Here is a 114170-nt window from a genome sequence, read left to right as displayed (position 1 = left end):
GGTCTGGCCGCCAATGTTGAAGCTGACACGGGTGGGGCTGTCAGGGTCGGACTGGCCACCGCTGATGCGCACCGCCGTGATGACGTCGGTGTTGACCCGGTACTCATAATCGTAGGCGTCAATCTGCGGTTCCTCCGGCTTTTCCTCAAAGCGGACGATGCCAAGCCCAAGGCTGGACTTGATATCCGCATTGGTGGCGGCGCTGGTTTTGCTGCCTCCCCATGCGGGATAGCCGAGATCGCTTACCTCCAGGAACATGGCCAGCGGCAGATTCTTGTGGGTTAGGGATACCATGCGCCGCCTTAACAGGCCGCTGGTCTGCTCATCATAGAGCGCCGCTTCAGTAGCGGTGGTGGCAAACATATTGCCCTCAAATTTATAAAAGGCAAAGGGTTCAAGGAGCAACTTGTACTCACCGCCAATCAGAACATCGTAGTCCATGCCAGTGTGATTTGCGATGAGTTGCACCAAAAACTCAGAGCAAAAGTATTTCTTGAGTGCATCAATATTATTGCTGCCATTGGTACTGATAACTTTTGGAATTGCCTGAGGTGGTTTTATGGTGGTATAACCGCCTTGGACAGCTTGCAAGTTCCTGCCATTGTTGTACTGTATTTTGCTGACCTTTCCGAAATGATAAATCGAAGATGATGGGGACTTATTGCTTAAATCAATGGGAGTAGTAACTACCGCATGGTCGCTTGCGCGAACCACCGTGACACGTACACCTTCATTACCGGGACTCCATGAATTGGTGCTGGTTCCCTGACCCATCCCGCCGCCACCGCCGTCAATGTTTCCGCTGCCGCCGGTGTCGGCAAGCGCAGTCATCGGGCAGAGCAGACACAAAACGAGGAACAGCGGCAGGGCTCTCAAAAGTAATTTTTTCATTTTGCCCTCCTGTGTTTTTGCAAAATAAAAGCACGGTATTTTTCAACCGTGCTCTTGGGATATATTGTATTAAGTTTTAGTCCATCGTACCGACTTGCTTGTTGATGTCGCCATCGCTTTTTCCCTCAATCACTTGATTTTCGCCCAAGTTTGGCACGTTATCAAAGCCAGGAATGCTGTTTCCGCCATTGCTGGGTTTAGAGGAGGATTCCTGTTTCGGGGTTTCCTTCGGCTGTTCCACCTTGTCATGGTCGACTGCCGCGGGAGGCTCGGTGACCTTTTCGCCGTTGGGCTTCTGTGTGGGGTCTTGAAGCTGTTCCTCGGTATATTCCGGCTTGCTCACATCGCCCTGAATGGTCTGCTCCGTGCCGCTGGAAACCGCGCCGTTGTCGGTGCTCACCGGCTGGGTGGTATCGGGCGGAGTTACGGTGACCTCTTTTTCTTTCTCTGTGCTGTCCGGCCCGGACGGGTCTACCGTCACATCGCTCACCTCGGAGCTTTGGGACGGGAGGGGCGCATCCACCGGATTGGGTGTCTGGAACCGCTGCCCGATCAGCACCACCAGTATCACGCAGAGGGCAAGTCCCCCGGCGACAGCCAGCCACTTCTTCATTTTGGGATTCATATTTTTCATAAGAGCATCCTCCTATTTACCATATTTTGATAAGCCTCTTGTTATTTCACACCCTACCATGAACGTTTCCGGAAGTCTACTGTTATTATAGAAAACTTTTTGATAACAGTCAAAATTTAGGCGTGTATCCGGCGCTGGTCTTGACCTTGATGGTCATGGGCGGCAGCAGCTTCCCGCCAAAGGATACGGGAACCTCCAGCAGAATGGTGCTGTCCGCTTCAAAACGGGCGGAAGCTTGGTCACCCGATGCAAGAGGCGCGTTTCGGATGTCCACCTCCAGATTCCAGACCTTAAACTCCAGCTTGCCGTCCGGCGTGCGCTTTTCATGGTATCCGCTGCTATAAGAGAGTCCAAGGATGTTGTCCAGCCGGTCATAAATATCGCCGTAATCGAGACTTTCCTCGAAATCTCCGGCATAGGGCTGGTAAGCGCCCGAATAGCCCTCCCGCACACCGTGGTACACATCATCGTAATTCTCCACCACGGTGGAGATGACGGCGGCCTGCACTGCATCCCGCACACCCTGCGCCACAATCATCAGACGGAAGTATTCTGAAATGCCCGTGAAGATCATGACCAGCGACAGGGTAATTGCGATAATGAGAGGAAAGCCCGCACCGTCTTTTCTCCGTAAAATTTGCTTGATTTTATCCGTCATTTCCAGTAAACCTCGCTCTTTCCCGCCGCATCTGCTCTCAGCGTAATCGGGAACGAGCCGAAGCCGCCAAACAGCCCGATGTTGGTTTGGTAGGTGACCGTTACCGTGACTTCCTCATTGAGCTGGATTCTGCCGGTTTCAGACCATTCCACGCTGGGAGAAAGCCCTGTCTTTTCCCGCAGAAGCTGCTCACGGCGGCTGGTTTCGCTGCCCACCTGTCCGGCAATTTCGGCCTCCCGGATGAGCTCCGTGGCGAAGGTGTCCAGCTGCTGCTTTTGGATGTAGACGGGGAACACCTTCACGGCAAGGGCAATAACCAGCATGGCGCACAGCACCAGCACGGCCACGTCGATATAGCCCTCGCCGCGCTTGTTTTTCAGGATTTTTCTCAGCACATGGTCACCCCCCGCTCAAAGGGCCCCTGCTCCTGCCGGGGTTCCGGGTTGTGGTCACTTAAGATACGCCATGCGCCCTTGCTGAAATCAGCAGTGCAAATCTCCTGCTCCAGCAGTTCATCCGCGGGGACATCTCTGGCAAATTCAGCGCTGCCGGGGTTTCCTTTCACACTCTGGCCGGAGAGCAGAAGCTGTGCAGTTTCCGGCGTCAGGTACACATAACCGCCGGGCGTCATCATGTCAAACGCTGCGTTCGGGTGCGCTTCAATAAATTCCCGCACCGTGATTCTCACTTCCTCCGCAGAAACAGGCGCATATTCCGGGTCGAGGGTATACTCTGCTTCCGATTCGCCCTTGTCCCACAGCGTCCAAAGGGCATGGGTGAGTTCCTCGCTGAAATCCACGGTCTGCTCGGATATCCACTGATCCTTTACCACCTCCAGCGGGTTTTCGAAGCGCAGGAGGTATTCCATATAGTCAGCCGAATAGCTGCTGCCGGATAATTCTCCGTACACAAACTTCACAGCGGCAATTTCACTCGCCAACTCTACCAGCTCAGAGGCCGGTTTCTGCTGCCATTCCTTTCGATACTGCGCCATGCCTCTGTCCAGCTTTTTCCGCAGAAGCGTCATCATTTCCTGTTCTGTCATCTGGTTTACACCTCCCTGTTAGAACATCCCGGAAAGGGATGTGATGATTTCATAGACAATAATCGCCATGTAGGTCATGAGAAAGCACATGAGCATGGCAAAGGAGAACACCCGGATTTTCGGCGGGATCTTCATGGCCTGCGCTTTCAGCCGCTGAAGCTCCAGCTGTTTCATATCGTGGGCCAGCATCTGAAAATACATCCCGCCGTCGTCCCCGCGCAGTACGCCGATCAGCCCTCTGGTAATATCCAAGAGCATGGGCGAATTGAACCTTGCCTCAAAGCGGGTTAACGCCGCCTCATAGCTGGAGGAACGCATATCCGCCGTGAGGATGTCCAGCTCCGCCGCAAAGTCCTCGCCTGCGTTTTTCTTGAAATTCTCCAGCATGGACAGCACATCCCGGCTGGCTTTCAACTCCTGAGTGACGGTCTCAACGAAACGGGGCAGCTCCTGTTCGATTTTTCCGCGCTTGGCTGCCAGCGCCTCGTCCGCCTTGCGGATTTCCTTGAAATAGACCAGCACGGCGGTAAACAGTACAATGGGCGCCAGCAATGGCAGAACCATCAGGCAGGGAATGATACACAGCCCGATAGCCGCCGCCTTCACAATAGCCGTTGCGGTGAACAGCTCCGGTGAGTCGGAAAGCCCCGCCGCCGACAGCACATTTGTCATCCGGCTTCTCTTGTACGCATCCATGCGGATATACCGGGAGAGCCGGACGGCGGCGTTCCGCAGCAGGGCATCGGTGGTTTTGGGCTTGGCCTTGGCCTGCTTTCCTGCTGACAGCATCGCCTTTTGGGTTGCAAGGGTGGGCAGATGCAGCAGATCGGCGGCAATGAAAAAGAGTCCCGCCGACAGGAGGACTCCAAATAAAAACAGATAGATTGTCATGGGTTCCTCCTTATCTTCGATATTCGATGGGCTGGGTGAGCTTGATCACAAACGCCGTGGAAATGAAAATCACGGCAGCGCAGATGGTCAGGATTACCTGCCCCAGCGGGGTATGCATCAGGGTGTGGTACCAGTCCTGATTCAAAAAATACAGGAGCGGAATGTTGCCTATGACAAGGACCACCATGGTGATGAATTCCTTTCTCGGTTCGAACACCATGGTTTCCAGCTCACCGTTGACCACCCGCATATCACTAAGCTTGCTGACAATAGGCGTCAGGGTGGTTTTCAGGCTGCGGTCGTGCTGACAGGCAATGAGGGCGTCGCACCATTCCTGAAACACCGTGTTGTCAATTCTCATTTTCACATCATGGAGCGCCGCCGTCACATCGGGGTCAACCAGCCGCACACGGGACACAAAGCTCTGAAATACCGACAGCACCGGCGGGTTCAGGTACGGGAGATTTTCCTCCACCGCCGTCAGAATGTCCTCGTTTCGGAGGTAGGCCGTGGTGATGATACTGAGCGCCGTTTCCAGCTCCGCCGCAATGTCCTTTTTGAAGTGGCTGGCCGTGAGCTTCACCCACCAGAACGGCAGGAGCATACAGCCCGCCGCCATGACAGGAACCAGAAAAAAGTTCGAGAGCATCACGGCCACGGACGCGCCCACGGCAAAGAACAGCAGGGACAAGGCACAGAGCATGGGAAAGCGTGCCGATCTGCCGGTGACCTTGAGGATAGACTGCACCTCGGCAAGCTCCCGGCGCAGATAGGATTTCTTTTTCCTGCGGATGGTTTCATTGACCTCATCCCGGAGGGCTTTGGGCTGATCAGTCAGCCTGCCGAAGATGGCGGTTGTAAACGCCATGGGTGTCAGCCCAAGCAAAATAAAAGAGCCTGCAATCATTCCAATGCAGGCGATTAACAGTACCGTCATCATGCGATTTGTGCCTCCTTTCTCCTCAGGCTCTCAATGACCGCCTGCGGCATACCGTTTTCCAGAAGCCGCTTGGCAAGGCTGTCCGAGATGGTATTGACTTGCTCGTGGTGCCCCTCAATGATGAATTTGCCGTCCTCCATGCGGTTTTCGGTGATGACATACTGGAACAGCGGGCGGAAACGCCTTGTGCCGTCGGGCAGGATTTCGCATTCCTGAATCTCCATCATGCGGCGCTGCTTGTTTTCCAGCTGCTTGCAGAACACCACAATGGGATAGGCTTCGGTGACATAGTCCATGAGGGTCGCATCGGACATATCCACGGCGCGCTTGCACAGGGACACCATGCGGCGATAGGTGGCTTCGCAGGAATTGGAGTGGATGGTGGTCAGCACCGCCACGCCGGTTCGGGCGGCCTCCTGCGCCGCGTTTGCCTCCGCGCCGCGCATCTCGCCCACCACGATGATGTCCGGGTTGAAACGGAGGGCATAGTCTAAAAGGTTGGTCTGGTCGATGCGCTGGCGGTCATTGTCGCTGTCACGAGTCAGGGTGTGGATGACCGAATTGACCACCTTTCCGTCCTTTTCTCTGACGAGAGCCAGCTCACGGGAGCCGTTTTCAATGGTATAGATTCTCTTGTTGTCCGGTACGGTGGTCAGCACCCAGCCTGCCACGGTGGTTTTACCGGAGCTGGTGGCGCCCGCCACGCAGACCGAGATGCCGTAACGGACACAAAGGGATAAAAAGTCCAGCATAGGGTCTGTCGCCGTGCCGCTTCGGACAAAGTCCTCTTTTTTCATGCTCTGCGGGTTTACGATACGGATGGAGGCCGCCACACCCACATCCTCGTCCACAATGGGGCTTTTCAAGACGGCAATACGGATATTTTTACTGAGATGCCCCAACACGATGGGGCTGGCGTTATCCAAAACCATGCCGCTGATGTGGAGCATCCTTCGAATCACATTGACAGCGTGCTGGGGGCTTTCAAAGCGTTCCTCCAGCTTGACGGTGCGGCCGTCGGAATACTGCACCTCAATGTCTTTCCACGAATTGATGTCAATTTCCTCAATGCCGCTCCCGAAGATGTATTTGGTCAGAAATCCAAACTCCGCCATTTCGGTGTAGAGGGCGTCCGCCAGCTTGCCGCCGCTCATGCCGTTTACCGAGACACGGCGGTCCTGGACGTACTTGGTGATGTAGCGTTTGAGCTGCGCCTTGGCATCCTCGCCGCCTGCGGTGATGAGGGTGCTGTAATGTTCGGAGATGTACTCCTGCACCTCGGCAAGCACCGAGGAGAAATCCTTTCCCTCCGTTTCCGGGGTAAAGAACAGACCATGCGCACGCAGCGTGCGGTTGTCACGCAACGGCGCGGCTTCCTGCTCATCCGGCGGATTCAAAACATCCACATCGGAACCGAACTGCAAGTTTGCAAACCTCTCAGCCGTGGGTTCGGAGGTATTTCCGACTTCGGTGATCAGCTCTGGTTCTGTGGATAACGGATGACTGCCGTTTTTTTCTGTGCGTGCCGCCTTATTCTGAAATGCCGGTGCGCTTCGTTTTTTGCCCAACTTCATATGCCGAACACCTCCTTTTGGCGCGCGCAGCTTTTGCGAAAGCTGCATGGTTCGCTTTGCTCACAGTGCGCCTCACGGGTGGGAACCAGTTCCCCCCGTGTGCCCCCCATGCTCTCCGAGGGGGATTTGGAACGATAGCTTTTCATATACCAAATACCTCCCTTGTAATTTTTTCTATTTCCTTGCGGAATTGGCGGCTGTCCTTTAAGGACAAATCTGCCAGCAGATTCCCGGCAAGGTACTGTTCCTCCAGCTCCGGCGAGTGGGTCAGGGTAAAGGCTACGGAGCCCAGCGCCTGTCCGATCTGCTCCCCGGCCTGCCGGGGCTTCACGTTCCCGGCAACCTTGTACTGCTTCTCCGCATCCCATTTGGAATCCCGGAGCAATGGGAGCTGACTGGAAAGATAGCTTACGGATTTCAGATCGGCGTTTGCAAGGCGCAGGACGCTGTCGGCCTCCATGAGCGCCACGGCGGAAAGGATGTCGTTGGCGATATAGCTGCCGCAGTCCGCCACCACGAAAGGGGCGATTTTTCGCAGATTATCCAGAAGTTCTTGTGCCTGAGTCTGCTCATAGGGCGGGTAGGTGTACTCGTTCTCACCCTTTTTCATGCCGAGGACGGTGAGGTATTTGTGCTTTTTCAGCGTCACCAGATTGTGCTTGATGAGCGGCTCCGTCACATGGGCGGCGGCAAGAATACTGCCCAGCGAATGCTCGCCCTGAAGCTCCGAGGGCGGGCAGATGCAGGGCAGCATGGGGGCGGTCATATCGCAGAGAAGAAGCACCACGTTTTTCTTCCGGTCGGCAAGGTGCTTTGCAAGCTTCACGGCAGTGACGGTCTTTCCGCTGCCGGGGGAGCCCCAAACGGCAAGGATTCCTTCCTGCGGCTCCTGCTCCGGCGAGGCATCCTCCTTTGGCACTTGGCGGGTGAAGATGCCCTTTTTCTTAAAGTTCAGCATCACTGCACCTCGCTTTCCGCAGGCGCTTCGGATGCAGTGCTTTCCTCCGGTTCCTGAGATTCAGGAGCGCTGTCCTGCACCGGCTCCGCGGGATACAGTGCCGCAACGACCTTGTCCTGCGCCTCGATAAACTTGGCGCTGTTGGCGGGTGTGCCGCGGTAAACAAGGGACAGGTGGAGCTTGCCGTCCGATTCCAGCTCTGCCAGCACCTTGCTCTGTTCGGGGGATACCAGCAGGGTCACGGTTGCAGGAAGTTCTTTTTCATTCTCCGCCGAAGGCGAATCGGGTCCAGCGTCACGCTGGTTGGCGTCATAGCCGCTGCCTGCGGTGACGGCGATGACCTCCACATATTTCAGCTCGGCGGGGATCACGGTGGAGCCCTGCTTTTTGTAATCCGGGGCGATCACCGACACAATATCGCCGCTTTCCAGCTTGCCGGACAGTCCGTTGGCAAAGCTCTTGATGGTGACCGACATGGCCTGCTTGGTGCCGTCCAGGTTGTACAGGTAGGTATTTTCTGCCGCCGGGGTGTCGGATAGCTTGGTGTTTAAGATATAGTCACCAACGGAAAGATCGGCGGTGGCGTACTTGCCCACAACGGATTCGCTCTGGCGAAGAACATTTTCGGGCAGTCCGAAGCCGCCCACTTCCGCGGTCTGCACCATCTCCTTGGTGATTTCCTCGCCTGCCTTGATTTCCTTCACGACGCGGACGATTTCGGTTTTCTGGCTGACCGACTGGTTAAACAGCGGCGTCACGCCGAAGCAGATAAGCAGGGACAAAAGAATGCAGATCACTCCGACCACCGTGCGGTTTTTGAAAAGGCTCATAGATTTTTCCTCCTTGATTTCATGGTGATTTTAGAAACTGGAGCTGTATCTGCGGTGTTTCACTGCTTTCACAGCCTTGGGGATCAGGGCGGCGGCCAGCGTAACGGCGGCGATACCGGCAGCGACGAGGGCCTTTTTTCTGCTGATATGGATTTTTTTCATGAGACAATTCCTCCTAAAATTTTTGAAATGGTTACGGCAAGAAAGCCGAGGGACAAAAACGGCGCCATAGGCAGAGATGCCTGTGACGCTTTCTGCGGCTCCAGCTTGCGAAGCCGTCTGATGAGCTGGTTTATGAGATAAAAAAAGAGGGATGCCGTCAGGCCGAGCAGCAGCCCGGCCGTGCATCCCACAAAGCCCAGCACCATGCCTGCGGCGGCTGTGAGCTTGATATCCCCGCCACCGATGCCCTCCGGCTTGTACAGGGCGGCAAGCAGCAGGGGCAGTGCCGCAAGGACGCCTAAAAGATTGACGGGGCTGAAATCAATCAGCCCCGTCAGTGCAATCAGGAGGCAGATGCTGTCCGGGATAATCCGCTTGCGGAGATCCCACACAGAAGCCGCCAGCAGCAGACAGAAAAAAAGCACCGCCTGAAGGGTGCTATCAGCCTGCATAGTTGAACATTTCCTTAATGCGCTGCACAAGGGTGGGCAGCACCGTTTCCCCGAACAGAGCATACAGCCCCGCAAGGAGCAGAGCGCCCAAGACCACGGCAATCAGGATTTTGATGGCGGTGTCAATGTATCCGTCCCCGCGGCTGCCGGAAAGGACGCGGCGGGTTCTGGCGGCGGTCATGACCGCCTTGCTTTTCAGCTTGCAAATGAGATGCTTCATGGATGTTCCCCCTTATTCAAAGTGGTACGTCACCGAGTAGGTGATGTTGGATTTGTTGTACATGCACGAGTGGTTGGTATAATAATAAAACTCCAGCTGCGTGTATACGCCTGCGCCGAGGGTACGGGTGAAGGTGATGCCGTTGGAGGTGGTGCCGTAGTCCAGCTGATCCCACTGGCCGGTCAGCTTGTTGTAGCCGCGCACCCTGCCGAAGTCGGAGCCGCTGTGCCCGCTGACGGGCGGCACCGTAAAGGTGTATTCGGTGATGGTGGCGCCTTCGATGCCGTTTTCCATGATCACGGAATCCGGGCCTGTGAGCGTCATGCCACCGCCGCCGTTGGAATCCGCCACAAAGAAAACGATAGCGGCCCACGGGGACTCGGCGCCTGCGGAATCCACCGCCTTGACACGCACCACGTTCTTTCCGCGGGGGTAGGTCTGGGTTTCGGCGTTTCTGCCCTCCCAAATCAGGGTGACTGGGTCGCCGTCCGGGTCGGAGCTGGCTGCCGTGATGGTGACCGGCGTTCCCGGTGCCACACTGTTGCCGTTCGGCGTTCGGGTAATCATCGGCGCTGTCGGGGCGGAGTTTGCCACGGTAAAGGTCTTGGATACCCAATCGGAATACAGCCCGGTAGCATCTTTGGCGCGAACACGGACGGTGTGCGTGCCAACGGCATAGTAGCCGTCCGCCGCCTTGTTGTCCCATTCCAGTGTAGTGGGATCGCCATCCGAGTCAGAGGCTGTTGCGCTGATATTCACAAGGAATTTGCCGCTTTGGGCTGTACGGGTCGGAGTGGCAGTCAAGGTAACCGTAGGCGCGGAGCTGGTGATGGTGAAGGTCTTTTCCGTCCAAGGGGAATATGCTCCGGCAATGTCCTTGGCACGGACTTTTACGGTATGGGTGCCGGGCGCATAGTAGTTGTCTGCCGCCTTGTTATCCCATTCCAGCATGGTGGTATCGCCGTCCGCATCCGCTGCCTTTGCACTGATATTGACGAGGAATTTGCCATCTTTCACCGTGCGGGTCGGCTCGACAGTCAGGGTTACGGTGGGCGCGGCATTGGTCACGGTGAAGGTCTTTTCCGTCCATGGGGAATACGCCCCGGCGATATCCTTGGCACGAACTTTTACGGTATGGGTACCGGGCGCATAGTAGCCATCCGCCGCCTTGTTGTCCCATTCCAGCGTGGTGGCGTCACCGTCCGTATCCGCTGCCTTTGCACTGATATTGACGAGGAATTTGCCATCTTTCGCCGTGCGGGTCGGCTCGGCGGTCAGGATAACGGTTGGCGCGGCATTGGTCACGGTGAAGGTCTTTTCCGTCCACGCAGAATACGCCCCGGCAATGTCTTTGGCACGAACTTTTATGGTGTGAGTACCCGGCGCATAATAGCTGTCGGCCGCAGTATCCGCATACTCCAAGGTCACCGCATCCCCATCGGGGTCTGTGGCACTGGCGGTGATGTTCACAAGAAACTTGCCGGCCTTGGCGGTACGGGTGGGTACGGCTTCTACCACAGGGACATTCGGCGCGGTGTTGGTGACCGTGATGCGTTCCGAATGGGTGGTGACACGCGCTTCGCTGTCGGTGATAGAGGCGGTCAGGGTAAATGTGCCGGTGTCATGGATAGCGATTTTGCCGCCGTCATTGCCGAGGGTGCCCTGATACTGTGAGGGATTGCCGTCCTTTTGTAGTGTCCATACAACGGAATAGCTGCCGAGGTGCCGGACATCCTTTGCGGCAACTTCAAACTCCGTGCCGTAGTGAACAGCCTGCGGCATGGTAAATGCATATTGCACCACAGGGTGGATGCGAATGTTTTCGCTGTGGGAATATCTGCGTTTCAGGTAATCGGTCATGGCAGCGGTGAGAACATACTCGCCGTCGCCCTTAAAGGTAATCTTGCCGCCCTGGGGGGTGAGGCTGCCGTCAAACGCCTCGGAGAGCGGAATGCTCTTGCCGTCCTTGCTGACGGACCACTCCACCGGCAGAACCTGATTGTTGCCGTGGGTTCTGAGGTCGATGGCGGTATCGGTATAGGCAAATTCGGGAAGCTCAAAGCCGATGGTCAGCACAGGCAGAACCTCGCATTTGTCATGGCTTTCGTACAGAAATACACGGCCGGTTTCATCGGTGACTCTGGCTGCCAGCTCATAGACACCGGCCCGTTTGAAGCGGATCGTGCCGCCGCCGTTTGTGAGCGTTCCGTCCACATAGGTCGGCCAGTCCTGAAATCCGTAGGTGTTGTCCACCAGCCATTCGACGGTGAGGCCGTCCAAATCAGTGGTTTCGGTTTTGACCGCAATATCCGTATCGGTGTGAACATACTCCGGCAGGCTGTAGCTGACGGCAGGCACAGGATACACCTTGAAGCCCTGCTCGTAGCGGTAGGTTCTGCCACCGTCGTCGGTGAATTCCGCTTTCAGAACATAGCTGCCCTTGGCATGAAACTTCAGCTCACCGCCGCTGTTGCCCAGCGTACCCTCCACCGCATCGGTGAGGGATACTTCTTTTCCGTCACGGAGCAGCGTCCAATTTGCGGTATGGCTGCCGATTTCCCCGAACACTGCCTCCACCATCACGGTGCTGTCGGTGTGGAAGATTTCCGGCAGATAGAAGCCCGCCGAACCTACCGGGTAGACGGTAATATGGGCGGTATCGGAAAACACTCTGCCGGTATCGTCGGTGACAGAGGCGGTCAGCGCATACACACCTTTTTCCTTGAATCGGATGCTACCGTCAGCAGGATTTCCTTCGATCCATGTGTCGGTTTCGGCAGGCTCGCCGTTCCGGGTCAGGGTGTAGGCCACTGTGAGGCCGTCCGTTTCTTTTGTTTCTGTCTTGAGCGCCACGGTTTTATCCGTATGAGAAACGGTTGGGAGTGTCAGCTTGACCTCCGCTACCGGGTAGACCGTGATGCTATCCTGTGCGGTGATAACCTTGCCCAGCTCATCCGTAATCGAGGCGGTCAGCTTGTATACGCCCTTTTCCTTGAACAGCACCGTGCCGCCGGTGGAATCCAGCGTTCCGGTGAGAGCCGTTTCGATATCGACGGCAGTGCCATCCTTTTCGAGCGACCATACCACCGCATTGGTACCGAGGTTTTCGGTCATCAGCTTCACCGCCACGGATTTGTCGGTATGGGTGGTTTCGGGCAGAGCGAACGCCGCCGTCACAACCGGGTAGATGCTGATGGTCTGCTCATGGGTCACCGTGACGCCCCGGCTGTTTTTGGCCGTGGCAATCAGGGTGATGCTGCCGGTCTGCATAAATTTCACTTTACCGCCGTTGTGGTCAAGGGTACCGTCTGTCAGCTCTGAAAGCTCGGCAGGCAGATCGTTTTTCAGGGCTGACCATGTCAAATCGCTTACATACCGGCTTTCCGGCTTGATTTCAATTTCATCGGCAGTATACGCGGTTTTGGGCAGTGTAAATGAAAACTGCGGGGCGGGAACATAGGAAGAACCGCCACCGGAACTGCTGCCGCCAGAACTGCCCCCGCCGGAATTCCCATCGGAGGGCTTATCCTCCGGCTTGGTGGGAACAGTCGGCTTGGGCGGTTCTTCCTTCTTGATTTTTTCTTTGGCCTTTTCCGTATCCACCAGCATTTCAAAGGCTTCGGCGCGGGTGGCCTTTCCGTCCGGCTTGACCGTGCCGTCCGGGTAGCCGTCTACGATACCGTATTCCTTGCCGGTGCAGATGCTGGATTTGTCCGATTCGGAAAGCGTATCGTCGTCGGAAAAGCCGGTGACGCAGGAGCAGGAGGCGTCATGCTCGCCCTTGCCGATGGCACGCACCAGCATGCGGATCATCTCCATGCGGGTGATGGGCTGATCCGGTAAAAACTTCGTGCCGAAATCGTCCTTTTGGATGATTCCCGCAATAATGAGCGCCTCAACATCCTGCTCCGACCAATGTCCGGCAATGTCGGTGAAGCGAAGGGTGACCTCGCTTTCCTCCGGCTCCGGCAGCTCCATGGTTCTGGCAACCAAGGCGGCGAATTCCCCTCTGGTGATGATTTCATCCGGGTGCGCCAGCCCGTCGGGGTAGCCGCTGATGACGCCTTTTTCCGTCAGGATCTGAATGGCTTCCTCCGCCCAATGCCCCTTGGCATCCTCAAAATACCGGTTTACCGCATAGGCGCTGCCCGCAAGCAGGGAAAGCACAAGGCAGACAGTGAGGGCAAGGCACAGCGGCCGTTTCATTTTCTTATTCATAAGCGCCTCCTACATTCCGCCCATGACGGGCTGACCTTGCTCCTGCTGGGCGGAGGATTCCTGTTTCTGCGCGGCGGTCTGCCCCTGGGTCAGCGTCTGCTGATAAGCGCCGAGGACCGCCTTGTCAAACTCCGCCTTGGCCTCCTTGGTGCAGGGAAAGCAGATGTCCTTGTATTCGCCGTTTCCGGCTTTGTAGCTGGGCATGGAGATAAACAGCCCCTTGGAGCCCTCCATGATTTTGATGCCCCGCACGGCAAAATCGCTGTAGACATTGACCGAGGCGGTGGCCCTGCAGCTTCCCTCCGGGCGGATGGAGTGGATTTTCACATCGTATTTCGGGGCAGTCGGTGTCATATTGTTAGGCATGGTTTTTCCTCCTTCTCAAAATGTCCGGCATCTTTAACCGGCGTAGTTGAACATCTCTTTGATGCGCTGTACCAGGGTAGGCAGCACGGTTTCTCCTAACAGGGCGTACAGCCCCGCGAGGAGCAGAGCGCCCAAAACCACGGCAATCAGGATTTTGATCGCGGTGTCAATGTAGCCCTCCCCGGCATTCCCTGCGAGAATGGAGCGGCTTTTCACAGCAGCCGCACCGAGCTTGTTCTTCAGCTTGCAAAATAGACTTTTCATTTTGGCCTCCTTCATAAAATGAGGGTATGAAAAAAACAGCTTCTGGCTGTCTACATGCTCATGCCCATGGTTTGGGTTTGCTCCGGTTCCCCGAAGCTGATTTGTTGAAATCCGAAGCGGTCACAGTAGTGGAATTCGCTGCCCTCTGCGTCATACAGCTCCACCACATCGGACATGGACAGGGAGTGTCCGTCATAGCCAGGCGGGTGATTCACGTTGCACCTTGTGTAGATGGCTTCGAGATCGTTGGTGTCAAGCTGCCCGTCATAGGCGACCCGGTAATGCTCCCGGGACGGCTCTCCAAACTGCCGCACCGTTTCCTCATAAGAGATAAACTTCCTATACACATCCGTTTCCGGCTTCAGCTGCCAGACGCGCACATTTTTCAGCGGTGCGGCGGACTCATTCATGCCGCCCATTCGTTCCCCCGCGGCAAGCCGTTCCATCACGCCGTCCGTCCACTGCGGGGTCAGGCTGCGGCTTTTGAGCCATGCGGTCAGCTCGTCATTTTGAAAGATGCTGTCCACCACCGCTTTTTCTTTTTCTGTATATCCGGCCGGGTTTCCGTAGTAGGAAATGAGGCCGTTCTTCAGGGTGATTCCCGGCATATGCTCACCTCCCGGATTGTGTGTTGGGAATCCAAGACAGGTTAGTTGCCGTAGATGATGCTGTCCAGCATAATCAGCTCATCCAGCTCCGCAAGGCACACGCCGCTTTGGGCCAGCACGGCGAGAATACCGGGCGGCACATCGGTAATATCCTGCTGGATATCGGCCTCCACCACCGTGATTTCGCCGCTGTCCTCGTCCGTATAGGCTTCCAGCTTGGCGTCGGCGGGGATACCCGCTTCCTCCAGCAGATAGCCGGGGATGCGGACAGTCTGGCTTTCATCCAGCAGATCATGGCAGAGAGAGCAAGCGGAAACGCATCCGGCAGGGCAGTCATCTGCGCAGCCCTCGCCGCAGTTGTCGCACAGTCCGCAGGCGGAGGCGAGAACGACGGTCAGATCGGCGGCAAGGGCGCTGAGACTCTGGATGGCGTTCGCCACCTCCAGCGCCGTCATTTTGTCCTTCATAAATACAAGGGCGTTCTGTCCGGCATGAAGCTCCAGCGTATCCTTGTCGGTGAAGCCGGACCGTTCACAGGCATCGGCCGGTAGGCCGATTTGGGGCATTTGATTCTTTTTCATAAAAAAGGGTTCCTCCAATCAAGTATTAATTTTGTTTTTCACGCAAGGCTGTGCCAAGGGCGCTTTTTCTACTCCATGAAGCCTCCTTCCCCAAACAGATTCAGCTGTGATGGGGCGTTTTTCTCACGCTCATGCAGATCGTAGTTGGCAATGAGGATTTCAGGAAACTGCGCCCCATTGTCATAACGCTGCTTGATGTTGTTAATGCGGGTAAAGGCTTCCGTCTGGATGCCCGGTGCGTCATAGAGGCTGCGGATAAATTCACAGTCGTTGTAGGACAGCAGAAATTTGCCGCCGATCTGCAGCAGGGCATCCCGCAGGCGGATATGGTCTTTTTCCGTGAAGCCGTCCTCGCCCACGTTTTTGTAATAGCTTTCGGTTTCAAAATACGGCGGGTCGCAGTAGAAAAAGCTGACAGGGCGGTCATACTGCCCGATGAGCTTCTCAAAGTCCTTGTTTTCGATGACCACCTTGGCAAGCCGCCGGTGGGCTTGCTCGATGAGAGGGAAATTGCTGCGGATATCATGGGGCTGGCTACCGTAGCTGGTTAGCCCCGACGCATAGCTGTAGCGGATAAGCTGGTAAACCCACGCCGCTTTTTGCACATCCGATGCGGGAGAATCGCGGGCGAGGGCGTTTTTCACAAGCTCGAAATCCGCGCGGGAGTTGAGGCAGTAGGCAAGCGCCGCCATTAGCTCCTGCGGCTTCTCCCGCACACAGCGGTAGAGGTTCACCAGCAGACCGTTGAAGTCATTGTAGACCTCAAAATCGTTGCCGGGCAGCTTGTGGAAAAGCACCCAGCCGCCTCCGCCGAACACCTCAATGTACCGCTCATAATAGAGGGGAAACAGGGTGACAATCAGCTCACGCAAGGATTTCTTGCCGCCGATCCAGGACATGAAGCTGTTCAGGAGTCATCACCTCCTTCCAGCGGCAGACGTATCTGCGTATCGTCAAAGGCTGCAAGGGAACGCCGAAGGCCGGTGATGGCAGCACTGATTCCGCTGATGCGGTTTCTCATATGCCGGATGGTCAGGCGTACCTCGGCTTCGGTTTTCGCGTAAAAGTACCCGTTCTGGTCGCTGGCAATGGGAACACCCTCCCGGCGCAGGGCATTGACCTGATCCCGCAGCTCCTTGCCGGAAACGTGGAAGGTACATTCCAGCTCACGGCTGATGACCGCGTTTTCCGCACCGCGGTGATACCGGCGCAGATGCTCTGCAAGCTGTTCTTTCTGCATGGGTCCTCCTTTCCGGCCGTTTCCCCAGAAAGGCAAAAAAGGGCGCAAAAAAACAGGGCCGCCTCCTGTTGGGGAAACGGCCCTGTTTTAATGTGGGGTCTAAAAAAGCGCAGGCGTCTCTGCCTGCGCTACTTGATTACGCCAAGCTCTCTTAACACTGCCACGCAGTCCTTGGCGCCCTGAATGTACAGATGCTTTTGAAACGTTACCTCTAAATCCGAATTTTGACTCAGATAATACTCAATTCTGTCTTTTATACCTTGACTGATTTCAAAGCTGTTCTGGATGCTGTCACTGAGCGAAATTAGTTCCTGTGCCAGTTTCTCCGCCTGAGGGTCTGATTCACGCAGGGCGGAATATACAAGCTGAAACCGCTCCGCCAGAGCCATATCCAGCAAGTCCATGAGCTTCTCGTCCATCTTCTTCGCCTCCCTTCAGCACAACACAATGCCACAGCTTCATGAGAATAGCTATACCAAAACCCAACAAAGATTTGCTATTTCATTTCCATGCCAAGACTCTGTCCGGGGCGGTTGAGGCATTGGTCCACCGTCATGCCGTTCTGCGGCTCCAGCAGCCCGTATTCGGTTTCGGCAGTGGCACGCTGCTCCAAAAGATACCGCCCGTAGTTATCCAGATTACAGAACAGGCTCAGTCCGTTATCACCTGCCAAAGAAAGCATTCGCTGGATTTCCACTTTTGCGTACTCAGCGGGAGAGGCAGTATCAGTCAAAAGCTCAAATTCCTCTGTCATAAACGCAAGGTCAAGGGCTTCTTCCAAAGATATATCACCGGGAGCTTCCGCCAGCATTGCCTTGTAGGTCAGCAGATGGTTGTCCGTTTCAAGCTGCCGGAGCTGCTCTGCCAGCTCATTCACCAGCCCATAGCAGTCGCCCTCAGATGCATACAGAACGTCGCTGATTTTTTCAGTGAGGCTTGGCGCCATGCAGTCCTCCGCCGAAAATGCACATTCCTCCGGGGAGGCGGCTCCGACAGCATCAACCGCCTGCAAAAGCGCCGCATCCCCGGCAGGGAGCTTGAGGAAGACAACCGTTTCGTTGTCATAGGCGGGATCATTAAAATGCCCCTTGGTTACTTGGAGAAGCACGGCATAATCCGGCTTGTCAAGGGTTCTGGTATCGACGCTGTGGTATTCGGAGGCAATCTCGCCGTTCTGCACTACATAGCCATGGGGCGTGAACACGCCGCCCTCACCCTCGCGCATCTCTCTGCCGATTTTGGCGAAGTCCAGATATTCGTAGACTTCATCCGATACCCTTTCCAGTGCCGGTACAAAATCATTATCCGCATAAAATTTGCCGAGAGACGGATCGTCATGAGCTTCATAGGCAATCTGGCAATGCTCGGTGCTGTGTGTCATATTGATGAGCCGCTCCACTGATATGGGAGCGTATTGAGTCTGAACGGCATCCATCATCACCATGCCCTCGAAGCAGTCCAGTTCCCATGCACTTAGGGAAGACAGCCGCTGGGCGAGGTGATTCAGCTCATACAGATTGATATCGGGGGCGATAAATTGCGGCAGATAGTCCAGCTTGCAGCTTAAAACCTCCGCGGAATAGACGGTATCTCCGGTAATTCTTGCTTTTTCCAACGCATCCGCCAGCTCATAGGGTGTGGCGGGGAGTGCGATTTGTGCCGACGGATTTGCACCGGAAGGGTTCCACCGGCTGAGTTCTACTTCAAAGATTTTTCCTTTATCCAAGTGTCATTCCTCCCATCTTCACGCCTGACTCATCTGGATTGGATAATTCGGATGCGAGAGTGATTTTGTGCTCATCACAGAAGTCTGCGAGAGTCAGGGACTCACCGAGGAAATTGATGTTGTCCCGCAGCCTGCGGAAACCCTCCTTGGAGATAGTGACCGGCTCCGGTGTCAAAACGGCTCCGGCGTGGTTAACGGTAACCTTATTTTCTATGCTCACCGGCCTGCCTGGATCATAGTCGGAGCCGCGCAAATCGTAGCAGTAAAAGCCCACCGGCACCGTGGTTCGGTCGATGCGGGAATTGGTGAAAAGTGCTGGCTTTCCAAACAATTCTATGTGTTCATATTCTTCTTTTCTGGCGTTAACGCTCATTTGAATACCTCCCTGTAAATATTGGTTTGTGATTACACAAAAACAGCTCCGTCGCACCACTTTTTCATGGCGTTATACAGCAGCAGTACCTTGATTTGATCGGATACCTCTTTGTTAAATCAGTTTCCATGTTTCATCTTGCACCTTCCTTGCGTTTTGCAGTTTTTTGCATATCCGTTCTAAGGCAATCTCCCTCAGCGCTGTAGCAGATGAAGCCGTGGGACGGGTATGGGCAGCCGCCACAGCTTTGAAATGGACCGCATGGCCGTTCAGCCGGGGGTATTCTACCTACAGTGGAGAGATTGTTTGAATCGTAGCAGGCGGTTTGTTTATTTCTTTTATAGTGTACCAGCATGACCTTTCCTTTCCAGAAAACAAAAAAGCCGGAGAATAAAAGTGCATTCCTGCACTCCGATTCTCCGGCCTTCTAATGCTTTCAAATTTAATGTGATTTTGGTGTATATATAAAAAAAGGGCGCTAACTTTATCGGCTTTCATTCAGCCTTAAAAATCGGAGCCCTTTTTGATTTCAGCTTGTTCATCTGATTGTATTTTGAGTGGCGCCCTTTTTCATTTCGCTCTGTACTAAAAAGGGCGCTGCTCATGAATGTTTTTACTTGTAGGTTTGAGTCCTGTCAGAGTGAAGCTTTTACCCCAATAAATCTACGAAAAAAGAGCTTCCACTTTTCATCGTGGAAGCTCTTGAAAGGCTTGGATTTACTGGCTTTGTAAGCAATAAATCTTTTTTACCTTTTGTTTTTGGCCCGCCCGGAGGGATTCGAACCCCCGGCCTTCAGAATCGGAATCTGCTGCGATATCCAGCTTCGCTACGGGCGGATGTTTAGCCAAAGGTTATTATAACATAATTCGCGTCAAAGTCAATGGAAACAGCCAGAAATTGCGCGGGTCATGCCTCGCAGATTTTTCTGATCGAGGCCACTGCGATCTCGATATATTTGGACATGGGCTTTTCTTCCACCCCCGCCACGTACACACGACAGGCGGACACGGGCACCAGCACCTTTTCCGCTTTGCTGCCGGAAACGGCCTGTGCGATTGAGGGTGAAATTTCCCCCAGCATCGCGTTCGCGAGAATAATCCCCATCGGCCCGGCGATAATATCCGCGTGCGCGCAGTTGTATACGGCCGCATTTTCGCCGGTAGCCCCGGCATCGGCCCCCGCTCTCAGCATTGCCGAGGTTGCAAGGGCGTTGGTCCCCACCGCGATGAGCTCGGCGCCCGGAAGCTCCGCTTTCAGCCTTTCCACGATGCTGCGGCCAATCCCGCCGCCCTGGCCGTCAATCACGATAATCTTCATTGAAATCCTCCGTCCCCAGATTCTATTAAGATGATAGCACAAGTGTCTTTTTCCGTCAATCAGTCCCGGCACCGGGTGTCTTTTCCCATTAAAAATCCTCTTGGAAAAGGATGGATTTCAAAGGCTGCGGGGAGGGTCAAGCATTGACAAAAGCCTGCTTATATTGTAAAATATAAACTAATATCGATATGCAGAAGCATGTCGCCCGGAGTAACGGAAAACAGGATCATGAATTATCAGCGCGCGGCAGTAGCTGTGCGCTTTGCCAGAAGGCTCACAGTACTGTGAGCCTTTATTCTTTTTAATCAGGAGTTATGATCGATGGACTTGAAAACATTCTTTACACAGAATCCGCGCGCTGCGCTCGCCTTTTCCGGAGGAGTGGATTCCTCTTATCTGCTGTACGCGGCAAAACAGCATGGCTGCGACGTCCATGCCTATTTTATCAAGTCGGCCTTTCAGCCCCAGTTTGAGCTGGACGACGCTCGCCGTCTGGCGGAGCAGTTAAACGTTCCTTTTACCGTGGCGGAATTCGACGCTCTTGAAAATCCGCAGGTGGCCGCCAACGACGCCCTGCGCTGCTACTACTGCAAAACCACCCTGTTCACGCAGCTCAGGAAGCTGGCGGCGCAGGACGGCTGCACCCTTCTGATGGATGGCACCAATGCCTCCGACAGCTTCGAAGGGCGGCCGGGCATGCGCGCCCTGCAGGAGCTGGACGTACGCTCACCCTTGCGCGAATGCGGTCTGACCAAGGACGATATCCGCCGCCTTTCCCGGGAAGCCGGGCTGTTCACTTCCGAAAAACCCTCTTACGCCTGCCTTGCCACCAGAATTCCCACCGGCACGGCCATTACGGAGGACATGCTGAAAAAAGTGGAGCAGGGAGAAAACGTCATGTTCGCCATGGGCTTTACCGATTTCAGGATCCGGCTTTTCCACGGCGCGGCGAAAATCCAGCTTCCGGAAAACCAGTTTCCAATGGCAATTGAAAAGAAAAACGAGCTGAATCAGGCTCTTTCCCCGTATTTTGACGGGGTATTGCTCGACCTGACGCCCAGAGTATAAAGGAGAGGTTGACAAATATGGAACAGCAAAAAACGCTGGAACTGCTGCAAAAAGTAAAAAGCGGAACGCTTTCCCCGGAGGAGGCCGTTCTGAAGCTGAAAATGAGTCCCTTTGAAGACTTGGGATACGCCAAAATCGACCTTCACCGGGGGCTGCGTCAGGGCATCCCGGAAGTGATCTACGGCAGCGGGAAAACGCCGGAACAGATTCTGGGCATCGCCTCGGCCATGCGGGCGCGCGGCGGGGAAAACATCCTGATTACCCGCCTTTCCGCCGAATCCGCGGAAAAGGTGGGTGAAAAAATCGCCCTCACCTACGACCCCATGTCCAAAATCGGGATCGTGGGCCGCAAAAGCGAAATGACCGCTTCCGGCACGATCGTGGTTGCTACCGGCGGCACCAGCGACATGCCCGTCGCCGAGGAAGCGGCCTTGACCGCGGAGGTGCTGGGCAACAAGGTCGCCCGTCTGTACGACGTGGGCGTGGCGGGCCTGCACCGCCTGCTTTCCAAGCTGGATATCCTGATGGACGCGAACGTTGTCGTTGCCATCGCCGGTATGGAAGGAGCGCTGGCAAGCGTGATCGGCGGGCTTGTGGACTGCCCGGTCATCGCCGTACCGACCAGTATCGGCTACGGGGCAAACTTCAACGGCCTTTCCGCCCTGCTTTCCATGCTGAACTCCTGCGCCAGCGGCGTAAGCGTAGTGAATATTGACAACGGCTTCGGCGCGGGGTACCTCGCCAGCATGATCAATCATATGGGAGGGACTTCACAATGAAAAAGCTGTATCTCGAATGCAATATGGGCGCCGCCGGAGATATGCTGATGGCGGCCCTGCTGGAGCTTTATCCGGATAAGGAAGGCTTCCTCAAGCAAATGAACTCTCTCGGGCTGGACGGCGTTTCGGTCCGGTGCGTCCCTTCGCAGAAATGCGGCATCAGTGGAAGCCACATCGACGTGATCATCCACGGTGAAGAAGAAACCGCACAGGACGTGAGCCCTGATGAGCTGCATTTTCACAATCATGCGGAAGACTCTACTCACCCTGAACACGTTCATAGTCATGACGGTCATGAGCACGATCACGGACACAGCCACACGCACGATCATGATGAACACAGTCACGAGGACGCGCAGGCGCACACCCACAGCCATATCGGCTATGAAGCGCTGAAAAGCATGATTTCAGAGATGCCGGTTCCGGAACCGGTCAAAAAGGACGCCCTCGCCGTTTATTCCCTGCTCGGGGATGCGGAGTCCAGCGTACACGGCGTTCCCGTTGAGCAGATTCATTTCCATGAAGTCGGCTCTCTGGACGCTGTCGTGGACGTCGTGGGCTGCTGTCTGCTGTTCCATCTGCTGGGGCCGGATTCGGTCACCGCATCGCCGGTCCACGTCGGCAGCGGCTTTGTGCGCTGCGCGCATGGGATTCTGCCCGTTCCCGCGCCGGCCACCGCGGCAATTTTACGCGGGGTGCCCATTTACAGCGGGGAAATCCGCGGGGAGCTTTGCACCCCGACCGGCGCTGCGCTGCTGAAGCATTTTGTTTCCCGGTTCGGCCCGATGCCGCCGATGGCGGTGGACAGAATCGGCTGCGGGATGGGCGTCAAGGACTTTGCGGCGGCAAACTGCGTGCGCGCCTTCTGGGCAGAAAGCGAAGATAACCACGACGAAATCGTGCAGCTGAGCTGCAATCTGGACGATATGACGCCGGAAGCAGTAGGGTTCGCGACGGAGCTGCTGCTTTCCGCGGGCGCTCTGGACGTTTTCACCGCGCCGATCTTCATGAAGAAAAACCGCCCGTCCACTCTGCTGACCTGCCTGTGCAGGCCGGACGACAGGGAGAAAATGGCGCGGCTGATGCTTTTGCACACCACCACGCTGGGGGTCCGCGAAACCGGCTGTTCGCGCACCATTCTTACATCTTCCTTCCGTACGGCAGAGACCGCCTACGGCCCCGTACGAATCAAGGTGAGCAGCGGCGGAGACATCCTCAAATATAAGCCCGAATACGCCGACGTACGCGCCGCCGCCGAAAAGCACGGCGTTCCCTACGACACGGTTTACAAACAGGCGGTCGCACAAGCGGAAAAAATGAAATAAAATTCAGATTTATAAAAAATATCTTTGCTTTCCTGAATGAATGCGGTATACTGTAGTCATAAAATATTCATTTTCCCCTGTATTGGAGGCTGCCATGAAAGAGGACATTTTGAATCTGCTCAGCGACAACCCGATCATCGCGGCGATCAACAGCGACGAGGGACTGGAAAACGTTCTTCATTCCAGGTGTAAAGTTGTGTTTATTCTTTACGGGAGCCTGTGCAGTATTGCGAATATTGTCCACCGGGTCAAGCAGGAGGGCAAATGCGCCTTTGTCCACGTCGATCTGATCGAGGGCACGTCAACCAAAGACGTCGTGATCGATTTTATCAAGGAAACGACCGGCGCCGACGGTATTATCAGCACCCGGGCGTCTATGATCAAGGCCGGGAACTCGAGGGGCCTGTACACCATCCACCGCTTTTTCCTGATCGATTCCATGTCCTTTCACAATGTTTCCAGGCAGGTGAGCCTGTGCAGCCCGGACTGCATTGAAATTATGCCGGGGTGCATTCCGAAGGTGCTCCGCTCCATTCAGAAAATCGTAAACGTCCCGATCATTGCCGGAGGTCTGGTGGTGGACAAGGAGGACGTGGTCGCCGCCCTCGGGGCCGGCGCGGATGCGATCTCTTCCACCAGCACAAGGGTCTGGGACCAGATATAAAAATGCATAAAGATACGCCCTGAGACGGCTTGTTTAGTCCGTTTCAGGGCGTATTTTCTGTTTTCTTTTACATATCTCTTGTGGCGACGAAATCGATTCCCGTTCCTAAAATATCCTTATAAACCACATCGCCGCGCTTGACGGGAGCGGTCACCTCGACGGTGTCCAGCAGCTTCATCGCGTTGAAAATCATCGCCTTGGGAATCGGCTCGCTGGTCTTTATCGGCAGGCGGCGGTGGGAACCGCCGCTGATCTTCACCGTGGAAGGAACCACCCTTGTCGGATCGGTCAGCTCTTTTTTACCGTAAACCTCGCCCCTTTTGCAGCCGTTGCCGGTCACCGCGCAGCCGTTCTGCTCATCCACCTTCAAATGACAGCCCTTGGGGCATACGATACAAATCAGTTCAGTCATGCTGTTTCCTCCTTACCGACCGCTACGGTCAGCGCACCCGCGGTATTTTCCAGAAGCGCCTTCGGGACCGTGATCTTTTCCATTTCGCCCGGCGCCATGTGCTCCCTTTTAAACCGCGCGATTTCCTTTTCGCCGTGGGTCACCTTAATTACGACATCCTGATAAACATTGTTGACGCGGAAGAAAATTTCCGCCGCCTTATCCAGATTTCCCGTGCGGATTTTCTGCGGGACCGTGTAGTTGACACAGCTGCCGTTCTGCACCTCGAGGAGGCTTTCGGCTTTCGGCTCCCCGTTTGCGATATATTTTCCCGCGGCGCGGCCCGCCCGCTGGCTTTCCGCCGTTACGAAGTCCACCAGGTCATGCACATGCACCACGTTGCCGCAGGCGAAAATCCCCTGCATGGAGGTTTCCATATTTTCAAACACCACCGGGCCGCTGGTGCGCCGGTCCATGGCCAGTCCCGCGGACTTGGACAGTTCGTTTTCCGGGATCAGTCCCACGGAAAGCAGGACCGTGTCGCAGTCGAAGGTCATTTCCGTTCCCGGAATCGGCTTTCTGTTTTCGTCCACCTTGGACACGACGACCTTTTCCACTCTTCCGTCCCCCTGAATATCCGTAATGGTATGGGAGAGGTAAAGCGGAATGTCATAATCCTTCAGGCACTGCACAATGTTGCGGTTCAGCCCGTTGGAGTAAGGCATCAGCTCCACACACGCAAGCACCTTCGCGCCCTCCAGCGTCATGCGGCGCGCCATAATCAGGCCGATATCGCCGGAGCCAAGGATGATCACCCTTTTGCCGACCATATAGCCTTCCATATTGACGTAGCGCTGCGCGGTCCCGGCGGTGAAAATGCCTGCCGGGCGGTCGCCCGGAATCGCAATGGCGCCGCGGGTCCTTTCCCTGCAGCCCATCGCCAGCACGATCGCTTTCGCCTGAATAATCATGTAGCCGTCTTTGCTGTTCACGCAGTGAATCTGCTTGCCGCGCGTAATCTCCAGCACCATGGTGTCCAGTTTGACCTGTACGTTGGTGTCCCGCAGCATTTCCACAAACCGCTGGGCATATTCGGGGCCGGTCAGCTCCTCTTTAAAGTAATGGAGCCCGAACCCGTTGTGGATGCACTGGTTGAGGATACCGCCCAGCTCCTTGTCACGCTCCAGAATCAGAACGCTTTCCGCGCCGTTGTGATAACCCTCCAGAGCGGCCGCGAGCCCCGCGGGGCCTCCGCCGACGACAACCAAATCATAAGCTTCCGTTATCATTGCTGTACTCCTCCCTTTTTGGTCTCTCCGGTCAGAATATAAGTACCCTTTTTATTTAGAAGCACTTCTTCCAGCGGAAGGCCCAGCTCCCTTGCAAGAATCTCCTGCACGCGCGGGCCGCAAAAGCCGCCCTGACAGCGCCCCATGCCGGCGTTGCATCTCTTCTTGACCGCGTCTACGGTGCGCGGGGTGATCGGGCTGTGAATGGCGTCCACAATCTCGCCCTCCGTGATCGTCTCGCAGCGGCAGATCACCCGGCCGTAAAGCGGATTTTCCTCGATCAGCTCCGCCTTCTCCTCCGGGGACAGGGACTTGAAGTTCACCTTCCGCCTTTCGTCTATAAAATCTTCCTTTTCCTTCAGATAAACGCCCGTTCTTTCCAGAAGCTTGATACAGTCGAGCGCAATGGCCGGGGCGCTGGTCAGACCCGGCGATTTAATCCCGGCCAGGTTGATGAAGCCTCTGGCGGATTTGGATTCCTCAATGATAAAGTCCGAGCGCTCGCTTTGTGCGCGGACGCCCGCAAAATTGCGGATGGACTCCCTGAAATTGACGCCCGGCACGGACCTGACCGCCGTTTCACGGACAAAATCAAGCCCGCCCTGGGTGGTGGAAACATCGTCGTCGTTCTCAACGCCGACCGCGTCCGGCCCGACAATCAAATTGCCGTGCACCGTCGGGGAAACCAGAACGCCCTTTCCCACCTTGCTGGGGCACTGGAAAATCACCTTGCTGACCAGATTTCCCTGACTTTTATCCAGCAGATAATACTGGCCCTTGCTCGGGATAATTCTGAACTCCGGTTTCTCCGCCACCAGATTGTGGACGTCGTCGGAATGGAGTCCCGCCGCGTTGACCACGCGGGCCGCTTCAACCACCTGGTCGCCGCAGAACAGGCGGTACGCCGTCCCCGTGCGCTCGATCCGGTCGACCTTGCTGTTGAGGAAGAAATCCGCGCCGTTGCGCTTCGCGGTGTCCGCCATGGCGATGCACAGCTCCCACGGGCTGACAACCGCGCCGGACGGCGCGTACAGGGCGCCTTTGATCTTCTTGCTTAAATTCGGTTCCATTTCAAGGGTCTCCCTTGCGTTCAGGACCCGGATGCCCGGCACGCCGTTTACAACGCCCTGCCTGTACAGCCGGTAAATCACATGCAGGTCGTCCTCGTTGAATCCCAGCACCAGCGACCCGCATTTCTGATAGGGAACCTTCAGTTTTTTCGCAATCTCTTCAATCATGGCGTTGCCCAGAACATTGAGTCGGGCCATCGCCGTGCCGGGCTCCGGATCATACCCCGCGTGGACAATGGCGCTGTTCGCCTTGGTTGTGCCGTCGGCAACGTCGTTTTCCTTTTCCAGAACGGCGATTTTCAGGTCGTAGCGCGAAAGCTCGTACGCTGTTGCCGCTCCGATGACACCGCAGCCGATAATTGCTACATCATACATAAGAGACACCCTTTCCACACCTTCATTTTTCCATAAAAGCAATAAAAAAAGAGCAATGCGAATCAACAGTATTGTTAATTCAGCATTACTCAAAAATCTCCATGCTTTTGTATTCAATTTTCTGTGTATATCTTACACCGTCCGACTGGCTTTGTCAATGGATAAAGCTTGAAACGGAGTGCCACTTTTTGTAAAGCGGATTTCAGCAATCTGCATAAAAAGCGCTTTGAATCAGGCTGATTAGCCCAACTCAAAGCGCCGTTTCCTGTGCAATATGACCGAATCCCTGGAAAGACTACTCCGAAGCCCGGATTTTTGTCAGATAAACAGATTGGTGTCCGACTGCTCGGCGGAGCCGAGGAAGGTGGCGACCCCCGCGATTTCCACCCCGTCGATCAGTTCTTCGGGCTTGATCCCCATAATATCCATGGACATCTGGCAGGCCACGAGCCTTACCCCGCCGTCCATGGCGGAGCGGAGAAGCTCCTCCAGCGAAGAAACGTTTTTGCTCTTCATGACCCCGCGGATCATTTTGGAGCCCATCCCCATCATATTCATTTTGGAAAGGCCCAGCTTTTTGCTTCCGCGCGGCATCATCCTGCCGAACATGCTTTCTATGAAATTCTTTTTCACAGCTACCTTTTCGCTTCTCCGCAGGATATTCAATCCCCAGAAGGTAAAGAACATCGTGACCTTCCGGCCCATGGAGGCCGCTCCGTTGGCGATGATCAGCGCCGCCAGCGCCTTGTCAAGGTCGCCGCTGAACACCACCATGCTCTTGTCGTTCCCGCTCCGGGCCGGAACGGCGGGGGCCTGCGCGCCCTTCTGGATTCTGACGGTGTAGGTCGCGCCCTCGCGCTGCACGCCGAGCAGCAGGTTCCCCGTCCTTTCGCACCAGACGCTGATGTCCGAAGCAAACGCCGGGTCGGTCGCGCGGATGGTCAGGCAGTCCCCGTCACGGATGCTTTTGATTCCTTCCGCGGCTTTCATGATCGGGCCGGGGCACTGCAGGCCGCAGGCGTCCACCTCCAGCATTTCCGCGTCCCGGCAGCACGCCGATTTTATCTCTTCTCCGCCGCTACTGTTTTTTTTTACGCCGACACAGTCGGCGCCCGTCGGACTTTCCCTGTCCCCTTTGGCGGTGATGTAAGTCTTGTATCCGCCGCTGAGGTTATAGACGTCGTAGCCGTTCTGCACCAGAATCCTTGCGGCAAGGTATCCGCGCAGGCCCACCTGGCAGAACGCATACACCGGTTTGTCTTTCGGCAGCTCGCTCATCCGCTCACGCAGACTGTCCAGAGGAATTCCGATTGCGCCGTCGAGCGTACCCATTTTCATTTCGTCGGGCGTCCTGACGTCCAGCAGGGTGACTTTTTCACGGTCCAGCGCATCCACCTCATCATAGTGGAACACTTTAACGTCGCCGCGCAGGATATTGGCCGCCGTAAAGCCCAGCATGTTCACCGGGTCCTTCGCGGAGGAATAAGGCGGCGCGTAAGAGAGCTCCAGCTTTTCAAGATCGTAGACCGTTCCGCCCAGACGAAGCGCGGTGGCAAGCACGTCGATGCGTTTATCCACTCCCTCGTAACCGACCGCCTGCGCGCCGAGGATTTTTCCGTCCGCCGCGAACAGCAGCTTCATGCTGATCTGTGAGGAGCCGGGATAGTACCCCGCGTGGCTCGACGGATGGATATAGGTTTTCTGATACGGAATCTCCTGTGCTTTCAGCTGTTTCTCGTTCAGCCCGGTGGAGGCGGCGGTCATGTCGAACACCTTCAGCACCGCGCTGCCCTGTACGCCGCCGTCCCTTGTGACCCTCTGCCCCAGAACATTGTCCCCGGCGAGCCGTCCCTGCTTGTTGGCGGGCCCGGCAAGGGGAACCAGCGTCCTGTCCCCGGTCACGATCTGGCGGACGGAAATGGCGTCGCCGACCGCGTAAATATCCGGGTCGGAGGTGGCAAAGGTATCGTCGGTCAGGATGCTTCCGCCGACGCCAAGCTCAAGACCTGCTTCTTTGGCAAGGCGGCTGTCCGGCGCGACCCCGATGCTCAGGATGACCAGATCGGCCTCCAGTTCCCTGTCTCCGGTCAGCTTTACTTTCAGACCTCCGGTTTTTTCAAAGCCCTGCACGCCCGTACCGAATAGTAATTTGATTCCGTTTTCCCTCATATGGCGGTGCAGAATGGCCGCCATTTCCGGGTCAAGGGAGGCAATGGCCTGATCCAGGAATTCAACAATCGTGACGTCAAGGCCGCGTTCCTTCAGATTTTCCGCCATTTCCACCCCGATAAAGCCCGCGCCGACCACAACGGCCGACTTTGCGTGCTTTTCCTTAATATAGGCGTCGATCTGAAGCGTATCCGGCACCGTGCGCAGCGTAAAGATTCCCTCGCTGTCGATTCCGGGCAGATTTGGGCGCTTCGGCACCGCGCCGGGCGAAAGAATCAGTTTATCATAGCTTTCCTCGTAGGTGCTGCCGTCCGCGTGATTTTGTACGGTCACCGTCTTTTTTTCACGGTCAATTTTCATGACCTCGCTCTTCGTACGCACATCGATGCCAAAGCGCCTGCGAAGCAGCTCCGGCTGCGTGACGATCAGCTTTTCCCTGTCCCTGATCGTTCCCCCGATATAGTAGGGAAGACCGCAGTTTGCGTAGGAAATGTACTCTCCCTTCTCAAACAGGATGATTTTGGCTTCCTCGCTCTGTCTGCGCAGCCTGGTAGCCGCGCCTGCGCCGCCCGCAACACCGCCGACAATCAGTACCTTCATTGTATCTCCGCCTTTCTAATCATATAAAGCTTATGAATGCCGGTTTTCAAAAATGAACTTTTTTCGTGCGCCGCCCCTGAACGGCTTCTATAAAACCCTGCAGTCGGGCTTTGCCTGCCGGCTCCCTCAAAGAGGAAACTTACAGCATTTCCAGTTAATTCTGCAAGAGAGTTGCGTTTCTCCCCTGCCTTCGGCGGTGAGAAACGTGTTTTGTCTCGCAAGCTGAAATGGAAGTGCTGTAAAATCGGAATTCAATTTGAAAAATTGCAAATATTGTAGTGTAATTTTTTACAGTTTTATGATATCATGAGGGAAGATAGGATTCCGTGACTAAATCACACAGCGGAAGAAAGCCCGGATGTGACCATGTCACAGAATAAATCTCATTTACGGCATATAATAAAACAATCAACCAGAGAGGGTGAAACGATGGCCGATATAATCATCTTAGGAAACGGTCCCGCCGGAATCTCTTCAGCGGCCTATACGGCACGCGCCGGGCTGGACACCATGGTAATCGGGCGCGACAGCGGAGCTTTATCAAAAGCGGGGGAAATCGAAAATTATTACGGCTTTCCCACCCCTATTCCCGGAGAACAGCTGGTCCGCAACGGAATCGACCAGGCCGAAAGGCTCGGCGTTTCCATCGTCAGCGACGAGGTTCTGGGCATCAGCTACGACGGCGAGTTTACCGTCCAGTCAAAACAGGGCTCCTACAAAGCCCCCTGCGTCATCCTTGCGACGGGCGCTTCCAGAAAATCGCCCAGAATCGAGGGCTTGAGCAAATTTGAGGGAAAAGGCGTCAGTTACTGCGCCGTCTGCGACGCGTTTTTCTACCGCGGAAAAGCCGTTGCCGTTCTGGGGGACGGCGACTACGCCCTGCACGAGGCGGCGGAGCTTCTGCCGGTCGTCGGTTCGGTCACGGTGCTGACCAACGGGCGTGAACCTTCCGCGGAATTCCCCGAACAGATTTCCGTGAACAAAAAGGAAATAGAAGCGCTCAGGGGCGACAGCGTTTTGGAATCCATCGCTTTCCGCGACGGCTCCACCCAGCCGCTCAGCGGGGTGTTCGTCGCTCTGGGCGTAGCTTCCAGCACGGATTTCGCCCGGACCATGGGCGCCGAAACCGAAAACGGCCGCATTGTGGTAAACGACCGCATGCAGACGAACATTCCCGGCCTTTACGCGGCGGGCGACTGCACCGGAGGAATGTACCAGATTTCCAAAGCGGTCTACGACGGCGCCAGAGCCGCGACCAGCGCCATTCAATATCTGCGCAGCCGCAAAAAATAACTTTTTTCGCCAAAACGTGATATAGTCACGGAAAAAATTCGATTTCCGGTATATAATAGGGATACAAACGGAGAAAACTATTCTTAAACATGGACAAAGGAGAATGAATATGGCAGTGGTAACTTTAACAAAAGACAATTTTACGCAGGAGGCGGTCAACGCCGATAAGACCATACTTATTGATTTCTGGGCCCCGTGGTGCGGCCCCTGCCGCATGGTATCGCCCATAGTGGATGAGATTGCCGAAGAGGCTTCCGCCACCTTAAAGGTAGGCAAGGTAAATGTGGACGAGGAGCCGGAGCTCGCCTCTCAGTTCGGCGTTATGAGCATCCCGACACTGGTGGTGATGAAGGACGGAAAAATCGTGACTTCCTCCGTCGGCACCAAAAGCAAGGAATCCATCCTGAGCATGGTCCAATAAAACAAATCCAAAAGCCCCGCATCCGTGATGCGGGGCTTTTTTCTTTTGCCTTTCTGTAGTATAATAAACCCAAAAAGAAATATCAGCCGCCCGGTGCGGCTGACTCAGGGAGGCAGTCGGGATGGCCGTTACACAGAAAGAGCTCGCATTTATGAGGGAGGCGTTCCCTTTTTGGAATCAGCTGACGCAAAGGCAGCAAACCCTTCTGGAGCAGTCGGTTTCCAGTTCTTCCTACAGGAAGGACCAGCGGCTGCACGACGGCGCACAGGACTGCATGGGGCTGATTCTGGTGCTCAGCGGGCATTTGCGCGCCTTTATCCTTTCCGACTCGGGAAAGGAAATCACCATTTACCGTCTTTTTGAACGGGATATCTGTATTTTTTCGGCCTCCTGCATGCTGAAAAACATCAGCTTTGACATCTATATTGAGGCGGCGGAGGACTCCCGGATCCTGCTGATTCCCACGGCGGTATATAACGAACTGAATCAGACCTGTCTGGCGGTTTCAAACTTTACGAGCCAGCTGATTTCCTCCCGCTTCTCCGACGTGATGTGGGTGATGGAGCAGGTGCTTTTCATGAGTTTCGACCGCCGTCTGGCCAACTTTCTGCTGGAGCAGTCCGCGATTGCCGGCAGCAGCACGTTCAGCATCACGCACGAAACCATTGCGAAAAACATGGGTTCCGCGCGCGAGGTCGTGACCCGCATGCTGAAATATTTTCAGAGCGAGGGGATGGTTTCCCTCTCCCGCGGCGGCATCACCATTACCGACCCGAAAAAACTGGAAAGGCTTCTCCAGTTTGACAAATGACCGTCCTGATTGCAATTGACGGTAATCTGTAGTAAAATCAAATGGAAAACATTGTCATAAACAGACGAATTTCTGCGAAGCGGAGGCCATACCTATGCAAACTGGAAAACAGCCCGATCTTCTGAAAAAGCCCGCGGACGACGCGGTGGCGGAAGATTATGTGTTCGCACTCGACATCGGGACAAGAAGCGTAATCGGCATTGTAGGGACCCTGGAGAAGGAGAAGCTGCGTATCTCCGCTGTGGAGCAGGTCGAACATCCGAAACGCGCCATGATCGACGGCCAGATTGAAGATATCGAGCAGGTAAGCCGGGTGGCAAAGCAGGTCAAGGACCGGCTGGAAAAGCGGATCGGCTATTCCCTGCGGCACGTCTGCGTCGCGGCGGCCGGACGCGCGCTGAAAACGCAGAAGGCCTCCCACGAACTGGCGCTCAAGCAGTCGCAGGTGATCGACGAGGAGCTGATCTGCCGTCTGGAGGCGGGGGCGATCGAAGCGGCCGAGCGGCAGTTCAACCCCGAGACCGCCGACGAAAACCAGTCCGTCTTTTACCTTGTCGGCTATTCCGTGATTCAGTACACGCTGGACCGCTACCCCATTTCCAACCTTCTGGAGCACCGCGGGCAGAGCATCGGTGTGGAAGTCATCGCCACCTTCCTCCCCCGCGAGGTAGTGGACAGCCTGTATACCACCATGCATAAGACCGGGCTGGAGGTTTCCAGCCTGACGCTGGAACCGATCGCGGCCATGAACGCGGCCATCCCGCAGAAGCTGCGCCTGCTGAACCTTGCGCTGGTGGACATCGGCGCGGGCACCTCGGACATTGCCGTGTCCCGCGACGGCGGCGTCGTGGGCTACACCATGGCGACCGTAGCGGGTGACGAGGTCACTGAGGCGATCATGAAGATGTATCTGGTGGACTTTAACGCCGCGGAAGAAATCAAGCTGAAAATGAACGGGGAACGGAATATCGTCTTTACGGATATTCTGGGATTTGAACATACGGTCACGCCGGAGGAAATCCGCAATAAAACCGAGCCGGTCAAGCGCGCGCTCTGTGAGGAAATCTCCCAGAGGATCGTACAGGCCAACGGCGGCCCCCCGTCGGCAGTCTTTCTGGTGGGCGGCGGCAGCAAGCTGCCCGGCATGTGCGAATGCGTGGCGGAATGCCTCGACCTGCCCCTGACCCGTGTGGCCATCGGCGGAAGCAACTTTATGGTGCATGTGGCCGCTTCGGAGGAGGACGTAGCCGGGCCGGAATACGCGACCCCGCTGGGCATCGCCGTTTCCGCGGCGCTCAACCTCATCAACGACAGCTTCTCCATCACCCTGAACGGCAGCCGCGCGAAGCTTTTCCGCAGCGGCAGGCTTTCCATTCTGGACGTGCTTCTGATGAACGGGTTCAGCTACAATCAGCTCATCAGCCGTTCCGGGCAGAGCATGATCGTGGAACTGAACGGGGAAAAGAAAGTCGTCTACGGCGGACATCCGGCCGCGGCGCGCATCCTTCTGAACGGCGCGGAAAGCAACATCGCCGCCATGATCAAAGCCGGGGACAGCATTGACTTCGAGCCCGCCACGGCGGGCGAAGACGCGCACCCGCTGCTCGGTGAGGTAGTCGGTCCGCAGGAAACGCGCAGGGTGTTTTTCAATGGTTCGGAAATGACCGCGGGGACCCGCGCCGTTGTCAACGGACAGCCCGCCGGGCCGGATGATCCGCTCAGCATGCGGGACCGGATCCAGACCTTCCCGATCAACACGCTGCGGGAGCTTCTCGTCTTCGCGGGGGAGGACGAAACCCGCCCGTATCTGATCAACGGACAGCCTGCCGACCCCGACAGCCCGCTTTCCGCGGAAGACCGGATCGAATACGCTCCTGTTGCCGCGCGGCCCGACACGCCGCTGCCCGCAGCCGAGCCGCCGCAAAGCGGTGAACCGCAGGAGGACGAAGAACCGCCGGTACAAACGGTCACTCATATTACCCTGAACGGCGCGCCCCTTGCCCTGAAAACAAAACAGGACAAAACGCCCTACCGCCTGATCGACATGCTCAATCTGGTGGATTTCGATCTGTCCAAGCCGCAGGGGAATATTATTCTGCACGTCAACGGTCAGGACGCGGCCTATCTTCAGGTGCTGGCGGACGGGGACCGTGTGGATATCTATTGGGATAAAAACCAAAGACCATCATAATACGGAAAAAGCATCGGAGCGGAAATTCCCGCTCCGATGCTTTCTTTATCGGTTCCTATTGGTTTTTCGGCAGACTGTCTTCCAGCAGCTTTAAAATCCGCTGAGGCTGCAGGTTCGCCTGCGCCAGCATCGCCATGCCCGCCTGGACCAGAATATTGTGCCGCACCAGTTCCGTCATTTCCCGCGCCATATCCACGTCGCGAATACGGCTTTCCGCCGCCGTCAGATTGTCCTCCATCGTGGAAAGGCAGCTCAGATGGCGCTCCAGCCCGTTCTGGGCGGCGCCCAGACTGCCGCGCGCTCCGGCGACCGCATCGGCCGCCTTTTTGATAAGGTCAATGGCTTTCTGCGCGTCCTCCTGCGTGTCAATGGAGGCTCCGTCCAGGCCCAGCCCTTTCGTCCCCATATCGGGGATATGGACGGTATATTTGCTGTCCTCCGAATTTTCGGCCCCGATCTGCAGCGTGATGCCGTCCTTCCCAAACCCGGGGTCGGAGGGGTCCGTTATTTCGGCCAGGCCGCCGTCAAGCAGTTTGGTCCCGTTAAAATCGGTGGTTTTTGCAATCCGGTCAATTTCTTTTTTCAGCGCCTCAAATTCCTTGCCGGAATTTTTTCGGTCCGTGTCGTTCTGATAAGTCCCGTTGGAGGACTGCACCGCGAGCTCCATCATCCGGCTCAGGATGGACTGGGTCTCGTTCAGGTTCCCTTCCGCGGTCTGAATCATGCTGATGCCGTCCTGCGTGTTCTGCTGCGCGGCCTGCAGGCCACGGATCTGCGACCGCATTTTTTCAGACACGGCAAGGCCCGCCGGGTCATCCGCAGCGGAATTGATGCGGTATCCGGACGAAAGCCTCATGATGCTTTTATCGCACAGCGCCTGATTGATGGAAAGCTGGCGCAGCACGAAAAGCGCGCTGAGATTATGCTGGATCACCATTTTGATTACTCCCTAAAATCCGAAAGCGGCGAGTCCTTTCGCCGCTGTTTTTAAGTTCTATTTAATATATCGTTTCCTCCGGCGGAAAATTTACATAATTCCCTGCGAAATAAAAAAACAGGGATTTCAATAAACGGCTGTTACCTGATTTCCTGCTCCAGACCGCGGAATTCAGGAGTATCGAAGAAATCGGGCAAGGAAATACCTAACCCGTCGCACAGCTTCTTAATCGTCACAATACCGGGATTTTGGCTTTCATTATTTAAGATGCTCTTAATCGTCGACTGTGGTACCGCGGCATGGTAGCTCAACGCATTCGGCGTCATATTCCTTTCTCTGCACAGCTCAATAATTCTGTCTGCGACTGCCTGTCTTGTATTCACATGAACCCTCCTAAAAGCTGTAAATTCCGGAACTCCTGAAAAACGGAAAAGCAGGAAAGCAATCACTTGACTTCCTGCTCTAAATTACGGAACTCGGGCGTATCGAAAAATTGGACGATGCTGATATTAAGACCGTCACAAATTTTTTTAATGGTGGAGATCGTCGGATTCTTGCTTACCCCGCTGACGATATTGTTTAAAGTCGATTGGGTGACTCCGGAAATCGTCCCCAATTTGTTTAGGGTAATTTCCTTTTCCCTGCATAATTGCTCGATTCGTTCCGCTACTGCTTCCCCGATTCTCATATCATCATCCTAACTATAAATAGTTAATTTTAGTTTACTCAATTTTTCTTTAAAAGATTACCCATTTATAGTTGACTTTTCAGAGCATTGTGCTATATTAACTATATATAGTTGATATAGAGGAGGTTGCAATGCCGGACTATCGAAAAATGTATTTTGAACTCGCGGCGAAGGTGGAGGATGCTGTCGAACTGCTTGTAAAAGCGCAGCAGAAAGGGGAGAATGACTATATGGAAGGGAAACCAACGATAACGGAATTTAAAATCCGTGAAGCTTCGGAAAAAACCGATCTGCATCAATAAAAGAGGGACGGCGGCTTTCAGCCGTCGCCCCTTCTGTTTTTGCCAGTATCCAGTATATTATTCTTTCGGATTGCTGACCGTGCCGATAAAGACGGGCAGCTTTGTCTGTGTATCCACAATCGCATAGAGGAACGGGCGGTCGAACACGACCTCCTTTTGCTCCTGAACAGGGGCTGCGCTTGTCGCGGCCATGGAAACCGAAGTGGCGGCACCGGCCTTGGCCCCCAGCTCATCCACCTGAATGAAAGTCTTGTGCAGCACATCGCTGATAAACAGCGGTCCGTCCGGGGAACTGCCCATGGAGCGGAAATCGGCCCGGTCGGCGTCAAAGGCATCCGTCAGACCCAGCGCCTTCAGCGGGTCGTTCAGGCCGACGGAAAATTCATATTTAAATTTCGGCAGGTAGGAATCCGCCTGTCCTTCTCCGGCGGAATCGAGCAGAACAGCGAACGATTCCCCCGTCATCTGCGCGATATATTCGTCCAGCCCTACGCCTTCCTTCGGCAGAATCGCCATGAGGGCAAAGCGGTCGTCCTTAAAAGGTTTCAGAATCCCGTCGGATTTTCCGTCGTGCAGATAGATTTCTTCGGAATTCATAAACGGTACGGTTACCTTCCCGCCCGGGGCCTGAAATTCCCTGTCTCTGACCTGATAGTCTTTGTAGGCGATCCGCCAGTCCGACTCGAAATAGAGCGCGTTAATCAGATACATCGTGGTCGTATCGTCGATTTGGCTCACCATTTTATCGATTTTCCCGCCGGTGTTTTCCTTCACCCAGCCGTTGATTTTATTCACGGTCGACTGCTTCCCAAAATCGAGCTGAAACGCGCCCGCGCCGAAATAATCGGCGTTCTTCTGAAGGAAGCCCTTTTGCACCGTCAGGTTTTTGTCGCGGTACCAGATAGAATTGGCAATCTGCAGCTTGCCGTCCGTAATGGATTTCAGCTGGTTTGTGAGAAGGTACTCGTTTCGGTTGAGCTCCGTGATGTCCATTCCCCCGCCCAGCAGCTTTTCAAACTGGGTCAGCGTTTCGCCGCCCGCGCCGTTGGCCGTCATGCCGAGCGCAAGGGAGACCGAAACCGGCGACACGAGGGAATTCTGACCTTTTGCGACGGATTCCCGGAACAGCTTTACGGAAAAATCCTGCTGGCTGCGGATAAAGTCTTCGCTCACGCTGCCCTTCACATCGATTTTATTCGCCGAAACGCCGTTCATCAGGTTTTCGGAAGCGCTGACCGTACTGAGCGGAAACAGCACGCCGCTCAGCAGCAGTCCGCAGACCAGCACCACCGCAAGCGCGGGAACCAGCACCAGCCGCAGCGGCTTTCTTTTCTTTTCCGGCTCTCTGTCCGCCGGAAGATTTTTCAACAGTTCCACTGTTTTTTGTTGAAAATCTTCCGACGCCTTTATTTCATTCAGTTCGGAAATATATTTGTCCCTATTCATCGTCAAAACCTCCCGTCAGCGATTTTTTCAGCTGCTTTCTTGCCCGGTGCAGCCAGGAGGAAACCGTATTTTCCTTCTGCTGCAAAGCGGACGCGATCTCAGTCACGCTCATGTCCTCGTAATAATGCAGATAAATCACATTCCTGAACTTCGGGTCAAGCCGCATGACCGCGTCCAGAACCTCTCCGTTCCCGTCGCGGGACAGGAGGTTATCCTCCAGAACGGCCCTTCTCCGGAACCACGAGGATTTCAGATAATCCTTGCACAGGTTGATCGTCACCCGGATGATCCACGCCTTTTCATGCTCGGCGCTTGTAAAGTCCGGGCCGAGCGTAAAGAGCCGCAGAAACACCTCCTGCGCAATGTCCTCCGCTTCCGCCCTGCTTTTGACATTCTGGAACGCGATGCGCACGACCATGTCAGAATAGCGGGCAAGGCACGACTGAATCCTGCTGTCCGCGTCGATTACTGTTTTCACCTTTTCGCCTCCTTCAGATACAATACGATTCAAAAAGCTCCCGGCTTGCACCTCGCCGGGACATCAAAAAAATATTTTTCGGCGCTGGCGGAAGTGCTTGGAAGCAAGCCCGTCCATGCAACATAAGTCTATAAAATTGAGTATATTGTCCTTGCAAACAGCCGATGATTGGAATAGAATATAGTCAGATATTGCATAATAATCATTTTCGTCCTCATCAAAAAGATACAGGGGGTAACAAAATGCTGTCTGCAAAAGTAAAAGAATGGATTACTCAGGGAAAACTGGATGAAAACCTGTCCTATTTATATGTCTGCGGCTACGAAAAAGTGGCGGATTATCGGAAAAGGCTGCTGCTTGCAGTGGAAAATTTTGAAAAGCTGTTCGGCGAGGGACGGGATATCCATATTTTCAGCGCGCCCGGCAGAACGGAGGTGGGCGGCAACCACACCGACCATCAAAGGGGCCGCGTGCTTGCCGCGAGCGTAAATCTCGACGTGATCGCGGTAGTTTCCGCCGGCAGCAGCGGCCGGGTGCGGGTAAAATCCGAAGGTTACCCCATGGATGATTTAAGCGCAAAGGAACTGGATATCAAAGAAAGCGAGCGCAACAAATCCGTTTCCCTCATCCGCGGAATTTTGAGCCGCTTCTCCCAGCTCGGCCACACCGTCGGCGGATTCGACGCCTACACCACCTCCAACGTGCTCGCCGGTTCCGGGCTTTCTTCCTCAGCGGCTTTTGAGGTGCTGATCGGCACCGTCGTCAACGATCTGTTCTGCGGCGGCAGGGAAAGCGCGCTGAAAATCGCGCAGATCGGCCAGTACGCGGAAAACAGATATTTCGGAAAGCCCTGCGGGCTGATGGACCAGGCGGCCAGCTCGGTCGGCGGGTTCGTCACCATCGATTTCAGGGACGCCGAGGCGCCCAGGGTCGAACAGGTCCATTTTGACTTTGCGAAATGCGGCTACGCCCTGTGCATCATCGACACCAAGGGCAGCCACTCCGACCTGACGCCGGACTACGCGGCCGTTCCCGCCGAAATGCGGAAGGTAGCGGCGTTTTTCGGCAAAGAAGTGCTGTCCGAGGTGGACGAAGAAACGTTTTATCAGAACATTTCCGCGCTGCGGGAAAAGACGGGCGACCGGGCCGTGCTGCGCGCCATCCATTTCTTCTCCGACAACGCGAGAGTTTTGAAAGAGGTCGCGGCTTTAAAGGACAACGACTTTGAAACGTTTAAGCGGCAGATTATTGAAAGCGGATACTCCTCCTATATGTACCTGCAGAACGTCTTTTCTCCGGCGCACGTGCAGGAGCAGGGCATGTCCCTGACGCTGGCGCTCTGCCAGAAGTTTTTAGCCGGAAAGGGCGGCGCTTACCGCGTGCACGGCGGCGGCTTCGCCGGAACGGTGCAGACGTTTGTCCCGCAGGATTCCCTCGGTGAATTCGTGGAGAAAATGGAAGCTGTGCTTGGGAAAGGCAGCTGCCACACCCTGTCCATCCGTCCGGTCGGCGGCACGAAGATGATATAAAAATTTCAGGAGGGCTTTTTCATGGCTGAGTTAAGATGGCATCCTTTGATAAAGGATTGGATTATGATCGCTTCCAACAGGCAGGACCGCCCGCAGATGCCCAGGGATTACTGCCCGTTCTGCCCGAGCTTCGGCAATGTGCCGGACTACGACGTAATGAAATACGACAACGATTTTCCTGCTCTTTCCCAGAACCCGCCGGAGCCGGACGACGTTGCGACCGATTTCTTTAAAGTCCGGCCAAGCTACGGCAAATGCGAAGTGATCTTATATTCTCCCAATCATACGGCGACCCTGCCGGAGCTTTCCGACAGCCATATGAAAAAGCTGGTGGATTTGTGGTGCGAGCGCTTCGACGCGCTCCGCGCCGACGAGAAAATCAAATATGTGTTCCCTTTTGAAAACCGCGGGGAAGTGGTTGGCGTAACCATGCCGCATCCGCACGGCCAGATTTACGGCTACCCGTTTCTGCCAAAAAAGTTGGAACTTGAAACCAACGCGGCAAAAGAGTATTATGAAGAAAGGCACGAGTGTCTGTTCTGCGACATGCTCAAAAACGAGCGGAAAGAGGACCGGCGGATCATCTTCCACAACGAGCATTTTACGGTTTTCCTTCCGTTCTACAGCGAGTATCCCTACGGCGTATACATTGTATCAAACCGTCATACGGAATATATGACGAATTTTACCGGGGAAGAAAGGGCGTCCCTCGGCCTGACCATCCGCGACACCGTCGGGATGCTCGACAGCCTGTTCCATTACCGGTTCCCGTATATGATGTGTATGCACAACGCTCCCGTCAACATGGGCGATTATTCAAAGGACTTCCATTTCCACATTGAGTTCTTCCCGCCGATGAGGAGCGCGGAAAAACAGAAATTCAACGCCTCCAGCGAAACAGGCGCCTGGGCCTGCTGCAACCCGACCTGTCCCGAGGAGACCGCACAGGAGCTCCGCGAGGCATACAAACGTTATAAGGAGAATCAAAAATGAGAGTATTGGTTACCGGCGGTGCAGGGTACATCGGTTCCCACACCTGCATTGAGCTTTTAAACAGCGGATATGAAATCGTGGTAATGGATAATTACTGCAACTCCTCCCCCGACGTTTTGAAGATCGTGGAAAAGCTTACCAGCAAGACCTTTCCCATCTACGAATGCGACATGCTCGACTATGACGGGTTTGAAAAAATTTTCAAGGAAAACAAAATAGACGCGGTCATCCATTTTGCCGGACTCAAGGCGGTCGGCGAATCCGTCGGCAAGCCGCTGGAATATTACCACAACAATCTGGTGGGCACCATCAACCTGCTCCGCCTGATGAAGCAGTACGGGGTTTATCAGCTGGTGTTCAGCTCCTCCGCCACGGTATACGGCATGAACAACACCGCGCCGTTCAAGGAGGATATGCCGCTTTCCACCACCAATCCTTACGGCACGACCAAGCTGATGATCGAAACCATTTTAAAAGATCTCTGCTTTGCCGATAAGAGCTGGAAGGTTGCGCTTCTTCGCTACTTCAACCCGATCGGCGCGCACCAGAGCGGCCTGATCGGCGAAAACCCGAACGGAATCCCGAACAACCTGATGCCGTACATCATGAAGGTGGCGGTCGGCCAGCTTCCCTGCCTGAGCGTTTACGGCGACGATTACCCGACGCCGGACGGCACCGGCGTGCGCGACTACATCCATGTCTGCGACCTTGCCGTCGGACATCTGAAGGCGCTGGAAAAGCTGCCCCAGATCGACGGAGCGCAGGCCTACAACCTCGGCACCGGCAAGGGCAGCAGCGTACTCGACGTGGTCCACGCGTTTGAAAAGGCAAGCGGAAAAATGGTCGCTTATAAAATTGCCCCGCGCAGGGCGGGAGATATCACCGAGTGCTACGCGGACGTGTCCAAAGCGAAAAACGAGCTCGGCTGGGAGGCTGAATACGGCCTTGACGAGATGTGCCGTGACAGCTGGAATTTCATCAGGAACAAATAGTAACCGAATTTAACAGCGCCGGGGGAGTAACCGCTCTCCGGCGCTGTTTTTTTATGAAACTCCCTCCAATTGCTCCCGCCTCCCTCTCAGAGGGAGGTCCGCGGAGAAGGGACTTCGTTCTGAAGCACAGTGCTTTCCGGATTCCTGTTTCTAATCGTTCACTTTGCCCTCAGGCCGGGCAGGCCCCTACTTTCTCTCTTGTCCGAAAGTAGGCAAAGGACGCGCAGGGGGATTTTGAATTCCCGGCGGGAGGGTTCCATAAAATCCCCCTGCACCCCCAAGGTATCCCCGTAATACCTTTGTGTGACACGGTATTATTGTGGTTTTCATTGTCGGGGGAACGGAAAAGCAACCCCTTGGCTCCCTCTTTGAGGGAGCTGGCAAGCGTAGCTTGACTGAGGGAGTCCGCCTATTACCTCCTCTTGCCTCCTGAGAGCATCGCCGTAGGCGCGTACCGACCGCATGGTCCGCTTCCCGACCTGACGGTCCTACTCCTTCAGAATATTCAGAATCTCATCGGCGTTGCTCACCGTTACCGCGCGGTAGGGGATGCGGATATAATGCTCGTTCTGGATATTCAGCTTTGTAGACGGGCTTTCCCCGGTAGCCAGAGCGTAGGACAGATCGAAGATCGCTTTGGCCTGCCCCTGCGCGTCGTTGAAGACCGTGCCGAACATGCTGCCGTCCTTAATGGCGTTCAGGCCGCTTTCCGTCGCGTCGACCCCCACGATCGCAGGGTGCACCTTCGTTTTGCTGTCCTTGACCGTGTCGATCGCGCCGAGCGCCATATCGTCGTTGTTGCAGAAAACGACCTCGATCCGGTCGCCGAATTTTGCGAGCCACTGGGTCATTTTCGCCGACCCCTGCGCGCGCTGCCAGTTGGCGGTGTCGTTCGCCAGCTTCTCCACCTGAATCCCCGCGCTGGTAACGGCCTTAATGGAATATTCCGTTCTCAAAAGCGCGTCCTGATGTCCCTGCTCCCCTTCCAGCATGACATACTGAATCTTCCCGTCGCCGTTTTTATCGATCTCGGCGCGGTTTTTCTGAAAGGCTTCCGCAATGATTTCTCCCTGCAGCCGCCCGGACTGGGCCGCATCCGCCCCCACGTAATACGCCCGCTCCCACAGGCGGATATCCTCCTCCACCGGCTCCCTGTTGAAAAAGATCACCGGGATGTTGGCGGCCTTCGCCTTGTCCACAATCACCGCGGCCGCGGTCCGGTCGACCATGTTGACACAGATCACGTCGTAATTCTGGGAAATAAAGCTGTCCACCTGATCGTTCTGCAGCGCCTGGCTGGACTGTCCGTCCACCATATTGACCACGATCTTCTTGCCCGACTCGGTTTCCTTCTGCTTCGCCACCCTTTCCAGGCAGGTGCAAAGGCTCGCCACGAAGGTGTCATCCTTGCGGTAAAGGGAAATCCCGATTTTCACCGTTTCCACCTTTCCCCCGCCCCTGCCCGAATCACAGGCAGCCAGAGGAAGCAGCATCGCGGCTGCCAGCGTAAAAGCCATGATTCTGATAAAGCTTTTCATATTTCTCCCCCATTATCTTACAAACGGAAAAAGCAGCCTTTGGTTGTCGGAATTATACATGTTCTCATGATTTACGATTGCGAAATTAATGCTGGCCTGACCGGTCGCCTGCTTATTGTTGATTTTTTCCACCGCCGTACGGATGCTGATGTACCCCAGATTGTATTCGTTTTCCACCCCGAGGGAATTGATGATCTTTTCTTCCAGAAGGGAAACCACCGTATTCGTCCGGCCTATCCCGTAAATCTGCACCTGGGTTCTCCCGGCTTTCAAAAGGTCCTTTTCCGCTTTCGCGGCGGCTTCCAGCGCCGACGCGTCCAGCGCGACCAGCGTATCGGCGCCGCTGGTCTGCAGCATTCTTTTGACCGTATCATACGCTTCCTGGGAATCGTTGGGGATTTCCCAGGATTCCATATCGTATTGGGAGGATTTGAGCGTCTGCAGCACGCCGAGGTAGCGCTGCTGAATATTGCTGCAGTCCATGCTGTTGCGCAGAATGGCGATATGGCCGCGCCCGCCCCCGTTTTTCAGGATCGTCTCCGCCAGAGCGCTGCCCAGCTTCTGATTGTCGCACGAAATGGTGGGCAGATCCTTGATGGTCGTCACCGTGGACTGCATGGCGACGACCGGAACGCCTTTCTGGGCCTTTTCGATCGGCTCCTTCAGATCCGTCGAATTGACGGGAGCGATCACAATGGCGTCCGCGCCGTTATTGATTTCGCGCTGGAGCAGGGAAATCTGTTCCCCCGCGTTGTTTTCCCCCGACAGGGTGATAAAGCTGACCTCCGCGTTAAAATCCCTCGCCGCCTGATCGATCCCCTGCTTGATGGTGGTGCTGCTCTCCGTGCTTTTGCTGCGCCAGATGACGGATATTTCGTATGGATCGCTGTTTTTCTTTTCAAAAAACCGGTCCCGGTTCAAAATCAGAAAGGAACCCGCAAACGCGAACAGAATCAGGATAAACACCTTTATTTTATTTCTGGTCATTTGGTCCCGCCCCCTTCGTTTCCTTCGGCTTCCTCCATCGTTTTCAGCGGCAGATGGATTCTGGCGGTGGTTCCCTCGTCCGGTTCGCTGTAAATAGCAAGCCCGTATTCGCTGCCGAAATAGAGCTGAATGCGTTCCTGCACGTTTTTCAGCCCGATGCCCGAACCCTTTCCGCGCACCTTTGTGGTTTCCTGCGTCAGCAGCGCGTCCGCCTGCTCCTGCGGCATACCGAGGCCGTTGTCGATAATGTCGATATAGAGATCATTTCCTTCACGGTAAGCTTTAATGCGGATTTCACCGTCGCCGCTCATAAATTCCATGCCGTGATAGATGGCGTTTTCCACCAGAGGCTGGACGATCAGCTTGATGGTGGCGCATTTCAGCGTTTCCGGCTCGGCTGAAATCTCGTAGCTGAATTTGTTTTTATACCGCATTTTCTGTATGGTCAGGTAATTGCGCACGTGCTCGAGCTCGTCCGACACGGTGATGATGTTTTTCCCCTGGGAAAGGCTGATGCGGAAAAGCCTTGCCAGCGCCGTTACCATGGTGACCGCGCCGTCGTACCGCTCGTTTTCAACCATCCAGATGATGGAATCCAGCGTATTGTACAGAAAATGGGGGTTAATCTGGGACTGCAGCGCGTCCAGCTCGCTTCTTCGCTTGGATTCCTGCTCCGCCACAATATCGTCCATCAGCCGGCGCATCTGATCGACCATGGAGCGGATCGTCTTGCCCAGATGCTGCACCTCGTAGGAGCCGGAGACGGAAATATCCACCCCGCTCAGATTTCCCCGGTCAAGCTCCTTGACGGAAAGCTCCAGCTCCTTGAGCGGGTTGGCGATGCGGGAGGACAGGAACATGTTGACGAAGATCATGAGAAAGATCGCGAAGAAGAGAAAGAACAGCGCGAAAAGCCGGAACTGCTGATAATTGGAGGTAATGTCCTGTGTGGGGGTGACGGCAATGATTTTCCAGCCGGTATACCCCGCGGTTTTGACCGTGACCAGCCGCTGCTGCCCCTCAAAGGTCTCGTTATGGTTTCCGTCGTCGTACCTGGCGGCGGCATAGTTGTTTTCATGAATCAGATTGGAATAGATCAGCTGCTGGCGGGGGTGGTAGATGATCTCCCCGTTCCCGTCAATCAGATAGATATAGCCCGATTCGCCCAGATCGACATTCTTGCAGATCTGTTCGATCCCGCTGAAGTTCATGTCGACCAGCAGAACGCCGTGGGTGATCGAACCGGCGCTGGTCAGCTCCACCGAACGGCTGAGAGAAACGACCCACCGGTACTTGTTGTCTGGGTCCACAAACAGGTTCTGCACATGCGGCGTGGAAAAATGGCAGTTTTCAATCTTGCGTGCGGCGTTTTTAAACCAGTTTTCCTCGCTTACGTTGGCGGAGGGTTTCAGCTGCGTCAGCGGCTCGGCGGCAATGACCTCGCCGGAATTGGAAAACACGCCGATGCTGATGAGCAGGTCCCGGTTTGTCTCATAGAGCAGACTCATATCGTTGCTGATGTTGTCCGTAGCCAGATCGGCATTCTTGATCACGCGGTAATACATGGAGTCGGAAATGCGCATCATGTTGCGCAGATAGTTGTCCAGGTTCAGGTTGACCTGGTCGACCATACGCGTGCTGTCGTCCGAGACCATTTCTTCGCTGGAGCTGATAAAACGCATGGAAAGGGAACCGCCGACAATCAGCATCCCCACCACCGAAACAGCGGTAAAAGTGATGGAAATAGTAAACTGCAGGCTTTTTTTCTGCAGAAGCTGGGTTATTTTATCGATAAAGTCCCTTGCTTTTTTCCGCATCGTATCAACTCCAGGCCCGCCGCCGTAAAACGGCGCGGCATTTCGCCTACGCTTCAGTTGCTTCTGTATTTTGATGGTGACACACCAAACTTCCGTTTAAAGACATAGCTGAAATAATTGGGCTCGGTATAACCCACCTTGCCCGCAATCACATAAGTTTTGTCTCCGGTGGTATTCAGAAGGTTGACCGCCTCCTGCAGGCGCACCTCCGTCAGATAAGCGACAAAGCTCATGCCGGTCTCCCGCTTAAAGACCGTTGAAAAGTAGGCGGGGCTGACGTGCAGAAACGAGCAAAGGCTTTCGACGGAAAGGTCGCTGTTCTGATAATGCCCCGCGATATACTGCTTTGCGTTCTGCGCAAGCAGCTTGGTGGAATCCACACGCTCGCGCTTAATCAGCGTGCTGATTTTGATACAGGAATCCGTGCACCACTGCTTCATCTCAGCCGGCGAATGCAGGGACGCGATGGTGTTGACGTAATTGAAATCCACGCCGAAAATTTCTTCCGTGCTCAGTTCGTAAGCGTGCATGACCTTCAGCAGAGAGGTCATCATCTCCATGACATAGATCTGGTACTGGCTGAGCGGAAGCAGAAGCGTTTCAAAGCGCGTGAAAAGCGCGTTGATCCGGTCGGCAATTTCCTGCTCGGAGCCCATCTTGATCGCATTGGTGATTTCCCGCTCGTCGTGTTCGTCGAACTGGAGCCGTACAGAGGTTTCCGGCTCGACATCCGCAATATAAATGGCTTTTCCGGAGCCCATGGTCGCGCTGTAGTCCAGCGCGTTCTGTGCTTCCCGGTAGGAATGGCGGATTTCCGTCAAAACGGAACACACCGTGCCCACCCCGGCCATGACCTTCACGCCGAGCACCCGCTCGGCGGACTTGCATATCTGGTTCATTCCGTTGATCAGGGAATCGATGCCGCTTTCCGGCTTCAGCTCCGCAATGACCGCGACGCAGTCGGAGTAAAGAAAGCTCGTGAACCCACAGTAATTCCCCAGAATTTCATCCACGGTGCATTTCAGGGAAATCGGGATCAGCTCCTCCTCCCCGTGCAGGGCCGCGTCTGCCTTCAGTGCGGAATCCGCCCGGACAAGCGCAACCGCCCACTGGTCGGCCGCCGTCAGGTCGATCTGCAGAAGCGGCACCTGCGCGCGCAGCCGCTCCTCGGAAATCCGGCCCTCGATCAGGCCGACCAAAAACTGCTCCCGCATCACGGGAAGGCTGTCCATATAATTTCTGCGCAGCATTTCCACGTCGCGCTTTTCCGCGAATTCCCGGTCAAGCTGCTGTTTCAGCTTTTTCAGCGTTTCCGTCAGCTCGTTGGAATTGATCGGTTTGAGGACGTATTCCGCCACATTGATTTTGATCGCCTTCTGCGCGTATTCAAAATCGTCGAACCCGGAAAAGATAATCAGCTTTGCCGACGGCAGAACCACCCGCAGGCGTTCCCCCAGCTCAAGCCCGTCCATAAACGGCATTTTAATGTCCGTCATGACGACGTCCGGGTGAAGATGCTCCGCTTTCTCCAGGGCCTCCAGCCCGTTTTCCGCGTCGCCGACAATGGTGTACCCCAAGCGGGCCCAATCTATCTTACGAATAATGCCTTCTCGTATTTCTTCTTCGTCATCCACAAGAAGAACACGGTAAAGTGCCATAAAATTTTCACTCCAATCGGTACTGCAACTGTGACTATTGTACCATTTTTTTGCCGGATATGCAATCGATAGCTGAGCGCGAACGGCCCGCGCAGTCTTTCTGCACGGGCCGTTCGCGGGAATAGTATGAGACGTAAAACGGAGAAATCATTTTTTTCTGTACTTGGAAAGGTCAATTGCGACAGCGACGGCAATAATGATGCCCTTGATGATCTGCTGCCACATCGGGCTTACGTTGATGAACTGAAGACCATACTGAATAACGGTAAAGATCAAAACGCCGGTTACAATCCCGCGGATCTTTCCGACACCGCCGTTGAGCGAAACACCGCCGACCACACAGGCCGCGATGGCGTCCAGCTCATAGCCGTTGCCGTAGTTGTTCGTAGCTCCTGCAGTTCTTGCCGCTTCCAGTACACCGCCGACGCCGTAGAGGCCGCCGGCCAGGATGAAGATACCCATGATGGTGGCAAATACGTTGACGCCGGAAACGATGGCCGCTTCGCGGTTGCCGCCGATGGCATAAACATTTTTGCCGAACACCGTTTTATTGAGTACAAACCAGATAATGACCGTGGTCAAAAGCGCGATCGGAATCAACACGGAGAACCCGCCGAAAAAGGATTTGAACAGCTTTGTCTGGCCAAGCGCCGAAAAATCCGGACGGATGCCGCCGATCGGCTGGGAATTGTTCGGGGGCAAATCGAAGTACAGGGAACACGCGCCGTAAATGATAACCTGTACGGCCAGGGTCGCGATAAACGGATGCATGTCGAACCGGGCGACCAGATAGCCGTTCAAAACACCAAACAGCAGACACGCCACCACAGCCGCGACAATGGAAACGATCACCGGGAGCTGCGGAAGGTTGGGATAAAAGCGGTTCGCGTAAGTTTCCGTCTGCATCATCGATGTGGAAATGACCGCCGCAAGCCCGACCATACGGCCCGCGGAAAGGTCGGTACCTGCAATCAGCAGGGTAAAGCAGATGCCCAGGGCGATAATCAGCCTTGTGGACGACTGCGTCATGATATCGAGCAGAACCTTGATCTGCATGAAACGGGGCTCAATGAAGATGATGACGACCACCAGCGCCAGCAGCGCAAGAATGATCGCGTTGTTTGTCAGGAAGGTCTTTGCCGATTTTCCCGAAAGCACGACCTCTCCCAGACGCTCTGAGCTCAGCATCTGAAATCCCGCGTAAATACACAGGATGACGCCGATGCCGATCAGGATCAGAGGCATGTCATACATTGTCTTCTTATAGACCGCAAGCTTCAGGACGGCGCCGACAGCGGCCAGCACAAGGCCGACAGCTATGTAAATGATGGCAAATTTTTGCCGGGGGATGACTTTCTCTCCTTGCATCATACGCAACCTCACTTTCAATTTTAACACTACTGGACGAATTTTGTCGCCAGGCGCATAACCTCGATCTGATTGGCTTCGTCACGGTCCAGCATTCCTGAAACTCTGCCTTCGCACATGACCATAACCCTGTCAGACATGCCCAACAGCTCGGGCATTTCGGAAGAAATCATGATGATTGATTTTCCCTGCCGGATCAAATCCAGCATAATCGTATAGATTTCATATTTTGCGCCGACGTCGATCCCGCGGGTCGGTTCGTCCAGAATCAGGATATCCGGATGCGTGAGCAGCCAGCGCGCGATCAGAACCTTTTGCTGATTGCCGCCCGACAGGTTCTGCATCAGGGTTTCCAGCGTGGGGGTCTTGACATTCAGCTGCTGGTTGGCTTCCTTCGCCGCTTTCTGCCGCCTGCCCTGCTGGAGCACGCCGCTTTTCGCGTAATCCTTCTGGCTGGCGATGACCGTATTGTCCAAAACGGAAAGGATTCCGAACACGCCCGTTGCGCGGCGTTCCTCCGTTAAAAGTGCGATTCCGTGTTTTTTCGCGTCCGACACGGATTTTACCCTGAATTCCTGACCGTCCTTTTCCACCGTACCGGATTCAATGGCTCTCAGCCCAAACAGCGCTTCCACCAGCTCGGTGCGCTGCGCGCCGACCAATCCGCCGATTCCAAGGATTTCGCCCCGGTGCAGCTCAAAGCTGACATGCTGGAACGATTTGGGAAGAGGAGAACACAGATCGCTGACCTTGAATACGACCTCTTCGCCCGGAGTATGGGCTCTGGGCGGGAAGCGATTTGTCATATCCCGGCCGACCATCCGGCTGATGATCAGGTCGGTGGTCAGCTCGGTGGAGGGCCAGGTGCCCACGCCCTGTCCGTCACGCATAATGGTGACCTCGTCCGCGATTTTAAGGATTTCCTCCATCTTATGCGATATGTAAATGATGGCGCAGCCCTTGTCCTTCAGCTGACGTATAATCTTAAAAAGATGTTCCGTTTCATTATCCGTCAAGGATGATGTCGGTTCATCCATGATAATTATCTTCGAATTGTAGCTGACAGCTTTCGCAATCTCAACCAGCTGCAGGTTGGAAGCGGAAAGGCTGCCGGCGAGTACCTCCGGATTGACGTCCAAGTCAATCTCCTTAAAAAGATCCCTGGTTTTGCGGATCATGGCCCTGCGGTCGACCGCAATCCCTCTCATCGGGAAACGCCCCAGCCAGATATTTTCCATAACCGGCCTGAAACGAATGGGGTGCAGTTCCTGGTGAATCATGGATACGCCCAGATCGAGCGCCTGCTTTGAGCTTGTAATATTTTCCTTTTTTCCGTCCAAAACGATCTCTCCGTCGTCTTCCTGGTAGATTCCGAAAAGACATTTCATCAGGGTGGATTTCCCGGCCCCGTTTTCGCCCATCAGAGCGTGCACGCTGCCTGGCCGCACGTTCAGGCTGACGTTGTCCAGCGCTTTTACGCCGGGAAACACTTTGGTAATGTTCTTCATCTCCAACACATATTCGCCCATACACCATTCCTCCTTTTTGCTAAAATCAACGGGGAACGCAAAGCGTTCGCTTCGTCATTCCCCGTTGAACAGTAACCCCTGAAACTACTAATTCAGCCGAGAATTAGTTGTAATTATTTCTGGAAATCTTTGTAGTTCTCAGCCGTTACCTTAACATAAGGAATCCATACATATTTGCCGTCCGTCACTTCGTAGCCGGCTGTATCTTTGGTGATCTCTTTGCCCTGAGCGGCTGCAACTGCGATGTTCACGGTCGCTTTGCCCTGGTTTTCGCCGTCGTTCAGCACTGTGCCGAGCAGAGAGCCGTCCGCCATTGCTTCCAGCGCGGGAGCTGTAGCGTCAACACCGACGACCGGAATATACTTGGATTTGTCGCCCTTGTTGTAGCCCTGTGCTTTCAGAGCTTCGATTGCGCCGAGAGCCATATCATCGTTGTTGGCGAGAACGGCTTCGATTTTGTCAAGGCCCTGGGAGGAAATGAAGGTGTTCATCAGATCGGTCGCTTTTACTTTATCCCACATTGCGGTATCGGCAGCCAGTTTTACCGGCTCGAAGCCCGCGTCTTTAATCGCCTGTACGGAATACTGTGTGCGCAGAGTAGCGTCCTGATGGCCCGGCTCGCCCTGAAGCATCACATACTGGACCTTGCCGTCGCCGTTTTTGTCAGCGTCTTTGTTCGCCTTGAAGTAATCGGCGATCAGTTCGCCGGACATGGTGCCGGACTGCTCCGCCTTTGCGCCTACGTACCAGACCTTGTCGTAGCTCTTCATGACGTCCGCTTCCGGCTCACGATTCAGGAACACGATCGGAAGGCTTGCTGCTTTTGCTTTTTCTACCAACGGGGCGGCCGCGGTGCGGTCAACCGGGTTGACGGCGAGCGCCGTAACGCCCTTGGTGATAAAGGTATCGACCTGCTCGTTCTGAGTCGGCTGTTTGTTCTGGGAATCCACGATGTCGAGCTTCGCGCCCAGCGTGCCTGCCTGAGCAGTCATGTTATTGCGGACGCCCGTCATGAAGGTATCGTCGAATTTGTAGATGCAGACGCCGACGTTCACATCGGAGGCATCCGCCGTGCTTGCCGCCGCGCTTTCAGCCGCTTTGCTTTCCGCTGCCTTGCTTTCTGCGGGAGCGCTTGAGCAGCCTGCTGCTGCTGAGGCCATCATCAATGTGGCCAGAATCAATGCAACAATTTTCTTCATTGAAAAATCCCCTACTTTCTTTTTGATTGTTCTGTTCGCAAAGTCTTTCTTGTGCTATTGCACAAATTTCAAGACGTTTGCATCGTTCTATTGGATAGTATAACTTCCGTAATCGAAAAAATCCATATGATTTTCTTTTCTCTTCTATTAAATTTCTTCACAGGTTTCGCTAAACCGCAGGCGATTCCCTAAAATATATTGGTTATTTTTTATAAAAACCGGAAGAAATTTCAAAGAAAACAACGGTTTTTGTGACCTAAATATAGAAGTATCTCCTTTCCGGGCCCAAACATCCCTCCGGCGAAATTTTTGTTGTGCCTAGCGGGCAAAACGGCTATAATAGGGAGGAAAAAATATGGGTTGGGAAGCGGGAAATATGAACGGAAAAATTCTTGATATTCTGAACGGGATGCCGGGGAAAACCGGATTCTATTATAAAAATCTGACGACCGGCGAGAAATGGGAGGTTCGCTCGGAAGAGCCGATGATCGCCGCGAGCGTCATCAAAATCCCCGTGCTGGCGGAGGTCTTCGCGCAGATGGAAGCCGGCGCGGCCGACAAAAACGAGCTTTACCGGATTCGGGAGGAGGACAAGCTGCCCTCCTGCGGCGCGCTGAACTACATGCACACCGGCCTGGAAGTGACGCTGGAGGACCTGTACACCCTGATGATTATCCTGAGCGACAACACCGCCACCAACCTGCTGATAAAAAAATTCGGCATGGAAAACATCAACCGGCGCATGCGGGGCCTCGGCCTGAACGTCACCACCGTCAACCGCCTGCTCTTTGACGCACAGGCATCCGCGGCGGGCAGGGAAAACAGGATCTGCGCAAAGGAAATCGGCCTTCTGCTCGAAAAGATGTACCTCGGGGAGCTGATTTCGCCGAAGGCTTCTCAGGAAATGATTTCCATCCTGATGAATCAGCGCTTAAATGGGAAAATGCCGTTTCACTTCAAGGGAAAGGTTAAAATCGCGCACAAGACCGGCGAGGACGGCGGCATTACCCACGACGTCGGAATCGTGTTCGCGCCCCAGCCCTTTGTGGCGTGCTTCTGCTCGAATGAAACGGACGTTCCGCTCTTTGAAAGGGCAATTCAGGACATCACCAAGCTGCTGTACGACCTACAGCCTCAATGCTGATTTTCAGACCGGAAACGGGTTTTCGGGCAGATCTGATAACAAAGCTGTAATGAATTTTCTCCCATTCCAGGCGTCATTCCCCCCCTTTCTTACCTTTACAAAAATGCTTCACAGTGATATAATTATTGATATATGAATTTTTTTAATTGAGAAATTGCATTATTCAGAATTATGATGGAATGCCGAAGGAGGCTCTTCTTGAAAATAAAGGAAATAGAGATCGGCGAGATTTTTATCCCGCTGGCAACTCCCTTCAAAACCGCTCTTCGCACAGTGGAAAACGTGGAGGACATCGTCGTCAGGATCACCGCCGATACCGGGGAAGTCGGCTACGGCGAAGCGCCGCCGACCGCGGTGATTACCGGCGATACGAAAGGCTCCGTCGTCTGCGCCGTCCGCGATTTTATCCGCCCGGCCATTCTGGGCATGGAAATCGAAAACATGGACGGAATCATGGAGAAGCTCCACTCCTGTATCCAGAAAAACACCAGTGCCAAGGCCTGTGTGGACATGGCGCTTTACGACCTGTACGGAAAACGCTACAAAGCGCCGCTCTACCGGCTTCTGGGCGGGTACCGCACAGAGCTGGAAACCGACCTGACCATCAGCGTCAACCCGATCGACGAGATGGTGCGCGACAGCGTGGACGCGGTGAAGCGCGGCTACCGCATTTTAAAGACGAAGGTCGGCAAGGAAGGCATAAAGGATATTGAACGCATCGCCGCCATCCGCGAAGCGGTGGGCAAAGACGTGAAAATCCGCGTGGACGCGAACCAGGGCTGGACCGCCAAGGAAGCCGTCCGCATCCTGACGGCGATGGAGGACCGCGGGCTGGACATCGAGCTGTGCGAGCAGCCGGTGAGGGCGCACGACCTCAACGGAATGCGCGCCGTGACGCAGGCTGTTTCCACCCCTATTCTGGCGGACGAAAGCGTGTTTTCCGCCGAGGACGCGGTGGAGATCATCCGCACGGGCGCGGCGGACCTGATCAATATTAAGCTGATGAAAACCGGGGGCATTTACGGCGCTCTGAAAATCTGCGCGATTGCGGAGACCTACGGCGTGGAGTGCATGATCGGGTGCATGCTGGAAAGCAAGCTGGCTGTCAGCGCGGCGGCGCACCTTGCCGCGGCGAAGGGCATTATCACCCGCGCCGACCTGGACGGACCGTCCCTGTGCAGAACCGACCCGTTTGAGGGCGGCCCGGATTTTCTGGAAAACCGGATCGTCATGAACGACCTTCCCGGTATTGGGATTCAGACCGTTCCCGCATTTAAAGAGGACGGTAAATAAGGCACCGGCCGTCCTTTTATCATAACAGGCAGCCTACAGCAATTCCATTTCCGTTTGCGAGACAAAACGCAGCCTTGTTGCAGAATCAACCGGAAATACTGTAGGGTCTATCATTAAGAGAGAAAAGAGGATAAACGATGAAAAAGCTGTTATCAATGCTGCTGTGCGCCGCAATGCTGCTCGGCACGCTGGCGGGATGCGGCCAGAAAGCCGAGAGCTCGTCCGAAAACTACCGCAAGCTTTATTCCGAAGAATTCACGACCATGAATTATCTGATTTCCGGCAACCAGAACGAACAGGCGGTCGCGGCCAACTGTGTGGACGGCCTGATCGAGTACGACAAATACGGCGTCGTACAGCCCGGCCTTGCGGAAACATGGGAAACCAGCGATGACCAGCTCACCTGGACCTTCCACCTGCGCAAGGGCGTAAAATGGGTGGACAGCACCGGCAAAGAGGTCGCCGACGTCAAGGCGCAGGATTTCGTGGACGCCGCCCAGTATCTTCTGACGGACACCTATAAATCGGAAACCGCGAATATTTTTTACAGTGTGGTCAAAAACGCGGAGGACTACTATAATAAGAAGATCACGGACTTTTCACAGGTCGGCGTGAAAGCGACGGACGACAGCACGCTGGTTTACACGCTGAACAAACCGACCCCGTATTTCCTTTCCATGCTTGTTTACGTCTGCTTTTTGCCGGCGAACGGCGATTTTCTGAAGGAAAAGGGCGCCAATTTCGGAGTCGACAATACCAGCCTTCTGTACAACGGCTCTTATCTTCTGACTACCTATGAGCCCCAGGTCTCCCACGTCTATACCAAGAACGACAAATACTGGGATAAAGACAAGGTCTACATCGGCACCGTTACCGAAACCTATAATAAGGAAAGAAACACTCTCGCGCCGGAGATGTATAAGCGCGGAGAAATCGATCAGGCCTATATTTCCTCCGACATTCTCGACCAGTGGATGAAGGACGATTCCACCAAGAATCTGGTCAGCCCGAGCCGCAGCCAGTGCTACTCCTACTTCTACGCCTTCAACTTCAACCCGAAGTTCGACGCGCAGTACGAGCCGGACAACTGGACCAAGGCCGTCAACAACGAGGATTTCCGCAAATCCATCTTCTACGGCCTTGACCGCATCAAGGCACTTGCCGTCGCGGAGCCGTACAATCCGGATAAACAGCTTCTGAACACGGTCACTCCGCCCGCCCTGGTCGATCTGGACGGTACGGACTACACCAATATCGGCGACCTGAAAGCGATCACCGCCCGCGATTCCTTCCAGGCGGACGAAGCCAAAAAGTACGCCGAAAAAGCAAAGACGGAGCTGAAGGCCGCGGGCGCGACCCTGCCGGTCAAGATTCTGATGCCGTACAATCCGACCACCGCCAACTGGGATAAAGAGTGCCAGGTGGTCGAGCAGCAGCTCGAGGGCCTGCTCGGCAAGGATTACATCGATATTATCCCCGAGGCCGGCCCGTCGACCGGGTTCCTTTCCGCTACGCGCCGCGCGGGCAAATACGCGCTGATGAAGGTCAACTTCGGCCCCGACTACGCCGACCCGCAGACCTTTACCGACCCATTCCAGCCGAACGACGCAAACGGCGAGGGCGGCGGCAACTACAACTGGCCCGAAAAGGCGCAGGGCTACACCGACGCCGACGGCAACAAGACCTACACCAACCTGTATAACGCCGCGATTGCGGAATCCACCGACCTCGACAAGCGCTACAACGCGTTTGCCAAGGCGGAAGCCTTCCTTATCAACAACGCGTTCGTCATTCCCTACGGCCTGAACACCGACGGATATCAGGTCACCAAGAGAAACGAATTCGATTACCAGTACGCTCCGTTCGGCGTTTCCATTCTTCGCTACAAGGGACAGCATCTGCTTGAAAAGCCCATGAGCATGGATGAATTCTACGCCGCGGAAAAGAAATGGGACGAAGAGCGTGCGGCCGCGCTTGCGAAGGCAAAGAAATAATACGGGTCCGATTCCCGTTTGCAGATTAAAGGATAAGCGAAAGAATAATGGCTCCGTTGAAGCGCGGCGGAGCCATTATTCCTATTTTTGATCGATAGGATATGAGAATGGGCATTCCTGGGAACGGCTATTCTCATATCCTGCCGCAAAGGAGCATTGCCATGTTAAAATACACAGCCAGACGGCTGGCACAGTCCCTGATTACCCTTTTTATCATCATCACCATTGTGTTTTCCCTGATGAGGCTGATGCCGATCGAGGGGTACTTCCAGAATTTCGACAAGCTGGATAAAAATCAGATTCACACCGCCCTGCAAAGCATGGGGCTTCTCGACCCGCTGCCGATCCAGCTCAAAAATTTCTACATTCAGATTTTCCACGGCAGTCTGGGCGATTCGCTGATCTACCGACCCAACGTGCCGGTCATGGAGATCATTGCGTCGAAAGCTCCGGTATCCATCTATATGGGTCTCGCCTCCATGGCGATCGCCCTTTTGCTGGGCCTTCCGCTCGGCACCGCCATGGCGCGCAGCAAAAGCGGCTTCTGGGATAAATTCGGCACCGCGTTCATCGTATTTATCACCGCCGTACCCGCCGCCGTCTACTACCTTCTGGTACAGCTCTACTTTACCGACTGGCTCGGCCTGCCGATCCTGTTCAGCGCAGCGAACCCGGTCAGCTGGATTTTGCCGACCGTATCGCTGTCGCTCGGCAACATCGCCTATTACGCCATGTGGCTCAGGCGGTATATGGTCGACGAGCTGAACAAGGATTACATACGGCTTGCGCGCGCGAAAGGCGTGGACAGCAAATCCATTATGAAGAACCACGTGTTCCGCAACGCGTTCGTACCGATGGTGCAGTATCTTCCGACCTCCCTGCTGTACACCATCGCCGGTTCCATCTATATTGAATCGCTGTATTCGGTCCCCGGCATGGGCGGCCTTCTGGTCAACGTCATCCAGCGCCAGGACAACAACATGGTGCAGGCGCTGGTGCTGATCTACTCCGCGGTGGGCATTGTGGGCCTGCTGCTCGGCGATATCCTGATGAACCTGATGGACCCGCGCATCAGCTTTGTGAAAAAGGGAGGTGCACGGTAATGGCTCTGAGACACAAAAAATCCGCCGCTGTGGAAACCAGCATCAACCAATCCCTCAAAGAACTGAGCGACGACGAGCTGTTCGCCTTTGCGGGCTTTGACGAGGCCGCCGCGGAGCGTACCGGTTACTCGGACTACTCTTACTGGCGCTCCACCTTTCAGGTTTTTCTGAAAAACAAAGTCGCTCTGTCCCTGCTGATTTTAATGGGAGTCATCCTCCTGTTCACCTTTATCCAGCCGATGATCCCCGGCCAGCGCTCCGCGACGGAAATTTTCAACGGCGCAAACGGCTTGCAGCTGAGAAACCTGCAGCCCGGCGGGGAATTCTGGTTCGGCACCAACTCCATCGGGCAGGATTTGTGGAGCCGCGTCTGGAGCGGCACGCGCACCTCGCTGCTGATCGGCTTCGCCGTCGCACTCAGCGAGGCGGTGCTCGGCATCCTGATGGGCGTGCTCTGGGGCTACGTTCGCAAGCTTGACCGGTTATTCACCGAAATTTACAACGTGCTGGACAATATTCCCCAGACCGTCGTCCTGATTTTGTTCTCCTACATTATGCGGCCCAGCATCTCGACGCTGGTGTTCGCCATGTGCCTGACCGGCTGGCTTGACATGGCGCGGTTTATCCGCAACCAGATTCTGATTATCCGCGACCGGGACTACAATCTGGCTTCCCGCTGTCTGGGCACGCCGACGCGCCGCATTATGCTGAAAAACCTGCTGCCGTACCTCGTGTCTGTCATTATGCTGCGCATGGCGCTGGCGATTCCCGCCGCCATCGGCAACGAGGTGTTCCTCACCTATATCGGGCTGGGGCTTCCGGTCAGCATCCCGTCGCTCGGCAACCTCATCAACGAGGGCCGCGTGCTGATGACCTCCCCCGCGCTGCGGTACCAGCTGTTTTTCCCCGCGATCGCGCTTTCCGTCGTCACGATTTCGTTTTATATCATCGGCAATGCGTTCGCGGACGCGTCCGACCCGAAAAACCATGTTTAAGGAGGCTGAAGAATGGAACAGGAAGTTATTCTTTCCGTAAAAGACCTGGAAGTAAAATTTAATCTTCGCGGGCGCATTCTTCACGCAATCCGCGGAATATCGCTCGATCTTTATAAGAGGGAAAGCCTTGCGATCGTGGGGGAATCCGGGTCCGGCAAGTCCGTCCTCGTCAAGACCTTTATGGGCCTTCTGGACGCGAACGGCACGATTACAAACGGAGAAATCCTTTATGACGGCAAGGACCTGAGCAAGCTGAAAACCGAAAAGGAATGGCTCGGGGTGCGCGGCAAAGAAATCGCCATGGTGCTGCAGGACCCGATGACCAGCCTAAACCCGCTCAAGACCATCGGCTACCAGATCTGCGAGGCGATCGAGCTGCATCAGGGGCTGAAAGGGGCCGAAGCGAAAGCGGCGGCAGCTTCCATTCTGGAGGACGTCGGCATTTCCGACGCCCAAAACCGGATGCACCAGTATCCCCATGAATTTTCCGGCGGGATGCGCCAGCGCGTGGTCATCGCCATCGCCGTCGCGTGCAAGCCGAAAATCCTGATCTGCGACGAACCGACCACCGCGCTGGACGTGACTATTCAGGCGCAGATTCTGAAGCTGCTCAAGGATTTAAAGGACAAATACGATCTGACGACGATCTATATCACCCATGACCTGGGCGTGGTCGCCAACGTGGCCGACCGCATCGCGGTCATGTACGCGGGCGATATCGTGGAAATCGGGAAATGCGAGGAAGTGTTCTACAATCCCCGCCACCCGTACACCTGGGCGCTGCTCTCGTCCCTGCCGCAGCTCGGCGTCAAGGGCGAAAACCTGTACTCCATCAAGGGCGCCCCGCCGAACCTGTTCACGCACATCGAGGGCGACGCGTTTGCGCCGCGCAACCCGCGCGCGCTGAAAATCGACTTTGTCAAGCGTCCGCCCTATTTTGACGTAAGCCCCACCCACAAAGCGCGCACCTGGCTGCTGGACCCGCGCGCGCCCAGGGTGGACCCGCCGGAGATCATCCGGAATCTGCACCGGGAGGTAAGCGGCCATGTCTGAGAAAAAAGCGCCGCTGCTGGAAGTAAGGGACCTTACCGTCACTTTCGGCACCAGAAAGCAGAAATTTACCGCCGTGGACGGCGTAAGCTTTTCGATTCAGGAAGGCGAAACCTTCGGGCTGGTCGGGGAATCCGGTTCCGGAAAAACGACCATCGGCCGCTCAATCATCCGGATCAACCCCACCTCCGGCGGCGAAATCCTTTATAAAGGCCAAAAAATAAACGGCCCGATTTCACGGGAGCTTGACCGCGAGCTGACACGCCGAATCCAGATGATTTTTCAGGACCCGATGGCGAGCCTGAACGAGCGCGCCAAGGTGGACTATATCGTCTCAGAGGGTCTTTACAACTGCGGAAGGCACCTGAGCGAAAAGGAGCGGCGGGAGGAGGTCGACCGTGCGCTGACCGACGTGGGCCTGCTGCCCGAATTCGCCAGCCGGTTCCCGCACGAATTTTCCGGCGGGCAGCGGCAGCGCATCGGCATTGCGCGCGCACTGATCATGCAGCCGGATTTCATCATCGCCGACGAGCCCATCAGCGCGCTCGACGTTTCCATCCGAGCGCAGGTGCTGAACCTGCTTGCCGAGCTGCAGAAAAAGCGCGGCCTGACCTATCTGTTTATCGCGCACGACCTTTCCGTTGTCCGCTTTATCTCGGACCGCATCGCGGTCATCCACAAAGGCGTGCTGGTGGAGCTGGCCGAAACCGAGCAGCTGTTCGCCCGCCCGCTGCACCCCTACACCCGCGCGCTGCTTTCCGCGATTCCGCTGCCCGACCCGGCCGCGGAAAAGAACAAGCGGCTTCTGGTGTACGACCCCGAAATGCATGATTACTCGGTCGACAAACCGGTTTGGTGCGAAATTGAGCCCGGCCATTTTGTACTGGCAAACGAGCCCGAGCTGCAAGAGTACCGGAAAATATTGGAGGGATAACATGTTTACGCCAAAACCACTGTTCCCGGGCGCGCGCGTCGCGCTGATCGCCCCGGCCGGCCCGGTTCCCCCGGAGCGCTTCGGCCCGGCAGTCCGGGCGGTGGAAGAGCTTTCCTTAAAGCCCGTCATTTTTGAAAGCTGCCGCAGGGCGCACGGCTACCTGGCCGGGGACGACCTGCTTCGCGCCAACGACGTCAACGCGGCGTTCGCGGACAGGGAAATCGACGGCATCCTCTGCATCCGCGGGGGCTACGGCGCGCAGCGCCTGATGAATCAGATCGACTGGAACAGCATCCGCAGGCATCCCAAATTCTTCTGCGGCTACAGCGATATCACTTCCCTGCACATCGTGCTGAACCAGCAGTGCTGCATGGTCACCTACCACACCCCCATGCCCGCCACGGAATGGTACCGGGGCATGGATGAGTACACCACGGACAGCCTGAAAAAGGTGCTGTTCGGCGGAAAAACCGGCGAGCTGCGCAATCCGGACAACATGCCGGTCCAAACGCTGGTCGGCGGCTGCGCACGGGGAATCCTGACCGGCGGCAACCTGTCGCTTGTGTCGTCGTCGCTCGGGACCTGCTATGAAATCAACACCAAAGATAAAATCCTGTTCCTTGAGGACGTGGGCGAGGAGCCGTACCGGATAGACGGGATGCTGAACCACCTGAAAATGGCCGGAAAATTCCGCGACTGCGCCGGAATCCTTCTCGGCTCCTTCACCGACTGCGCGGCGGAGGACCCGCAGAAATCACTGACGCTGCAGCAGGTTTTTGAAGAGCTGCTCGTGCCAGAACACAAGCCCGCCCTGATGAATCTGGCCTGCGGGCACAGCCTTCCCAGCATGAGCCTGCCGCTGGGAAAGGAAATCGAAATGAATTCCATCTCCGGAAAAATCACGGTATTGGAGGGATGATATGAAACGGGATGAACTGCGTGATTATGCGGAAAACGAAATTCAGGACATCAACGCGAAGGTTTCGCTTCTGGTATACGACTTCGATCAGGACGAAACGCTGCTCTCCTTTCATGAGAAAGACCGGATGGTTTCGGCCAGCACCATCAAAACGCCCATCCTCCTGACGGCGCTGGATATGGTACAGAGCGGAAATCTGTCCGTCGGGCAGATGCTCCGCCTGCCCGGGGAAGAAATTCTGGACGACACCGAGGTTTTCGACCGGGGCGTGCGGGAATACCCGCTGGAGGAGCTTCTCACCTGGATGATCATCAACAGCGACAACACCGCCACCAACGTGCTAATTGAATTCCTGGGTATGGACGCCGTAAACGCCTGCTGCCGGAAGCTGGGGCTGAAAGCCACCGTTCTCGAACGGAAAATGCTCGACTGGGAGGCGGTCAGACAGGGCCGCAACAATTACACCAGCGCGCAGGACCAGCTGACCGTGTTTCAAAGCCTGCGCCGCGCTTCGATCCTGACGCCGGAGCTTTGCCGTTACGCGCTGGGGATTCTGGAACGCCAGCGCGATTTCAGCATGGCGCTGCGGTACATTGCCGACCGGGACTTCTCCGCCGCGCACAAAACCGGCGGGCTGGATTATCTGAATCACGACACAGGCATCTTTTCCCTGCCCGGCCACGAATATTATTTCGGGTGCTTTGTCACCGACTCCACGGACGACACGGATGAAAATCCACTGTCCAAAAAGCTGATCGGCAGACTTTCCCGCAAGGTCTACGACTATTATAAAGAGGGATGACATGGAATACGCACTGATAAAAGACGCCGTCGTACCGCTCATGGAGCTGCCGGACCGCAACAGCGAGCTGACCGACGAGGCGCTCTGCGGCATGACGGTGGAAATTCTGGAACGGCGGGACGGATGGGCGCGCGTGCGCACGCATTACCGCTACGAGGGCTGGGTGATTGAGGCGTCGCTTTGCTTTGGGGAAGGCTTTGTCCGGGACTGGGACGCCGCCCCTAAAAAAACGGTCCTGCAGGCTTACGCCGATGTGCTTGACGAGCCGAAGGTGCAGGGGCATCCGGTGGGCTCGGTGACCCGCGGCGGCCTGCTGAGCCCCGTGGGACAGCCGGAGGACGGCTGGCAGCGCGTCCGCTTCTGCGACGGACGGGAGGGCTTTACCTGGGGCGCGTTCCTCGGGGAGCAAATCACGTCATGGGACAAAAAAGAGGAGCCCGCTCTGCGGAAAGCACTGGTAAACACCGCGCTCGGCTATTTCGGCACACAGTACCGCTGGGGCGGAAAAACGCCGCTCGGCATCGACTGCAGCGGCCTGTGCTCCATGGCGTATCTGATGAACGGAGTGCTGATCTGCCGCGACGCGCACATTCTGCCGGAATTCGCAATGCATGAAATTTCCTTCAAGGATATCAAAGAAGGTGACCTGCTGTTTTTCCCCGGGCACGTTGCCATGTATCTCGGCGACAGCCGGTACATCCACGCGACGGCGGGCAACAACTGCCACGGGGTCGTCATCAACAGCCTCGACCCCAAGGCCCCGGATTACCGGGCCGACCTGCCCGAAAAGCTGCTCTGTGCGGGCAGCATCTTCTAAAAAATAGCCGCCCCGCTGTATTTGTGCAGCGGGGCGGTTTTCCGTATTGCGGAAGAATCGGTCCTATTCGTGAATAAAGGCCCTGTACCATTCATATAGAATGTACAAGGCCTTTTGTGTTTTTCATCAATCCTTACGCGGAACCGGGTTTGCCGAATACAGCAGCTTCAGCATCTCCGGGTCGGCAACACCGGTGACCACGAGCCCGTTCAGCAGCTGGAAATCCTTCACGCTCTGCTCGGTGCCCTCGGCGAATTCGCCGGTCGGGGTCACAAACATATAGCCGAGCTCTTTCAGCCGGTTCTGCATCTTCAGTACATCGTCGTTCTTATCGCCTTTTTTCAGCGTAAGATTTGTATTTCCCGGCGCCGTTGAAGAAGCGGAGGAAGAGGAACTGCTCTGATTGCCCTGAGGGGGCTGTGACGTCGCGCCGGAGGAAGACGGGCTGGAAGAAGCGGGCGGCGCGCTGGAGGCCTCCGTGCCTTCGAGAAGCTCCGGATAAACGGTTCCGGCCATGAAGCTGACCGCCTCGATCATCCCCCTGCCCTGCAGGAGCATCTGATTCGGGTCCATTTCGTAAACCCGGCCCTCCTTGACAGCACCTAGCTTTTTGTACTCCTCAGATGCCGCCAGCTTTGCCTTTAAGCCGGTCGGGCAGAATATGTATTTCGGGTCGGCCAGTAGCAGGGCGCTGGCGGAAAGCTGATTTCCCGTGCCGTCTGAGGCGGCGTTGACCAGCCCCGCGGATTCAATGAGCTTGCCCTCCAGAGTGTCGCCGGTAACGGCTCCGCCCTGTGTGTCGTAAAGATACGCGACGGTGGTCGGCGTATCGCTGGAGGGGATAATACGGCTGATATCGTCAATGGTAAGGAAAATTCCCTGAGAAATTTTCCTGCCCTTTTCATAACCGGTTTTCGCGCCCTTCATAGCCGCGCCGACCTGGGAATAAAGCCTGTCCAGGTCTTCCCTGCCGGTCGCTTTCGCGACGGTGAGCACGGCGATCCCCTCTTTGTTCAGCGCGGACAGCTGTTCGTCGGTGGGCTTGGTGTCGGTAAATACCAGCTGCGCCCCGAGGTCCTTGATTTTCTGTGCGTCGTCCAAAGTCACGTCCGGCAAAACGGAAAGGTCGCTCTGGGTACACTGCGCACTCTTCGCCTTCAGCTGGGCTTCGTACCCGATTGCAAGAATCACGTCGGCAATGTTCGGAGAAAGCACCGCGACCCCCGCCGGTTCCTCACTGATGGTGACGTTCCCGATGGTCACCGGGAAATCCTTGGTCCCGGCACCGGAAGAGATATCGTTTTTCGGCCCGCAGGCCGCAAGCGCCCCCGCGGCAATGGCTATACACAGAAATACCGCCGTTATTTTTTTCAGCATGGTATGCTCCTTTCCGTCTCTTATCAAATCTTCTGTCCGCGCCTGATGCGTGCTTCCGCATCGTCGATATACTGTCTGGCGCAGCGCGGGGAACGCCCGCCGCGCGCGGTGGCCCAGCGTTCCGCTCCCTTTTCCAGTTCACTCATATGCTCTTCAAGCTGCCGCTGTCTTGCCAGCAGCCGGATAATCTCCAGATAGCGCTCCCTGTCCGGCAGGGTAAAGCTGATGGAAAGGCCGAAACGGTCCGCCAGAGAAAGGCTTTCCTGCATGGTGTCGCCGCGGTGGACGTCGTCGCCCTCCCGGTCGGAAAAGGTCTCCCGAACCAGATGGCGGCGATTGGAGGTGGCGTAGATGAGCGTGTTTTCCGGCCTTGCCGCCAGACCGCCCTCCAGCACCGCCTTTAACGCAGCATAAGTATCGTTCTGCTTGGAAAAAGAGAGATCGTCGATAAAAATAATGAATTTCATCGGGATCGCGGCGATCTGATCGACCAGAAGCGGAAAATCCATCAGGGATTCCTTCGGCATTTCAATCATCCGCAGGCCCCTTTTGTAATATGCATTCAACAGTGCCTTGACCGTGGAGGATTTTCCCGTTCCGCGGTCGCCGTACAGCAGACAGTTGTTGGCGGGGAACCCCTGTAAAAAGGAAAGGGTGTTGTCCGTCGCCAGCCCGCGCTGCAGCTCGTACCCCTTCAGGTCGGCAAGCGACGTTTTGTCGGGATACGCGACCGGCTGGATCTTTTTATCCCTCCAGATAAACGCGCGGTAGCGGGCATACATCCCGCAGCCGTTTTCACGGTAATACTCCGTCATTTTCCGGATGCTGTCCTTCAGGTCCCCCCGAAGCGCGCTCACCGGTTCGCCGGTTTTCCACCCGGGCAGACGCAGCGGGGAAAGTTCCTGTGCAAACCCGCAGCCGTCCAGAAGCTGCTCCGGGGTGATCGAAGAAATATCCAGAATAATCTGCAGGTCGCGTTCCACCGCGTCCATCAGCGGCTGCGGAAAGCCGGTTGTTCCGGCTGCCGCGGCAAGGGAATACGCGTTTTCGTCATACAGCGCCGTGCCGGTCATGCACCCGGCAAAGTTTTCGCTGTATCCGCGCTCGCAAAGCACGGCGAAAAAATCTCCCCAGGCGTTTAGAAATTCCTCCTCGGACCGGTCTGCCGACCAGAGAAGCCGATAAAATGCTTTGGGGACCGTGCGGTTCAGAATGCCCTTATAAATTGAAAGGGACGCCATTTTCGCTGCGGCCAGCTTCCTCTCATCCATGCAAAACTCCCTTTCAGTCTTTATAAACTTAATATCTGTTATTTTACCCTTGTTGCGGGTATTATGTCAAGTTATGGGATGCAATTGGGTTGCGATTCCAATAAAAATTTGATATGATATTCATAATAGAGAAAGATAAACAAAGAGGTAAATGATGAAGATTTCAAAACTTGCAAGCTTCTTTCTGGCAGTGGCGCTTTTGCTGGGGCTGTCCGCCTGCGGCACAAAAGCGGACGCCGACGTACTGATGCGCGAAGCGAAAACCAACGCCAACGCCATTCAGAACTGTACCGCCGCCATTGACAATACACTGGAATTCACCGCGAACAACAAACCGTACTCCTATAAAACCGGCAGCACCAGCGTTTACTGGGCGAAGCCGTTCGCACTGAAATCGACCCAGACCTCGCTTCTGGGGGGCGTAACGGGCAGCAGCGTGTCCTACACCGTCACCGACAGCGACGGCGTATGGTTCTATTCAAACGCGGGCAGCGGCTGGCAGAAGACCTCCGCACAGGGCGTTTCCTCCACCCCCCTGGAACAAATCGATATTCTGCGGCTTCTCAGCAGTGTTTCCGGACAGAAATATGTACGGGAAACGGTATTGGATTCGCAGAAGGTACATAAAATAGAACTGACCTTCCAGAATGAAGTACTGAGAAGTACGATTGAAAATATCGTCACCGCCACGGGCATGTCCCAGGGTTCCCAGACGGTGGTGCAGACCCTGCTGGACAGCGCGCCGCCAATTTACGGTTACTGCTATGTCGACGAGGCATCCAGCCAGATTGTGAGAGTGGAGCTCGATGCGACCGAAGCGGTCAACAAGATTTTTCAGAATATAGACGGAAGCGGTACCTCGGTGACCATCTCCAAATGTGAGATCAGCGGAAATATCGAAGGAATCGGCAAGGCGCCCGCTGTGGAGCTGCCCGCCGATGCCTCAGCCGCCCAAACGGTGCAAGCCGCCGGTTAGAGCAATCGCCGGTTTCACTCCCTTTTACGGGCCCCGCGGCTTGCGCGGGCCCGTGAAGGGAGACAAAACACTTCCGAATTAATAGTAGAACCTGATAAATTTGATATTGTAGAAATCGCACGCAAGAACATCGTCGGTCCGGGTCTCCCGGATCAGGATATAGTTGATACCGACACCCAGCAGGGTACCGGTCCGGTCCGTCAGCGTATTGGTCCCCACCAAAAAAGTAACGAGTACCGGCCGGCCGATCTGCGTTCTTAAAAAGCCGTTCAGATATTGCAGACTGTCCGGAGTAACCACGCTCGGCGGCATCCCGGTCTGAACCTGTGTCGCCGACGTTGTCGCCTGCTGACCGCCTGCCGTTTGCGGTACCCCGTCTCCGGACTGCCTCATGATCCCTATGCTCGACTGCGGGGACGGAATCTGCGGCATAGCGGCGCCGGTTTGCTGCCCGGTCCCTGTCACTGATTGCAGCATCCCCATCTGCGACTGCTGCATTCCCGTCTGTGGAAGGGTAGCCGCGGGAAATTGCTGGGCTGTCTGCGCAGGCTGTTTTTGCTGTTGGATAGGGTTCATATAATTGTAGCTCGCAACGCCTTCCAGGACAGACGGCGTATTTTTCATGTTTTCTGCTGTGGGATAAAGCGCGGCCTGGCATGGGGGCATTTTGTAATCGCCAACCGCATTATTATTGTCCATCATTTTGATTCCTCCTTAGAATCATGTAGTTGCATATACTGAGGTAGGAGAATAGTAGCAGTGCTGATTAATTCTGTTGAAAATCACACCGGCTCCTCCCGGTGGGAAATAAGGCGGGCATTGGGGATTAAATGGATTGAAGTAAAAAAGGGAGTCCCCGACCCCGGAGAAAATGTTTCCCGCGATCGCCCAGTCCGCGATCGCATAGTGGACATCCTCCGGGTCCATATTCCATACGTTCTGAGCATTGTAAGCGCCGGCGACCATCTCTTTCATGCAGGTAAACTGGCCCTGCTGTTCAATAATGGCGCGGATATCGCCGCCGTTGCTTACGCGGGCGAATTCTCCGTTCGGCACTTGCGCGCGGTTGACAATCACGGAAGCGACTGCGCGCATCCCGTTGTCTCCTTCTCCGCCCGCTTCGCATTTTATTAGTTTCGCTAAAAGTTCTCTTGTTGTTAATGGCATATTATCACCTGATTTTAGAAGTTGTCTAATGGCATAATATGTTCTTTACTGCTCTTCCGGCACAACATCCTATGCTGTGCCGGAATTTTTTACAGTCTTATGAAACTTGAAAAACACTTGACTTTTACGTTCCGAATCGATAAAATGTATAAGTGGCTTTGCGTAGCCACCGGAATCCTTATCATCAGCATGAATATGGAAGCGTATCGAAGTGGTCGTAACGAGCCGCACTCGAAATAATAATTTTGAGGCGTTGCCCGTGACAATTTAATATGGAAGAGTATCGAAGTGGTCATAACGAGCCGCACTCGAAACGGGCTTGTCCAAATCCGTGGCCAAATTCCGCAGATGCCCGTGTTTGCTGGGTTTCCGAGCCGCAGTACTCAGGAATCCACGGCTCTATTCTAACACGTTTCTAACGCCTGTGCCACCCTGAAAAACGGGGTAAAATTGAATATGGAGAGGTACCCAAGTGGTCGAAGGGTCCGCACTCGAAATGCGGTAGCCGGTTTACGCCGGGCAAGAGTTCGAATCTCTTCCTCTCCGCCAACGTCAGTCATGGAAGCGTGTGCTTCCATGACTGTTTTTTCACGTTTTTGCTCCGCTGATGATTTGAATCTCGGACCCTTCATCTGACATACAAGGCTTTGTCTTGTCCGTCGTTTCGTCCACTGTTCCGTTCTTTTCCAGTGACTCATCCAACAAGCTACCTATCACCGCCCCGGTCTCGCGTTTGCTCGCAAAGTCCAGATGAGCATAAATGTCGGCGGTCGTGGAGAAATTGCTGTGACCCAACCAGAGCTGAATGCGCTTCATATCCACACCTTCAGCAACCAGCAGGCTGGCGCAGGTGTGGCGCAGATCGTGAAAGCGGATATGCCGCAGACCGTTCTTCTGAAGGAGATAGGAAAAGTGTGCGCTCAGAAAAGCCGGGCTCAGCAGATTCCCCAGACTGTCCACGCAGACATACTCCAGATATTTCGTGCAGTAGCCTTTTCTGCACACTCTGCGGTACTCTGCCTGACGGGCCTTCGCTTCCAGCAGAACACGTTCCGGTACCGGAAGCAACGGAAGTGTCCGACGGCTGGATTTGGTTTTCATCTCATCCATCAGCAACAAACCCTCCTGCCCCGCGGCGCATCCATCAATGACCTTGTGCTCGATGGCAATTGTCTTTTTCTCGAAGTCGATGGAACCCCAACGAACGCCTAGGACCTCACTGCGCCGCAGTCCGTAATAAGCCGTCAGGAGGATCGGCACATACAGCACGTCGTCCGTCACTGCTCGAAGCAGTCGGTTCAGCTCATCTTTAGAATAGTAATTGGGCCTGTACCTGTTTTTCCGGGAAGGCTTCTCCACCGCACGATCCGCCGCATTGATCTGGATGTATTCCTTTCGGATGGCATAGTCCAAAGCCATCTTGAGCATGGCATGGTATTTGACCACTGAGTTTTCGCAGCAGCCGTCCTTTCGGATGGAGTTATAGAAATCGTCCAACTGATGATAATTGAGCTCTGTCAGCAGGGTCCTCTGTGGGTCAAAATAGTCTGTTACCCTCCCTTCGATCATGCTGGTGTAATTGTGGTAGGTGGTCGGTTGGATATGAGGCTTCCGAGTGGCAAGCCACTCATAGAGAAAATCCAGAAGAGTCATATCCACCGTTCTGGTGCAGGCCGGTTGGCCGCGCTTTGACGGCGGCAGTTGTGCGCTGTATCGTCGTGTAAGCTCGTTCAGCACCTCCTGTGCTTTCTTTTTGTTTCCTTTGACTGTATACCCTGTTCCGATCCATTTGGGCCGTCGTTTGCCCGTGTGATCGTATAGGTTAAGAACGACATAGTATTTGCCGTTCTTCGGCTGTATGCTGCCGGTTATCATCGTAATGCCTCCTTGGTAAAGTGTTGCTCTTTGCTGCCGACATCTACAGCATATCAGGAGTTCCCCTTTTGCGCCAATGTGTCAGCTTCGTCGTTTTGCAGCAGGAAGTCGATCACATAGACTTTGGGGATTTTATATGACTTCCCGACCTTCCGGCCTTTGATTCGGCCGGAAGTGATAAGACGATAGGCGTGATGGCGGCTGATGCCCAGCATTTTCTGAAGAGTATGTACGTCGATTACGTCCGGGTATTGCCGGAACATATGCTTATAAGCAATACGTGTCTGTGTTATATCAAATCCCTCCCTTTTATGCAAAAGACCGTGTTTCTTAAGTTTTCTGGATGATTAATAAACGCTCGGCTTCCGGGCCATTTCCTGCGCCGCTTTCGTTGCACCGCGTATACTCGTTTCCTCGGACTGCGCTGTGCGCGATTTAATTGGTGGGTACGCTCATCCGTATGGATGTCATGGCCATACTATCCCCCAAACCCGTATAACTCCCGGAGCCGGCTATTAACTTGTCAAGGTACCGATAGACCTCTTTGTTTTCGGTCTTGCTTATTAAACATAAATGGAAGATGCAGATTTCTGCAAAAATAAAAAGTCTAAGAAATTTTGCGGACTTCTACAATAACAAAGAAATTAATGCCCTTATTTGCTCTCTACTTTTTTGGGGGGTATGCGCATAGTTTGAGAACAAGGGTACAATTTCATATTTCCGGGTACGGCGCAGTTTAAAAATCTAAATGTAAAAGCGTGGAGCACAGTTTTTGTAAACTTGGCTCCACGCTTTTTCTTTAATTATTGCGACTTAGAAATGAATTTACTTCTATCTTTAATTCGAACGCCCCCGATTCTTTATCATGTCTTTTTTACTTTTGCATCCATAAGAAGGATTTCAATGTTATCTGCCTTTATAAAGTCATTATAATTCGAGAATACAGTTCTGGCTCTTGCTCAACCAAACGCACAGATACTGCGTAGTATGTCATTCCTTTATTGACGCATTCAGAAAACAACTGGTAAAAATCTTCAATTCCATTGTTTATAGCAATCCTTTTGACTTTTGGATTTAAAGATACCAGCATGTAGCATGCATTGTAGCCTGCATCAAGCAACTTGGATATTTCTCTAAGTTGTTTAACCGCACGCTCAGAATACACTGTCGGAAAAGAGGCCTCCTTGTCAAAAGCCAAGATACTTTTAACTTCAACAAGCGTATTTGTGTCATGTATAAACAAATCTGTTTTGTAATTTCCTAGCTTTATTTCATGGGAGATATGCTTCCTTTTCCCCAGAAAAGAAAAATACCTTTTGTGCAATTGTTCTTCAATGACCTTGTTTGCTTGAGCTAAGTTCAGTAGTATGTAGTTGCGCCCATACTTCACAGCGTAAACAGAATATGATGTTCTTGCCTTTGGTGTCATTATTGGCTTAAGCAATACCGCCCTTCCAGTTAAATCAATAAAATTACTCAGTCTGCAAGATGATGGAATATAGCAGACAGCATCTTCACCTTCAATGCATACAGAGCACAGGAATCGATTCTTTATTTCCGACCTGAAAATCCCACAAACGAATTCCGGTTTCAATGCCATCTACTACTCCATCACCTTTAATCAAATTCTTCCCTTGATGACATCATCAACAATTTTATCGAGTTCATCGAGTTCAATCAGATAGCCTTGAACTCGTTCAATGACATCACCATTACGATAAATCATATCTCCGTGCTTCTGCAAATACTGTGCATCCGGCTCTTCAATAATCATCCTTGAAGAAATGCCATCATTAACACGAAGTGCCACTCGACCATTCAACTGTGCTTTTGTTGTTGACGGCACCAATTTAGCCTCCGGACGCTGTGTGCAGATCACCAGATGGATGCCGCGACTTCTTCCTGCCTGTGCGATTCTTTGAACAGGCTTATAGAACGCATTCTTCTCCTTTGTTGTTTCCAACTGGTCTGCCAAATCAGCAAACTCGTCAATTACAACTACAATCGGAGCCAGTTTTTCTCCAGTCTTCTTGTTATATTCAATAATGTTAGCAACTCTGGCCTCTGCCAGCAGTCTCCCACGACGCTCAGATTCTTCGAAAATGACTTCCTTAATCACCTTCGTCGCCTCTGCAGCATCAGAGATAATTTTCCCTGAATATAGATGAGGTAACCCCTCAAAATGGATGAAATCCTCCAACTTTGAGGACGAAAGAATCAACTGCATATCCTCTTTCTTCGGATGCGTCATCAGCATTGCAGCAAGCATTGTAAACAAGAATACCGATTTACCAGAGCCTGTACTACCACCAACAAGCATGTGCGGCATCTGGCTCAGGTCTTCAATCAAGTCACGCCCATTAGGTGTTCTTCCTAGCGGGAAGAACAGTTGTTCTGGGGATGTAACCTGCGGAATAGTAGGAATTACATTCTTAAATAGAACCTTTTCCCTTTGAAGGCGCGGAACATCCAGGAGTAATACATCAGAGTTTGGAACCTGTTGGATTATAACTCCACTTCGTTTCATTTCACGACCGATATCCTCTAGGTGGCTTGATAACCCCTGAAGAGTTTGTCCGCGACCCAACTTAAACTTAAGTCTTATTACACTTGGGCCGACAACTGTGTTTCGAGCCTCGCATTCTCTAAGAATAACGTGGTAGTCGCCACAAGAGCGTTTAAAGTCCTTAACCAATTGCTCAATTTCCTCCTGGGGAACACTGTTATTTTCAGCAGACATACCTTGTTCTTCCGGTTTTGCCGTAGACTTCTTAGGCCCATATTCCGTGCTTTCTTCAGCAGTTTTAGCGGTAGGCGCAACGTTTGAAAACATCTCATCCGTATCAACATTTCTTACTAATGCTCCCGGGTCTTGTTCGTCAAAGTCAATTACTGCATCCTCTTCGCCGGTTTTAGGAATATTATCGCTTGAATCGAAATCGGGCGTCCACATTTCTTTAAGCATTGTACCTTCGCCAAGAACTTCTTGCTGTATTTCCTTCGCACTCAAAAGTCTATATTCAATTTGACAATCATCAAATTCAGGATTCACACACTGAACTGCCTTGCCACCGGACACTTGACTCAGTTTTATATGTATGAGCAAACCAGACACCTGAATATTGATGTTTTCACTTTTCCCATTCCCGAAGGCCTTTTTCAATATCATATACCACTTTTTTTGCCAATTAGAATCATGAATATTTCTAAAGCATTCTGATACAATCTGGTATTTGAGGACTTCTCTACGTGCGGAGATAAACATGTCTGTAGAATTTTCATCAACGGAGAAAATCTCTTTGAGGATTCCAACAATCGCTGCAATCTGTCCAGCCGCATGTCCGATAATGTTGTATCTTCCGTCATCGCCTTTAGAAATTGTCGCATCTGGTGATTCGTCACGAGTTTTGACCTCAATAGGCTGAATAAGGAGTGTATTTGTAGTCTCTTCATATCGTAAGCCAACAAGATCTGCTCGCTCATCTCCGAATCTACTATCCTGAAGCCAAAGACGAGCTTTATAATCATCCAAAGAAGCAACCAAAGAATCTGCATTGTTCTTCGTATACCAGGATGCTGCAAATAAGGTGCCAATTAGACCCTTCTTTTTATTATCTATTGCCTGTGCGTCTGCTCCGAACTTCGGTATGCTAATCAGACCATTGGATGCAATATGCCCAAATGTTTTAAGTATGTCAATGAGCGTCTCCGACTTAGGATATAGATTATAGCCTCTCAACATAGTCAAGTACTGCGTGATAATTCGTGAATCGCTTGATGCCCATACATTAACCATTCTTCTGTCGTATTGCATTTCTCCGATGGGAATAGCTCCCTTCGGGTCATAATTATTTGTATCCCTGTCGGCTACGGCAAGCCATTGCACTTGGTCATCTTGAATTGTTGAAATAACAGCAGTCATATCTGCACTACCGTTATAAGTAGTACGTGGATTCATGTTATTGCTTATTACATCGGCAGACTTCATCAACTTATGATAATCACCAATTAAGCCGGAATCAATTTCTGAGGACGGATAGATACTGCCTCTATGCTGAATCTCATCAAAATCATAATCATATGTAACAACTAATGGATTAATGTACAGATTCTTATTATTTGGCCCAAATTCGATTTCATAAGCGGATTGGTCAAAATAGAAGGCCACATGAACGGGTTTTTGTGCTAATGCTACCTTCACTTCATTAGCCGAATCAACATTCTGAATGCTAATTGAAATCTTATTCTGCCTGATAAATTCTCCAATTTCATAATCCTTGCCGGAATAATCCAACTTAGATAGCTCAGTATTGCCATTTTGCTTACGAGTAAGATATACATCATACACCACTCTTCGGCATCCATTTTTATCCATGAAGGATTTTATTGCACGAATATTTCCGATCAAATCAGGTGCATCAACTGAACAGATGCGAATTTCATTTTTCGTGTAAGGAGCGAAGCCTATCCAGCGTGTCAATATCTCGCCAATAGATTGGGTCCCATCGTCACCAAGATATCTATTAGTTTTGTTTTCAAAGGTCGGAAGCATTTCGATATTTCCGGAGCATGGTAACACCTTGTCGTCTGAGGTTTCTGTAACAATGCTATTTGCGATGAGAAAGCTCAGAACTTGTGGAAGTTGATTCAATACTTCTGTCAGGGAACTGGCATCATCCTCATCCAACTGCGCTTTCCTCGATGGCAATGTCTTAAAAATTTCATAGTATCTCCACAGGTAAAGAGGATGGATCGGCAATAGCATTCCTTTCCATTCCTTCGGAGTCTTCACGTACAAAACATCCAGCAGTAGCAACGCTTTTGCAATAAAGCTGGTGCCACCCGCACTTATTTGGCGCATAGTCGGTTCGTTCACACAGTATGCATGATACAGCTTTGCCCATGCATCAATATAGGACAACATTACCCGCCTAGCATCCTCGTCAGCTCCAAAACTCAGTACAGGATAATACATAGTCATATCCAGGTTCTGAAGCAATTTACTCCTATACTCAGACAACTCGCTAATAATTGGACTAAACCGTTCGGCTGTGTCAATTTCTTTTTCATCAAATTGAGCATCAAACTGAATCACAAAATCAAATAGCGCCTGACTTCCATCAATACCGCTCTTAAAGGCGACCATCGATGTAGAATCAGTTGGATTGAATGGCTTGAAGCTTTTAATGTCTGCAGAAATAGCGTCTTTAAGAACGCTTTCTTCTGTTTCCATCAAGCCACCCCACGAGGTCTCATTACAAACCTTTCCAACCAGTTTTCTAAGGTCGGATTGATGATTTTCAATTACAATGCTACGGTCGTTGAAAATCCCACCAATTGCCGGAATACTGTCATCATTTTCCTCATTTTCAGGATCAAAGTGCTTCTTAAGTTCACCCAGCAATTCCTTTATAATTGCGATATCTTTCTCGTTACCAGTAACAATCGCATCTGAAATTAACTGGCCTAATTCTTTAGGGCGTATAGGTGTAGCCTCAGTAATCTCTTCATTTTCCTCGCTGTCACCTTCAGTTGGATTAGATTTTGGCGGATTTTTTTCTTTCTTAGGTTCATTCGCCTTTGAAGCCGAAAACAATTCCTGAACAGTAGAAAAGTCCAGCAGCTTTAGGGTTTCTCTTTTGCCATACTTATAAAGATTTTGCAGATTATTATAAGCTCTCTGCAATCGCTCCTTATCAACAGCTTTTGTTCTGGCCAAAGAACGACTCAGTTTTTTTCTTGAGTCTTCACTCAACTGACCAATCGCAAAAATCAATTCTCTATTCCGATTTAGTCGTTCTTCAGGCTTGTTCTTTGTTCCTAAAATATCAGCATCACACAGAAGATTGAGCCTCCACATGTTATTTGGAATAGCTTCAGCCATATTATCAGTTGCAGTGATGGCCTGGATGAATTCCAAGATTACATCAAAAGAATAGTAATCAGATGTTTGCTGTAACGCACTCCAGAAATTCTGTGTTGGTGTGTTGCTTTCATTCTTAGTCTGCAATTCAATAAGATACTTCGAAAGGTCTTTTAAAGAAAGCACTTCAAACTCCGCCAGCGAATGAAGTTTATCTACATCATTTTTTACAAATACCACAATATTGCCCGCGTACTCAGGTACACTTCTCCACAGAACTGCCTTTTCCACTGATGGTGTAAGCGTAAAGAAATCTTCTTCTTTTTCCTCTGGCACATCGTAGCCAATAGCTGCAATATAAATATGTGAATTTCTCTTCGTAGCCAATTCAAGAGCAATTTTCTCAGGGTTAATATTACCAATTCCCTTAGCGAGAATACCGACCTTTGTCTCTGCAAGCTTTTCAAGCAATAATTCAGTTACAAGATTTTGTTTATCTAACATCAATCCATACCTCCTAACCGAATCTGAAGGATCCATTTGCTTCTCTTTCCTTGCGTCCGCCGGTTTCTCTGCATCCTTAGGAATCGCCCAGGCTTTGCCGAACTTGGTCAGCCCAGGAATCCGTCCCTGATTGCATAGCACCTGCACACGGCGGCGAGTAATGCCCCATTTTTTTGCGGCTTCGGCGATTGAAATATAATCCATAGCGCTTACCTCGTGTTTATATACAATAATAGCCCTACGGTTTTCGTAGGGCGAAATGTTTGCCACAGTTGGCTGCCATCCAAACGGTACAGGCCCTTTTAGCTTCGCGTTGCCGTCTTTCGATGACTTTGCCAATTATTCGATATAATTCAACTATATTATATGCTTTTTGGCGAACAAATGCAATGTAAAAATGTAATTTTTACCCACAAATTGATGCGCAGTGTTATTGTGATATAATGAGTCATTGTGCAAAAAGGAGATTTCACATATTCTAGGAATTCTTCGATTTGTATTCGCCGCCTTCTTTGTTGGCGTCAACTTTTCCCCAGACAGCCCAAAAATTCATTTTCAACATTTCAACAATGCTGGGCTTTGGGGATTGCATGTAGAATTCCTTATATCTTTTTTATAGTCGGATGCCATAAAGGTAACCTTCCCTAAGTTTTAATATTTTCTACCTGAAAACCCTCTTGAAAAGCACGGGCGAATATCTCCTGATTCATTTTAGGTCAACTGTTAAGAAACTCTCCAAAGAGGCATCCGATATCGTTTTGGGGATACGGTAGAATGACTTTATACTCGAGTTTCTGCGTACACTTTTGGCTGCAGGCCAAATGGGACGGATCTTTGAAAAAATAAGTCTCATCCATCACCTCACCTTACGGATTGGAATATCATCTCTCTTTCCGATCTCCAAAGCAAAAAAGAAGCCTTGACTAATCGATATAAAATAAAAAGGCATGGTCGTGGGCGATTCATCACTCCACTTCCGTGCCCTTTGTCTGATTGCCACTCATCTTTAAAAACGGTGAATAGCCATTTTTTCTTTTTGTATTTCAATTGTAAAATAACACAATATCTGCTACAGCTTTTAGAACACGCTATCCAAATATGTTTTCCAATATTCATCATCTCTTGTAATACCGTGGAGCCAAAAAGACATAATCACTACTTCGAATTCCCGCCTTTTGCTCTTGGTAAAGCTTTTTTTCGGCATATTTCCATAAAGAGTGTCTAGATCAAACAAATTATCTTTCTGTTTATAGTCGTAATTGTAGTAAAATATATTGGACAATTTAAACTTGCTTTCTGACCTATTTGCATAATATTCGTTTTTCAATTTATGGCCTTCGGGCCAAATCTCACGGTTGAAGGTTGAAAAACTCTTTAATCAGGTGCTGTTCCATACGGAAAAAGCGCTTTCATACTGCACCTTTCAGAATTCTATTGTTTTGAAGGGAGAAGAAAATGGATAAGGAGAAATTTGACGCGGTATTTCCAATCATAGTGGCCGCACTGACGAACAGAATCGCAGCTGAAAACCGAATATCAGACGAAAAAGCGATTGCGGAATTTTATACTTCACAGCTCTATTCCGTTCTTGAAAATGAACAGACTAAGGTCTGGCAGTACAGCACGGAGAAGCTGTATGATTTGTACAGAAAAGAAAAAGAAAACGGCAGTCTGGAACTGCCTGAGTATTGAGGTGATAACGATGAGCGGGACAGTTGAATTTAAAGTGTTTTGTTTGGAAGCATACAAAAACGCGCACCAAATAAACGGTGCTGCTGCACTGGATGCTTTTCATAAATACGGTGTATTTGACTATATCAATTCCTTTTATGATGTGCTGCATTCAACCGGCCAGCAGTATATTGTGGAGGATATTGATCTGTATATCAAAGCAAGGCAGCCACTTCTGCAATAAGTAGGCCCTAGTTGCAAGCAAAGCAGGAAAAAGCCGCGGGATTAAGATTTGCCCCGTGGCTTCTTTTTTTATAATTCTGATTCTTCGTTCTGGAGAGTTTGGTCTTATTTTCATTACCTCTTCAAAGGTCATTTTCTCAAGCTTATTAGCGGGAAGATGCTTGCAACATCGAACTCGTTAATCGAGTGCACCTACCCTGTACACAGAGTACGAATTCCTGACTCTGCGCCGGCCTATCTCAATGGGCTTGCTTTGAAATGTTGCTCTCCTGATTACAATATATAGATTTACACTATTGACTAAATCAATATATTGTGCTAAATTTAATCTGTAATTGATTTTTGTGCGTTTCCCTCTTGGGTTTATCGGGTTCTCCCGAATTGCACACGCTGTTAAGCTTGTATGTTGTCAGTAGAGTACCTGCGCCTTAAAGGCCGGTAGTTTGCTGGCTTTTTTATTTTTTCGGGAGATTTCTCCCCAATAAGCGAGAATGACAATGGTTTGCAGATTTTCTGTAAACGCCAGCTTTTTGCTGTTTTGTCATTCTCGCTTTTTTTGTTGCCCAAATGCCGGTTAACGGCTTTGAGGATATTTCAAACAGAAAGGCGGTCATGTAAATGAATATCAGAAAAAGGTGGAAGCCTGGCGGCCGACGGCGGCAACGATCCTCTTCTGAAAAACGGCTGGAAGAAAGAAAGAAGGATTTAAGCGGTGGGCAGCGTGAGCAGCTTATTGTTGGTCCGGCCCTTGTTCCCCGCAAAAGCCGGAAGGAGGAGTAACATGCCTATAGTACGTTCCCCATCATATCGGCCCCTTGTCCTGGTGGACACGGCCAATTTGCCGGAGAAAGTATGGTTGGAATATCGCCGACAAGGGATCGGCGGAAGCGACGCCGCGGCGGTCCTCGGCATATCACCGTTCAGAACCGCGCGGGACCTCTATTACGACAAGCTGAACGTAGTATCACCGGAAGACGATGAGGATAACTGGGTCGCTAAAAAAATGGGGCATTTGCTGGAGGATCTGGTCGCGGAGATCTTCCACGTCAAAACCGGGTTCCGGGTTTACCAGATCAAGAAGATGTTCCAGCACCCGGAGCACCGCTTTATGCTGGCGGATATCGACTTTTTCATCGAGCTTCCGGACGGCACTACAGCAATCCTCGAAATCAAAACCACCAACTACAACGCAAAGGAGAAATGGTGGCACAACGGCGAGGAAATTGTCCCCCTCTACTACGAAGTACAAGGGCGCCATTATATGTGCGTCATGAACATCGACCAGGTGTACTTCTGCTGCCTGTACGGGAACAACGAGAATGAAGTCATCATTCGGCACATCGCCCGCGATCCAATGTATGAGTCGGAGCTAATTGCGCTGGAAGAGAACTTCTGGATGAATCATGTGCTGGCACAGGCGCCACCATCCTACACCGAAGATGGCGACCTGATCGAACAGAGCCTGCGGCGACATCTCGGACCGGCCGATGAGGGTGCGCCGGCAGTCGTCCTCAATATGGGGTTGACTGCTAATTTGATGCGCTATCTGGAACTGCAGAAGGAAAAGCAGGAAGCGGATGCCCAGTCCCGGGAACTTGACAGCCAGATGAAGCGGCTGCGCGCCTTTATCATTGAGCAAATGGGAAAGAGCTGCACCGCAGTCTGCGAAAACAACGGAACCAGCTATATGGTGACCTACAATCCAGTGCGGAAAGCGGAAATCAAAAAGGACGATTTGACCCGCCTGCATTTGCAGCTGCCGGAAGTCTATGAGCGGTTCGTAACGATTTCTGAAAGCCGTCGATTTCATGTAAAGATGAGCAAGCCGGAAGCGGCCTGATGCCGCCGCGGAAAGGAGCATATATGAAAAAAATGAAGGTACAGGTACACAGTATCGGTATTTTGGGAGTTATCAGCTCGGTTCTCGCGGCATTAAAGCTGGCCGGGCTTGCGCATTGCAGTTGGCTGATGGTAATTGCCCCGCTGTTTCTGGGCTGCGCAATTGATGTAGTCATTATCCTGCTGGTCCTTTTGTGGATCAAGTGGAACGACTGGAGGGAGCGTAGACGATGAGCTATACCGGCACATATGATAAGACCGTCTTTTATAATCCGGTCAATAAATACTGCATCATCTGCATCAAAACAGACGATAAAAATATTCCTCCCCATGCACGCAGCACATATCGGCGCGCGGACCACCTGATTCGCTTTACAGCCGTGGGCTACGATTTACCCCGTACCGACGCGGTGAAGCTGGAACTGGACGGAGAATGGAAAACGGATGAAAAATATGGCTGCCAACTTCAGGTGGAGCAGTGGAAAGAGATCATCCCACATACCAAAAACGGTATACAGGGCTATCTATCCTCCGGCCTTCTGAAAGGCATCGGGGAAAAGACCGCTGCCGCCATCATAGGCCGTTTCGGGGTCGAAGCGCTGAATATTCTGGAAAACCAGCCGGAACGTCTGCTGGAAATCAAGGGCATTACGGAGGAACGTCTGAAGGACATCAAAACGTCCTATTCCGAAAGCAGGATGCTGCGCGATATTATGACGCTTCTTTCTCCCTTTCAATTGACGCCAAAGGCTGCGCTTAAAATCTATGAGTATTTCGGCCCTGCCAGTCTGGACGTCCTGAAAAAGAGCCCTTACGCATTGTGCCAGATTCCCGGATTTGGGTTTAAGAGGATTGACGCGATTGTACGCAAGACAGACTGTCCGCTAAACGATCCTATGCGAATCAGCGGGGCCATCTTCTACGCGCTGGACGACAGCAAAAACAAGGAAGGGCATCTTTATTTGGAGCATGAGGTGCTGGTAAAAAGCGCGTTCACACTTCTGAACGAGAAAATCCCGCTTCCCCAGATGCGTGTGCGCCGGCAGGAGGTTAAGGACGAACTGCAGACTATGATTTTGAATGGCGACGTGGTATCCAACCGAGAAAACATCTATCTGCCGAAAACCTTTGAATTGGAAGATGAAACGGCAAGACGTATCAGCCAGATTCTGCTGGAAGTTCCACCGAAGGACCGCATCGCCCACCCGCTGGAAGAAATCAAGGAGCAACTGGGGATCTCCCTGTCCAAGAAGCAGGAGGAAGCCGTTGAGATGGTGTTTCAGCACAACTTGAGCATCATCACCGGCTCACCCGGTACCGGTAAAACTACAGTGTTGAAGACGGTACTTAAGGTCTATCAGAAGCTATATGAAACGGGGAAAATTGTGTTGGCCGCCCCGACCGGCCGCGCCAGTCGACGTATGGCCGAAAGCACGGGATTTTCTCAGGCCCAGACATTGCACAGCGCATTGGGATTGCTGGGCGAGGACGCTGAAAACAAATTTCGGAAACGGACAGAAGCTCTGGATGCAGACCTGGTTATCGTGGACGAATTTTCCATGACCGACATGTGGCTTGCAAAGCAGCTATTCTCCAGAATCAAGCCTGGGACTAAAATTCTGCTGGTAGGCGATGCCGACCAATTGCCCAGTGTCGGCGCTGGAAACGTATTTCGGGAGCTGATTGGCTGCGGGTTGATACCCGTGACCGTGCTGGACGAGATTTTCCGTCAGGCCAAGGACAGCCTGATTGCCCACAACGCCAAATTTATCAACGAGGCAAAGACAAGCCTGTATTACGGCAATGATTTTGTATTTGTAAAATGCAAGACACAGCCGGAAGCCGCCGCCGCGATTCAGAGGATTTATTTCGATGAAATTGCGAAAAGCAGTATTGAGCAGGTGCAGATTCTTTCCCCGTTCCGCTCTGATGGAGAGGCTTCCGCAGAAAAGCTAAATGAAGCCATCCGCGAGCGGGTCAACCCAGCCGCAGAGGGTGTGGATGAACTGAAAGTTGGGCTCCGCATTTTCAGAGTCAACGACCGGGTGATGCAAACCAAGAACAAAGGAGAAATCTCAAACGGGGATGTGGGATTTATCCGGAAGATTCAAAAAGATTCTTCCGGAGCCGACCGCATCCTGATTGAATTTACCGACGACCGTTCCGTAGAGTACGGGGCCGAGGACATGGGCACCATTGAACTTGCCTATGCCATGACGGTTCACAAGGCGATGGGGTCCGAATACGACACGGTGATTATCCCGATTTTGTCGGCACACACCATCCTGCTATACCGGAATCTGGTCTATACCGCTATCACCCGCGCCAAGCGAAGAGTGTTTCTTGTGGGTCAAAAAGATGTGCTGTTCATGGCAATTCACCGCACAAAAATTGATAAGCGGAATACGTTGCTGGGTCAGCGGATTGCCCTTTACTATAAAGCGTTATCAAAAAAACGCGGTAACGGGCAAGTCGCCTGAGTTGGAGACAGTGAAAAATTTATTGTTAAGAATGAGATGCACGTGCAGAAAAAGGCACCGGCATCTCGTGTTTTATAAGAAAGGGGATTTTTAAGATGACTGCAAACAAAAACGGCGATCTGATGTACGACGCGATTCCATCCGTGGCGGAACTCAACAAGGTTCCCGGTTTTGATCCGCGCAAATTTCTGCGCAGGACCATTTCGGAAACCTCAAAAGAGGAAGTACAGAAGCTGGACCTCAAGTACAAAAAACTCTGGTTCCGGCTTGTCCATCCCACAGGGCGCATCAAGATGAGTGCCCTGCGAATCACCGACCAGCTTGCCATCATTGAAGCGCAGGTTTATTTTGACAAGAGCGATCCTGAACCAGTGTCAAGCTTTACTTCCAGCCGTTCCATCAATAACACACCCGGTGGATTGTATGTGCAGGCAGCGCAGTATGAGGCGCAGGATGTGGCCCTCACAGACGCGGGTTTCGGCCTGCAATTCTGTGATGTAAGCCATGCGCCCGGCGAGGAACGCTTTGGAACGGAAATCCCGATGCGTGAAGCGCAGAAAACAGCGCCTGAAGCCACAGCTCCTGACAAACAGAATGTTTCCCCCTTTGCAGAAGACTCCTCTGCCCCCGAACAGGATGGATGGGTGGAAATGCCGGAGTCGGAGTTTCCAGAACAGGCTGCTGCAGAACCGTTGCGGACGACGGAAGCCGAAGCCCCGGACCCACAGATTCGAAAGCAGGCTGGTCAATCGCCTGCCTCTGTGCCTGTCGGAGCAGCTGCAACCGTTGAAAATACGGCTGTTTCCACCGTGTCCGCTACTGAGCGCGTCTCTGCCGAAATGCCCCAGACACGGAATCCAGTAGAGAATGTTCCCGCAAGCGAAAGCCAGCGAGCTGTCGTAACGGAATTTCCCGCTGTAACTGTTCGTGGGGACGCACCTGCGGAAGAGGCAGCGGCTGAGCAGGCTGGCGCTCCCAGCTACACTCCAGATATACCGGTGGAGGAAATCCTTTCGATGATGACGCTGGAAGAAGCGCAGAACCTGATTGTAGACGTGGGCACCTGCAGCGGCTGGACAATGGCTCAGGTTGCCGACCGCAGGGCCGCAAGCTTGAAATGGTATGTCTATGGCTACAAAGGTGACAACAATATTTTGAGGGCGGCCGCACAGATGATGCTCGAATTTTCCACAGCGCAGAAAGCCGGCTGAGCTTTCCCGCAAGGGAAAGGCGCGGCGTAAAGAGAGGGGGTGCCGCCTATGGCCTCATGCCCGCAGAATTTTCCGTTCGGCATTCTGGATGTCGTGGAACTGCTCCACCTGAAAATCAGGCGTCGACAGGCAAACAGCATCTATGTGGACTGCCCTATCTGCGGAGATAAACGGGGCAAGATGAATGTGAACTTCTCAAAAAATGTCTGGCACTGCAACTACTGTGATGAAGGCGGAGGGATGCTGGCTCTGTACGCGAAAGTGTATGAAATCAGCACCTCGGACGCCTATCGGGAAATTTGCGAGGCGCTGCAGGTAGGAGGCCCGGCGCCGTCTTACGAAGTGAAGCAGCCGGTTTCCAAGGAGGAAACACAGGAGGTTCCCCAGTCCGAGCGTGCCGGTATTCAGGAAATTCATCAGACACTTTCCCTGTTGTTTGGTATGCTTTCTCTTTCAGACGCCCACCGGAAACATCTTCGTTTGAAGCGTGGTCTTACCGACGCGCAGATCGACGAACTGGGCTATAAGAGCACCCCTCCCCCCTGCCTGTGCCGTTCTTACACGGAGCGGCTGTTGAAGCAGGGCTGCACCGGACAGGGCGTTCCGGGCTTTTACTTAAATGAGGACGGCAAATGGACGGTAAAGTTCTATAAGCGCACAGCGGGGATCATTATCCCCGTACACGGAATTGACGGTCTGATTCGCGGCGCTCAGATCCGTCTGGATGTTCCCATTAAGAATAAGGACGACCCGCCGGACAAGGAAGGGACAAAATACATCTGGCTGTCATCTTCTAATAAAAAAATGGGGGTCACCTCCGGCAGCCCAATCCACTTTGTAGGCAACCCTTTTTCCCGAGTGGTTTATGTGACGGAAGGCTATCTGAAAGCCGATGTCAGCCATTATCTGATTCACCGTTCCTTTGCCGCGACAGCGGGAGCAAACAACGTCAGTCAGCTCGGGCCGCTTTTTGCATTTCTGTCGCAAAACGGCACGGAAGTGATCGTGGAAGCAGAAGATATGGATAAATTCAGAAATGACAAGGTGACCAGGGGTGCATCACAGATTTACCTGATGGCAAGGCAGTATGGTATGGAGTGCAGACGCTTGACGTGGAACCCCAATTATAAGGGAATCGACGATTGGCAGCTTGCGCTCCACCGTAAGAATTCTTCAAAGGAGGATAGCCGAATGAATTTCAAGCAGCAGTACCTTTCCGGGCAGTGTGACTTTGCTTATATAGACGATTGTGTGGAGACATGGCACAAGGCACCCGAAAATGGAACCGGCCTGGTGGAATTTCTGGGCCTGACAGAACAGGAATACGAAAGCTGGCTGCAGGACGGAAGCGGCAAAACACTACAGCAGCTTCTGGAAGCACAGCGCCGGCATCAGCATTTCCGCATCTATCAGCTGGAATTTACGAATGGCATGGAACCAAAGTCCTTTGCATTCCTCGGGATCAAGGCTTTGCGCAAGGCCGGCTATCTACAGCCGCCAGCTGCGGAATACCGGCTGATGTGTAATTCGAAAATGGTCTGCCCGAAAGAGCAGACGGATGAAGAAATATTGCGCCGGATTTTTAATCGATACAATGATACTCTCCCTAAAGAATATCCGGGACGCAGTATCGCACCTTCCGATGTTGTGGAGCTGTACGACGAGAAAAAACGCAGTTACTTTTATCGTGATACGGACTCCTTCGTCCAGGTGCGTTTTTCTCCCTTTCTGGCGCTTCCAATACCAAAAAGCACATCGAATAAGAATGTAAAGATAGTTCAAGATGATGATTAATGCACAATGATAGAACAGTTCCGGGCGATCCAGCGGTCTTTTTTAAGATAACAGAGGATATCCGGACCGGATCCAAATGATGTTTAAAGAACGTATTATACCTATAATACACTAAACAACCTGCTGACGGGGGCCAGTGCGCTGAGCAGCGCGGGGATGGTTGAAACCGCCTACGAATACGATGCGGCCGACCGTCTGAGTCAAATTACGCACAATGGATTTGCATATACCTTCCAGCGGGACGGCTATGGGAACACAACGGCGATCAATGTTGGCACGCAAAATCTGATTGCTAATACCTTTGCTCCCGGCAACGGAAACCTGCAGTCTTCCAACTTTGGGAATGGCTTTAAGCTGGGCTATTTGTATGATTCCTACGATCGTGTGAACATGGTATTGAAAAATGACAGTTTAACCTACGAGTATCTTTACGATGCGCGCGGAAACCTTGCAAAGATCACAGAATATGATCAAGGCTCGGTAAAATCAATCAATTTCTACTACGACATTGGCGACCGGCTGATCAGGCAACTCCTTTCCGACGGCAGTGAAATTCAATACGTCTACGACAATATGGACCGTCCGACAAGGTATGTCTGTACCTTTGCCAATCAATCCAAATCCGCAACCGCCGACTACAGCGTGGACTACCGGAAGCATAATACGTATATGCTGTCCGGCGGAGAAATCACCCATGCGTATGACACTACCTTGAACCGTGAGTTCCAAACGGATATTAACCCGATTCCCCTGCAAGACCCCACGTTCCGGGCAGAGCGAAGTTTTGTAAATGTTTTGAATGCAAAAACCACGACCCTGGTGGACACTTATTACAACCATAGAAGAATAGGCGACGTCAACAGCACACTTTCCCAGTATCACTATACTTATGATGACAACGGTAATATCAGCTCTACAACCGATATCAATGGTAATGTAACCACCTATGCCTATGATCAGCTCAACCAGCTCGTGCGAGCGGATGATCAGAAGGCTGGGGTCAGCACAGTCTATGGCTACGATGTCGGAGGGAACATCACGACGGTCACAACTTATGCCTACACCACAGGCACGCTGGGAACGGAAACCGGCAGCATTGCTTACGACTACGGCAATACCAACTGGAAGGACCTGCTGACCGGTTATGATGGGCAGAACATGACCTATGACGCGATCGGAAACCCTCTTACGTACCGGGACGGTATGAACTTCACCTGGGAAGGCCGACAGTTAAAATCTTCCATTGCAAACAGTCAGGATGTAGAATATACTGTGGAATATACATATAACAGTAATGGAATCCGAACTGTCAAAACCGTTAACGGAATAACGACAAATTACTTCCTTGACGGTAGTACCATTATCGCTCAGCAGACCGGAAGCGACGTGTTATGGTTCCTGTATGACAGTGATAAAACTTTAGTCGGGTTTACCTATAACGACACTGCCTATTATTATATGAAAAACATGCAGGGCGACGTGACCGGTATCGTTGACAGTAGTGTTAATTTGGTAGTCGAATACACGTATGACGCTTGGGGTAAGTTACTCAGCATTACGGATAACTCGGCCGATCAGGTCGGTCAAAAGAATCCGTTCCGTTATAGAGGCTACTACTATGACTCCGAAACGGGGCTGTACTACCTAAACGACAGATATTATGATCCGATGACATGCCGAATGTTAAACGCAAATAGTATGGTCGGAGTGGGAACTCGTGTAAGTTCATATAATATGTTTGCTTATTGTGATAATAATCCAATTAGCAGATCGGATTCCTCTGGTCAGTGGTTTGGCTTAGATGATTTAATAGCGGGTGCGGTGGGTGCAGTGGCAGGAGTGGCTGCCCAATTTGTCAGTGATGCATTGGTAAGCGTTGCTAGTGGTGAGTGGAAATTTTCCGATTGGCAGACATATGCCGGAGCCGCAGTTGGCGGTGCAATTGGAGGAGTAGTTGCATTGTATGCTGGACCTATAGTAGGGGCGGCAACTGCCGCTGGTGCATCTACTCTAATTGGTCAGACATTAGAGAATGTTACATCAGGCGGGACAAAACGCTCAGCCGGAACAATACTACTAAATGCCGGAACCGATACTGTGATAGGAGCAGCCGCAGGAAAATTCTTGTCTGCCAAAGTACCAGGTATAACCACGGGCAGGAATAGTATGGCGGCAGTGTTTTCCTCTGGCATAACGAAGATAAGGAATGGTGTTGCCAGCAGAATGTCTGCTAAAGTTGTTGGAAAAGGCATTACTGCAAGTATTATTTCAGATTCTGGTGCAACTACTTTTTCCGCTTTAATAAATTATCTGAAGGATGCATATGAAAGCTATGAGCAGGAGGCGCAAAGTAGCGTACCATCTGGACCAATGTACTGGACTCATGGATAGGGCGGTAAGATAAGTGGATTTAGATATTTTAATATATTCTTATGTTGTTTGGGCAATTGGTCTAATCGTTATTTTTTGGGTCATAAGGGCAATGGTTTCTAAGGTGGTTTTAAAACCTGAAAAAGCCTTTCCATCCAAACGAGAATTTATGGTTCGAAATGTGAAAAAATTAAATTTATTTGCGAGGTTGGTCGGTACCTTTTTATGTATAGTTGTAATTTGGTCGATTGTTATCCCCGGAATATTAGACTTACCTATGGTTTTAAAAGGCGAGTACGTGACAGCTTATTGTAAGGCAACGGATGATGATGCCAGCAGAAAAGGACTCCTCATTATTACACAAGAAGCTAGTTTCATCACTACAAATGGAGGTAAGTTGGATTTATCTATGTTTCCTAAAGGATATCAAAAGGGAAAAAATTTTATTGTTCATTACTTGCCGCATATGAAAATTGGGTGTATTGCTGAAATAATAGGATGAATCCGTTTCAGATTGCGGCTGACTTGATGCCATAATGGCTTTTAGAAAATTCATATGTAGAACAAAAGGCTGCCGCAAAGCGATTTTAAAATCGTCACGCGACAGCCTTTTTGTGATAAAATTGCGGGAATATTACTATAATCACAAATTACGCTTACACGACAGGCACACTGGGAACAGCGACCGACAGCATATTTATTACTATGGCAATACGAACTGGAAGGACTTGCTGACCAGCTATAAACATCAGAACGTTATTTACAATATTTCTTACGACGCAATCGGTAACCCGCTCACTTACCGGGACGGCATGAGCTTCACCTGGGCAGGTCGACAGTTAAAATCTTCCATTGTAAATAACCAAGATGTAGAATATACTGTGGAATATACATATGACAGTAATGAAATCCGCACCAGTAGAACTGTTAACGGAGTAACGACCAATTACTTCCTCGACGGCAGCACCATCGTTGCCCAGCGGGCCGGCAGCGACGTATTATGGTTCCTGTATGAAAGCGACAACACTTTGGTCGGATTTACTTATAACGGCACAGCTTATTATTACACGAGAAATGTGCGGGGCGACGTGACCGGTATCGTCGACAGCAATGTCAATTTGGTAGTCGAATACACCTATGACGCCTGGGGCAAGCTGCTCTGTACCAGTGATACTACGACCGACCAGATTGGTCAAAAGAATCCGTTACAGGGGCTACTACTACGTTTCTGAAACAGGGCTGTATTGCCTCAACAGTCGTTACTACTACCCGCCGACCGGAAGATTTCTGAATGCGGACGCGCAGATCGGAGCAAACCGAGACGTAAGGGACTATAATTTGTTTGCATACTGCGGCAACAATCCTGTAAACCATTCTGATCTTGGCGGTCTGTTTTGGAAAGAGATCGGTGATTGGTTTAAAAGCGTTGGAACAGCAATCGTAAATTTTGCCAACGCTGCATTCGGCGCAAGTTACACAGTCGTAAGTGAATACGAGAAAGAAAGCCATTACACGCTTCCTAACCCACTTCCTATTACGGCCAAAACGGGAACGAAATCCACTACGACAGTATCCGAACAAGGAAACTCATCAAAACCAATTTCTGTTTATGCAATAGGGGTGAGCGGTCATTCTGAGTCATCATCAGCAGGATTAAAAATTAATGCACCTAATTTTACTCTGAATATAAGTTTGGGACTGACTAACATAGGTGTATCTGGAATAGTGAAAAATGGAACTGCATCCAATAGCTATGGATTACGGGCTTCGTTGACAGAATTGAAATTAGGATATGAAAACGCAACTACGGCCAGATTGAGCGATAAAAGCAATCAAACTGATTACTTAAATGTAAGTGCCAGCGGTTGGCTTATCGCAACAGCAGTGATATTTTCTAAAACGGGGCAGGTGTACACCTCTCCACAACCAACAGATTAGGGGAGAAAATCAAAATTGTGGTATGGTATTGTTAGAATATTTGTTTTCATATTACTCTTTCTAGGATTCCTGGTCATCTACAAAAAGCATAAGAAAATCCTAAAAAAAAAGCTAATCGTTATTTCCTTTTTGGTTGCAATGGTTTTGTGCACCGGATCATACTTTATACCTGTTGAGAATCGCTTCATAACTTTTTCATCTCCGCAACATGTTTTTAACTATTCGGTTTTGGGCGATATGAATACAGTTATTGAAGGAAAAAATTCAGCGTTAATCCTATATACTTATCAAGGGGGGGAAGTGCACACAGTTATCCCAAAAATTAAGAATGGCTGGGGAATAGGTACTTCCTTAATCTCCGAAGAAGTATTCTCTAAGACTTGGCAGGGAGATAACCAAAAAATTTGTATGATAAGCGTCTATTGGTGTAAACATACGGATGATTATTATGTTTTAGTATCTGATATTTCTTCAAAGGACCTCATTAATATTTCAGACAATAGAAATTCAATATTTCAAAAAAATAAGTCATCTATAGATCCAAGTACAACTTATTGTTCATATGTTGAAGGTATCGGGCAAAATTATGAATTAACTATTGATGGAGAAATCATACATATCAGTTCGAGGTAGATTTTACTGACTTGGTGCATAATTAAGAATAAAAGACTGCTGCAGGGCGATTGCCATGCAACAGCCTTTTTCTGTGAGGAATTGAGGGAACCTTACGGCGGTTGGACTTCACGCTCATTTACCGGGACGGCATAAGCTTCACCTGGAAAGGCATGCAGTTAAAATCTTCCACCGTTTGTGTTAAATGTCGGAACTATCGGAAACCGTTGATGGTAAAGGGGCTTCCGTCTGATTAGCAAACGGAAGCCCTCCCTTTCGGTTATATTACAAAATGTATTTGCGTTATTTTACGGGAATTTCCACATCACCCACCGTGATTTTTTCGATCTTATCAAAATCCAGCGGCGTACTAAATTGATAAGTCATAGTAGAGTTTTCTTTGCTTCCGGTTCCGGGCCCTGGGAGAATCTTTTTTTGCGTACCATCCTTGAACAGGATCATCAAATCGGGGGACTCGGGAATCGGACCGGTATATGGTTTGGGATTGGTATAAATGATATTTACAGAAAGAGACGAAATTTCAACCGTTTGTATGGTGCAATAATTATCTTTAAAATGTGTCACTTTATCCATCTCGACTTTTTTCGTAAACGTATAATAATTCAGTTTTAAATGAAACTTCCATTCCCCCTCTGCAATCGGGCGGAGGGTTAGCTTTCCGGTCGGCACGGACAGATTTTTCAACGTGAGCCCAATTTCTCTGTTTTGCAAATCAATTCCTGCACAGCTAATGCGGATGACAAACGATATCTTATTATCATTTGGATTGTCGTCCTTTTGTGTGGAAATATCCCAGCTGGCGGAGCCGCTTTTGTTATCTGCGATATTGTTGAAGTTAATTGGCATATCTTCAAATTCATACTTGTCTTCGTCCAGCACCGTTCCCTCCGGTGCGATAGCGTCCAGCAGGATATAAGCGCCGCTTTTATCCCCTACCGCCGCTTTCACGGTAACGGTCGTACCCTTGTCCGTCACGCTCTGGTTCAGAACCGCACCGGACTTATTAAGCGTTTCCACCTGGCTTTCGGTCAGGCTGACCGCCGGTTTTGCACCATTGGCTCCATTCGGGTCGCTCCGCTCAAAATATCCCCGGAACAGGCTGCCCAGATTGATTCCGCTGGCTGCAGCGGTCACAGCGCCGCAGGCCGCGACGGCAGCCGCAATCAGGAGAATCCGCCCGGCCCTTTTCGTCCCGGACATTTTTCTTTTGAGACCCGTTCTTTTGATTACCGCCCGAAAGGTATCGTCAATTTCTTTTTTCAATGGTGGGGCCATCTCCGTTCCAGCCCTTCAAGGCAGTTTAAAAAGTCCTCGTCATATTGTTTTATCAAGATCGTTCCTTTCTTCAAGCTGTTTGCGCAGCTTTTGTCTGCCGCGGTAAAGGCGATTTTTCACCTGAATTTCGTCCAGCCCCGTCCTTGCCGCAATATTCCTGATCTTTTCAAAAAGAAAATATATACGGATAAAGATTTCGCGGTCCGGTTCATCCATGGCGGCAATCAATTCCTGCAATGCAATGGCATTGTTTTTATTTTCAAATTCAAGCAGTATATCACTTTCATCCGCAAGATCAATGTCATCAATATTGATGACATTGCGTTTAGAAAGTTGCCGGTAACGGTTGATCGCTGTATTCCGTGCGGCGCAGGCAAGATAGCCCTTCAGGTTCACAATCTGGTGGTTTTCGTTGCCGAACGCCTTCCAAACCGACAAAAACGTATCATTGATACATTCTTCGATGTCCTGCTCATCGCCGCACAAGATTCTTCCCGTGATTGTGGCAACAAAACCGCGGTATTTTTTTATAATTTCATACAGCCCGTCGGCGGGTTTGCTTCTCAGGAGCAGAATAATCTGACTGTCCTCCAAGATTTTCACTTCCTCCTTGCTGTTTAAAGGCCTTCACTCTATAAGACAATCAAAACGGAAAAAAGGCTCACGAATAACAAAAAAAGACCGGATAAATCTTCCGGCCTCAACTTGAAGACAAGTACCTTCTTTCGATACTTTGTCCTCTTTAAGAAATGAACTTGATCTTACGGGAGCATGAAAGAGAATGTGGATTGATTAAGCCCATACAGGAGCTAACAGAGTATTTATCGTTAAATACCTTCTTTATTAACAAACAGAAACAAACCGGTTGGCCATGGTTGGCCAAACCGGCTTGTTTCCGTTTGTTTTGACTTAGGCTGCTACAGATTTGCAATCACGGAGTCCAGCGTCCAGCAACGCTGACTGTATAGCGGTCTGTATCTCCTAAGAGGCACAGAATACGACCAGGAATGTTTTCGCCAGAATTATACTGCGGATGATATGTTACATTGTACTGAACACCTGAACCGCCCGCATAACCCGTTACTCTTGAATGCCCCGAGGTTGCAACCGCAAAGTACAGCAAGTCGCTGCTGATAACATTGCCGCTGGTGGGAGTTACATATGCCTGATTTTCGTTATCATCCTTGGTCTGATTGGAGGAGTATGCAACTCCGCTATTTTCATTCGGATCAAGGCTGAAACTGAACTGCCCAGTCGTCGCAAATGCGGGAACGGCAGCAGACACTAAGAACATAGCACAAACCAATGCGCTAATGATCTTCTTTTTCATGGCTATTCTCCTTTCGGTCAAATAGATGCATATATTCGAACGTTAACTCAACTGATGAATTTTACACCTCATTACAAACCCATTGGATTCACTTTCCCTCAATTTTTTTATTTCAAAACACGCCGCGCGCTGCATATTTGAAACATACATAATTTTAGTGAAAACCTCTGCACTTTTTATCCGCAGTAATCTGTATCTGAAATACTTATGTATTCTGTGACACCATTTCTGGTAACAGCAGCATCAAGTTCGAACTCATAAGTGTATCCGCTGGCTACATAATACGGCTGGTCAAAATAAAACGATTCATCGGTCGTGCTGAGGCCTGTCCATGATTTAACAACAGTCTTTGTATTGCCTTCTACTCTTTTCAAATAGGCCGTAGCTGTGATTTTCGATGTGCCGCTTTTCCCGTCTACAATTGCGGCACAATCTGCACGAGTACCTGAGAAATTTAAATAAGCTATCGCGTCGTCGACATTTAGCAACAGAATATTAAAACCCGAATCAGCGCTGTTTTTAGTCTTGGTTTCATAAGCGAAAGCTGGGACGCCGGAAGTAATCAGGAGTACAAGCATCATAATTAGAGAGATTGCTTTCTTTTTCATAACATCATCCTTCTTTCAAGCTGTTTTTTTCCTTCTACTATATAAACAACTGAGGTATCCATTTTCTTACACTTTTTTTAAAATAATTTTCAATTTTTTTTAATTGCTGCATTTTCTGCCATCTTAATCAGTTCATCTTGGCTGATTGTTGAACTGATCATAAGACTTGTTTCATCATTCTGCCAAAGAACGAAAGTCTTATCACCGGCTGCTCTTGCAGTGAAAAGGGAAGCCTTTTGCCCATTGATTGAGATTTCTTTGTAGACAGTATGTTCAGTATCTACCATCATTTTTCCTTCCTCAGATAATGGAGCCTGATCAAAAAAAATGGATTCATTTTTTTCGTTCTGATATGTTATTCTGTACCGGGGACCAATTTCCGTTTCCTTGGTTTCTGTAAAACCGGCCGGCAAATATTGTAGATTGAAAAGACGCCCTCCAAGATTCGAGACTTGCCCCTCGGAACTGCTACTGTTCTTTTCCTGAAAATAGATATCCACATGATCCGCTTTCCAATCCAAAATGGAATTGAAGATGAAATTTCTGGATGCCTCCACACTAAACAGGCTTCCAAAAGAAATAAGGATACCCATAGCAACAAAGACTGCTACTTTTTTTGTAATTCGTGAGCTCCGTAGAAAAAGAGATTTACGAGATTGTTTTTTCGCAATTTTCAGTATCTTTTGATGAAACTCCTCTGATAATGAATATTCTTTCTTCAATTCTTCTTCGGAGGGGATTGCATCCAATGACTCCATTAGATTTTCTTCGACCGCCGCTTTGAGCATATCATTAAACAGTTTACAGTGGAGCTTAGATCTTGTCATAGCCGCTTCCCCTTTTCTGAATTTCTTCTATAAGGGCTTTCTTTGCCCTATGAAACCTAACATAAACATTATTTGGAGTAATATCAAGCATTTTTGCTATTTCATTATCTGTATATTCATAAAACAACTTTAGAGATAAGATGTCCTGATAGCTGCTTTCCAATTTGGAAAGACACGAGAGTAGAAAATTATAATTTTCTTCCGTAATTGCAAAATCAAGTGGACCATCCTCCGCTTCAGCAGTAATATCCTCAAAGTCTTCAAGAGGTACGGTATTCTCCCTCTTCTCGCCCTTGATCATGTTGTAGCAAATATTCTTCACTATTATAACAACTAAAGCCTTTGTTTTCTTACAGTTTTCGAAAGAAAAATTTTGTAGATCTTCAATAATCTTTATATATGCTTGGGTTACCGCATCTTCTGCTCGGTATTGATCCTTTAAGATGCTTTTCGCTGTGTACATCATAGTATTGTTGTAATTTTTGTAAATTTCTTCTACAAGGCTAAAGTCCGATTCATCTCGGATTGATTGCACAAAGAATAACATATGCTCTCCCTCGCTTTCTGGACTGACAGTGTTTCATTCATTAATATCATGAAATATGTGTCTTTTGGTTTTCCAAACGTCTAATTCGCTTGGACCTTTTTATAGTTCTTCATCCCCGTTCTTGAAGATTGTTGTAATTACCTCCTTATAAATTTTTACTTATTAATATAAAAAGTGTGGGGACCCCACAATGGCCCCCACACTTAATGCGTCCTTAGAAGAGTTCATTATAATAGTTTTTGTGTATATAGCGAAGAAGATGACCCGTCCCAGTAGAAACATAGAAATAATGAATTTGCCCCTACCAAGTAGCGGTTTCAAGTGTGGAAATTTTTGTAATCAATTTTCCGAATGTGAGAAAGGTGCTCTCTTTTTGTATTTGATTCCTTTTTACAATTCTTAATCGCAAGCAGAATATTTTCGAGTATCTCCGGAGTTTCAGCCTCAGCTGCAGATTTAATTTGATTTAAAATCTCAATTTCATTCATAGTAATTCTCCTTTGTTTATTTCAGGGGCTATGGGATCCCTTTTACCCCTATCAATATAACGTTCAGAGAATGTAAATTGTTGGAACAGTTTTAGATTTTTAATGAAAGAATCAAAGCCAGTGGTCTGAAACCGTGTAATTTGAAATCTTATTCATACTGAAAGTCAAATTCCTTCGCAAAACTCCTACAAATAGCTATCTACTATGAGTTGTAAGCTCTTACGAAGTTTTTTAGGGAGTAATCTGTATTTTGTAATAAGCTCTGATTCTTGTGCATTTAAGTCATATTTATCTAATTTTTCAATCTTATGGCGAATCTCAGTATGCCCAATCAAATAATCGACCGAAGTATCAAAAAAATCCGCAATCATTTTTAAAGTAGAGATATCCGGCTCATAAGCACCATTTTCATAACTATGTATGCTTTGCTGTGACAGGCCGAGAGCCTCTGCCAGTTTTTGCTGACTCAATCCAGCTTCCTCTCGAATTTTTTTCAATTTATCCATTTAATCACCTCTATTATATTTATTTTAACAAGCACCGGTTGTATTTCAAAAAAGGATCGAATGTTGTAAGTAACAAGATAATGTTGTATTATATTGTAAGAATATTGTGTTAAAACAATTAATTTTTGAATTGATAAGCACGAATGTAAAATCCATAATATAAAATGGAAACTTATTCCACCCAATTTAATGAAGATATTCAACAATATATCCGAGATATATTGATACAATATATTTATTTTTTTTAATTATGAGGGATCAGGCGCTGCATCCACTCCAATTGCTCTTTCCTGCTTATCCGTTCGAAGCAACGTTTTTCTTTCGCTAGTTCGTGAAGAACTCAATAAAGTGATGCAAAAATGATGCAACTATGGTGTATTTTGAAAAAAGAGGTGACGCTGCGATGGCTAAAATTTTAATTGTTGAAGACGAAAAACCAATTTCGGACTTAATCAATATGAGCCTTACCCAGGCCGGATATTTATGTGTGTGCGAATATAATGGCATGAATGCAGCCGATAGGATTGAGCGGGAAAGCTTTGATTTAATCCTTCTCGATATTATGCTGCCTGAAGTTGACGGTTATGAATTGATGGATTATATCCGGCCGCTTAGTATTCCGGTCATTTTTCTTACTGCAAAGTCGTCGGTTTCGGACCGGGTGAAAGGCCTGAAGCTTGGAGCTGATGATTATCTTACAAAACCTTTTGAAATTATCGAATTATTAGCAAGAGTGGAGTCTGTGTTAAGAAGGTACCATCAGAATCAGCATGTAATCAGTATTGATGGGCTCACAATAGACATAATGTCTCGCACAGTTTTGAAGGATGGAATTGCCGTTAATCTGACAAAAAAGGAATATGAACTTTTGCTTTTGTTCGTTCAGAATAAGAACATCGCATTGTTTCGGGAAACCATTTACGAAAAAATATGGGAAAATGATTCGATGGGCGACAGCAGGACCGTGGACCTTCATGTTCAGCGGCTACGCAAGAAGATCGGATGGGAAGATAAAATTATCGCTGTTTATAAGGTTGGGTATCGACTGGAGGTATAGAATGAAAATTTCCTGGAAGGTGTTTTTTAGTACGATAATTATATTTTCGATTACTTTCAGCATTGGAGGGTATGTTTTAATATCCTCTATGTTTCATTCCTCCTTGGAGCGGGAAATAACTATTGCCAGAGATGAAAATAAGATGCTCCGATATTCCTTTGAAACGGCTGCAACTACGATCCCGGGCGGAAATGGAGCGGATATACAAAATGACTTGATAGCGAGCATTGCGGAATCCATTGACGACAATACAGATGCCGGTAGTCAGTACATCAGGGTCAGTAGTTCGGACCATCGTTCGATTTATGAGAGTGGCACACTGCCAAACGATAAAAACCTTTTGAATGGGGTTACCGAGAAAAACAGGGGGTACGCCATTCTAAGAGAGTCCGGCCGGGCTTTCATCCAGACTGCTTGCACAGCCAAAGTTGGCTCAGGGATTGTTTATCTGGAGAGCTTTCGGGATATCACTTCTTTGTTTGATGAGCAGCAGGAACAATATGGCGTATATCAAAGATTAATGCTTCTGCTGATGCTTATGGATGGAATTTTCCTTTATTCCATATCCATGTGGATTGCCCATCCCATTAAGATGCTATCGAACGCAACTCGTAAAATAGCGAATGGAAAATATGATAACCGTGTCAACATCAACAGTAAAGATGAAATCGGTAAACTGGCGTCAGATTTTAATAGCATGGCAGAAAATCTGGAAAAGAAGATTTATGCTCTTGAAGATGCTGCAAGAAAACAGGAGGATTTTATCGGAAGTTTTGCCCATGAACTTAAAACGCCGTTGACTTCCATTATCGGCTACGCAGATATGCTGCGTTCCAGAAAAATGTCTCAGGAGGATAATTTGACCGCGGCCAATTATATTTTTCAGGAAGGGAAACGCCTGGAAACCCTTTCATTAAAACTAATGGATCTGATCGTGATACAAAATCAGGAATTCACTCTAAAAAAGATCAGGACTTCCCGTCTATTTAATGAGATAAGAGGCGTCATGTTTCCGATCTTAGAAGGGACTCCAATTACATTTGAAATAGCAGCGGACGAGGCTGAAATCATGGTTGAACCCGATCTGATAAAAACAATGATCATAAATTTGCTGGATAATGCCAAAAAGGCGATCACTGGAAAAGGGACAATCACATTGTCGGGGAACCGGCTGAAAGACGGCTATGTGATTACGGTTAAGGATACGGGAAAGGGAATTCCTAAAGCGGAATTGCCCAAGATCACAGAGGAATTTTATATGGTGGACAAGTCAAGGGCCAGAGCGAATGGTGGCGCCGGGCTGGGGCTCGCGATTTGTGCCAGGATTGTCAAGCTTCATAATGGGCGTATGGCTTTCGAGAGCACTCCAAATGTCGGAACAACAGTATATGTATTCTTAAAGGGAGGCCAATAATGAAAATAAAAGCAAATTACATGTTTGTTGGCCTTGCAACTATAATAATTGTGGGGGCAAGCGTTTTTCTTCCACAGATGCTTTCAAATTTTATGGATAATCAGATTATCGGGCAATCCAAATTTGAGGAACTGGAAAAAAATGAAACAGGATATAAGCGTCAGATATCGATTCTTGAAAAGCTTCTATTATTAAAAGGCAACTCGGACAGCGTCGTCCGATTGGAAGGTGCCGGTGGAGAAAAATTCAGTGAGGAAACTGTAATTCCTGCCTGTATGAAAGAGATCAAGCAGTTGCAGGAACGAAACCTGCCCCCCTCGATCGTGTTCGATAAGGATACCCAATTTTACAAGCCGGACGTATCCTTATATCAGAACCGGAACAACCCCTCTCAGAGCATGACCATCTGGTCTGTACTCTATACGAGCAACCAGGGCAGCGGAATTTTAGCTTTAGACGATGAAACAGGTAAAATACTGATGTTTACTTTTAAGGCGAAGGATCAGATGCAAATAAAAGAAAGTGCGCATGATATTGCTTCAGCATGGGGTTCGTATTTGGGGCTCACCCTGCAATCGGAAAAAGAATCAAAATATGATGCAAAAATCGGGGGACAGGACATGACCCTTGATATCAGTGCATTATATCAGTCAGATAATTCCACGGTTGAGTATCCAATCCATATGGAAACAAGTGGATGTAATTTTGGACCCTCCAATCTTATAAACTGAAGAATTTAAATTGGTAATGAAATTTCCGTTTTGAATCTGTATAAGTAGGGCTGCCGATTATGAATTTCGGCAGCCCTAATTTTTTTCTAAATTATGTGTCTATCCTCTAAAATTATGCAGTTTTGATGCAAATGCCTGATATACTTCTTCTAAAATCTTTAGTTAGATGAAATATAATGTCAAAAAAGGAACATTAAAGGTACTGTTTATGAGAAGAAAAAAGAGAAATGCCCTTCCACTTGTATGCTTAGGTCTTTTGTTGTTATTGGCGGGGTTTCTGTTCACCAGAATCAATGGCATTGATGTATTTGGGATAGACAAGAAAACGTCTGTAAGTGATGTTTCTGTTGGAAATAGAATACAGGAACCGCCTCAGGAGAAACAACAAAAAAGCGAAGAACAATGGGAACTGACCTTAGTGAACGGAACTCATCCTCTAGCTCAAGGATATCAGCCGCCTTTACAGGAAGTCGGAGATGGTTATCAGTTTGATGCAAGAGCGGCTCAATCCTTGGAGGATATGTTGGATGCTGCAAAGGCCGAAGGTTTATCACCTATTATATGCTCAGCGTATCGAACCATAGCCAAACAGACGAATTTATACAATGATGAAGTGGAGAAATGGAAAGGACAGGGCTTCGACGTGGAAGAGGCCAGTGTGAAGGCAAAGACAGAGGTGGCATATCCAGGAACCAGCGAGCACAATTTAGGACTGGCAGCAGACATCGTTTCAAGGGACTATCAAATGCTTGATGATGGTCAGGCGGAAACACCAGAGGCAAAATGGCTAAAAGAGAATTGCAGCAAATATGGTTTTATTTTACGATATCCGCCGGAGAAGTCAGACATTACCGGTGTTATCTTTGAACCATGGCATTATCGTTATGTAGGAAAAGAAGCGGCAAAAAAAATTATGGAAGAGGGAATTTGTCTTGAAGAGTATTTAGGTCGCCGGTGAATTGGACCTATTTTGCGGCTTCGAACTTAAAGAGCAACTTTCTAATAGCAAATTTTTTTGAAATGAGGAGAAATTAAATGAAAAGAAAGATTTTTATGACTGTCTTATCACTATCTCTGTGCCTTTTATCTCTGTCGGGATGCTTTCCATCCATAAATTCCGACAAGGAGGTTTCTTCTACCGGTCAAACGTCCAGCATTTCAGGGGATCAGTCGATTCCCTCCCACATTACAAAAGAGCTGGATACCAATTTAACCGTTGATGCCGATGTGAATTATGTTGCGGGTAAAACATACTCGGTTTATCACGCTGAGTATAAGAAATTTGATAAGGATTTGCTCATTCAAACATTATTGCCGTCTGATGAACAAATTGCAGATCAAAAGACATTCTTAAATGATATCTATGGTGAAGATGATACTTTGTTTATTTCTCAGAAGCAATCAAAGTTTTACCTTTCCAAAGATTTTTTTTATTTTCAAAAACCAGAATATGATGGCTACTCTACCTTCATTACTGGGGCCAACGATTATTTTCTGGAGAATATGAGCGATGTTTATCCCCATAAAAAGCTTCCCTCTCTTGACGAAGCAGCAGCAACAGAGAAAGTAAAGACAGCAATTGACGCATTGGGCCTCCCTGTAGAAACAGATTCTTTGCAGATTTATACTTTAGATGCGGAGTCTCTCAATGAACAAGCAGCAAAATTCATGACAAATGAAGAATATAAGAGTATGGACAAGACCCAAAAAACAAAATTAAAACATGACTTTGATGCTTCCGATGATGCTTATTTATTTGTTTACCATTGTCAGAACAACGGAATCCCCCTTTATTTTAATGACAATATAACATCGAGTCGAAATGGTGTTCCTTTAAAGGGCGCACGGGTCCATGCATTAGTGAATAAAAACGGTTTAGTCATGCTACAGGCATATGGTATTTTAGACGTAAAATCGGTCACTCAGGAGAATGCATCTATAGTGTCTCCCCATCAGGCACTGGATGCAGTTCAGAAAAAATATAGAAACACGATTTTAGCAAATGATGTAAAAATAACAAATATTTCTCTGTGTTATTATCCATGTGACGAAAGCAGCGAGGACCATTCCTTTGCACTGTCCCCTGTATGGGCGATTTCCGTTCAAAGTACGAAGCAGACCTCCGATGCAAAAGGGAAACAACAATCTCTGCAAACAAAAACGGTAATCGTGAACGCGACTACAGGGCAGGAAGTCCAGTAAGGAGCAGTCATATGAATATAAAAAGCAACGTTTTACGGATGGATCTTTATAGAATTGTAACCTCCGCATGGTTCTATTTTTCAATTGTTCTGGTCACTGTGCTTTGCTTCTCCTGTAACTGGACGGATATTAGTCAGGTTTTCTCTCAGGGAAATCATAATATTGATGTGACCTATATCTTCACTATTTTAATGGGGCTTGGCGAATTTAAAAATATGATTTTAATCGCAGCGGCTTTAGCCTGTGTGGGGAATTTTTGCAGCGATTGGAATCATCAGTTTATCCGTCCCGTTGTCATTCGCTGCGGAGCCCGGAAGTATTCGCATTCTAAAATTTTTTCCTGCCTGATCAGTACTTTCCTCACGGTATTTATCGGATTACTGCTTTTTGTCTTTCTATTGAGTCTGAGAATCCCGCTTCATCAGGAAGGTTCTTTCAGCAGCAGCTTGGTACTGAATAAGCCGTATGATTACCTGATCAATGGTGATTTCCCAATCCTGTATTTTATAGTTAAAATTTTTATTTTAAGCATTGCATGTGCTTTTTGGGGAATTGTCGGATTGTGTGTTACTTCCTATATTCCTAATCATTTTGTTGCGGTTGCTTCGCCATTTATCGCTTATTATCTCTTAGGTGAGTTTGGTGAATATTTGCCCAATTTTATGAATTTCAGGATGCTTGCCTACAGTTATGATGTGTTGGGTCAGGGCGTAGTAATAACAGCTGTGTATACAATCTTGTTCTTTGGCGTTTTATCTGCGCTGGCGGGGCGATTATTTACAAAAAATGTGCAAAGGAGGGTTTCAAGTGAAATGCTTTAGAAAAGTGTTTTGTGTATGCACACAAAATTACCGAAAATGGGCAACCAATTACCGCGTTTGGGTTCTGCTGATTTTATTAGCGATTTTTGTCAATAGTTATACCAAAGAGATCATCTATTTTGCAGAATCAGTACAGTACAATGTCTCCCCTTGGTTATTCCCTTTTTTGTATGGACAAAAATATATGAAATACATTTTATTTCTTGGAATACTCCTTTTATTTTGCGACGCACCGTTTCTTGATGAAGAACAGCCCTACGTTATCATGCGGAGTGGCCGCCTTTCCTGGAGTCTTGGACAGATATTCTACATTATCACTTCCTCCGCATTTTATTACATATTCATAATTGCAATCAGCATTCTGTTGAATATCAATCACATTGAATGGAACACGGATTGGGGAAAGGTCTTAGGCACTTTGGGGACTGTGAATGTAGGTGATATGGTAAGCTATAAAATCGCGGTTAGCAGCAAAATCGTTACCTTTTTCACTCCCCTGCAGGCCATGTGGTTTTCCTTTTTATTATCCTGGCTGGCAGGAATATTCTTGGGATTGCTGATCTACACTTTCAACATTATATTCGAAAATAAATTTTTAGGGATTCTATGCGGGGCCTTTTTTGTGTTTTTTGATACGGCAGTAAGGAGCCAGGCAAAGCTGGTTTGGTTTTCCCCTATATCCTGGGCAATGCTGGATAATATCAACATCGGCGAAAAAGTAGCGACGCCGAATATTCAATATGTCCTTACAATGTACACTGTTTTAATTCTATTCCTTGGCATAACTGTGATTGTTAAAAGCAAGAAACAGGCAATTGAAGTTATGCCGCCTATTTAAGAGAAGGTGTAATAATGGAAGACAATTTCATCGAAATTAATAACGTAAGCAAATCCTTTCAAGAGGCGAAGGTTCTGAAAAACATATCGGTATCTTTTAGCCGGGGTAAAATTCATGGCCTGATCGGCCGTAATGGGTCAGGAAAAACCATGTTGCTAAAATGTATTTGCGGCTTTGTAAGACCATCCTCTGGACTAATCTCCATAGATCATAAAGTCGTTGGGAAAGATATCGATGTCCCGGAAAGTATGGGGATCATTATTGAAGCGCCGGGCTTTCTACCTAATTACAACGCATACGACAATTTGCATTTACTGGCTATGATTAAAAACCAGATTAGCAAAAAGAAGATTCAGGAGGCTATCAGGCGTGTTGGATTAGATCCTGTCAGCAAAAAACGTGTCGGCAAGTATTCTTTGGGAATGAGGCAGCGTCTCGGCATCGCGCAGGCGATCATGGAAGATCCGAGTATTCTTATTTTGGATGAGCCTATGAACGGGCTTGACAACCACGGCGTGGAGGATGTTCGTAAGTTGCTGTTGGATCTGCGGGATGAGGGAAAAACTATTCTGATTGCCAGCCACAGCGCCGAAGATATTGACGTTCTGTGCGATACCGTTCATGAGATGGATGCCGGTGTGATGCAAACGGTTAGATGATTTTTCAATAAAGAAGGGCGTATTTTGGCAGAGTACAGAAGACGCAGATACAGAAAAAGAGTGCGGAGAAATCGGCTTTTTATATTGCTTGGCTGTGGATTGGTGTTGACGGCGGCGTTCGGATTTATAAACGCCATTCAAAAAAATCTTATCACGATACCACGTAGTGATCAGAGCATTCAAAAGAAGATCATTGACGTACCATATATCAGTCAGCAGGGTACTTTGGCGACAGGGTGCGAATTAGTCAGTTTCATGATGGTTTTAAAGTACTACGGCTATGACGTAACAGCGGACGAAATCGTAGCACGGACCCCTCGGTCTGATCTTACCCAGTCAAAGAATGGGCTGACCGGAGCTCATCCCTCTGATGCGTTTATTGGGGATCCACATTCACCCAATGGATTTGGTTGCTATGCGCCGGTGATAACCTTAGTTATGAATTCTTTTTTTGAAGGCGATGGAACGAAGAAAGCCGTTGATATGACAGGTACGGATCTGGAATCTCTGATACATAACGATATTGATCAGGGGATGAACTGATTAAGATGGTATAGAATGCAATAATTAAAAAAATGAAAATTATTTTAAAAAAGTGTAAGAAAATGGATACCTCAGTTGTTTATATAGTAGAAGGAAAAAAGACAATAGGTTTCTAAGCGTGAACGCATGCGTGCTTTGAAATAATTTTGAGAAAGGTGTGAATCCGGTGATCTTATAATATGGTGAAAAATCCCATGTTCTCCGTCCATTCACTTGTAAGCCATAACTTAAAATCAAGGAGGTTTAAAAATGTTAAAGTTTAAATCGAAGAAATTGGTGGCAATTTGCTGCGCAATAGCTTTAATAGTTTCCAGTGCAATTCCAGCATTTGCAGCTACCAATTCAATTACGCAATGGTTTGTTAACTTTCCTGCGTTCAGAACTGGTATCACTTGTGCTCATGGGCCCGTTGACTCCACAAGCGGAACAGATTCAACATTTGTGCAGTTGGACTATCTTGGACCTGAGCCTGGCAGCTACCAAGCCTACTTCCTAATACGCCGCTGGGATAACCATAACACGATATCAGATACAGTTTATATGACACAAGGGGATACCCATAACATCTCACTTAATCAACATTATAATAAAGGTGCTGTCCTTGAACTCTTTGGAGGAAATGATAATCCCGCATTTTCTGCAGGTGCAAACGGGTATGTGGATTTTCACTGATAAATCCGAAGCTGATTGTTGAAATTATCTCGCCCAAAAGAGCTTAAACCAAATTTAATCTGTAGTTCTGGCATTTGGTTCATAGTGATCACATTTGCTTTTTGTAGCGTAATGGGACACACTATGAACCATCTTTAAAATAATCGTAAGGAGAAATAATGTGTTCTTAAAAGAATGGAAGCGCAGTATGCGGGATATGTTCCTGCATAGGGAATTCTATTTTGCTCTTTTGACTTCAATGTTGGTTCTACTGGGCTCCTTTTTTTTGAGCCTGTTGACCTTCTATCATGTGGATTGGATATATGTTCGTCCAGCTTGGTCATACTGGGGATATCAGGCTACTTGGTTCCGATGGTCCGATCAAAAAGGAAGCATGGGAATTGCGGCCATATCCACCTATATTTATGTTTACTTTCTGCTCCCATTATTGGCTGCGTTGGCATATTCCTATGCTCATTTTGACAACTATCGTTTAGATGTCCATAAAATTTTACTGCCACGTGAGGGACGGGCAGCCTACTATCGAGCAAATGGTCTTAGCGTATTTCTCTCCGGCTTTTTAGTTGTTGCTGCTCCTCTTTTACTGCAACAGGTTGCTTTGATCATTGCGATGCCGTACTCTGTTATGCGCAACATGGGATCAACGTTAGTAGTAGATGACTATGCAACTCAATTGCTGCATATTTCGGGATTGATTAAATTCCTACAAATCGGTCATCCTTACCTATTCAACATTCTAACTTCGTTTTGCATGTCCGTAACCGCAGGGATCACTGCATTGTGTTCATATTCATTCTCTCTATACTTTCAAAGAAATAGATTTATTGCAGTTCTGCTTCTTCCTATTTTGCTGTGGCTGGTTCTGCCTATTTGCTTAGCGCGCGCTTTTCAGGATAATATTGCAAGTTATGCGTGGATTGGTATTGGTGGCGATTATATTTGGTGGCTGGTTGAAACCTCTTGCATTCTTTTAATTGATATTTTCTGCATTGAATGGAAAATTCATTATGCAAAGGATGAACTGGGATGTTAAAGCAGTTTTATAGAATAAAACTTCATTCTTTTTTTACATGGGGGCCAGTTTGTATTCTTTTCTTTACTTCGTATATTGTGGCTAAGGATGGTTTTCGGGGAATGGAAATCTACCGCATTCTTACATTCAGCACATATGTCTTGCTTCTCTTTTTCCCTTTACTTGGGATGTATTCACTTTCAAGTTTACAATTTTTTCAGAAAGAATTAGTCATATTGCGTTTCGGCAGTTTCCGAGACTCTTGGAAAAAATGTGCTATGGTTTTGTTACTTGATAGTATTATATTTGTCACTGCTTTTCACATTTCTGCTTTGATATGCTATACCTTGAAGTGGGAATTCTTTTTTTATTTTGATAACAAAGTATTTTTTTTACAATCGTTTTTATTGCAGTGTCTTACAGTTTATACTTTTGAATTATTTCTTATGACAGTTTCCACTGCAATGCGAAATTCGCTTTTTGGATTTCTGGCCGGTTACTTAACACTTTGGTCGGAAAAAATTGTTCAGGGAATACATCCAACTTGGAATACAGTTTTCTTCTTGGCAGGTATGGACTGGGACCCGTCCATGGGATTGGCCACTTTTTATATAATGTCTGGAATTGCTGTGGGACTTTTGGTATTAGTTCCTTCTTGTTTTTCGAGTCGGGATTATTTGAAGAACAGGGAGGGAAAATTGTGAGGCTGAAACATTTTTTTCGTTCTCCATGGCGCCTGTTAATCACTACTATTCTTTTTATTCTCCTAATGCTGCTGGCCAGTCAATACGGGAAGGCTCTCATTAGTGTGGAAGGCTTCTTTCTCTGGACATTCGATGTTATTGGCCCTTGGGAGCAAGTGAACATAATGTCCGTCTTACTTTTCACCGTTTCGAATCTGCTTATTTTCTTTTCAACCGGGAATTTATTTTTGGAAGATATGAAAGTTAGCTATGTGTATATCTTCCCACGCATTGGAACAAAGCGCACATGGTTGAGGCAGCAAACATTCGGCCTACTGTTGTGGATCGCTTTCTTTTGGATAGTAATATTTCTGCTTGCGTTTTGTTTTGCCGGAGCGGCTGGCCTAGAGGCGCAAGGCAGTGCTCTGTTTTATGTGGAGCAATACCTGTGCACAATGCTTTCCTCGTTCCTCCTATCATTCCTGCAGAATCTTTTATCTCTGCATACGGGCAGTTCTCAGGCGTTTATTATTACAGCATGCATTTTTGTTGGTTCCCTATTTGTGGGCATGTTCACTTATCAAACAGCTTTATGGAATGGATGGTTGTTTGCCCTATTGCCTCCGGTCGGGCAAATACTGCATTGGCATCCGGATGCGGCGATTCCGCAGGCGGTGAGGCAAACACTCGCTTCATATGCCCCTGTTCCGGGATTCGCGCTTTGGAAAAGCTTTGTGGTTTTGCTGATTTACTGGATCCTGTTATACGGCTATCTGTATCTCAAAATCGAAAAAGCCGACCTAATGGACTTAATAAAGGAGGAGAATTGAATGAATGCTATTGAAATCCATGATCTGACGAAAGTGCTCAAGCAACAGAAAGTTTTAATAGACATCAATTTAATATTGGAGCAGGGTGGAGTTTATGGCTTATACGGACAGAATGGGTCAGGGAAATCAATGCTGCTTCGTTCAATTGCTGGCTTGATTTATCCTACTAAGGGAACGGTAACCGTATTAGGGAAGCAACTCGGCAAGGATATCTCTTTTCCTCAGAAGATGGGGTTAGTAATCGAGAACGTAGGATTCTGGCCTTATTATACCGGATTTGAAAACTTAAAGACACTTGCTTCAATTCAAAACAAAATCACAGATGACGATATCCGAGAAAATATTAAGCGTGTTGGACTGAATCCCAATGACAAGCGTACCTACCACAAATACTCACTGGGTATGAAACGACGATTGGGTATCGCACAGGCAGTTATGGAAAAACCTGATCTTATCCTTTTAGATGAACCGACTAATGCGCTGGATGACGACGGGATCGATCTGGTACGGCAAATTGTTCGCGAAGAAAATGAGCGTGGCGCGACAATCATTCTGGCGAGTCATAACAAGGAGGATCTGACGCTTCTATGCAGCCGCTTTTATAAAATGTCAGATGGTCGTCTGAAGGAAGGAGAGGCGCCTAAATGAAAAAACGCTGGTATTGCATCCCTGCCGTCTTAGCTTTAGTCTGTCTGGTTCTGGCGGGAGTTGTCCGTGTTTCTTATCAAAATGCAGGAGAAAGCATTTACAATTACGGGTTTGAAACAGGGAATACATTTGATGTGGTTTTTCAAGAATTTTCTGTAACAGATGTGAATCAAATGCCTGATAAGCTAATAGAGAACTCTGACATTATTATAAGGGCAAAATACAGTGGAAATCGTTTTGTTACTGGGGAAGGGTTTTATTCACCGGTTACAGTTGAAGAGGTTTATAAAGGTGATTCTGAATTCAACGGAAAACAGCTTTATATTCTGGAAGCTGTTGATACGTACACATATACACGTTATGTGAACACCATTAGCAAAGCATACCTGCCTCTACAGAAAAACAGTGAATATGTTCTTTTACTCAAAAAGGTACAATTTGATCCAGAGCGAAAACTGACTGATTTTGAAAACAGTCAGTATTATCCAATTACACAGACAGCAGCGGGTGCATATCGCCTTTCCAACCAAAAACAAACCAAAGTATTCAGTTGGGCCAAAAATCCGGAATCAATGAACTCGCTTGCAGGATACGATATACCTGTTGAGGATAAAAAGCAGTTAGATATTTATTATCAGCTAAAAAGTGGTGTATTGGGGGAGCTTGGAATACCGCTAACATCATCATAGATTCGTTCAGGACCTTCCTTTTTTATCTTAAGATAAATTCTCATACTTAAAATTATTAAAAAAATGCAAAGCCCCCTTGAAAAGCGGTAGACTCGGCCAATTTCTTATCTTCTCAATACCTTTGATTTTAATAGATTATTACTGTTGTAAATCGGATTTGCTTACCTTAATACCCATAAAAAGTGAGGGCGCAAAGCAGCGGTCTAAAGGCAGTAACACCGGATTCAAACTTATATTATGAAGCCAGGAACTGTTGCTTCCTGGCTTCTGACTTTGTTTAGGGTGTATTGGTAATCATGAAAAATATAAAATCAGCGAGGGAGGTGTTTTTATTGTTAACGGATAAGGAAATAAAATCAATCTTGGAGCTCTGTCTTATTGACCCACGGAACCCCAAGATTCCTCGGGAATGGCTTTGCAGAGAGCTGGACCGCATCATCCACAATGAAATATACAGAACAGATAATGAAATAGACTGCGATATCATCAACACTTGCATAATGCTTATGAACAGAATTACGCACCGAAAGTCTTCTGGAGCATACAGCGAAGAAACAACTGCTACACTGAACAAAATATATGAAAAAGTTAAGGCAAATCAGATCAACAGAAAATAGTAAGAGATTAGATGCTTTCTTTCCATGAAATTATTAACTTAAAAACTGTAAGAAAACAAAGGCTTTAGTTGTTAGTGAGGGATATCTGCTACGATATGTTAAAGGTGAAAAACAATTATGTTGGCCAACGAGATGTCAGTATTGGTATTTAATGTTCTGTCGGAGATGTTCTGCCAGAGCCTGCTGGACCCTCTGGCGGAAGTGCTGTAAGCGCAACTGTAGGGCCTTGTACTCCAAAAAAAGGCTTGAAAGAGAGGTGTCGTTTTGGTAAGCCAGATAATCAATCTTTTTAAAACGCAGAATTATAAAAGAAAAGAGAGTCACAAGGGCAAAACCGCTGAAAGGCGGCGACGCAAAGCCGCAAGATCTAAAATGTTGGTTTTACAACATGACGATAGCCTGGCTGCCGGAAGTTACGCGTAAAGCCTGCCCTTTTTATGTGGGCAGGCTTTTGCAATATATATGACTTTTGACGGATAATTCTGGGGTATCAGATACTTGGCTTTTGCCATGCTCTAAAGGAAAAAGGAGTCCCCCATATGATTACCTGTTTCCAGCTTTTGGGGAGGTTGAAATAAGGAAGAGGCACTTCGTACATACGAAGCTTCTCAACCAATTCAATATAAAAAAACAGCACTTTGCCTACTTGGGCAAAGTGCTGTTTTTTTATTGCCGACAAGAAAGTTGTTACTCCGATCGTTAAAGACACATATCGAGCTATGCCTTTCCCATTGCTGTAAAAAATCGTCGAAACCGACACATTGTCGATCCCCCCCCCCCTCCAAATTTTGAATTCCTTAAAAAAATTCAGAATTTGGAGGAAAAACATGAAACGATATAATAATGGCATTGGGGAATCCAATGTCTTGCAAAATCAATTTACAGCCTATCTCGTAACAGCAGTACATAGAAAAAAAATACAGTATTTACGGGCTAAATTCAGGCGATTGAGTAATGAAATGCCTTTGGATAACCAGGAAATTCGAGAAGAACTTCAACCCGAGCAGGATATAATATCTCAATCGCCACTCTTGGAGCAACTTGAAAACAAAGAACTTCATCAGGCGCTTGAACAACTCAAGAAGCGGGACTTCCGAATCTTGATCATGAAGATATCAGATGAGCGTTCCTTTGAGGAGATTGCTAACGAAACCGGAATCGGCTATAAAACTGTAACTTCTATTTACTACAGACTGATTCGAAAACTACGCGACGAATTAGGAGGTAAAAAGGAATGAATTTTAAAGAGTTGCTGCTTCTGGCAAAGGATAATGAAGACTTTGCCAGAAAAAACCTGATAGAGATGTACAAGCCCCTGCTTCTCAAAGAATCTACCGTGGACGGTGTTTTTGATGAGGATTTGTATCAAGAGCTATGCATGGTTTTTATGCATTGTATTGAAGTAATTAGGATCTAAAGTAAGAGGAAAGGAGCCATGATTTTCGGAGCCTCGGAATGCCAAAGAAGCGCCCGGTTTGCTTGAAGTAAAGCAAACCGGGTTAGGCGTTTCCTCATATATTCTATTGAGTTGTAACACAAGATATTCTGAAAGTCCTGCGACGGTCTACCTGATTAATTTGGAATGGGATATCAAAACATCTGGAGTTGTACATCTCTTTTTCTTCACTATGTACAGACTTCCAGTTGCAGCGGATGAACGGAGCCGTATTTCTTTAAATCGTACAATTTCATATAAAGCTCCTTTCTATGAATATAGTCTTAACTTTCTGCAGATGTGTTTTCATCATTATCAAGGATGCCACGACGCTTTTTGATTTCTGCTATTTTTTGCTTCCATTCAAGTTGAGCCTGCTCCGCACGTTTCCGTTCCGCTTCCTGCTGTTCCGGAGAAAGTGCGGAAAACTGCCACTCTTGTTGATCCTCAAAGATATCTCTGATCACACGCCGGACAATTTTTTCTGCAATTTCGACTACAGTGGGAGGATGATTTTCCAGGGCCTCACTCCCTGCACGAAAAAGTTCAAGGTAATGGTCATACTGGCGTTCCGTCAGAAAGCCGTAGCCGTAATCATCCTGTATTTCAATTTCACTTCGATACGCCATGACCTGCTCGAACTCCGTCTGCCGTTTGGCCTTTTCCCGTGCGACCTTGCGCTCCAGTTTTGCGGCCAAGTGTTCTAATTCCCGAATTACCTTTTTGCAGGCTTCGGCTTCCAGCAGATAGCCTTCTGCGTCCGGCCTTAGATATTTTCGACCCATCCAGTAACACCTCCATGCAAATTCAGGATACTCTGCTAACCGCGCCGAAAGCAGCGGCATTTTTCGCAGACTCCGATGTGAGCCACCCGAAAGCCTTTAAACGAGCGAATTTTGTTTGGGCAGGTAGAATAGACTTTCGACCGCCCTTTATGCCTGTCGCTGTGCAGATGTTTTTGATACGGAAGGGCTTGTTTTTCAGCGTTCTGTATGCTTTTTCTATTCATACTGATCCTACCCCTTTTCATTGCAGGGCGGCGCAGAAAGCCCCGCGGCAATCATCTTGGCAGCGGTGCGAAAACCTGTTTCAAAAGCCTGCTCAAGCTCAAAACTGGTTCGAATATCTATTGAGCGTCGGTATTCCTCCACCTGTTCCCAAGCTTCCGGAGCGAGCAGCTTTTTGAGGCGTTTCTGGCTCTCCATCACCGGATTATTGTATTCCCGCAGCTGAGCGGCATCCTGTTGCATGTCCGGCTCAAAATTGCCGTAATACAGCTTTTTGAGGAAATCTGGCGGAACATCGGCAGGAAGGCGGACCGAAAACTTTGCCTTAGCCTGCGTTATGGCGGTGGTCAGCTCTTTCAAGGTCGAGATCAGCTGTGGAAGTTGGTACTCATAAAAAGTGTGACCGGCTCTGGTCTCATAAAAATTCATTCTCTTTGCCTCCTTCTTTTATAAAATAGAGCTGTAGAGGAAAAATCATCACTCCGCAGCCCCTGAAATTATATTCTTTCGGGTAGTCTTGGATAGTGTGTATAGAACCCGCAGTTGGCTGCGTTTGGCAGCAATCTTAGCCTTTTCGGAGCTTATGCCGCTCTATGGATCTGCAGCAGTAATACCTGCATATCGGTCATCTCAAAATCACCTTTTGCCGGAGCAATGAAATGATGCCGGTACTGTTGGAGCCAGTCACGGAATTCAACATACTCCTTTTTATCAGACTGCCTGACCCGCACACTGCATACGGCGGCCAGTGTCCCACCGGGATTCAGAAACTGGAACGCATGCTGGATATGATGGCATTCCTCGCTGAATGGTGGATTCATCAGTACCGCATCATATACGGGCTGTGGTTCCAACTCAAAAAGATCGGGCCCTATGATCCGATACCCTTTTAATCCCAGCACTTCCCGGAAGTCAGGGACAATTTCAACGCAGTCCACATGGGGCGTAATTTTCTTAGCTTCATCCGCAATGCTGCCGATGGCAGCTTCAGGCTCCAGCACATGACTGGTTTCATTCACCGACGCCAACTGCAAAAGTTGTGATGCCAATGGGACCGGTGTAAACTGGATATCGCCTTTTGATGAAGTCGGGCTTGAAAGGACAGCTCCCGGATACGTTTGGCGTTCAAGTCGGGCGGAATTATTGCTTTGCACATCAGGCCATCATAATAATCGATGGCCTGAACCATGGCCTCTGTATCCTTGATGCCGGCTTTCAGCAGACGTACCGCCGCCGTACTGTCCTTTGACGGAAATTGGAGCCGGGAGTGGCTGTGGGGATGTTCTTTGGCATATACGGCAGATGCAGAGTACGAGCGCATATTCTCATAAAATGCACCGGTGATCAGAGCCTTCTCCAACTGAGTTAATTCACGGCAGGCGGCCTCTTCTCCGAGATATTCCAACATCTGCTTCTGAGCACTATACCTTTCGACGATGCGGTCCCGGTAGAGCTGTTCCTGCTGCCGTTTCCATGTGTTAGTTTTGTAGTCTCCGCTTAATCTTGTGATTTTCTTCTCCAGACTTGCGATCTGATTCACGATTTTCATACTGATGTTGTTCATAGGCGTATCCCTTCAAATCAATCAGATTTGCAGGCAGATGATGTGTCCGCCTTGTTCATTTAGATGTTGATGCGGGCGGGGTGAAATAGGGTTCGTACCGATAGCCGCTCTCGCAAAGGAAAAAATAATTTGGAAGCAGGCCATCGTCAATTTCAACGATCCCGTGCCTTGGTACATTAACCCCTAAAAGCTTTGGCCCTGCGTCAAGGCCACACTGTGCCCAAAACTCCTTTGCGGACAACTCAGTTGTTGTTTGGGCGATAACTTCGTATCGATGCGCTTCAGGGGGCAGTTCCTTTTTCAGCGTTAGGCAAAGATCTTCAAACATGAACCAGTCATCGCCACTTTTGAAATCAAAAACACGGACCTTATGCGGAAAGATCCGTTTTGGACACCAGTCGGGGGCCTTTATCACAGGATCCCTTTTTTTGAACATTCGAGCCCGTTTGCTGCCGATGCAGTACCGTTCAAATTCATGGAGCATAACGCCGTATTTTTTTTGCGGAAGGCCGGAGTGGCGATAATTGGCCTCGCAGGAAGAACAGTTCGGTTCTCTGATTCTAATTTCAGCCATCGGTACCCTCCTCATCCATGAGCAGGGAGGTTATGACTTCGATGCGGACAAAGCATGCCGCAGCATATCCTTCCTGATAAGCGTACCAGACGGTATCATTCCATTCTTCCGTATCGTATCGCGCCGTATCCAGCGTTTCTTTTTCCTCATCAATCAGTCGGGCCAGTTCCGCTTGGGCCCCTTGAAATGAAAAATAGCTTCCGGCAGGAGTAGGGTCCTGAAAACATCCCTGATCGGCATCGGCGCTGGTTGTAACTACGGTATAAATCTCTCTGGGTTTAGGCACTTTTATCCCGCCTTTCTTCTACGGCATCGGCAAGAGGACTGATACGCCACTCTTCCGGATGCCGCTGCTTATCTTTGATTTTGTTCAACAGCTTCTCATTGGCGCATATAGCAAGCTGTTTCCAGCGGTACTGCGGGCAGCATTCCGTGCCCTGAAAAACCAACCGTTCCAAAGCATACATGGCAGCT

Annotated in this window: 118 protein-coding genes, 2 tRNA genes, 1 pseudogene and 2 riboswitches (1 of these 123 only partly in view); of the genes and pseudogenes, 55 read left to right on the top strand and 66 right to left on the bottom strand. The window is 50.4% G+C overall.

The window, feature by feature from the left end:
• The 26 genes from ACRQU7_RS01970 to ACRQU7_RS01845 form a co-directional block, all read right to left on the bottom strand.
• Positions 1-891, bottom strand: the 5' portion of a protein-coding gene (locus ACRQU7_RS01970; protein WP_018214010.1) for a hypothetical protein. The gene continues 795 nt to the left of window position 1, outside the view; only the first 891 of its 1686 coding nucleotides appear in the window; it begins with the start codon at positions 889-891; its stop codon lies beyond the left edge, outside the window.
• A 76-nt stretch (positions 892-967) separates the two neighbouring features.
• Positions 968-1525: a DUF6550 family protein gene (locus tag ACRQU7_RS01965; protein WP_018214011.1), complete on the bottom strand. Its 558-nt coding sequence runs from the start codon at positions 1523-1525 to the stop codon at positions 968-970.
• Between the two features lie 109 nt (positions 1526-1634).
• Entirely contained in the window at positions 1635-2183 is a 549-nt protein-coding gene (locus ACRQU7_RS01960; RefSeq protein WP_018214012.1) for a hypothetical protein, read from the bottom strand.
• Positions 2180-2578: a DUF4320 family protein gene (locus ACRQU7_RS01955; RefSeq protein ID WP_018214013.1), complete on the bottom strand. Its 399-nt coding sequence runs from the start codon at positions 2576-2578 to the stop codon at positions 2180-2182. The genes ACRQU7_RS01960 and ACRQU7_RS01955 overlap by 4 nt, the downstream gene beginning before the upstream one ends.
• Positions 2572-3228: a hypothetical protein gene (locus ACRQU7_RS01950; RefSeq protein ID WP_026184157.1), complete on the bottom strand. Its 657-nt coding sequence runs from the start codon at positions 3226-3228 to the stop codon at positions 2572-2574. Before ACRQU7_RS01950 ends, ACRQU7_RS01955 begins: the two co-directional genes overlap by 7 nt.
• An 18-nt stretch (positions 3229-3246) precedes the next feature.
• Positions 3247-4119, bottom strand: coding sequence for a secretion protein F (locus ACRQU7_RS01945; RefSeq protein WP_444643321.1), 873 nt, complete (start codon positions 4117-4119; stop codon positions 3247-3249).
• Between the two features lie 10 nt (positions 4120-4129).
• Positions 4130-5059 carry a type II secretion system F family protein gene (locus ACRQU7_RS01940; protein ID WP_018214015.1) on the bottom strand — a complete coding sequence of 310 codons (930 nt, stop codon included), beginning with the start codon at positions 5057-5059 and terminating at the stop codon, positions 4130-4132.
• A complete protein-coding gene (locus ACRQU7_RS01935) occupies positions 5056-6633 on the bottom strand; it encodes a type II/IV secretion system ATPase subunit (RefSeq protein WP_128746470.1) in 1578 nt (525 codons plus the stop codon). The genes ACRQU7_RS01940 and ACRQU7_RS01935 overlap by 4 nt, the downstream gene beginning before the upstream one ends.
• Positions 6630-6779, bottom strand: a complete 150-nt coding sequence (locus tag ACRQU7_RS01930; RefSeq protein WP_018214017.1) for a hypothetical protein — start codon at positions 6777-6779, stop codon at positions 6630-6632. Before ACRQU7_RS01930 ends, ACRQU7_RS01935 begins: the two co-directional genes overlap by 4 nt.
• Complete coding sequence (locus ACRQU7_RS01925; RefSeq protein ID WP_018214018.1) at positions 6776-7591, bottom strand: ATPase AAA; 816 nt, start codon at positions 7589-7591, stop codon at positions 6776-6778. Before ACRQU7_RS01925 ends, ACRQU7_RS01930 begins: the two co-directional genes overlap by 4 nt.
• The gene (cpaB, locus tag ACRQU7_RS01920; RefSeq protein ID WP_018214019.1) at positions 7591-8421 is read right to left on the bottom strand and encodes a Flp pilus assembly protein CpaB; all 831 of its coding nucleotides are present in this window, start codon (positions 8419-8421) and stop codon (positions 7591-7593) included. The genes ACRQU7_RS01925 and cpaB overlap by 1 nt, the downstream gene beginning before the upstream one ends.
• A 30-nt stretch (positions 8422-8451) precedes the next feature.
• The gene (locus tag ACRQU7_RS01915; protein ID WP_018214020.1) at positions 8452-8583 is read right to left on the bottom strand and encodes a hypothetical protein; all 132 of its coding nucleotides are present in this window, start codon (positions 8581-8583) and stop codon (positions 8452-8454) included.
• Positions 8580-9035 carry a prepilin peptidase gene (locus ACRQU7_RS01910; protein WP_018214021.1) on the bottom strand — a complete coding sequence of 152 codons (456 nt, stop codon included), beginning with the start codon at positions 9033-9035 and terminating at the stop codon, positions 8580-8582. The genes ACRQU7_RS01915 and ACRQU7_RS01910 overlap by 4 nt, the downstream gene beginning before the upstream one ends.
• Entirely contained in the window at positions 9025-9216 is a 192-nt protein-coding gene (locus ACRQU7_RS01905; protein WP_427846429.1) for a DUF6133 family protein, read from the bottom strand. The genes ACRQU7_RS01910 and ACRQU7_RS01905 overlap by 11 nt, the downstream gene beginning before the upstream one ends.
• Before the next feature lie 51 nt (positions 9217-9267).
• Positions 9268-13473, bottom strand: a complete 4206-nt coding sequence (locus ACRQU7_RS01900) for an S-layer homology domain-containing protein (RefSeq protein ID WP_018214023.1) — start codon at positions 13471-13473, stop codon at positions 9268-9270.
• A 9-nt stretch (positions 13474-13482) separates the two neighbouring features.
• Positions 13483-13839 (bottom strand): SpoVG family protein, encoded by a 357-nt coding sequence (locus ACRQU7_RS01895; protein WP_444643316.1) that lies wholly within the window; start codon positions 13837-13839, stop codon positions 13483-13485.
• 33 nt (positions 13840-13872) lie between these two features.
• The gene (locus ACRQU7_RS01890; RefSeq protein ID WP_444643314.1) at positions 13873-14103 is read right to left on the bottom strand and encodes a DUF6133 family protein; all 231 of its coding nucleotides are present in this window, start codon (positions 14101-14103) and stop codon (positions 13873-13875) included.
• Between the two features lie 50 nt (positions 14104-14153).
• Positions 14154-14711 (bottom strand): YodL domain-containing protein, encoded by a 558-nt coding sequence (locus ACRQU7_RS01885; protein WP_018214026.1) that lies wholly within the window; start codon positions 14709-14711, stop codon positions 14154-14156.
• Between the two features lie 41 nt (positions 14712-14752).
• Positions 14753-15292, bottom strand: coding sequence for a hypothetical protein (locus ACRQU7_RS01880; protein ID WP_018214027.1), 540 nt, complete (start codon positions 15290-15292; stop codon positions 14753-14755).
• 68 nt (positions 15293-15360) lie between these two features.
• Positions 15361-16191 carry a DNA adenine methylase gene (locus ACRQU7_RS01875; protein WP_018214028.1) on the bottom strand — a complete coding sequence of 277 codons (831 nt, stop codon included), beginning with the start codon at positions 16189-16191 and terminating at the stop codon, positions 15361-15363.
• 8 nt (positions 16192-16199) lie between these two features.
• Positions 16200-16532 carry a hypothetical protein gene (locus tag ACRQU7_RS01870; protein ID WP_026184158.1) on the bottom strand — a complete coding sequence of 111 codons (333 nt, stop codon included), beginning with the start codon at positions 16530-16532 and terminating at the stop codon, positions 16200-16202.
• A 128-nt stretch (positions 16533-16660) separates the two neighbouring features.
• Positions 16661-16951, bottom strand: coding sequence for a hypothetical protein (locus ACRQU7_RS01865; RefSeq protein ID WP_018214030.1), 291 nt, complete (start codon positions 16949-16951; stop codon positions 16661-16663).
• A 77-nt stretch (positions 16952-17028) separates the two neighbouring features.
• The gene (locus ACRQU7_RS01860; RefSeq protein ID WP_018214031.1) at positions 17029-18258 is read right to left on the bottom strand and encodes an antirestriction protein ArdA; all 1230 of its coding nucleotides are present in this window, start codon (positions 18256-18258) and stop codon (positions 17029-17031) included.
• On the bottom strand, positions 18251-18631 hold the full coding sequence (locus tag ACRQU7_RS01855) for an LPD28 domain-containing protein (RefSeq protein WP_018214032.1): 381 nt from the start codon (positions 18629-18631) through the stop codon (positions 18251-18253). The genes ACRQU7_RS01860 and ACRQU7_RS01855 overlap by 8 nt, the downstream gene beginning before the upstream one ends.
• 760 nt (positions 18632-19391) lie before the next feature.
• Positions 19392-19468: transfer RNA gene (locus ACRQU7_RS01850), tRNA-Arg, on the bottom strand.
• Between the two features lie 70 nt (positions 19469-19538).
• Entirely contained in the window at positions 19539-19949 is a 411-nt protein-coding gene (locus tag ACRQU7_RS01845; RefSeq protein WP_444643307.1) for a DUF3842 family protein, read from the bottom strand.
• Positions 19950-20270: 321 nt separating this feature from the next.
• Between ACRQU7_RS01845 and larE the strand changes: the two genes are divergently transcribed.
• From larE to ACRQU7_RS01825, 4 genes are all read left to right on the top strand, one after another.
• Positions 20271-21017: an ATP-dependent sacrificial sulfur transferase LarE gene (gene larE, locus ACRQU7_RS01840; RefSeq protein ID WP_444643305.1), complete on the top strand. Its 747-nt coding sequence runs from the start codon at positions 20271-20273 to the stop codon at positions 21015-21017.
• A gap of 17 nt (positions 21018-21034) precedes the next feature.
• On the top strand, positions 21035-21796 hold the full coding sequence (gene larB, locus ACRQU7_RS01835) for a nickel pincer cofactor biosynthesis protein LarB (RefSeq protein WP_444643303.1): 762 nt from the start codon (positions 21035-21037) through the stop codon (positions 21794-21796).
• On the top strand, positions 21793-23121 hold the full coding sequence (larC, locus tag ACRQU7_RS01830; protein WP_444643301.1) for a nickel pincer cofactor biosynthesis protein LarC: 1329 nt from the start codon (positions 21793-21795) through the stop codon (positions 23119-23121). The genes larB and larC overlap by 4 nt, the downstream gene beginning before the upstream one ends.
• 94 nt (positions 23122-23215) lie before the next feature.
• A complete protein-coding gene (locus ACRQU7_RS01825; RefSeq protein WP_141826985.1) occupies positions 23216-23785 on the top strand; it encodes a glycerol-3-phosphate responsive antiterminator in 570 nt (189 codons plus the stop codon).
• A gap of 67 nt (positions 23786-23852) precedes the next feature.
• Here ACRQU7_RS01825 and ACRQU7_RS01820 read toward each other — a convergent pair whose 3' ends face one another.
• From ACRQU7_RS01820 to ACRQU7_RS01805, 4 genes are all read right to left on the bottom strand, one after another.
• Positions 23853-24197 carry a DUF1667 domain-containing protein gene (locus tag ACRQU7_RS01820; RefSeq protein ID WP_444643299.1) on the bottom strand — a complete coding sequence of 115 codons (345 nt, stop codon included), beginning with the start codon at positions 24195-24197 and terminating at the stop codon, positions 23853-23855.
• On the bottom strand, positions 24194-25465 hold the full coding sequence (locus tag ACRQU7_RS01815; protein WP_444643297.1) for an NAD(P)/FAD-dependent oxidoreductase: 1272 nt from the start codon (positions 25463-25465) through the stop codon (positions 24194-24196). The genes ACRQU7_RS01820 and ACRQU7_RS01815 overlap by 4 nt, the downstream gene beginning before the upstream one ends.
• A complete protein-coding gene (locus tag ACRQU7_RS01810) occupies positions 25462-26910 on the bottom strand; it encodes an NAD(P)/FAD-dependent oxidoreductase (RefSeq protein WP_444643295.1) in 1449 nt (482 codons plus the stop codon). Before ACRQU7_RS01810 ends, ACRQU7_RS01815 begins: the two co-directional genes overlap by 4 nt.
• A gap of 318 nt (positions 26911-27228) precedes the next feature.
• A complete protein-coding gene (locus ACRQU7_RS01805) occupies positions 27229-29679 on the bottom strand; it encodes a DsrE/DsrF/DrsH-like family protein (RefSeq protein WP_444643293.1) in 2451 nt (816 codons plus the stop codon).
• Between the two features lie 429 nt (positions 29680-30108).
• On the opposite strand from ACRQU7_RS01805, the gene ACRQU7_RS01800 reads away from it, so the two are divergent.
• The 4 genes from ACRQU7_RS01800 (at position 30109) to ACRQU7_RS01785 (ending at position 34395) form a co-directional block, all read left to right on the top strand.
• Positions 30109-30972, top strand: a complete 864-nt coding sequence (locus ACRQU7_RS01800) for an NAD(P)/FAD-dependent oxidoreductase (protein WP_444643291.1) — start codon at positions 30109-30111, stop codon at positions 30970-30972.
• Positions 30973-31075: 103 nt separating this feature from the next.
• Positions 31076-31393: a thioredoxin gene (trxA, locus tag ACRQU7_RS01795; RefSeq protein ID WP_141826980.1), complete on the top strand. Its 318-nt coding sequence runs from the start codon at positions 31076-31078 to the stop codon at positions 31391-31393.
• Between the two features lie 121 nt (positions 31394-31514).
• Positions 31515-32204, top strand: a complete 690-nt coding sequence (locus ACRQU7_RS01790; RefSeq protein ID WP_141826979.1) for a Crp/Fnr family transcriptional regulator — start codon at positions 31515-31517, stop codon at positions 32202-32204.
• A 94-nt stretch (positions 32205-32298) separates the two neighbouring features.
• Positions 32299-34395 (top strand): cell division protein FtsA, encoded by a 2097-nt coding sequence (locus ACRQU7_RS01785; protein WP_444643288.1) that lies wholly within the window; start codon positions 32299-32301, stop codon positions 34393-34395.
• 55 nt (positions 34396-34450) lie between these two features.
• Here the strand turns inward: ACRQU7_RS01785 and ACRQU7_RS01780 are convergent, their stop codons facing one another.
• From ACRQU7_RS01780 to ACRQU7_RS01770, 3 genes are all read right to left on the bottom strand, one after another.
• Positions 34451-35332 carry a flagellin N-terminal helical domain-containing protein gene (locus ACRQU7_RS01780; RefSeq protein WP_444643286.1) on the bottom strand — a complete coding sequence of 294 codons (882 nt, stop codon included), beginning with the start codon at positions 35330-35332 and terminating at the stop codon, positions 34451-34453.
• Positions 35333-35472: 140 nt separating this feature from the next.
• Positions 35473-35715 carry a helix-turn-helix domain-containing protein gene (locus ACRQU7_RS01775; RefSeq protein ID WP_444643284.1) on the bottom strand — a complete coding sequence of 81 codons (243 nt, stop codon included), beginning with the start codon at positions 35713-35715 and terminating at the stop codon, positions 35473-35475.
• A gap of 62 nt (positions 35716-35777) precedes the next feature.
• On the bottom strand, positions 35778-36020 hold the full coding sequence (locus tag ACRQU7_RS01770; RefSeq protein ID WP_038322054.1) for a helix-turn-helix domain-containing protein: 243 nt from the start codon (positions 36018-36020) through the stop codon (positions 35778-35780).
• Positions 36021-36151: 131 nt separating this feature from the next.
• On the opposite strand from ACRQU7_RS01770, the gene ACRQU7_RS01765 reads away from it, so the two are divergent.
• Positions 36152-36322, top strand: a complete 171-nt coding sequence (locus ACRQU7_RS01765; protein ID WP_444643281.1) for a hypothetical protein — start codon at positions 36152-36154, stop codon at positions 36320-36322.
• Between the two features lie 57 nt (positions 36323-36379).
• On the opposite strand, the gene ACRQU7_RS01760 is transcribed toward ACRQU7_RS01765, so the two are convergent.
• Positions 36380-37768, bottom strand: coding sequence for a serpin family protein (locus ACRQU7_RS01760; protein WP_444643279.1), 1389 nt, complete (start codon positions 37766-37768; stop codon positions 36380-36382).
• Complete coding sequence (locus tag ACRQU7_RS01755) at positions 37761-38246, bottom strand: sigma-70 family RNA polymerase sigma factor (RefSeq protein WP_444643277.1); 486 nt, start codon at positions 38244-38246, stop codon at positions 37761-37763. The genes ACRQU7_RS01760 and ACRQU7_RS01755 overlap by 8 nt, the downstream gene beginning before the upstream one ends.
• A 242-nt stretch (positions 38247-38488) precedes the next feature.
• Between ACRQU7_RS01755 and ACRQU7_RS01750 the strand changes: the two genes are divergently transcribed.
• From ACRQU7_RS01750 to galE, 3 genes are read left to right on the top strand one after another with little or no spacing between them, the layout of a single operon-like run.
• Positions 38489-39775, top strand: a complete 1287-nt coding sequence (locus ACRQU7_RS01750; RefSeq protein WP_444643275.1) for a galactokinase — start codon at positions 38489-38491, stop codon at positions 39773-39775.
• 21 nt (positions 39776-39796) lie between these two features.
• Positions 39797-40768 (top strand): galactose-1-phosphate uridylyltransferase, encoded by a 972-nt coding sequence (gene galT, locus ACRQU7_RS01745; protein WP_141826971.1) that lies wholly within the window; start codon positions 39797-39799, stop codon positions 40766-40768.
• Positions 40765-41760 (top strand): UDP-glucose 4-epimerase GalE, encoded by a 996-nt coding sequence (gene galE, locus ACRQU7_RS01740; protein WP_444643273.1) that lies wholly within the window; start codon positions 40765-40767, stop codon positions 41758-41760. Before galT ends, galE begins: the two co-directional genes overlap by 4 nt.
• A 488-nt stretch (positions 41761-42248) precedes the next feature.
• Here the strand turns inward: galE and ACRQU7_RS01735 are convergent, their stop codons facing one another.
• From ACRQU7_RS01735 to ACRQU7_RS01705, 7 genes are all read right to left on the bottom strand, one after another.
• Positions 42249-43298 (bottom strand): galactose ABC transporter substrate-binding protein, encoded by a 1050-nt coding sequence (locus ACRQU7_RS01735; protein ID WP_141826970.1) that lies wholly within the window; start codon positions 43296-43298, stop codon positions 42249-42251.
• Positions 43299-43310: 12 nt separating this feature from the next.
• Positions 43311-44285: a substrate-binding domain-containing protein gene (locus ACRQU7_RS01730; protein ID WP_444643270.1), complete on the bottom strand. Its 975-nt coding sequence runs from the start codon at positions 44283-44285 to the stop codon at positions 43311-43313.
• Positions 44282-46102 (bottom strand): sensor histidine kinase, encoded by a 1821-nt coding sequence (locus tag ACRQU7_RS01725; protein ID WP_444643268.1) that lies wholly within the window; start codon positions 46100-46102, stop codon positions 44282-44284. The genes ACRQU7_RS01730 and ACRQU7_RS01725 overlap by 4 nt, the downstream gene beginning before the upstream one ends.
• Before the next feature lie 53 nt (positions 46103-46155).
• Positions 46156-47760 carry a response regulator gene (locus ACRQU7_RS01720; RefSeq protein WP_444643266.1) on the bottom strand — a complete coding sequence of 535 codons (1605 nt, stop codon included), beginning with the start codon at positions 47758-47760 and terminating at the stop codon, positions 46156-46158.
• A gap of 147 nt (positions 47761-47907) precedes the next feature.
• Entirely contained in the window at positions 47908-48948 is a 1041-nt protein-coding gene (gene mglC, locus ACRQU7_RS01715; protein WP_444645483.1) for a galactose/methyl galactoside ABC transporter permease MglC, read from the bottom strand.
• Positions 48949-49157: 209 nt separating this feature from the next.
• The gene (locus tag ACRQU7_RS01710) at positions 49158-50657 is read right to left on the bottom strand and encodes a sugar ABC transporter ATP-binding protein (protein WP_444643264.1); all 1500 of its coding nucleotides are present in this window, start codon (positions 50655-50657) and stop codon (positions 49158-49160) included.
• Between the two features lie 113 nt (positions 50658-50770).
• Positions 50771-51856 carry a galactose ABC transporter substrate-binding protein gene (locus ACRQU7_RS01705; protein WP_038322063.1) on the bottom strand — a complete coding sequence of 362 codons (1086 nt, stop codon included), beginning with the start codon at positions 51854-51856 and terminating at the stop codon, positions 50771-50773.
• Positions 51857-52211: 355 nt separating this feature from the next.
• On the opposite strand from ACRQU7_RS01705, the gene ACRQU7_RS01700 reads away from it, so the two are divergent.
• The 10 genes from ACRQU7_RS01700 to ACRQU7_RS01655 all read left to right on the top strand — a co-directional run bounded on the left by ACRQU7_RS01700 (position 52212) and on the right by ACRQU7_RS01655 (position 62907).
• Positions 52212-53000: a serine hydrolase gene (locus ACRQU7_RS01700; protein ID WP_444643261.1), complete on the top strand. Its 789-nt coding sequence runs from the start codon at positions 52212-52214 to the stop codon at positions 52998-53000.
• 198 nt (positions 53001-53198) lie between these two features.
• Positions 53199-54293 (top strand): dipeptide epimerase, encoded by a 1095-nt coding sequence (locus ACRQU7_RS01695; protein WP_141826965.1) that lies wholly within the window; start codon positions 53199-53201, stop codon positions 54291-54293.
• A gap of 137 nt (positions 54294-54430) precedes the next feature.
• Positions 54431-56287 carry a peptide ABC transporter substrate-binding protein gene (locus tag ACRQU7_RS01690; RefSeq protein WP_444643259.1) on the top strand — a complete coding sequence of 619 codons (1857 nt, stop codon included), beginning with the start codon at positions 54431-54433 and terminating at the stop codon, positions 56285-56287.
• Positions 56288-56448: 161 nt separating this feature from the next.
• Positions 56449-57390 carry an ABC transporter permease gene (locus tag ACRQU7_RS01685; RefSeq protein WP_444643257.1) on the top strand — a complete coding sequence of 314 codons (942 nt, stop codon included), beginning with the start codon at positions 56449-56451 and terminating at the stop codon, positions 57388-57390.
• Positions 57390-58385: an ABC transporter permease gene (locus ACRQU7_RS01680; protein ID WP_444643255.1), complete on the top strand. Its 996-nt coding sequence runs from the start codon at positions 57390-57392 to the stop codon at positions 58383-58385. The genes ACRQU7_RS01685 and ACRQU7_RS01680 overlap by 1 nt, the downstream gene beginning before the upstream one ends.
• A gap of 12 nt (positions 58386-58397) precedes the next feature.
• On the top strand, positions 58398-59438 hold the full coding sequence (locus tag ACRQU7_RS01675; RefSeq protein WP_444643253.1) for an ABC transporter ATP-binding protein: 1041 nt from the start codon (positions 58398-58400) through the stop codon (positions 59436-59438).
• Positions 59431-60369 carry an ATP-binding cassette domain-containing protein gene (locus ACRQU7_RS01670; protein WP_444643251.1) on the top strand — a complete coding sequence of 313 codons (939 nt, stop codon included), beginning with the start codon at positions 59431-59433 and terminating at the stop codon, positions 60367-60369. The genes ACRQU7_RS01675 and ACRQU7_RS01670 overlap by 8 nt, the downstream gene beginning before the upstream one ends.
• A 1-nt stretch (position 60370) precedes the next feature.
• Positions 60371-61288, top strand: coding sequence for an LD-carboxypeptidase (locus ACRQU7_RS01665; RefSeq protein ID WP_038322070.1), 918 nt, complete (start codon positions 60371-60373; stop codon positions 61286-61288).
• Position 61289: 1 nt separating this feature from the next.
• Positions 61290-62090, top strand: coding sequence for a serine hydrolase (locus ACRQU7_RS01660; protein WP_444643248.1), 801 nt, complete (start codon positions 61290-61292; stop codon positions 62088-62090).
• A gap of 1 nt (position 62091) precedes the next feature.
• Positions 62092-62907 carry a C40 family peptidase gene (locus ACRQU7_RS01655; RefSeq protein ID WP_444643246.1) on the top strand — a complete coding sequence of 272 codons (816 nt, stop codon included), beginning with the start codon at positions 62092-62094 and terminating at the stop codon, positions 62905-62907.
• Between the two features lie 126 nt (positions 62908-63033).
• Here ACRQU7_RS01655 and ACRQU7_RS01650 read toward each other — a convergent pair whose 3' ends face one another.
• Both ACRQU7_RS01650 and ACRQU7_RS01645 read right to left on the bottom strand, forming a co-directional pair.
• Entirely contained in the window at positions 63034-64284 is a 1251-nt protein-coding gene (locus tag ACRQU7_RS01650) for a peptidoglycan-binding protein (RefSeq protein ID WP_444643244.1), read from the bottom strand.
• A 23-nt stretch (positions 64285-64307) separates the two neighbouring features.
• Positions 64308-65555 (bottom strand): ATP-binding protein, encoded by a 1248-nt coding sequence (locus ACRQU7_RS01645; protein WP_444643242.1) that lies wholly within the window; start codon positions 65553-65555, stop codon positions 64308-64310.
• A gap of 154 nt (positions 65556-65709) precedes the next feature.
• Here ACRQU7_RS01645 and ACRQU7_RS01640 point away from each other — a divergent pair, with 154 nt between their 5' ends.
• Positions 65710-66531, top strand: a complete 822-nt coding sequence (locus tag ACRQU7_RS01640) for a hypothetical protein (protein WP_444643240.1) — start codon at positions 65710-65712, stop codon at positions 66529-66531.
• Positions 66532-66609: 78 nt separating this feature from the next.
• On the opposite strand, the gene ACRQU7_RS01635 is transcribed toward ACRQU7_RS01640, so the two are convergent.
• Together ACRQU7_RS01635 and ACRQU7_RS01630 are read right to left on the bottom strand one after the other, a co-directional pair.
• On the bottom strand, positions 66610-67233 hold the full coding sequence (locus tag ACRQU7_RS01635) for a hypothetical protein (RefSeq protein ID WP_444643238.1): 624 nt from the start codon (positions 67231-67233) through the stop codon (positions 66610-66612).
• A gap of 18 nt (positions 67234-67251) precedes the next feature.
• Positions 67252-67698, bottom strand: coding sequence for a cell wall hydrolase (locus ACRQU7_RS01630; protein WP_038322076.1), 447 nt, complete (start codon positions 67696-67698; stop codon positions 67252-67254).
• Between the two features lie 458 nt (positions 67699-68156).
• Between ACRQU7_RS01630 and ACRQU7_RS01625 the strand changes: the two genes are divergently transcribed.
• Positions 68157-68247 (top strand) — tRNA-Ser (locus ACRQU7_RS01625).
• A gap of 39 nt (positions 68248-68286) precedes the next feature.
• Here the strand turns inward: ACRQU7_RS01625 and ACRQU7_RS01620 are convergent.
• The 4 genes from ACRQU7_RS01620 to ACRQU7_RS01605 all read right to left on the bottom strand — a co-directional run bounded on the left by ACRQU7_RS01620 (position 68287) and on the right by ACRQU7_RS01605 (position 76144).
• Complete coding sequence (locus ACRQU7_RS01620; RefSeq protein ID WP_444643236.1) at positions 68287-69573, bottom strand: tyrosine-type recombinase/integrase; 1287 nt, start codon at positions 69571-69573, stop codon at positions 68287-68289.
• Positions 69574-69626: 53 nt separating this feature from the next.
• Positions 69627-69836: a helix-turn-helix domain-containing protein gene (locus tag ACRQU7_RS01615; RefSeq protein WP_444643234.1), complete on the bottom strand. Its 210-nt coding sequence runs from the start codon at positions 69834-69836 to the stop codon at positions 69627-69629.
• Between the two features lie 653 nt (positions 69837-70489).
• Positions 70490-71173: a DNA/RNA nuclease SfsA gene (locus tag ACRQU7_RS01610; protein ID WP_444643232.1), complete on the bottom strand. Its 684-nt coding sequence runs from the start codon at positions 71171-71173 to the stop codon at positions 70490-70492.
• Between the two features lie 21 nt (positions 71174-71194).
• Positions 71195-76144, bottom strand: a complete 4950-nt coding sequence (locus ACRQU7_RS01605) for an FtsK/SpoIIIE domain-containing protein (RefSeq protein ID WP_444643230.1) — start codon at positions 76142-76144, stop codon at positions 71195-71197.
• 60 nt (positions 76145-76204) lie between these two features.
• A riboswitch (cyclic di-GMP riboswitch) is annotated at positions 76205-76287 on the bottom strand.
• Between the two features lie 1108 nt (positions 76288-77395).
• Between ACRQU7_RS01605 and ACRQU7_RS01600 the strand changes: the two genes are divergently transcribed.
• From ACRQU7_RS01600 to ACRQU7_RS01535, 14 genes and pseudogenes are all read left to right on the top strand, one after another.
• Entirely contained in the window at positions 77396-77632 is a 237-nt protein-coding gene (locus tag ACRQU7_RS01600) for a hypothetical protein (protein ID WP_444643228.1), read from the top strand.
• 10 nt (positions 77633-77642) lie between these two features.
• Positions 77643-77855 carry a DUF3791 domain-containing protein gene (locus tag ACRQU7_RS01595; RefSeq protein ID WP_444645481.1) on the top strand — a complete coding sequence of 71 codons (213 nt, stop codon included), beginning with the start codon at positions 77643-77645 and terminating at the stop codon, positions 77853-77855.
• Positions 77856-78472: 617 nt separating this feature from the next.
• Entirely contained in the window at positions 78473-78634 is a 162-nt protein-coding gene (locus ACRQU7_RS01590; RefSeq protein WP_444643226.1) for a hypothetical protein, read from the top strand.
• Between the two features lies 1 nt (position 78635).
• On the top strand, positions 78636-79694 hold the full coding sequence (locus ACRQU7_RS01585) for a YqaJ viral recombinase family nuclease (RefSeq protein WP_444643224.1): 1059 nt from the start codon (positions 78636-78638) through the stop codon (positions 79692-79694).
• 23 nt (positions 79695-79717) lie between these two features.
• Positions 79718-79927 carry a hypothetical protein gene (locus ACRQU7_RS01580; RefSeq protein ID WP_444643222.1) on the top strand — a complete coding sequence of 70 codons (210 nt, stop codon included), beginning with the start codon at positions 79718-79720 and terminating at the stop codon, positions 79925-79927.
• On the top strand, positions 79924-82173 hold the full coding sequence (gene recD2 / locus ACRQU7_RS01575; RefSeq protein ID WP_444643220.1) for an SF1B family DNA helicase RecD2: 2250 nt from the start codon (positions 79924-79926) through the stop codon (positions 82171-82173). Before ACRQU7_RS01580 ends, recD2 begins: the two co-directional genes overlap by 4 nt.
• Before the next feature lie 95 nt (positions 82174-82268).
• Positions 82269-83384, top strand: coding sequence for a hypothetical protein (locus ACRQU7_RS01570; protein WP_444643218.1), 1116 nt, complete (start codon positions 82269-82271; stop codon positions 83382-83384).
• 48 nt (positions 83385-83432) lie between these two features.
• Positions 83433-85178 (top strand): YodL domain-containing protein, encoded by a 1746-nt coding sequence (locus ACRQU7_RS01565; protein ID WP_444643216.1) that lies wholly within the window; start codon positions 83433-83435, stop codon positions 85176-85178.
• A gap of 156 nt (positions 85179-85334) precedes the next feature.
• Entirely contained in the window at positions 85335-87569 is a 2235-nt protein-coding gene (locus ACRQU7_RS01560; RefSeq protein ID WP_444643214.1) for an RHS repeat-associated core domain-containing protein, read from the top strand.
• Positions 87570-87582: 13 nt separating this feature from the next.
• Positions 87583-88050, top strand: a complete 468-nt coding sequence (locus tag ACRQU7_RS01555; protein WP_326975288.1) for a hypothetical protein — start codon at positions 87583-87585, stop codon at positions 88048-88050.
• A gap of 34 nt (positions 88051-88084) precedes the next feature.
• Entirely contained in the window at positions 88085-88780 is a 696-nt protein-coding gene (locus ACRQU7_RS01550) for a hypothetical protein (RefSeq protein WP_444643212.1), read from the top strand.
• A pseudogene (locus ACRQU7_RS01545) lies at positions 88686-88880 on the top strand (RHS repeat-associated core domain-containing protein); the annotation flags it as partial. The gene ACRQU7_RS01550 and the pseudogene ACRQU7_RS01545, both read left to right, overlap by 95 nt.
• Before the next feature lie 6 nt (positions 88881-88886).
• Positions 88887-89486, top strand: coding sequence for a hypothetical protein (locus ACRQU7_RS01540; RefSeq protein ID WP_326975290.1), 600 nt, complete (start codon positions 88887-88889; stop codon positions 89484-89486).
• Positions 89487-89501: 15 nt separating this feature from the next.
• Positions 89502-90119: a hypothetical protein gene (locus ACRQU7_RS01535; protein ID WP_444643210.1), complete on the top strand. Its 618-nt coding sequence runs from the start codon at positions 89502-89504 to the stop codon at positions 90117-90119.
• A gap of 282 nt (positions 90120-90401) precedes the next feature.
• Here ACRQU7_RS01535 and ACRQU7_RS01530 read toward each other — a convergent pair whose 3' ends face one another.
• The 8 genes from ACRQU7_RS01530 to ACRQU7_RS01495 all read right to left on the bottom strand — a co-directional run bounded on the left by ACRQU7_RS01530 (position 90402) and on the right by ACRQU7_RS01495 (position 95700).
• Entirely contained in the window at positions 90402-91382 is a 981-nt protein-coding gene (locus ACRQU7_RS01530; protein ID WP_444643208.1) for a DUF4179 domain-containing protein, read from the bottom strand.
• A gap of 51 nt (positions 91383-91433) precedes the next feature.
• Positions 91434-91988, bottom strand: coding sequence for a sigma-70 family RNA polymerase sigma factor (locus ACRQU7_RS01525; protein WP_444643206.1), 555 nt, complete (start codon positions 91986-91988; stop codon positions 91434-91436).
• A 337-nt stretch (positions 91989-92325) separates the two neighbouring features.
• Positions 92326-92724: a hypothetical protein gene (locus ACRQU7_RS01520; protein ID WP_444643204.1), complete on the bottom strand. Its 399-nt coding sequence runs from the start codon at positions 92722-92724 to the stop codon at positions 92326-92328.
• Between the two features lie 176 nt (positions 92725-92900).
• Positions 92901-93332 carry a hypothetical protein gene (locus tag ACRQU7_RS01515; RefSeq protein WP_326975295.1) on the bottom strand — a complete coding sequence of 144 codons (432 nt, stop codon included), beginning with the start codon at positions 93330-93332 and terminating at the stop codon, positions 92901-92903.
• Between the two features lie 89 nt (positions 93333-93421).
• Complete coding sequence (locus tag ACRQU7_RS01510) at positions 93422-94159, bottom strand: DUF4367 domain-containing protein (RefSeq protein ID WP_444643202.1); 738 nt, start codon at positions 94157-94159, stop codon at positions 93422-93424.
• Positions 94146-94706 (bottom strand): RNA polymerase sigma factor, encoded by a 561-nt coding sequence (locus ACRQU7_RS01505; protein WP_444643200.1) that lies wholly within the window; start codon positions 94704-94706, stop codon positions 94146-94148. The genes ACRQU7_RS01510 and ACRQU7_RS01505 overlap by 14 nt, the downstream gene beginning before the upstream one ends.
• Before the next feature lie 317 nt (positions 94707-95023).
• Complete coding sequence (locus ACRQU7_RS01500) at positions 95024-95194, bottom strand: hypothetical protein (RefSeq protein ID WP_326975300.1); 171 nt, start codon at positions 95192-95194, stop codon at positions 95024-95026.
• A 185-nt stretch (positions 95195-95379) separates the two neighbouring features.
• Positions 95380-95700: a helix-turn-helix domain-containing protein gene (locus ACRQU7_RS01495; protein ID WP_444643198.1), complete on the bottom strand. Its 321-nt coding sequence runs from the start codon at positions 95698-95700 to the stop codon at positions 95380-95382.
• A gap of 403 nt (positions 95701-96103) precedes the next feature.
• Here ACRQU7_RS01495 and ACRQU7_RS01490 point away from each other — a divergent pair, with 403 nt between their 5' ends.
• The 15 genes from ACRQU7_RS01490 to ACRQU7_RS01420 all read left to right on the top strand — a co-directional run bounded on the left by ACRQU7_RS01490 (position 96104) and on the right by ACRQU7_RS01420 (position 108499).
• Positions 96104-96757: a response regulator transcription factor gene (locus ACRQU7_RS01490; RefSeq protein ID WP_444643196.1), complete on the top strand. Its 654-nt coding sequence runs from the start codon at positions 96104-96106 to the stop codon at positions 96755-96757.
• 1 nt (position 96758) lies between these two features.
• Positions 96759-98171 (top strand): HAMP domain-containing sensor histidine kinase, encoded by a 1413-nt coding sequence (locus tag ACRQU7_RS01485; RefSeq protein WP_326975302.1) that lies wholly within the window; start codon positions 96759-96761, stop codon positions 98169-98171.
• On the top strand, positions 98171-98902 hold the full coding sequence (locus tag ACRQU7_RS01480) for a hypothetical protein (protein WP_444643193.1): 732 nt from the start codon (positions 98171-98173) through the stop codon (positions 98900-98902). The genes ACRQU7_RS01485 and ACRQU7_RS01480 overlap by 1 nt, the downstream gene beginning before the upstream one ends.
• A gap of 208 nt (positions 98903-99110) precedes the next feature.
• Complete coding sequence (locus ACRQU7_RS01475; protein WP_444643191.1) at positions 99111-99860, top strand: M15 family metallopeptidase; 750 nt, start codon at positions 99111-99113, stop codon at positions 99858-99860.
• Positions 99861-99937: 77 nt separating this feature from the next.
• Positions 99938-101104: a hypothetical protein gene (locus tag ACRQU7_RS01470; RefSeq protein ID WP_444643189.1), complete on the top strand. Its 1167-nt coding sequence runs from the start codon at positions 99938-99940 to the stop codon at positions 101102-101104.
• 11 nt (positions 101105-101115) lie between these two features.
• Positions 101116-101925: a hypothetical protein gene (locus ACRQU7_RS01465; protein ID WP_444643187.1), complete on the top strand. Its 810-nt coding sequence runs from the start codon at positions 101116-101118 to the stop codon at positions 101923-101925.
• Complete coding sequence (locus tag ACRQU7_RS01460) at positions 101912-102763, top strand: hypothetical protein (RefSeq protein ID WP_326975307.1); 852 nt, start codon at positions 101912-101914, stop codon at positions 102761-102763. The genes ACRQU7_RS01465 and ACRQU7_RS01460 overlap by 14 nt, the downstream gene beginning before the upstream one ends.
• 14 nt (positions 102764-102777) lie before the next feature.
• Positions 102778-103422, top strand: a complete 645-nt coding sequence (locus ACRQU7_RS01455) for an ATP-binding cassette domain-containing protein (RefSeq protein WP_444643185.1) — start codon at positions 102778-102780, stop codon at positions 103420-103422.
• A 24-nt stretch (positions 103423-103446) separates the two neighbouring features.
• Entirely contained in the window at positions 103447-103965 is a 519-nt protein-coding gene (locus ACRQU7_RS01450; RefSeq protein WP_444643183.1) for a C39 family peptidase, read from the top strand.
• Positions 103966-104214: 249 nt separating this feature from the next.
• Positions 104215-104637 carry a hypothetical protein gene (locus ACRQU7_RS01445; protein WP_326975309.1) on the top strand — a complete coding sequence of 141 codons (423 nt, stop codon included), beginning with the start codon at positions 104215-104217 and terminating at the stop codon, positions 104635-104637.
• 160 nt (positions 104638-104797) lie between these two features.
• Positions 104798-105670, top strand: coding sequence for a hypothetical protein (locus ACRQU7_RS01440; protein ID WP_326975310.1), 873 nt, complete (start codon positions 104798-104800; stop codon positions 105668-105670).
• A complete protein-coding gene (locus ACRQU7_RS01435) occupies positions 105664-106353 on the top strand; it encodes a hypothetical protein (protein WP_444643180.1) in 690 nt (229 codons plus the stop codon). The genes ACRQU7_RS01440 and ACRQU7_RS01435 overlap by 7 nt, the downstream gene beginning before the upstream one ends.
• Entirely contained in the window at positions 106350-107162 is an 813-nt protein-coding gene (locus ACRQU7_RS01430) for a hypothetical protein (RefSeq protein ID WP_326975312.1), read from the top strand. The genes ACRQU7_RS01435 and ACRQU7_RS01430 overlap by 4 nt, the downstream gene beginning before the upstream one ends.
• Positions 107163-107810 carry an ABC transporter ATP-binding protein gene (locus ACRQU7_RS01425; RefSeq protein ID WP_326975313.1) on the top strand — a complete coding sequence of 216 codons (648 nt, stop codon included), beginning with the start codon at positions 107163-107165 and terminating at the stop codon, positions 107808-107810.
• Positions 107807-108499, top strand: a complete 693-nt coding sequence (locus tag ACRQU7_RS01420; protein ID WP_444643178.1) for a hypothetical protein — start codon at positions 107807-107809, stop codon at positions 108497-108499. Before ACRQU7_RS01425 ends, ACRQU7_RS01420 begins: the two co-directional genes overlap by 4 nt.
• Positions 108500-109433: 934 nt before the next feature.
• Positions 109434-109527, top strand: a riboswitch (cyclic di-GMP riboswitch).
• Positions 109528-109606: 79 nt separating this feature from the next.
• Here the strand turns inward: ACRQU7_RS01420 and ACRQU7_RS01415 are convergent.
• A complete protein-coding gene (locus ACRQU7_RS01415) occupies positions 109607-109876 on the bottom strand; it encodes a hypothetical protein (RefSeq protein WP_444643176.1) in 270 nt (89 codons plus the stop codon).
• 67 nt (positions 109877-109943) lie between these two features.
• On the opposite strand from ACRQU7_RS01415, the gene ACRQU7_RS01410 reads away from it, so the two are divergent.
• Positions 109944-110354 carry a sigma-70 family RNA polymerase sigma factor gene (locus ACRQU7_RS01410; RefSeq protein ID WP_444643174.1) on the top strand — a complete coding sequence of 137 codons (411 nt, stop codon included), beginning with the start codon at positions 109944-109946 and terminating at the stop codon, positions 110352-110354.
• Positions 110351-110533 carry a helix-turn-helix domain-containing protein gene (locus tag ACRQU7_RS01405; protein ID WP_444643172.1) on the top strand — a complete coding sequence of 61 codons (183 nt, stop codon included), beginning with the start codon at positions 110351-110353 and terminating at the stop codon, positions 110531-110533. Before ACRQU7_RS01410 ends, ACRQU7_RS01405 begins: the two co-directional genes overlap by 4 nt.
• 302 nt (positions 110534-110835) lie before the next feature.
• On the opposite strand, the gene ACRQU7_RS01400 is transcribed toward ACRQU7_RS01405, so the two are convergent.
• The 7 genes from ACRQU7_RS01400 to ACRQU7_RS01370 all read right to left on the bottom strand — a co-directional run bounded on the left by ACRQU7_RS01400 (position 110836) and on the right by ACRQU7_RS01370 (position 114154).
• Positions 110836-111336 (bottom strand): adenylosuccinate lyase, encoded by a 501-nt coding sequence (locus tag ACRQU7_RS01400; protein WP_444643170.1) that lies wholly within the window; start codon positions 111334-111336, stop codon positions 110836-110838.
• 231 nt (positions 111337-111567) lie between these two features.
• On the bottom strand, positions 111568-111987 hold the full coding sequence (locus ACRQU7_RS01395; RefSeq protein ID WP_444643168.1) for a DUF6809 family protein: 420 nt from the start codon (positions 111985-111987) through the stop codon (positions 111568-111570).
• Positions 111988-112139: 152 nt separating this feature from the next.
• The gene (locus ACRQU7_RS01390; RefSeq protein WP_444643166.1) at positions 112140-112577 is read right to left on the bottom strand and encodes a hypothetical protein; all 438 of its coding nucleotides are present in this window, start codon (positions 112575-112577) and stop codon (positions 112140-112142) included.
• Positions 112574-113122, bottom strand: a complete 549-nt coding sequence (locus ACRQU7_RS01385) for a hypothetical protein (RefSeq protein WP_444643164.1) — start codon at positions 113120-113122, stop codon at positions 112574-112576. The genes ACRQU7_RS01390 and ACRQU7_RS01385 overlap by 4 nt, the downstream gene beginning before the upstream one ends.
• A gap of 55 nt (positions 113123-113177) precedes the next feature.
• Positions 113178-113696, bottom strand: a complete 519-nt coding sequence (locus ACRQU7_RS01380) for a hypothetical protein (RefSeq protein WP_444643162.1) — start codon at positions 113694-113696, stop codon at positions 113178-113180.
• Positions 113689-113982 (bottom strand): hypothetical protein, encoded by a 294-nt coding sequence (locus ACRQU7_RS01375; protein WP_444643160.1) that lies wholly within the window; start codon positions 113980-113982, stop codon positions 113689-113691. Before ACRQU7_RS01375 ends, ACRQU7_RS01380 begins: the two co-directional genes overlap by 8 nt.
• Positions 113975-114154, bottom strand: coding sequence for a hypothetical protein (locus ACRQU7_RS01370; protein WP_444643158.1), 180 nt, complete (start codon positions 114152-114154; stop codon positions 113975-113977). The genes ACRQU7_RS01375 and ACRQU7_RS01370 overlap by 8 nt, the downstream gene beginning before the upstream one ends.
• Positions 114155-114170 lie beyond the last annotated feature (16 nt).

It is taken from the genome of Caproiciproducens puteiluti, from assembly GCF_052442865.1.
GTDB lineage: Bacteria > Bacillota > Clostridia > Oscillospirales > Acutalibacteraceae > Caproiciproducens.
The sequence above is the reverse complement of the archived record's forward strand: the minus strand, read 5'-3'. Positions and strand labels throughout refer to the sequence as shown.

Bases quoted from the DNA above. Each gene is read 5' to 3' on its own strand.
- ACRQU7_RS01670 (WP_444643251.1), top strand. From the start codon at position 59,431: ATGTCTGAGAAAAAAGCGCCGCTGCTGGAAGTAAGGGACCTTACCGTC.
- ACRQU7_RS01800 (WP_444643291.1), top strand. From the start codon at position 30,109: ATGGCCGATATAATCATCTTAGGAAACGGTCCCGCCGGAATCTCTTCA.
- ACRQU7_RS01915 (WP_018214020.1), bottom strand. From the start codon at position 8,583: ATGAAAAAAATCCATATCAGCAGAAAAAAGGCCCTCGTCGCTGCCGGT.
- ACRQU7_RS01790 (WP_141826979.1), top strand. From the start codon at position 31,515: ATGGCCGTTACACAGAAAGAGCTCGCATTTATGAGGGAGGCGTTCCCT.
- ACRQU7_RS01475 (WP_444643191.1), top strand. From the start codon at position 99,111: ATGAGAAGAAAAAAGAGAAATGCCCTTCCACTTGTATGCTTAGGTCTT.
- ACRQU7_RS01480 (WP_444643193.1), top strand. From the start codon at position 98,171: ATGAAAATAAAAGCAAATTACATGTTTGTTGGCCTTGCAACTATAATA.
- ACRQU7_RS01495 (WP_444643198.1), bottom strand. From the start codon at position 95,700: ATGGATAAATTGAAAAAAATTCGAGAGGAAGCTGGATTGAGTCAGCAA.
- ACRQU7_RS01820 (WP_444643299.1), bottom strand. From the start codon at position 24,197: ATGACTGAACTGATTTGTATCGTATGCCCCAAGGGCTGTCATTTGAAG.
- ACRQU7_RS01780 (WP_444643286.1), bottom strand. From the start codon at position 35,332: ATGGTGATCCAGCATAATCTCAGCGCGCTTTTCGTGCTGCGCCAGCTT.
- ACRQU7_RS01610 (WP_444643232.1), bottom strand. From the start codon at position 71,173: ATGGCATTGAAACCGGAATTCGTTTGTGGGATTTTCAGGTCGGAAATA.
- ACRQU7_RS01620 (WP_444643236.1), bottom strand. From the start codon at position 69,573: ATGATAACCGGCAGCATACAGCCGAAGAACGGCAAATACTATGTCGTT.
- ACRQU7_RS01895 (WP_444643316.1), bottom strand. From the start codon at position 13,839: ATGCCTAACAATATGACACCGACTGCCCCGAAATACGATGTGAAAATC.
- ACRQU7_RS01735 (WP_141826970.1), bottom strand. From the start codon at position 43,298: ATGAAAAGCTTTATCAGAATCATGGCTTTTACGCTGGCAGCCGCGATG.
- ACRQU7_RS01380 (WP_444643162.1), bottom strand. From the start codon at position 113,696: ATGGCTGAAATTAGAATCAGAGAACCGAACTGTTCTTCCTGCGAGGCC.
- ACRQU7_RS01885 (WP_018214026.1), bottom strand. From the start codon at position 14,711: ATGCCGGGAATCACCCTGAAGAACGGCCTCATTTCCTACTACGGAAAC.
- ACRQU7_RS01765 (WP_444643281.1), top strand. From the start codon at position 36,152: ATGCCGGACTATCGAAAAATGTATTTTGAACTCGCGGCGAAGGTGGAG.
- galT (WP_141826971.1), top strand. From the start codon at position 39,797: ATGGCTGAGTTAAGATGGCATCCTTTGATAAAGGATTGGATTATGATC.
- ACRQU7_RS01565 (WP_444643216.1), top strand. From the start codon at position 83,433: ATGGCCTCATGCCCGCAGAATTTTCCGTTCGGCATTCTGGATGTCGTG.
- cpaB (WP_018214019.1), bottom strand. From the start codon at position 8,421: ATGAGCCTTTTCAAAAACCGCACGGTGGTCGGAGTGATCTGCATTCTT.
- ACRQU7_RS01690 (WP_444643259.1), top strand. From the start codon at position 54,431: ATGAAAAAGCTGTTATCAATGCTGCTGTGCGCCGCAATGCTGCTCGGC.
- ACRQU7_RS01855 (WP_018214032.1), bottom strand. From the start codon at position 18,631: ATGAGCGTTAACGCCAGAAAAGAAGAATATGAACACATAGAATTGTTT.
- ACRQU7_RS01410 (WP_444643174.1), top strand. From the start codon at position 109,944: ATGAAACGATATAATAATGGCATTGGGGAATCCAATGTCTTGCAAAAT.
- ACRQU7_RS01680 (WP_444643255.1), top strand. From the start codon at position 57,390: ATGGCTCTGAGACACAAAAAATCCGCCGCTGTGGAAACCAGCATCAAC.
- galE (WP_444643273.1), top strand. From the start codon at position 40,765: ATGAGAGTATTGGTTACCGGCGGTGCAGGGTACATCGGTTCCCACACC.
- ACRQU7_RS01520 (WP_444643204.1), bottom strand. From the start codon at position 92,724: ATGAAAAAGAAGATCATTAGCGCATTGGTTTGTGCTATGTTCTTAGTG.
- ACRQU7_RS01470 (WP_444643189.1), top strand. From the start codon at position 99,938: ATGAAAAGAAAGATTTTTATGACTGTCTTATCACTATCTCTGTGCCTT.
- ACRQU7_RS01700 (WP_444643261.1), top strand. From the start codon at position 52,212: ATGGGTTGGGAAGCGGGAAATATGAACGGAAAAATTCTTGATATTCTG.
- ACRQU7_RS01650 (WP_444643244.1), bottom strand. From the start codon at position 64,284: ATGCTGAAAAAAATAACGGCGGTATTTCTGTGTATAGCCATTGCCGCG.
- ACRQU7_RS01870 (WP_026184158.1), bottom strand. From the start codon at position 16,532: ATGCAGAAAGAACAGCTTGCAGAGCATCTGCGCCGGTATCACCGCGGT.
- ACRQU7_RS01930 (WP_018214017.1), bottom strand. From the start codon at position 6,779: ATGAAAAGCTATCGTTCCAAATCCCCCTCGGAGAGCATGGGGGGCACA.
- ACRQU7_RS01600 (WP_444643228.1), top strand. From the start codon at position 77,396: ATGGATAAGGAGAAATTTGACGCGGTATTTCCAATCATAGTGGCCGCA.
- ACRQU7_RS01925 (WP_018214018.1), bottom strand. From the start codon at position 7,591: ATGCTGAACTTTAAGAAAAAGGGCATCTTCACCCGCCAAGTGCCAAAG.
- ACRQU7_RS01400 (WP_444643170.1), bottom strand. From the start codon at position 111,336: ATGGGTCGAAAATATCTAAGGCCGGACGCAGAAGGCTATCTGCTGGAA.
- ACRQU7_RS01945 (WP_444643321.1), bottom strand. From the start codon at position 4,119: ATGACAATCTATCTGTTTTTATTTGGAGTCCTCCTGTCGGCGGGACTC.
- ACRQU7_RS01550 (WP_444643212.1), top strand. From the start codon at position 88,085: ATGGCTTTTAGAAAATTCATATGTAGAACAAAAGGCTGCCGCAAAGCG.
- ACRQU7_RS01910 (WP_018214021.1), bottom strand. From the start codon at position 9,035: ATGCAGGCTGATAGCACCCTTCAGGCGGTGCTTTTTTTCTGTCTGCTG.
- ACRQU7_RS01560 (WP_444643214.1), top strand. From the start codon at position 85,335: ATGGTTGAAACCGCCTACGAATACGATGCGGCCGACCGTCTGAGTCAA.
- ACRQU7_RS01645 (WP_444643242.1), bottom strand. From the start codon at position 65,555: ATGGATGAGAGGAAGCTGGCCGCAGCGAAAATGGCGTCCCTTTCAATT.
- larB (WP_444643303.1), top strand. From the start codon at position 21,035: ATGGAACAGCAAAAAACGCTGGAACTGCTGCAAAAAGTAAAAAGCGGA.
- ACRQU7_RS01395 (WP_444643168.1), bottom strand. From the start codon at position 111,987: ATGAATTTTTATGAGACCAGAGCCGGTCACACTTTTTATGAGTACCAA.
- ACRQU7_RS01725 (WP_444643268.1), bottom strand. From the start codon at position 46,102: ATGCGGAAAAAAGCAAGGGACTTTATCGATAAAATAACCCAGCTTCTG.
- ACRQU7_RS01615 (WP_444643234.1), bottom strand. From the start codon at position 69,836: ATGTTCCGGCAATACCCGGACGTAATCGACGTACATACTCTTCAGAAA.
- ACRQU7_RS01705 (WP_038322063.1), bottom strand. From the start codon at position 51,856: ATGAAGAAAATTGTTGCATTGATTCTGGCCACATTGATGATGGCCTCA.
- ACRQU7_RS01750 (WP_444643275.1), top strand. From the start codon at position 38,489: ATGCTGTCTGCAAAAGTAAAAGAATGGATTACTCAGGGAAAACTGGAT.
- ACRQU7_RS01505 (WP_444643200.1), bottom strand. From the start codon at position 94,706: ATGTTATTCTTTGTGCAATCAATCCGAGATGAATCGGACTTTAGCCTT.
- ACRQU7_RS01720 (WP_444643266.1), bottom strand. From the start codon at position 47,760: ATGGCACTTTACCGTGTTCTTCTTGTGGATGACGAAGAAGAAATACGA.
- ACRQU7_RS01485 (WP_326975302.1), top strand. From the start codon at position 96,759: ATGAAAATTTCCTGGAAGGTGTTTTTTAGTACGATAATTATATTTTCG.
- ACRQU7_RS01810 (WP_444643295.1), bottom strand. From the start codon at position 26,910: ATGTATGATGTAGCAATTATCGGCTGCGGTGTCATCGGAGCGGCAACA.
- ACRQU7_RS01385 (WP_444643164.1), bottom strand. From the start codon at position 113,122: ATGAACAACATCAGTATGAAAATCGTGAATCAGATCGCAAGTCTGGAG.
- ACRQU7_RS01510 (WP_444643202.1), bottom strand. From the start codon at position 94,159: ATGACAAGATCTAAGCTCCACTGTAAACTGTTTAATGATATGCTCAAA.
- ACRQU7_RS01580 (WP_444643222.1), top strand. From the start codon at position 79,718: ATGAAAAAAATGAAGGTACAGGTACACAGTATCGGTATTTTGGGAGTT.
- ACRQU7_RS01640 (WP_444643240.1), top strand. From the start codon at position 65,710: ATGAAGATTTCAAAACTTGCAAGCTTCTTTCTGGCAGTGGCGCTTTTG.
- ACRQU7_RS01770 (WP_038322054.1), bottom strand. From the start codon at position 36,020: ATGAGAATCGGGGAAGCAGTAGCGGAACGAATCGAGCAATTATGCAGG.
- ACRQU7_RS01875 (WP_018214028.1), bottom strand. From the start codon at position 16,191: ATGTCCTGGATCGGCGGCAAGAAATCCTTGCGTGAGCTGATTGTCACC.
- ACRQU7_RS01845 (WP_444643307.1), bottom strand. From the start codon at position 19,949: ATGAAGATTATCGTGATTGACGGCCAGGGCGGCGGGATTGGCCGCAGC.
- ACRQU7_RS01490 (WP_444643196.1), top strand. From the start codon at position 96,104: ATGGCTAAAATTTTAATTGTTGAAGACGAAAAACCAATTTCGGACTTA.
- ACRQU7_RS01675 (WP_444643253.1), top strand. From the start codon at position 58,398: ATGGAACAGGAAGTTATTCTTTCCGTAAAAGACCTGGAAGTAAAATTT.
- ACRQU7_RS01425 (WP_326975313.1), top strand. From the start codon at position 107,163: ATGAATGCTATTGAAATCCATGATCTGACGAAAGTGCTCAAGCAACAG.
- ACRQU7_RS01465 (WP_444643187.1), top strand. From the start codon at position 101,116: ATGAATATAAAAAGCAACGTTTTACGGATGGATCTTTATAGAATTGTA.
- ACRQU7_RS01665 (WP_038322070.1), top strand. From the start codon at position 60,371: ATGTTTACGCCAAAACCACTGTTCCCGGGCGCGCGCGTCGCGCTGATC.
- ACRQU7_RS01655 (WP_444643246.1), top strand. From the start codon at position 62,092: ATGGAATACGCACTGATAAAAGACGCCGTCGTACCGCTCATGGAGCTG.
- ACRQU7_RS01805 (WP_444643293.1), bottom strand. From the start codon at position 29,679: ATGAAGGTACTGATTGTCGGCGGTGTTGCGGGCGGCGCAGGCGCGGCT.
- larE (WP_444643305.1), top strand. From the start codon at position 20,271: ATGGACTTGAAAACATTCTTTACACAGAATCCGCGCGCTGCGCTCGCC.
- ACRQU7_RS01965 (WP_018214011.1), bottom strand. From the start codon at position 1,525: ATGAAAAATATGAATCCCAAAATGAAGAAGTGGCTGGCTGTCGCCGGG.
- larC (WP_444643301.1), top strand. From the start codon at position 21,793: ATGAAAAAGCTGTATCTCGAATGCAATATGGGCGCCGCCGGAGATATG.
- ACRQU7_RS01905 (WP_427846429.1), bottom strand. From the start codon at position 9,216: ATGACCGCCGCCAGAACCCGCCGCGTCCTTTCCGGCAGCCGCGGGGAC.
- ACRQU7_RS01570 (WP_444643218.1), top strand. From the start codon at position 82,269: ATGACTGCAAACAAAAACGGCGATCTGATGTACGACGCGATTCCATCC.
- ACRQU7_RS01515 (WP_326975295.1), bottom strand. From the start codon at position 93,332: ATGAAAAAGAAAGCAATCTCTCTAATTATGATGCTTGTACTCCTGATT.
- ACRQU7_RS01940 (WP_018214015.1), bottom strand. From the start codon at position 5,059: ATGATGACGGTACTGTTAATCGCCTGCATTGGAATGATTGCAGGCTCT.
- ACRQU7_RS01445 (WP_326975309.1), top strand. From the start codon at position 104,215: ATGTTAAAGTTTAAATCGAAGAAATTGGTGGCAATTTGCTGCGCAATA.
- ACRQU7_RS01605 (WP_444643230.1), bottom strand. From the start codon at position 76,144: ATGGATTATATTTCAATCGCCGAAGCCGCAAAAAAATGGGGCATTACT.
- ACRQU7_RS01890 (WP_444643314.1), bottom strand. From the start codon at position 14,103: ATGAAAAGTCTATTTTGCAAGCTGAAGAACAAGCTCGGTGCGGCTGCT.
- ACRQU7_RS01590 (WP_444643226.1), top strand. From the start codon at position 78,473: ATGAATATCAGAAAAAGGTGGAAGCCTGGCGGCCGACGGCGGCAACGA.
- ACRQU7_RS01595 (WP_444645481.1), top strand. From the start codon at position 77,643: ATGAGCGGGACAGTTGAATTTAAAGTGTTTTGTTTGGAAGCATACAAA.
- ACRQU7_RS01660 (WP_444643248.1), top strand. From the start codon at position 61,290: ATGAAACGGGATGAACTGCGTGATTATGCGGAAAACGAAATTCAGGAC.
- ACRQU7_RS01585 (WP_444643224.1), top strand. From the start codon at position 78,636: ATGCCTATAGTACGTTCCCCATCATATCGGCCCCTTGTCCTGGTGGAC.
- ACRQU7_RS01960 (WP_018214012.1), bottom strand. From the start codon at position 2,183: ATGACGGATAAAATCAAGCAAATTTTACGGAGAAAAGACGGTGCGGGC.
- ACRQU7_RS01880 (WP_018214027.1), bottom strand. From the start codon at position 15,292: ATGAAAAAGAATCAAATGCCCCAAATCGGCCTACCGGCCGATGCCTGT.
- ACRQU7_RS01630 (WP_038322076.1), bottom strand. From the start codon at position 67,698: ATGCCATTAACAACAAGAGAACTTTTAGCGAAACTAATAAAATGCGAA.
- ACRQU7_RS01710 (WP_444643264.1), bottom strand. From the start codon at position 50,657: ATGGGCGAATATGTGTTGGAGATGAAGAACATTACCAAAGTGTTTCCC.
- ACRQU7_RS01730 (WP_444643270.1), bottom strand. From the start codon at position 44,285: ATGACCAGAAATAAAATAAAGGTGTTTATCCTGATTCTGTTCGCGTTT.
- ACRQU7_RS01785 (WP_444643288.1), top strand. From the start codon at position 32,299: ATGCAAACTGGAAAACAGCCCGATCTTCTGAAAAAGCCCGCGGACGAC.
- ACRQU7_RS01435 (WP_444643180.1), top strand. From the start codon at position 105,664: ATGTTAAAGCAGTTTTATAGAATAAAACTTCATTCTTTTTTTACATGG.
- ACRQU7_RS01760 (WP_444643279.1), bottom strand. From the start codon at position 37,768: ATGAATAGGGACAAATATATTTCCGAACTGAATGAAATAAAGGCGTCG.
- ACRQU7_RS01635 (WP_444643238.1), bottom strand. From the start codon at position 67,233: ATGATGGACAATAATAATGCGGTTGGCGATTACAAAATGCCCCCATGC.
- ACRQU7_RS01950 (WP_026184157.1), bottom strand. From the start codon at position 3,228: ATGACAGAACAGGAAATGATGACGCTTCTGCGGAAAAAGCTGGACAGA.
- ACRQU7_RS01685 (WP_444643257.1), top strand. From the start codon at position 56,449: ATGTTAAAATACACAGCCAGACGGCTGGCACAGTCCCTGATTACCCTT.
- ACRQU7_RS01815 (WP_444643297.1), bottom strand. From the start codon at position 25,465: ATGATAACGGAAGCTTATGATTTGGTTGTCGTCGGCGGAGGCCCCGCG.
- ACRQU7_RS01500 (WP_326975300.1), bottom strand. From the start codon at position 95,194: ATGAATGAAATTGAGATTTTAAATCAAATTAAATCTGCAGCTGAGGCT.
- recD2 (WP_444643220.1), top strand. From the start codon at position 79,924: ATGAGCTATACCGGCACATATGATAAGACCGTCTTTTATAATCCGGTC.
- ACRQU7_RS01420 (WP_444643178.1), top strand. From the start codon at position 107,807: ATGAAAAAACGCTGGTATTGCATCCCTGCCGTCTTAGCTTTAGTCTGT.
- trxA (WP_141826980.1), top strand. From the start codon at position 31,076: ATGAATATGGCAGTGGTAACTTTAACAAAAGACAATTTTACGCAGGAG.
- ACRQU7_RS01865 (WP_018214030.1), bottom strand. From the start codon at position 16,951: ATGGACGAGAAGCTCATGGACTTGCTGGATATGGCTCTGGCGGAGCGG.
- ACRQU7_RS01935 (WP_128746470.1), bottom strand. From the start codon at position 6,633: ATGAAGTTGGGCAAAAAACGAAGCGCACCGGCATTTCAGAATAAGGCG.
- ACRQU7_RS01825 (WP_141826985.1), top strand. From the start codon at position 23,216: ATGAAAGAGGACATTTTGAATCTGCTCAGCGACAACCCGATCATCGCG.
- mglC (WP_444645483.1), bottom strand. From the start codon at position 48,948: ATGCTGAGCTCAGAGCGTCTGGGAGAGGTCGTGCTTTCGGGAAAATCG.
- ACRQU7_RS01405 (WP_444643172.1), top strand. From the start codon at position 110,351: ATGAATTTTAAAGAGTTGCTGCTTCTGGCAAAGGATAATGAAGACTTT.
- ACRQU7_RS01900 (WP_018214023.1), bottom strand. From the start codon at position 13,473: ATGAATAAGAAAATGAAACGGCCGCTGTGCCTTGCCCTCACTGTCTGC.
- ACRQU7_RS01455 (WP_444643185.1), top strand. From the start codon at position 102,778: ATGGAAGACAATTTCATCGAAATTAATAACGTAAGCAAATCCTTTCAA.